We start from the raw sequence: 115,343 nt of genomic DNA, 5'->3' as shown, positions 1-115,343 counted from the left end.
TAGCGCGCCGCCTGGGCGTTGAGTTCATCCTGGCAGTCGAACACCGCCAAAGCCGCATACTGCGACAGCGTCGGCGCGCTGATGAACAGGTTCTGGCTCAGAATCTCCACATAGCGCATCGCCTCCGGCGGCGCGATGAGCCACCCCAAACGCCAGCCGGTCATGGCGAAGTATTTGGAGAATCCGTTAATCACCAACGCATTGGGCGAGAACGACAGCGCCGTGCGCGCCGCTTCGCCATAGGTGAGCCCGTGGTAGATCTCATCGGAGATCAGCGCCGCGCCCGCCGCATCCAGCTCGGCGGCCACGGCTTCAAAGGCGTCAGGGTCAATCAGGGTGCCGGTGGGGTTGGAGGGGCTGGTGACCAGCGCCCCCGCCAGACCTTCGGCCAGATGCGGTTTGAGCAGATCGGCGGTGAAGTGATAACCATGCTCCGGCCCCACCGCCACCGTCACCGGCTCACCGCCTTGAAAGCGGATCATATTGGGATAGCAGGGGTAGCCCGGATCGGTGATGGCGATGCGATCGCTCGGATCCAGCAACAGGCCAAACGCCAGTTGAAAGCCCCCGGAGGTGCCCGGCGTCAGCGCCACCCGGTCTGGATCGAGATCGACATGATAGGTTTCGCCATACCACCGGGCGATGCGCGCACGCAGCTCCGGCAGCCCCAAAGCGTTGGTGTAGCGGGTTTTATCCACCGCCAAGGCGCGTTGCGCCGCCTCCAGCACCGGCTGCGGCGTGGCGAAATCTGGCTCCCCAACCTCCAGACGCACGATATCGCGCCCCTGCGCGGCCAACGCTTTGGCGCGCGCGAGCATCTCCATCACATGAAAAGGCTGCATTTGGTCCAGTTTATGGGCCCAGGGCATTCGGCTTCTCCAGGAGCGTGACGGCGCAACATTGCGAAACAGGGCCCGGCAACGGCGCGCAGAGCTCCCCTTGGGGCTGGGGTGGAACGGGTTTACCATGTTCGTCACGCAAAAGGAACCCATACAGGAGAGTCATATGGCGCTCACTTCGGTGTTGATCCCCGTGTTCAACAATCTGGCCATGCTCGAACAGGTGGTGGCGACGCTGATCCAGCACGCCGACGCCCCCATGGAGATCATTCTGGTGGACAACGCCTCGTTCGAGCCCGGCGTTGACGAGGCCTACGCGCGTCTGGCGCAACAACCTCAGGTCAGCATCATTCGCAATGCTGAAAACCGCGGCTTTGGCAAAGCCAACAATCAGGCCCTGGCGGTGGCGCGCGGCGACTATATCGCCCTGATCAACTCCGACATGTTCATGACCGGACCCTGGATGCGCGCGGCGCAGGCGCGCTTCGCCAGCAACCCCAATATTGGCGCTGTGCAATTGCGGATTATTCTGCCCTCCACCGACCAACCCATGGAGCAGTGGCAAACGCAAACCTGCGGGGCGCGTTTTCTGCCCGACGGCATGCCGGTCTACCTGCTGCCCAACCTGCCCATGAACGATCCGCGCGTGCTTGAGGCGTTCCCTCTGCAGGCCTTCATGGGTGCCGGCGTGATCCTCAAACGGGAGGTAATTAACCAAGTTGGCTTCTTCGATGAGGAGTATGACCTGGTGTTTTTTGAGGACACCGATCTGTCACTGCGCGTTTCCGAGGCTGGGCATGATATCTTTTATGAACCCCAAGCTTTTGTTATTCATCTACATTCCGCATCCATGCCGCACTTGACTCAGGAAACTTATGATAGGAGCAGAAAAAATAATCAGAAATTGTTTGTAAAAAAGTGGCCAATTCACAAGATTCATGGAATTCTAGTCGCCCGTGGATTTCCGGATCCACGTTCCGAATCGTGAATCTACCGATATAAATTCAAAAGATACGGGATGTCTGCTCATGAAACGTAATCGCCGCGCTAAAATCGTCGCCACCCTCGGCCCCAACGCCAAAGACAAAGACCATATCCGCAAGTTGGCCGAAGCCGGGGTGGACGTGTTCCGTCTCAACTTCAGCCACGGCTCCCACGATGATCACGCGCTGCGCGCCCAATGGATCCGCGAAGTGGATCAGGAACTCGGTCGCCACCTGGGCGTCCTGATGGACCTGCAGGGCCCCAAACTGCGCATCGGCGCGTTCAAGGACGGCGACTCGGTGATGCTCAAGAAGGGCGACAAGTTCAAGCTCTATCGCACCGAGCGCGAAGGCGACAAAGATGGCGTCTACCTGCCCCATGAAGAGCTGTTCATGGTGATGGAGCCGGGCCTGGAGCTGCTCATCAACGATGGCCGCATGAGCCTGCGCGTGTTGAGCCTGGATGATGAAGGCGCGCTGTGCGAAGTGCACATCGGCGGCGAGATCTCCGACCGCAAGGGCGTCAACGTGCCGGCCGCGCTGCTGCCGGTGACCGCGCTGACCCCCAAAGACCTGGAGGACCTGGAGTTCGGTCTGTCCATCGGCGTGGACTGGTGCGCGCTCTCCTTCGTGCAGCGCCCCGAAGATCTGCGTCAGGCCCATGAGCTGATCCAAGGCCGCGCCAAGCTGCTGGCCAAGATCGAAAAGCCCCAGGCGGTGGACAATCTGGAAGCGATCATCGAAGAGGCCGACGGCGTGATGGTGGCTCGCGGCGACCTGGCGGTGGAGTACAGCGCCGAGAAGGTGCCCATGGTGCAGAAGAAGGTGATCGGCATGTGCCGTGAAGCCGGCAAGCCGGTGATCGTGGCCACGCAGATGCTGGAATCCATGATCGACGCCCCGGTGCCGACCCGCGCCGAAGCCTCCGACGTGGCCAACGCCATCTATGACGGCACCGACGCGGTGATGCTCTCCGCCGAATCCGCGGTGGGCAAATATCCGTATGAGACCGTGCGCATGATGAGCAAGATCATCGAAACCACGGAGAACGATCCGTCCCACTACGGCATGATCCGCGCCCACCACATCGAGTTCAACGCCACCGACGGCGACGCCATCTCCGCCGCCGCCGCCGACGTGGCCCGCGCCCGTGGCGGTAAGGCGATCTGCACCTTCACCTCGTCGGGCAGCTCGGCCACCCGCATGGCGCGCACCCGCACCCGCACGCCGATTCTGGCCATCACCACCAGCCTGGCCACCGCGCGTCAACTGACCCTGGTGTGGGGCGTCTCCACCGCCAAGGTGGATGGCGACGACGCCATCAAGAACTTCAAAGAGATGGTGCAGATGGGCTGCAGCATGGCCAAGAAGGCCGGTCTGGCCAAGAATGGCGAGCGCGTGGTGATCATCGCGGGCATGCCGTTCGGCTCCTCGGGCTCCACCAACATTCTGCGTCTGGCCGATGTGGGCGCGTTTGAAGTGAGCTAATGACGCAGCGGGCTTAGCCCGCGCGCCCGCTGCGCCGCGCAGCGACGGAGCAGGCGCCTGCAATTGCCGATTTGGCCTCACATTTGCCTAGATCTTCAGGGCGATGGCGGATTTTCCCGCTATCGCCCTTTTTCTTTGGCCAATGGGGCCGTGGACTCGGCAAATCGGGACTCGCATGGGCGCGCAGGACGGCAAAAAGCTCCTGATTCTTGGCGGCGGCGGACACGCTTCGGTGGTCTGCGCGTGCGCCCGCGCCTGCGGCTGGGGCGCGCGCCTGCTGGGCTATCTGGCCCCCGAACCCAGCGCCTTGATGAGCGAGCTGAAACTGGAACACCTTGGCGACGACGACGCCCTCGAACGCTTCGCGCCCGATCAGGTCGCCCTGCTCAACGGCATCGGCAGCGTGGGCGATCCCAGCCGCCGCCGCCGCGCCCATGACGCCGCCGCCGCCCAGGGCTTCGCCTTCCCTGTTCTGACGCACCCCACAGCAATCATTGATCCCACCGCCCTGCTGAGTGAGGGCGCACAAATCATGGCGGGCGCCATTGTGCAGATTGGCGCCCGCATCCACGCTGGCGCGCTGATCAACACCGGCGCGCGCATCGATCATCACTGTTTTATCGGCGACCACGTCCACATCGCCCCCGGGGCGGTGCTGTGTGGTCAGGTCACGGTGGAGACCGGCGCCCACGTAGGCGCTGGCGCCACCCTCATTCAAGGCGTGCGCGTAGGCCAGGATGCACTGGTCGGCGCGGGCGCGGTGGTGGTTGGGAACGTATCGTCCGGCATGCGAACGATCGGGGTTCCCGCCCGGGAGAGCGCGTTATGAGTCCCATGACAGATTGGCGCAGCGTGTTGATTCGCCCTCAGGATCCCATCATGGAGGGGCTCACCGTCATCAATCGCGGCGCCATCGGCGTGGCGCTGGTGACCGATGACGACATGCGCCTGGTGGGCATCGTCACCGACGGCGATATCCGCCGCGGTCTGTTGCGTCACGTCAGCCTGGAGGCGCCTGTGGCGGAGATCATGGGGCAACGCCCCATCACGGCGCGCGACTCCGATTCGCGCGATCACATTCTGGCGCTGATGCGCGCTCATGAGCTGGACCACATCCCCATCGTCAACGCCGACGGCGCGTTGGTGGGGTTGGAGCGGCTCCAGCAACTGGCGCGCCCGGTGCAGCGCGACAACTGGGTGGTGCTGATGGCGGGCGGCCTTGGCTCGCGCCTGGGCGCCCTCACCCGCGACTGCCCCAAGCCCCTGCTGCAAGTGGGCAGTCAGCCGATTCTGGAAGTGATTCTGGAGAGCTACATCGCCTTGGGGTTCCACCGCTTCTTCCTGTCAGTGAATTACAAGAAGCACATGATCCAGGACTACTTCGGCCACGGCGAACGCTGGGGCGTGCGCATCGACTACCTGGAAGAGAAGGAGCCGCTGGGCACCGCCGGCCCCCTCGGACTGCTCCCCGACCGCCCCACCAGCCCGCTCATCGTCATGAATGGCGATCTGCTCACGCGGCTCGACTTTACTCGGGTATTGGATTTCCACCGCGAGCATGAGGCGGAAGCCACACTGTGCGTGCGACAGGTGGAGGAGACGGTGCCTTACGGCGTGGTGCAGTTGGAAAATGGCCATCGCCTGAGCGGCATCCATGAAAAGCCGGTTAACAAATACTTCGTCAACACCGGCATCTACGTTCTGGAGCCTTCGGCTCTGGAGCGCATCCCCGCTGGCGGCTATCTGGATATGCCGGATCTGTTCCGTCAGCTCATCGATAGCGGTCGCCCCACGGCGGCTTTCCCCTTTCTGGAGTACTGGATGGATATCGGCCAAGTGGGCGACTTCCATCAGGCTCGCAAGGACTACGAGGATCTGTTCCCATGATCAACGGCAAACGCGTACTGGGCGTCATCCCCGCGCGTGGCGGCTCCAAAGGGCTGCCGCGCAAGAATGTCATCGACCTGGACGGCAAACCCCTGATCGGCTGGACCATCGATTCGGCCAAAGGGTGCCCCTATCTGGACCGGGTAATCCTCTCCTCCGATGATGCGGAGATCATGCGCATCGCCCGCGACCTGGGCTGTGATGTCCCCTTCGTGCGTCCGGCGGAACTGGCTCGTGACGACTCCCCGGCTATCGACGTGTTCATTCATGCTCTCGATACGCTTACCGAGTCGTATGACTATCTGGTGGTGCTGCAGGCCACCACGCCGCTGCGCATCGCTCAGGACATCAGCGCCTGTCTGGAGATCTGCGAAAAGGAGAAGGCGCCCGCCTGCGTGACGGTGTTTGAACCGCGCCATCACCCCTACTGGACCTTCAAGCTCGACGACAACCAGCGTCTGGAGCAGTTGATGGAGGGGGAGATCCCCTATCGCCGCCAACTGCTGCCCGACTGCTACGCCCTCAACGGCGCAGTCTATGTGGCGCGCACCGACTGGCTGCGCGAAACCCGCAGCTTCCTCACCGCCGAAACCCGCGGCCACGTCATGCCAGCGGATCGCTCCACCGACATCGACACCTGGCGCGATCTGATGTGGATTCAGATGTTGCTGCGCGAAAAAAAGTCTGAGGCCCGCGCCGCCTGATCATCCGTGACTGTTTGGCGGAGCGGCTCTGAGTCGCTCCGCCTTCTTGGCGTGGGCTGCGGGTCATGGATGTTTATTGTTGATGTAAGATATTGGGGCTTCGCCCCAAACCCCGACCAGGGCGCCGCCCTGGACCCGCCAGGAGGCCAGGCTCCTGGACCTCTTGGACCACAAGCTCCTGCGCTTTGCCCGCTCGCCTGTGCTGGGAACAAATGGCTTGCGCGCACCGCCTCTTATTTCAACCACACATTTCCTGGGTCTCGTGGCCATGCCTTCCATCTTCATCATCGCCGAAGCCGGGGTGAATCATAATGGCGACTTGGTCCTGGCCAAGCGCCTCATCGACGCCGCCGCCGCCGCTGGAGCCGATGCGGTCAAGTTCCAGACCTTCCGCGCCGAACGCATCGCCGCCGCCCACGCCGCCAAAGCGGACTATCAAAAACGTCTCACCGACGGCGACGATCAGCTCTCCATGCTCAAACAGTTGGAGCTGTCCGAGGCCGATCACCACGCCCTCATCGCCCACTGCCAGGAGCGCGGCATCGCCTTTCTCTCCACCCCGTTCGATATCGACAGCGCGCGCCTGCTGCGCGGTCTGGGCCTGACCACCTTCAAGATCCCCTCCGGCGAGATCACCAACCTGCCCCTGCTGCGGGAGATCGCCGGGTATGGCTATCCGGTGATCGTCTCCACCGGCATGGCGGATCTGACCGAGGTGGGCGCCACCATTGATGCCCTGGTCAGCGCCGGACAGAACCGCGAGCACATCACCCTACTGCACTGCACCACGGAGTACCCCGCGCCGCTGCACTCGGTGAACTTGCGCGCCATGCAGACGATGGGAGCCGAATTTGGATTGCCCATTGGCTACTCCGACCACACCCCTGGCATCGCCATCCCCACCGCCGCCGCCGCATTGGGCGCTACGGTGATCGAAAAGCACTTCACTCTGGACCGCACCCTGCCCGGTCCCGACCACGCCGCGTCGCTGGAACCCGATGAGCTGACCGCCATGGTCGCCGCTATTCGCGGCGTGGAGCAGGCGCTAGGAAATGGCGTCAAGCAACCGGATCCGGTGGAGTTGGGCAATCGAGATATTGCGCGCAAGAGTCTGGTGGCGGCGCGCGCGATACAACCGGGCGAACCGTTCAGCGCTGACAACGTCACCGCCAAACGCCCGGGGACCGGCATCTCGCCCATGTTCTGGGATGCGGTGATGGGGGAAAAGGCCAACCGCGCCTATCAAGCCGATGAGCTGCTCGACGCCGCAATTTACAGACAGGAATGACGGGGCAGACAGGAGTGACTGGGCAAGTAGATGTACGGAATATCATAAATCAAAACCAAAACTGCACAGAGCGATCAATGTTTGTGTGACGTAGGATCGGCTTGCGCTGACTATGGGCCGCCGACTGGTCGGCGGCGGGGTCTGGGGGCTGCGCCCCCAGCGGGTGTAATGGAATGGTCCGCTCCGCTACCCAAACGGCCTCGCAATGGGCCAAGATGGTGGTGTGTTTTTCCATCTAAACGGAGTCGGAGCGGACCATGAGCAATCATATCGAAAACGGACAGGTACGGGTACTGGGGATTGATCTGGGCAAGAGCGTGTTTCAGTTGCATGGCGTGGATGCGCGCGGCAAGAGCGTTCTGAAACAGCGCTTGAAACGAGATAAGTTACTGGAGTTCATGGCGCAACTGCCGCCGTGCCTGGTGGGGATGGAAGCCAGTAGCGGCGCCCACCATTGGGCGCGGAAATTTCAGGGATATGGGCATGATGTGCGTTTGATGGCGCCGCAATATGTGAAGCCCTACGTGAAGCGGCACAAGAACGACAGCGTGGACGCTGAGGCGATATGTGAAGCGGTACAGCGTCCGAATATGCGTTTTATGGGGATCAAAAGCGTTGCCCAGCAAGAAATTCTAGCGTTGCATCGGGTGCGCAGTCTGGCGGTGAAGAACCGCACGGCGTTGGTGAACCAGATTCGCGGACTGCTTGCCGAGTATGGGATTGTCTTTCCCAAGAGCATCAAACAGGCGCGGCGGGCGATTGTGCTGATTTTGAGTGATGAGAGCTCGGAAATGAGCGCCAATTTTCGCGTAATTCTGGAGGATGAGCGCGATGAGCTGGCGCATTTGGATGAGCGCATCGGCAAATATGAGCGTGAGATTGAGGCGCTGGCCAAGGCGGAGCCGCAGTGTCGATTGCTGATGACGATCCCGGGAGTGGGACCGATCACGGCGACGGCGCTGTTGGCGTCGGTGGGGGATGTGCGGGCGTTTAAGAATGGCCGGGAGCTGTCGGCATGGATAGGGTTGGTTCCGAATCAGCACTCCACAGGGGGCAAGGCGTGGCTGACGGGGATCAGCAAGCGGGGAAACGGTTATCTTCGCACCCTGTTGATTCATGGGGCGCGGGCGGCGTTGCGCGTGTGTGAAAACAAGCCGGATCGCCGCAGCCAGTGGGCAGTGTCGGTGTCGGAACGTCGCGGCGCGAATAAAGCGGTGGTGGCGCTGGCCAACCGCATGGCGCGCAGCGCGTGGGCGATGCTGGTGAAGCAGGAGGCCTATGGGGCCAGCGCCGCTGTGTAGAGAGAGCGCAATACAACTCTAAAAGAAAAACAGGCCGATAAGGAAAGAGAAAGAGATCCCACCAGCCAGGTTGCGAGAGAGAGTCGAGATTGATGGCGTGAAACGGCATAGCCCTGCGTGGTCAAGAACCTGTTTCGCCCAAGGGCCCATAGAGGCCGAGGGTGTGTTGAGGAGGGCCACGCGCAAATTCCATCAGGGCCAGAGGGCGACAAGCCCCTCATCAACAGGCCGGATACATGGGCGCGACTAAGCCTCACACATCAGTGGACATTTTCTCTTGCCGTGGCGGAGCGGACCATACATGGGCGGAGCCCACGGTTTGGATGTTGACCTTGGGAGCTCGAGGGCATAGCCCTCGATATCTTTCATTGCCAAAATCGCTCAGGTTCAATTCTGAATTTGACTAAGTATAGGAAGGGGTGACGGGGCGGAGGGGGCTGGCGACATTGCGCAAATGGCGCGTCGCCAATCCGCCCCGTCGGGCGGAAGCGTAAAGGAGTGGTTGGGGTTTTTACGCTTCCGTGGCGCCCATCTGGGACTGCAGATAGTTCTCCATCCCGATGGTCTTAATCAGACGCAACTGCTGCTCCAGCCAATAGACGTGATCCTCCTCGGTATCATCGAGCAGACTTTCCAGCAGTTCCCGACTCACATAGTCGTTTTCGTTTTCGCACAGAGCGATGGCTTTGCGGATGGCGCCCACCACGTACAGCTCCATCTCCAGATCGTTCTCCAGCATCTCCTTGGGGTTGCTCCCCACCTTCATCTTGCCCTGTTCGGCCAGATCCGGCGTCCCTTCCAGAAACAGAATGCGGCTGATCAGTTTGGAGGCGTGGTCGGTCTCCTCCTGCATCTCGTGGTTCAACCGCTCATGCAGGCGGCCAAAACCCCAATCCTCATACATGCGCGAGTGGATGAAATATTGATCCCGGGCCGACAGTTCATACGCCAGCAGATCCTGGAGCGTCTTGATGACCTTCTTGCCGCCCTTCATCCTCAATCCTCCTCGCGCATCATCGCTTGTAGATAGTTTTCCGTCCCCACCGATTCAATGCGGACCACCTGGGCCTCCATCCAATCGACCTCCTCCTCCATCTCTTCGAGGATCTCTTCCAGGAGTTCGCGGGTAATGTAGTCGCGTTTTTTCTCGCACAGGGCGATGGCGTCCTTGAGCACCGGAATCCCCTGCATCTCCCACTGGAAGTTGCAATCCAGACACTCGCGCGGGTTCTCGCCGATCATCAGCTTTTCGAGATCCTGCAGATTGGGCAGCCCTTCGAGAAAGAGGATCCGCTCGATGATCTTGTCGGCATGCTTCATCTCATCGATGGCGCGTTTGTAGTTGCGCTTATTGAACGCATCGAAGCCCCAATTGCGGTACATGCGCGCATGCAGGAAATACTGGTTGATAGCCGTCAGGCGCCCCACCAACACGCCGTGGAGGGCTGCGAGGATCTCCGCTTCACCTTTCATCTCATCTCCTTAGTCGTTATGCGTTTTACTCCGTGATTCCGGGGAACTTAATGCCCTTTACACGCGCCGCCGCACTTGCCGCAGCCGTTGCAGCCAGATGACTTCAGCAGACTCTTGGCGCTTTGGCCACAACGGCCACACTGCCCGGCCACGCCCAACCTCTGGTTCAGGTCGGCCATGGAGAGCGCGCCATTTTCGATCTCCTGACGGATTTGATGATCGGTTACGCCACGACAGATGCACACGTACATATGAGTTCTCTCCCTGACAACGCGGCCTTTCGCCGCACCACAGAGAGCAGGATAATTGTGATTGAGAATGATTGCCAATACAGTTTTAAGCAAAAAAAGATTCCCTCTCTGATCCCATTTTCGCTGATGGCCTGGAAACAAGTCCGAGTTGCCCCAGAAGCTCAACATGGGCTGGTTATCGGCTTCTTGATGCAGTGGAGCAAAGCAGTAATAGTGATCTGCCTGTTATGGTAAGGATCTGTTTGTCTACCGGGAGGCGATGGCGTGAGGCGCAAGAATTGTTGCCAACCACGATAAACCGCGTGAAGACATCCTGGAGGGGGATGAGTTCGGCGTGTGCGTCTCCCAAAGCGGGCGCAAAACGTTCTTCTCCACCTTCAAGTTTGAGGGCAGAAAGCAGCGCCTGGGGCTTGGGCCATACCCTACGATTTCGGTTGCTGAAGCCCGCCAGAAATACGCAGAAGCCCGCTCTCAGGTAGAGAGAGGCATCAACCCCTGCCTAAGCGCCATGGAAGCCAAAGCCGAGCGCCTGGCGGCACCTTCCGTGGCGGATCTGGCGGAAATGTACCTGGAGCGTTGGGCGCGCCCGCGCAAGGCCGCCCGCTCTGCTGCGGAAGATGAGCGCATGTTGCGCCGAGACGTGCTCCCCAAATGGGGGGGACGCAAACCCAAGTCTATCAAGCGGGCCGATGTGGTGGCGCTCCTGGACGGCATCCAAGAGCGCGGCGCTAACATAGCTGCAAATCGAACTCTGGCCGTAGTGCGGCACATGTTCAACTGGAGCGTGAAAAAAGGGATCCTGGAATCATCACCCGCAACGAGCATTGAAGCGCCCGCCAAAGAGGGGCGGAAAGAGCACGCCCTAAATTCTGATGAAATCCGCCTGTTCTGGCGGGCGCTGGATGAGGCGCGCATGGAGCCCGCCACAGCCGCCGCATTGCGTCTGACCCTGGCTACATGCCAACGATCTGGAGAGGTGACGCAAATGCGCTGGGAGGAGATTCACGGCGATTGGTGGGTGATTCCTGGCGACAAGACCAAGAACGGACGCCCGCATCGGGTTTACCTGAACAGTGTTGCCCGCGACATCCTGGCCACCTTGCCCCGCTCCCTTGGCTGGGTGATCCCTTCCGCCCGCAAGTCGGTTGGCCCGATGCATCAAAACGCGCTCTCCCATGCGCTCAGGAACAACGCTTGGTTCGACCTCCCCCGCTTCTCGCCCCACGATCTGCGCCGTACGGGCGCAACCCAACTCTCCCTCACGCCAACGCGCCGGATGCGCGTAAGGCGGGATGTCGCGCCGCCTCCAGATATTTATCCGGCTGCACCATGACGCAGACATTGAGACAGGGGGCGGTGATCATCAGATCTTCCGGGCCGTTCTCGTTGCCCACACGGTCCCGCGTGATGGTGTCGCCGGAAACGCCCGCCAGATAGATGCCGTCGCCCGTATGGTTCTTGGCGGCATAGCGGCCCATGATGTTGTCAATGATGGGGCGGCCCTCGCCGGAAATGACCGCATACTCTCCGCCGCGATCATGCATGCGTTGAAACAGGCGCTCTTCCGTGATGTCGCTGGCGAACATGCGCAACGGCGGCGGCATGGGGACGCGCTTGGTCTCCTCTTGCGCCATCCTCCGCGTCAGGTCGTCCCGGTCATCAGGGGAGAGCGACGGCTTCTCTATCTGCTTGGCCAAGACTTTCAAACGCTTCTCCACCACTGCATTGGCGGCCCTGGCCGACGCCGCGCGCTTGCCCTGTTGCGGCTCCATGCGGTGTATCCACTGCTCCAGCGGATTGGCCATGGCCTTGAACACCGGGCTCTTACGCTCACCACTGGGCGCGATGAGCGCCTGAAACAGCGCGGGGTGATGCATCAAGCCGGAGCGCTCTTCAATCTGCGCCTTCTTGCCAATGGATAGCGCAGCGATGGAGAGCCCCACCACCGCCGGGGAGACCAAAGGCGCTTTGACGAATCGTGAGACTTCCCGCGCGGCGCTCTGCAAACACTCTGGCAACGCCTCCACAGGATAAAGCGCAGCTTGTTGCTGCCGACTCGGCGGCGGCAGTGGCGGCGGCCACTCGGAAGCGGGCTCATGCAGCTCTGTTACGAATACATAGGGAGCCGGGTCCGTTACGTATGGATTGCATGGAATTTCTTGCGCATAGGAATTGCGCGGAATTTGCCCCTGTGTAGAGAGCGTGTCCACAGCGGCGGTTGCGTTACGGGGACGCACACTCCCCATTAACGCTTTACGGATTTGTTGATCGCCCCATCTCTCCGCCCCGCGCATCTCATCCCATTTGGGACGCATGAGGCCGCAAGCGCGAAATATCCGCTCCATCTGCACTGCGTCGCCATCGGTCCAATAGGCCAGCATGTTGAGCAGCGCCAGCGTGGCTTCCGACTCTGATGCGTATTCAGAGGCATTCCCAGAGAAGAGCGCGGCAAACTTGTGGCCATTGGCGGCGGACTTGGCGCGCGCCACAACCGCTGCATCAGGGGTTCCAAGCTCAGGCGCGCGCGGCTTCTCCATGGTGGCGATCTTGGGACTCAATATTTCCCCACCTCCCACAATCCAGCGTCGATGAATCGCCTGCACGGCCTGCGCACGCTCACAGACCGTAAATGGCGTTCCCGCCAGGATATCGCCCGACATGGTGAAATAGCGTCCCTGCGCGTACATCTCCACTTGGCCGCGCCGATTGCCGCCAGCGGGTAGCGGCGCTTGTACGATCACATGCACGCCGCTCCCGCTGGGAGAGATCTCCGTGTAGGAGTCCAACGCCCGGATAATCTCCATCGCCCAAGGCGCAATCTCCCTGCTACGCGGATCGCGACAGCCATCCAGATCAATGCCGCAATAGGGGTCGTTATGGGTGAATACGAACCCGAGCCCGGCGGCCTCATACCGGAAGAGGGCTTCCATGGCCTGCGCATACGTTGCCCAGTGGTTGGGATCGCTGACGCTGGCGCGCCGTCCCGTATAGGGATTGATGGGCTCCTTGGTGCGCTTGCCGTTGCCGCGCGCCTCGCCATAGCGCCACGTCACCCACTGTGGACACGCCCTTAACTCAGCGGGGAACCCAAACGACGGATCACCGTCTGGAAACGCGGCGCTGTCGGAGCCGCCCATCTCTGCAAATGCATTATCGCCGGACATCTTTCACCCCCTCCTAAGCCCGTTGGCCAGCGCACTGCGCCGCCTGCGCAGTGGAGGTGACGCGCCCCGCCGCATTGAGCCAAGCGTCCAGATCTTCACGGTAATAGAAGATTCGCCCCCGCTTGATGAAGCGCGGGCCTTCGCCCCGGCTGCGCTGCATCGCCAGCGTCTTTTCACTCAGCCCCAAATAGGCGGAGGCGTTTTTGGTGTCCATGCGGCCATCGGGCAGGATGGTGACCAGGACGGTAACGGTTTCAGGTTTGCTCATGTTTCGACTCCCTCTGTTATGGCCCCGGACAATCCGAGGCGCTGTTGGCAAGAGCGAGACTATGAGAGAATATATGTATTGTCAAAGCATACACGTAGTGCTAGATTGAATTAGAACAGATGAGAACTTTCAACCAAACGGACATAAAGGATGGCCAATGGCCACAAAACGAAAAGGGGGCGGCGGCAAGCTGTCCCGCTCTCAGGTCGTCACGGTGCGACTGGACCCTAAGCTGCGCTACGCGGCGGAATTGGCGGCGCGCAAACAGCGGCGCACTCTCTCCAGCTTTATAGAATGGGCGATTGAGGAGGTGCTGACCGACAATGAAATGTCGGAGATCGATTGGCGCGGGGAAGAGGAGAAACTGACCCTGATGGAGGCGGCGGAGAAGGTGTGGGACGTGGATGAGGCAGACCGCTTTGTCAATCTGGCGTTTGAATTTCCCGGCCTGATGACCCACGAAGAGCAGCAACTGTGGAAACTCATCACCACCACCGGCGCGGTGTGGGCAGACTGGGCGGGGCAATATCAGCATGGTGATCCCCATGTGCGGCGCTCCGGCCTGCGTCTGGATCTGCTGCGCGAACACTGGGAAACATTTAAGCAAGTCGCGGAAGGAGAGTTGGACAAAGAGGCGCTCCCGCAATGGGAGGAGTCGTCTCCCGGAACCTAATCAGGAGGGAATTGAATGGCGCAAAAATTCGTCAAACTTACCCGCCCCAACATGCGCAAGTTGGAGCCGGGGAAACATCTCATGGAGCACGGCATCCGCTTTGAACGTATGGCGTCTGGCGATGGCCGCTTCACTGTGAACATCATGGTGGATGGAGAGCGTGTCCACAGGGTGATTGGCAAGGAGTCCGAAGGGGTCACCCGCAAGCAGGCGGAGGACTTCATCCAACAAGCGCGCACCGACGCCCGCAAAGGTCGTCTGAATCTACCCACGGGGCGGAAGGTAGCTCTCGGGTTTGAAAACGCGGCAGAGGAGTATCTCGTCAAATTAGAGCAAGAGGGCGGCAAGAACCTGAAGGAGAAGCGCCGCCAATTGCATCAACAGCTCATCCCGTTTTTCAAATCCAAGGCGTTGAGCAAAATCACCGCAACGGATATTGAGCTTTTCAAGCAGCGCCGGTTAGAGGATGGACGCGCCAAAGGCAGCATCAATCGCGAATTGGCCGTTCTCTCCCATCTCTTCACCAAGGCGGTGGATTGGAATTGGATCGAGCACCGGCCCGCCGCCATCAAGCGCTTCAAGGAGGAGAACAGGCGTATCACCTACCTGACCACAGAGCAAATTGCCCGCCTGTTGGAGGCCGCCAAAACGGATCAAAACGCGGTGATCTATCCCTTCATCGTAATCGGTGTGGAGACGTCGATGCGGCGCATGGAAATCCTTTCCATCCGTTTGGAGCACATCGACTTGGATAGACGGGTGATCTACATCCCCAAAGCCAAGGCAGGCGCGCGTGAGCAACCTATCACGGCGCATTTAGCGGCATTTTTACGAGGATATGTGGATTCAGCAAATGTCGGGCAGGAGTGGCTATTCCCGGCCAACTCGAAAACCGGCCACACCCTGTGGATAGAGTCGTCATTCCGCCGGGTAGTCGCCAAGGCGGGATTGAATCCCAAAGAGGTGAATCGTCACACGTTGCGTCACACCGCCATTTCCCATCTGGTGCAAGCGGGCGTGGACCTGCCCACCGTGGCGCGCATCCCCGGGCATAACACGCTCTCCATGGTGGCGCGCTACGCCCATCAGAACGGCGAGCACATCCAATCGGCCATGGATCGGCTGGAGCAGCGTTATCAAACCGGGGGATAATTGCACACGCTGCGCCATTACACAGGAATTACACAGAGCGCAGAAAAGAAGAAGCAAGAATCCAGATTAAAGCATTGATTTTACTGGTGCTGGCGACAGGAATCGAACCCGCAACCTACTGATTACAAATCAGTTGCTCTACCAATTGAGCTACGCCAGCAACATCGGAAGGGAGTTGAGTTTATAATGGAGCCTACGGGCGGCGTCAACTCCGCGTTAGCGCCGCCCACTCGCACGTTGCCGCGCCGCCTCATAGAGCGCCACGCCGGTGGCCACCGAGACGTTGAGCGATCCCACCTCCCCCGCCATGTGTATCGCCGCCAATACGTCGCACCGCTCGCGAGTCAAACGCCGCAGCCCTTTGCCCTCGTTGCCCATCACCAACGCAATGCGCCCAGTCAAGTCCACTGAGGTCAGATCCTGCGAGCCCTCGTCCCCGGCCAGACCGATCACCATCACGCCCAGCTCCTGCAACTCCTCAATGGCGCGGGCCAGATTGGTCATCTTGACCAGATCCATGCGCTCGGCGGCCCCGGCGGACGCCTTCACCGCCACCGGCGACAGCGGCGCCGAACGATCCTTGGGCTGCGCTACCGCCATGGCGCCGAACGCCTCGGCGCTGCGCAGAATCGCGCCCAGATTGTGCGGATCCTCCACCCCATCCAGCAGCACCAACAATGCGTCGGGACTCTGCTCCACCCGATCCAGCAGCGACTCCCACGAACGTTGCGGTTTGGCCCCGCCGCGGGCGGCAATCCCCTGGTGGGTTCCGCGCTCGCTCAGGCGATCCAGCGTCGCCTTGTCCACAAAGCGAGGCCGCACGCCGCGCGCGCGCGCCTGCTCCACCAAACTCTCCTGGCGCGGGTTCAGACGCCCCTTGATCACCCACAGATCATCCACCGGGCGCCGCTCATCGGCCAGCAGCGCCGCCACCGGATTGATGCCATACACCAACTCGGCGGCGCTCATCCGGCGTAACTCCAGATAGCGCCCTGAGGCGTATCTTCCAGCTTGACTCCCTTGGCGGCCAGTTCATCGCGGATGGCGTCGGCGCGGGCGAAATTGCGATCCTTGCGCGCCTGCGCCCGCTCGGCGATGAGCGCCTCAATGGCTTCCGGCGTCAGACCATCCTCCCCGCCCGCGCTCTTGCCCGCACTGTGGAACCACGCTTCGGGCTCCATGGCCAACAGGCCCAGTTGTCCGCCCAACCCTTGCAGCAGACGCGCCCAAGCGGCGGTGGTGACGGGGTTGTTATCATCCACCGCGCGATTGAGGGATTTGGCTGCATCAAACAGCGCCGCCAGCGCCTGCGGGGTATTGAAATCGTCATCCATGGCGGCAAAGAAGCGCTCGGCGGTGTCCAGCAATGCGCCTTCGGGCAGCGACTCCAGATCCACCGCCACGCCGGAGGGACGCGGCATCTTCTCGCCCAACAGCGCGGCGGCGTTGCGCAGCGCGGTGTAGAGACGATCCAGACCCGCCTTGGCGGCGTCGAGCAGCTCAAAGCTGAAATCCAACGGCGTGCGATAGTGGCTGTTGAGGATGAACACGCGCAGGGTCTCGCCGGAGTAGACCTCCAGCAGATCGCGAATGGTTTTGAAATTGCCCAGGCTCTTGGCCATCTTCTCGGCTTCGCCCTGATCATTGATCACATTGACGAAGCCGTTGTGCATCCAGTAGTTCACCGGGACGCAGCCGGAGGCGCCATGACTCTGCGCGATCTCGTTTTCGTGGTGGGGGAAGATCAGATCCAACCCGCCGCCGTGGATATCGAACGACTGGCCCAGATATTTGGTCCCCATGGCCGAACACTCGATGTGCCAGCCGGGCCGTCCCGCGCCCCACGGCGACTCCCACTGCGGCTCATCGGGTTTGGCGCCCTTCCACAGCACAAAGTCCATGGGATCGCGTTTGCTCTCTCCCACCGCCACCCGCGCCCCCGCCTCCAGGTCGGTCAACGGTTTGCCGGACAGACGCCCATACTGCGGAAAATTGCGCACTGCATAGTAGACGTCGCCGTCGCTGGGGTAGGCCAGATCCTTCGCCACCAACTCGCCGATCATGTGGCGCATCTCATCCAGATGCTCGGTGGCCTTGGGCTCAATGTCCGCCTTGAGCACCGCCAACGCCTGCATATCCTCATGGAAGGCGTCGATGAAGCGGCTGGTGAGTTGCTGAATGGTCTCGCCATTCTCATTGGCGCGGCGAATGATCTTATCGTCGATATCGGTGAAGTTGCGCACATAGGTCACATCCAGACCTCGCGCGCGCAGATGCCGCACCACCACGTCGAACGCCACCATCACCCGCGCATGGCCGATGTGGCAATAATCATACACGGTGACCCCGCACACATAGATCCCCACCCGTCCCGGCTCGCGAGGGACAAAATCCTCTTTTTTGCGGCTCAAGGTGTTGAAAAGCCGGATCCCCATGGGATTATCCTTTCAGATCATCAGGTTGGACTTGGTGATATTTCACAATAGAGATGTCAGAGCGATTGCCAAGCGCGCATGATCCCGCTATAGTGCGACTCTTTACCCCAAAGCGAGTCAAAATTTAGCAGTCTGATCCGTGGAGATAAACCCATGTCCGACGCCAAGCATCACAAGGTTATCATTCTGGGCTCCGGCCCGGCCGGTTACACCGCCGCCATCTACTGCGCGCGCGCCAATCTCAAGCCCGTGGTGATTCAAGGTTTGCAACCGGGCGGTCAGCTGACCATCACCACCGAGGTGGACAACTACCCCGGCTTTGAAGAGGGCGTGCAAGGCCCTGAATTGATGACCAAGTTCCAGGCTCAGGCCGAACGCTTCGGCACGGAGATGATCTTCGACACCGTGATGAAGACCGATCTGAGCAGCCGCCCCTTCCGTCTGGAGACCGACGGCGGCGACGTCTACACCTGTGACGCCCTGATCGTCTCCACCGGCGCCTCGGCCCGCTGGTTGGGCATGGAGTCGGAGAAGCGTCTGAACGGCTTCGGCGTCTCCGCTTGCGCCACCTGCGACGGCTTCTTCTTTAAAGATCAAGAGGTCGCAGTGGTGGGCGGCGGCGACACCGCGGTGGAAGAGGCCCTCTATCTGTCCAATATCTGCTCCAAGGTCACCCTGATCCATCGCCGCGACGAACTGCGCGCTGAGAAGATCATGCAGGATCAGATGTTCGCCAAAGAGAACATCAACGTGGCCTGGGACAGCGTGCCTGACGAAATCCTCGGCGACGTCAACAAAGGCGGCGTCAACGGTATCCGCATCAAGAACGTCAAGAGCGGCGAGACCACCGACATCCCCGTCACCGGCGTGTTCATCGCCATCGGTCACAAGCCCAACACCGATATCTTCGGCGATCAGTTGGACAAGGATGAGGCCGGATATCTGATCACCAAGGCCGACTCCACCGCCACCAACATCGAAGGCGTATACGCCGCCGGCGACGTGCAGGACAAGATCTACCGTCAAGCCATCACCGCCGCCGGCTCCGGCTGCATGGCCGCGCTGGAAGTGGAGCGCTACCTGGCCGCCAAGGAGCATGCGGGCAAGTAATCCCGCCCGGTTTTGATTCTAAAAAACGGGGGCCTTTTGGTCCCCGTTTTTTATTGGGATTTTCTGGAGATGAAAGATGCTGGGGCTTCGCCCCAGACCCCGACCAGGGCGCCGCCCTGGACCCGCACGGGCTCTGCCCGTGACCCGCGAGGGCTCTGCCCTCGACCCGGCAGGGAAATGATTTCCCTGCACCCTCGTTAGTTAACCTCCGTACTGGGCTCCGCCTGCATACCTTCTCATCCGGCTACTCGCACGCTGGCCTCTTGTGGTTATTCCTTTTCCCTGTTCAATCCTGAGCTCGCTTGGTTATAACTGATGTGTCGCCTTCACCCTTAAGACAAGTCAGGTTGAGCCCCATGCACAACGCCACCCCGGAAGAGCAGGAAGGTTTTTACGGGCGGGAAAACTTTCTCCGCGCCTTCGATAATCGACTGAACGCAGGCGGCGGCGGGCTTTGGCCCATCAACGGCGGGCCGGGCCTCGGCAAAAGCTCCCTGCTCAAGCGCTTCGAAGCCCGCGCCAAACAGGCAGGCCGCACCTGTCTGCGTTTTGAGATCCCCGAGCAAGCCCCCGATGGCGGCCTGGGACTGTTGCAAACCCTCTGCCTGGACCTGCGCGAAGAGAAGAAGATGGCGCAGCTGCTGGAGTGGATCAGCGGCGGCGCTGCCGGTGACGTCGGCTTCAGTCAGAGTCTGGGTAAAGTCACCGATTTGGCCGATCAACAGATCGACGACCCCACCGTCAAGAAAGCCACCGCAGCGATTAAACTGCTGGGCTATTTCGGCGAAAAGTCACTGCAACTGCGACACGGAAAGCGCTACGCAGAGGCAAAAAAATTCCCCGAGTTGGCGCTGATGAAGCGCCTGGAAGCATTGGCCGCCGGGGGCAAACTAGTGGTAGTGGTGGACACCTTCGAGCGCATCTACAGGTGGCGTGGAGAGATCCCCACGGCGCTGGATTTCAGCGGCGCCGAGCCCCGCGCCATGGACGAGACCACCAAGAACCCCCAGGAGTGGCTGCATAATCTGCTGCAACAGCTGGCCAAGAGCGGCGCATTGGTGATCGCCGCCGGACGCCAGACCCACCCGCTGCGGGCCAGCGAGTTTGCCGACGCCCCGGATGGCGGCGAGAATCTCAACGCCCTCGCCCCCTTTACCTATGATGAGATGCTGCGCATGGCGCGGGGCATCTCGCCTTTATTAAACACCGAGGCTGACAAACCCGGCGGTGAGGAGCAGTTGGGGAAGGCCCTGGTCAACCTCTCCTTTGAGGGCAACCCGTTGTGGCTGCGGGTGGGCATCAACTTCTTAGAGCAATATGCCCAGGAACAGGGGGGCTTAGAGTCCCTTCCTACAGAGCATAGCCTACAGGAGTGCTTTGGTCAGGAGCCCCTCGGCCCCACCTATGTGCATAACGTCACCCACTCCGCCTGCAAATTGGCGTTGCTCAATCGGGTGTTGGGCCACACCGCGCCGGATTTGAACGTGGCGTGGCGGGTGGCGCTGCCGCAGTGGTTGGAGCCGGAGGCGCTGGCCATTGTGCTGGGCGAGCAGAAAGAGGCCATCACCGACGCCTTTATCGGCGCAGGGCTGTTCCCGCCCCACGCCCGGCGTCACATTCTGCACGATGAAGTCCGCGATCTGCTTATCGCCTTCGCCAAGAAAAAGAATCTTCTCAATACCGAAGAAACGCGAGACCTCCACCGCCGCTTGGCGCAATGGCTCTCCTCCCACGACGCCGCCAAGAGTGATCAGCAGACCACATTGGCCATTCTGCGTCACCGCACCCTGGGCAGCGAGCATCTGCACGCTCTGGGGCTAAATGGCGGAACATTTTGGGAGGCTTTGGAACACTCCATCTATATGAATGTGGAGTCAAAATCCAAATTGATCGCCGATTTGCCCAACCGCTCTAAGGAACAGATTGAATCCTTACAGGAATCCCTGGCAAAAGAGCGCCAGCTCGGTGAAGAGGTATTTGGGCAAACGGCTTTCCGCATGCTGCGCAAACGGGTTGAAAGCGGGAAGGCCACAGACATCGTTTCCGCTGCAAGCACCCCCAACACTTGGCGCGACTATACCCAGGAAAATGGAAACGACCCCAATGGCTGGGGCTGTTTGGGGATCTCTTTGTCAAAACAGGAGCCAACTGAAGCCGAAATGGCTTTTGAGAAAGCTTGCGGATTTACATCGGGGCTCTCGACCCACTGTCTGAATCGATATGCGGTGTTTCTCTGGAAAGATCTCAAGAAATCAGACCGCGCTCAGGAGATGTTCGAACGCACCATCTCCGCTGACCCAAATAACGCCATCGCACTCGGCAACTTCGCTCTCTTCCTACAAAATGAGCGCAAGGAGATGGATCGCGCCCAGGAGATGTTCGAACGCGCCATCGCCGCCGAACCCAACGACGCCGACATCCTCGGCAACTTCGCCAATTTCCTCTGGCAGGAGCGCAAGGAGATGGACCGCGCCCTGGAGATGTACGAACGCGCCATCGACGCCGATCCCAATCACGCCAACACCCTCGGCAACTTCGCCAATTTCCTCTGGCAGGAGCGCAAGGAGATGGACCGCGCCCTGGAGATGTACGAACGCGCCATCGACGCCGATCCCAACGACGCCAACACCCTCGGCAACTTCGCTCTCTTCCTACAAAATGAGCGCAAGGAGATGGATCGCGCCCAGGAGATGTTCGAACGCGCCATCGACGCCGATCCCAATCACGCCAACACCCTCGGCAACTTCGCTGTCTTCCTCAAAATGAGCGCAAGGAGATGGACCGCGCTCAGGAGATGCACGAACGCGCCATCGACGCTGATCCCAATCACGCCAACATCCTCGGCAACTTCGCTCTCTTCCTCTATGATGAGCGCAAGGAGATGGACCGCGCCCTGGAGATGTACGAACGCGCCATCGCCGCCGACCCGAATCACGCCAACACCCTCGGCGCCTTCGCGCTCTTCCTGGCAAGTGAGCGCAAGGAGATGGACCGCGCCCTGGAGATGTTCGAACGCGCCATCGACGCCGATCCCAATCACGCCAACACCCTCGGCAACTTCGCTCTCTTCCTGAAGAATGTGCGCAAAGACATGGATCGCGCCCAGGAGATGTACGAACGCGCTATCGCCACTGACCCTAGCCATGCAGACATCCTTGACAGCTATGCGATATTCCTAACGAACGTGCGCCAGGACTTCCCCCGCGCTCTGGAACTCTATGATCGTGCGATTGAGCTTGACCCGAAAGAAGCCAACTGCGTTGCCAACTCAGCCCACTGTTTGCTGGCTATGGAACGCCTGGAAGAAGGGCTGGAAAAACTCCGCGCCGCTTTCTCCATGAAGCCAAAACACCCCACGCTGCAACTCGAACTCAATTACTACGCCCTCGTCCACGACGCCCAGAGCTACCCCGAAGCGCTGGGCCGGATCAAAGAGCTGATCACCCAGGGCGTGCGCTCAGCAGGGTGGAACCTGCAACTCCACGTGGATCTGGCCGCCAAGCGCAACGATCCCCGCGTCCCCCTGCTGGACGCCCTGGCGCAGGTCATCACCGCAGGCGCGGACCCGGCCACCCTCGACGCCTTCCCGGCCTGGACGAACGCCTGATCCACCGGCCCAACGCCCATTGCAAAAGAACAAACATCGCCCGCCAAAGCGTTCGCCCCCTTTTCTTTTGCCGCGCGATGCATACACTCAGAGAGTGCGTTTCTGCGTCGTGTGCGCGCAAGACGCCGATGACCTGCCCACTCTTGAAAGGCCGCTCCATGCCCAAAACCCTTTTCGCCGCCCTGCTGCTGCTCGCCGGGCTGTGGCTCACCCCTGCGTCGGCTACAGAGCAAAAACGCCCCCCCGCCCCCTCGGAGTCCCCGACCCAATCCCCCGCTGACGCGACCGACGCCAAAGACGAGGGCAAAAAGTGGCAAGAGAGCGACGAGAGCGAAGAGGTGGGCGCGCTGGCGCCGATCCTTCAGAAACTGGGGGTTGGACCCAAGGAGTTGAAAGCGTTGTCAATCCACCCCCACCTGGGCCACCCGGTGGAGGTGGACGTGGGCATGCAGATCATCTCCATCCCCGGCATTGACGAGTCTGGCGAGAGCTACAGCATACATGGCCGTATCGACCTGGGCTGGCGCGATCCCCGTCTGGCCAGCGCCGAACGCACCGAAACCGTGCAGTTCCGCGAGGATGAAGCCACCCTGCTGCTGGACTACCTGTGGTGGCCCGACGTCAGCTTCCACAACGGACTTGGCGAAGCTGAGCATAAAAACAGATCATTGATCCTGGAGCCCAACGGAGAGATGCGACTCTACCTGTCGGTGGACTCCGAGTTCACTTACACCAGCGATCTGCGCTACATGCCGTTCGATATCCAGACCCTGCCCATCGTCGTGGAGTCCTTCGGCGCCAACCCCGGCTGGGTGATGCTCAAACCCAGCGCCGAACGCAGCGGCTATGAAGACGCGCCGCCGGACTGGCGCATCACCGACTTCCGCACCGCTCACCACATCAAGGACGCCGACCATGCCGGGGGCAAAACCTCCCAGGCGCACTTTGAACTGCGCATTCAGCGCCACGGCGACTACTACATCTGGCGGGTGATGTTCCCCATCGTGCTGGTGGTGATCGTCACCTGGTGGATGCTGTGGTTCTCCCCCAGCCAGTTCGAAGCGCGCCTGCAGATGGGCATCGTCGGCATCCTCACCCTGGTGGCGTTCAACATGAGTCTGATGGACTCCATTCCCAACATTCCCTACCTGACGGTGATGGATCTGTTCTACCTCAATGGCTTGGTGGCCATCTTTATCGCCACAGCCGAGAGCTTATTGGTCTATAATTACCACGAACGGGGATTGGACGCGCGCGCCCTGCGCATCGACCGCATTATGCGACTGATGCTGCCGCTGTTGACTTTTGGCGGCTGGAGCGTGTTGCTGACGCTGGCGACATTATAAGAGGCTCCCCTCGCTTTCCCAACGCCCATGCTGTGGAGAGACGTGATGCCATACCTGCTGCGATTGACTCTGCTGTGCGCGCTGCTGCTGGCGCTGACGCCCGCCGCGCGCGCCGCCGATGACAAGCCGTTGACCCTGGGCTTCATGCCCTACCTCAACGCCAAGGAGCTGCTGGCCAAATACGCGCCGCTGGCCGACTACCTGGGCAAAGCCATCGGCCGCCCGGTACAGGTGGTGGTGGCCAAGGATTACGCCGAACACATCCGCAACACCGGCGAAGATAAACTCGACATCTCGTTTCTGGGCGGCAGCCCCTATGTGGTGATCGGCGACCAGTACGGACGCAAACCCCTGCTGGCGCGCTACGAGTTCAACCGCCAGCCCACCTTCCGCGCGGTGATCTTCACCGCCAAGAACAGCGCCATCCATAAACTTTCGGAGATGCGCGGGCGCGCCATGGCTTTCGGCAGCGCCAAGTCCACCCTGAGCACCCAGGTGCCGCTCTACATGCTGATGCAGGCCGGCGTGGGGCTGAAAGATCTGGGCTCATACGAGCATCTGCGCAACCATGAAAACGTCATCCTCGGCGTGGAGCTGGGCGACTTCGACGCCGGCGCGGTGGCCGAAGAGGTCTATCGCGAACACGGCGCCAACCGTGACGTGCGTATTCTCGCCGAATCCCAGTCCCTCTCCACCCATGTATTCGTCACCCGCGCCAACATGCCCGCGTCGCTACGCGAGCGCATCGCCAAGGCGCTGCTGAACGCCTCCACCACCCCCGTTGGACAGGAAGCGCTGCGCGCCATCGGCGGAACCCTCACCGGTTTTGCGCCGGTGGCCGACTCCGATTACGATCTGCACCGCACCATTCTGTCTGACGTGCTGCCTGCGCTGCGCGCTGCGCAGCAGTAGCGGCCGCGCGTCATGGCGGAGTCACGCTACAAACAGCAACGCCTCGCATTCGTCGCCACCATCGTGGCGGCCACCTCGCTGTTTGTGGCCGCAGTCAGCCTGTTCATCTACACCAATCAAAAACAGATCCTCACCGACGGCCTGATCAAAGGATTGCGGGTGAAGGCGGATCTCATGGGCGACGCCGTGGGCGATTTCCTGCTACGGCGCGACTACGCCGAAGCCCGCGTTATGCTCGACCAGTGGCTGAAGGTGCGCGATGAGATCACCGCCCTGACAGTGATTCTGAGCAATGGCCGCGACCTCTACACCCAACGCCGCGCCGCACCGCTGGGCCGGGTGGTGACGGTGGAGCGGAAAATCCCCTATGGCGCGCGCACCGTCACGGTGCGCCTGAGCCAGAGCGCCGCCGAACTGGAAGCCGCGCTGGATCGGCTGGCGTTTAACCTGGCGGGCTTCGCCGTGCTGCTGGTGGGGTTGATGGGCACGCTGCTGTGGTACGCGCTATTCCGTTGGACGGTCAAACCCATGGAGGCGGAGATTGATCGCCGCTTGCGTGAACTGCGGGATTCGGCGCGCTTCACCGAGAGCGTGCTCGACTCCATCTCCGCGCAAGTGGCGGTGGTGGATGACAGCGCGCACATCGTGCGCGCCAACGCCGCTTGGCGCAACTTCTCCGAGCAGAGCTGCGTGGGTGTGGATCAGGATGGCGCGCGCTTGTTGGAATCTCCTCAAATGGGCGGCCTGGGCGTCTATACGTCAGAGCCCAACGCCGACCAGGAGCAGGCAAAAAGCGACGACTCCCCCTGCGCACAGGCGCTGCAATTGGTGATGAGCAAGCGCAGCCAACGGCAAACGCTGGACTTCCGCTGTGACGCGCTGGAGACGCCGCGCTGGTTCATCATGCACGCCGCGCCGGTGCAATGGGACGGTCCACACCGGGTGCTGGTGAGCCTGGACGACGTCACCGAAATCAAGGTCGCGCAACAGCGCATCGCTGAGAGCGAAGCCCGTTTCCGACGCCTGGCGGATAACGCGGTGGACGCCATCTTCCGCATGCAGTTGCCGCAGGGGCGCTACGAATATATGAGCCACGCGTCCATGCGTATTTTCGGGCGCTCGCCTGAGAGCTTCTACGCCAGACCGCTGCTGATACGCGATCTCCTGGCCGAAGAGGACAAGGAGGCGTTCGAAACCTATTGGCGCGATCTACTCAACGGTAAATTGCCGCCATCCATCGAATACCGCATTCTCACCCCGGATGGACAAACCCGCTGGTGCAACCAACGCAACGTGCTGGTGCGCAACACCGATGGCGCCCTCATCGCTGTTGAAGGAATGGTCACCGACATCACCCACGCCAAACATCTGGAATCGGAACTGCGCGAGGCGTTGACCCAAGCCGATCAAGCCAATAACGCCAAGAGCGAGTTTTTGGCCAATATGAGCCATGAGATCCGCACCCCGCTCAATGCGGTGATCGGCATGACGGAATTGGCCCTGGATCTGCCCTCCCAACCGCGCATTCAGGACTATCTGAACAAGATCGCCCGCGCCTCGCAGACCCTGTTGCGCCTCATCAACGACACTCTGGACTACTCCAAAATCGAGGCGGGTCGTCTGGAGTTGGAGTGTGCCGACTTCATGCTGCGCGACGTCATCGACCAGCTGACGGAGATGTTCCGCTCCCAGGCCGCCGGCAAAGGTCTGGAGCTGGTGATCTGCTTTGCCCGCGAGGGGCGCTACTGCCTGCGCGGCGACGCCCTTCGCCTGCTGCAGATTCTCTCCAACCTCATAGGCAACGCCATTAAATTCACCGAATCCGGCGAGGTGGAGTTACAGATTCGCGCCGAACGCGAAACCCCGGAGCAGGTGGTGCTATCGTTCACTGTGCGCGATACCGGCATCGGCATGGAGGGCGCCACCCTGGAGCGTCTGTTCCAACCCTTTAGTCAGGGCGACGCCTCCACCACCCGCCGCTATGGCGGCACCGGCCTGGGCCTGGTGATCTGTCAGAGTCTGGCCCAACTCATGGGTGGTCGCATCGCGGTGGCCTCGTCGCCGGGAGAGGGCAGCACTTTCCGCTTTACCGTCACCTTCCCGCGTCAGATCACCAAAGAGGACAGCGCCATGTTGCTGCCTCAAGAGATGGTTCATCAGCGCGCCCTGGTGGCTGATGACAACCCCGCGGCGCGCGGCGCGGTGCTGCGCATGCTCTCGGCATTTGGCTTTGACGCCGTAGGGGTGGAGAGCATTGACCACGCCGTGCGCGAAATCACCGCCGGGCAAGAGTCGGACAAACCGTGGTCACTGCTGCTCATCGACAGCGAAATGGGCGGCGCGCGAGCGGCTCGGCAAGCCGCGTTGGGCGTACCGAAAGAGGCCCGCCCGCGAATTTTGGCGATGATTCCCTTTGGCGGCGAAGAGGCCGCGCGCGCCGCATTGGCGGGGGTGCAAGCAACACAGTTCCTCACCAAACCGGTAGACGCGTCCTCCCTGTTCAATGGCGTCATGCTGGCGTTTGGTAAAAACGCCCTCGCCTTCCAGCGCCAACCGGAGGCGCGGGTAAACCTGCGCCTGGTGGCGCAACGCATCAGCGGCGCGCGCGCGCTGTTGGCGGAGGATATCTCGCTGAACCGTCAACTGGTCAAGGAGATGCTCAGCCGCGTGGGCGTGGAGACGCTGGAGGCCGAGGATGGCGCCGCTGCGGTCAAGCTGCTGGAGTCGGAGCGCCCGGACATCGTGTTGATGGATATTCAGATGCCGCAAATGGATGGCTATGAGGCCACCCGACGCATTCGCCAACTCCCCGGCTGTGAGTCCCTGCCCATCATCGGTCTGACCGCTCACACCATGGCCAGCGACATTGAGAAGTGTCGCGCCGCCGGCATGAACGGTCATGTTTCCAAACCCATTGAGCGCAGCGTGCTGTACGATATGATGACACGCTGGATTCGCCCCCGCGACGGCCTGGGGGGGCGCTGCCTGACTTCGAATTTGAAGGTGAGGGTGAGGGTGCGGATCTCCTCCTTACGATGCCGACCAAGACGCTGCATATCCAGCGCGCGCTGGAGCGCTTCAATGGCAACCAAGGGCTGCTACTCAATGTGATGCGGGAATTTTTGCATGACCATATTCCCCCAGCGCAGGCGATCCGCGAGTTGCTGACGCAACCCGACGGCTCGACGGCGGCCCAAGCCATGGCGCACCGGGTGCGCGGCATTGCCGGCAATATCTCAGCCCACGTGCTGTTTGACGACGCCAGCGCGCTGGAAAAAGCGCTCATATCCCAAGCTGACGACGTTGAGGAGAAGCTCTCCCGTTTTGAAAATGCGCTGGAGCGGACCGCTCAGGAGATCACCAAACTGCTGCATTTGGCCAAAGAGCAGGGCAGCTCCTCTGAACGACGCACAGCGGAGGCCGAATGGGACGCTGATCAAGCAGCGCCGGAGCTTCAAGCGCTGCGCGAACTGATCATCGGTCGTCGATTCGACGCAGAAGCGGCGTTCGCCAAACTCAAGCCCAACCTTCTCGGCGCGCCGCTTGCTCCTGAACAGACCGCCGCACTGGAAATCGCGCTGGATCGTCTGGACTATGACGGCGCGTTGGCGGAGTTGGATGCAATTCTGCAGAATCTGGATCTGGAAGGGATGCACTGATGCGCGCACAACCCCAGCGCAGTCGCATATTGATCGTCGATGACGCCCCCGCCAACATCAAGGCGCTGGCGGGCATTCTGGCGGAGCAATATGAGATTTTAGCTGCGACTTCCGGCCCTGAGGCACTCAAAACCGCCCTGGCCGAACAGGTCGATTTGGTTCTGCTTGACGTCAACATGCCGGGGCAGGATGGCTATGAGACCTGTCAGAAGCTCAAGAGCAACGGCCAGACACAGCGCATTCCGGTGATCTTCGTCACCGCCATGGATGAGGTCACCCACGAGACCCGGGGGTTTGAACTGGGGGCCATGGATTACGTGGCCAAGCCCATCATCCCCGCCATTCTCAAGGCGCGCGTGGCCAACGCCGTACAGTTGAAGCAGCAGCAGGACAAGCTGGAGCTGCTCTCCATGACCGACGGCTTGACCGGCATCGCCAACCGCCGCCGCTATGAGGAGTTCCTGGAACAACACTGGCTATTGGCGGTGCGCGCCGCCACGCCCCTCTCCCTGGCGCTGATGGATATCGACTACTTCAAGCTCTATAACGACACCTATGGCCATGGCGCAGGCGATGAGTGTCTACGCCTGGTGGCCGAGCGCCTGGACGCCGCGCGCGGTCGCGCCACCGATCTGGTGGCGCGCTATGGCGGCGAGGAGTTTGTCTGCGTACTGCCCAACACCGATGGCCATGGCGCGCTGCTGCTGGCGGAGCGGGTGCGCAACGAGATCCGCGCGCTGGCGATCCCCCATTCAGCGTCACAAACCGATGACTGCGTCACCGTCAGCATTGGCGTGGCCACCACGCTACCGCGACCGGGGGTGGATCGGGAGGCGTTTATTAAAGCCGTGGATCAAAACCTCTACGCCGCCAAAGCCGGTGGGCGCAACCGCGTGGAGGCGACTTTATGGACGGCGCCCGCTCGCGTCATGTTGTAGAACACACATCGACTCTGATGCTGACTGAAGGCCACTCAAGAGTACGATCCACATAGCCGGAGCAACGGACTGCCAAGGAGTCCCCAGCCTCATGCACCCAACAATCATGGCGCATTTTGAGCGATTAACCGCCGCACGCACTATCCAAGGGCGGGTATTGGAGGTGGGCGCAGTGCCCTCAGACGAGAGCCTGCTGTGCATGAAGGCGCTCAGCGGGGCCACGGAGAAAGTGGGGGTGAACCTCCTCGGCCCATGGGAGTATGCCGACATCCACTTCATCCAAGCCAATGGCAACGCCATGCCGATGCTGGAGGACGCCTCATTCGACGCCGTTTTCTGCAACGCCACGCTGCACCATGATCGCTATTTTTGGAAAACCATCAGCGAGATGAAGCGCGTGCTCAAGCCAGGCGGGCGCCTGTTTATCGGCGCGCCTGTCTATCGGGAGCGCCGGGGATTGTGGTTTCGCATTCTGCGCAGAATCCCCTTGGCGCGCGATCTCACCTTCACCTTCGCCGTGCACCGCTGCCCCAAGGATTACTATCGATTCGGCTTAGACGCCGTGCGCGAGGTGTTCATGGAGGGGATGGAGCAGGTGGAGATCTGTGACGTGATGACGCCCCCAAGGATGATCGCGATAGGGGTCAAACCCCTCTCTGCGCCGACGGACTAAGCCCTTTCACACCGTTTGCGCCGCCGCGTCAACGCGGGCGGTGAAACGCGTCAGAAAGGCGAGCAACTCGGCTTTGCGAATGGGCTTGGACAGGTGGGCGTCACAACCGGCTTCCAGGCTCTTCTGCTGGTCATCGGCCATGGCGTTGGCGGTCAGGGCGATGATGGGCAGGCGCGGGCAATGGTCAACTCTGGGCGGACGCGCGGCCTCCCAGGCGCGAATCGCCTGGGTCGCCTGATAGCCATCCAGACGCGGCATCTGCACATCCATCAGCACCAGATCGTAGCGCCCGCCCGAGGTCACCCGCGCCACCGCATCTGCGCCATTATCCACCTCGTCGATGCGGTGTGGCGTCTGTTTGAGATAGGCGCGCAGCAGGGCGCGATTATCCGGCGAATCGTCCGCCACCAACAAAGACAGCTCCACCGGCTTCTCCCCTGTCAACAGGACCACGGGCGCGGCCTGCGCCCCAGGGTTCGTTGCAGGCGCTGAAGGCAACGGCGCACACGCCTCCACCCGCTCCAACCGATTCGACAGATTCACGGCAAAGGTGAAGTGGAAGGCGCTGCCCTCCCCCACTGTGCTCTCCACCCAGATCTCGCCCCCCAGCAGGGTGACAAAACGTTTACTGATGGCCAACCCCAGCCCGGTGCCGCCAAACTCCCGCGTATTGGTGGGGTCGGCCTGGGAGAAGGGCTCAAAAATTCGTTGCCGTTTGTCGGCGGGAATGCCGATGCCGCTATCGCGCACGGTCACATGGGCTTTGGCCGCGCCATCATCGCTCTCGGCGCTCTGCAACAGCACCTCAACGCTGCCGCTGCGGGTGAATTTCAGCGCATTGCCCACCAGATTGACCAAAATCTGACGCACGCGGCTGGAGTCGGAGATCACCCTCTGCGGCGCGTCGGTCGCGCAATCCCAGGTAAAGCGCAAGCCCTTTTTGCGCGCGCTGGGTTGCAGCATCTCCATCACATCCTGGATCAACTGCGACAGGTCGAATGGCTCCGCCACCACCGGCATGCGGCCCGCTTCGATTTTGGACAGATCGAGGATATCGTTGATCAGGTCCAGCAACATATGGCCCGAACGCGCCATGCGCCTAACATAGTCGCGCTGCTCGTGACTCAGATCGGTCTCCGCCAGCAGATCCGACAATCCAATAATGCTGTTCATGGGGGTGCGGATCTCATGGCTCATATTGGCGATAAAGGCGCTTTTGGCCAGATCCGCCGTCCGCGCCATCTCGGCGGTTTCACGCAGCATCGCTTCATTGCGCCGCGCCTCGAGCATGCGCGCCTGCAGCGTGAGTTTGTTGACGCTCAATTTGGCCAGCACATAGGCGGCCACCACCAGAATGCAGCCCAGAACCGTCAACCCGGTCAAAAAGCCCGGCGTGGCCAGATGGCCAAACCGCTTCGACAGATAGACCATGCCAACCATATCAAACGGGAGATCTTTCACCCCCGAATGCGTCACCAGAAGATTGTTGTAGTGGTGGACATGAGTAGCCTCCATGCGTGCATGATTGAGCATGGCGCGCTCCGCCAACGGCAACTCCCGCTCCAACTCCCAGCCGTACGGCGTGCCATCGACCACTTGACCATCCAGAAACAGCAGCAGTCCCATGCCACTGTCTGCATCCGCATCATTGTAGGGAAGTTCGCTCAACCCCGGTTGTAGCCACAACGACAGCGTTCCGACCAGGCGCTTCTTGAAGCGGTAGGGAACGCTCAGCATGATCTGACCGCCATCACGCCGCCATTGCGCTTGCATGGGGCTTTCCAAAACGCCGCTGCTCTCCCACTTAATGCTCTGTAGCAGCGCCTCCTGCGCTGGACTCAGCGGCGCGCCCGCCAACGAGAGCATTTTGCCATCACTTTCGCTTAACGCCACCCGCAGCGGGCTGGGTCGCCCCGCCTCCGGCAGCCGTTGCGCCAAACGCTGCAACGCCTGATCCAGGCGCGTCAAACTGATGCGCAGGCCATACTCCAACGACATGCCCAAATCACGATTGGCAAAGTAGTTGGTCAACGCCGGATCGCGCCCCAATTGATGTAAATCATCCAACGCGTTTTTGTAAGCGAACTCCATATGTGCGGCATGCTTCTCCAGCTCCGAACGAATCTGTTCATCCAGCGCCGTGCGCAACTGCCACTGGGCGTCGTGGACAACGTTCAGAAGCGCCATCACCAATAGCGCCACCACTCCCACCGCCGCCGCAACGATGGTGCGGCCACGCACGGATTGATTGAGTGATTCACGCGCCATCATGACAGCGTCACCGGCCTAGAAAGTGGGGAAAGTAGCTGAAGATCGCCGGATAGTAGCGCTCCACCATGCGGCGGTAGGCGCCGCTGGAGACCAACTCGGCGAAATAGGTTTCGAACGCCGCATGCAGCGCCTTATCTTCAGGTCGAAAGGCGACCGCCATGGTTTGCGGACCGGAGACCGGGCCGATCACCTTGATCCGCCCCGGCCACTTCTCCAACGCCACCAGAGCGTCGGGCACATCCAGCAGTGAGGTTTCGGCCATGCCGTCCATCACCGCCGGCGCCAGTTCGTTGACCGAAACGCTGGCGGGAGTGGGATGGATGCGCGCGCCGGTCACATCCAGGTCATACAGGGTGTGATCCAGGCAGGTGTTGTTTTTGGTCAACACCGAAACCCCGCCAAGCATCTTCTTGACCAGGGCGATGTCGGCGTCGCGGTCGCCGGTGGGGACGATGGGATGCAGAGGATGCTCGGCGGCGGCGATGAGCCACACGCCGGTGGGAAATGTGGTGGGGGAGAACTGCAGCACGCGCGTGCGCCACGCCAGCACGGTCAGACCGCTGGCGATAAGATCGCCGCGCACCGGAACGCCAGCGCCCAGTTGCGCCTCATCCTCCGTGTGCGAAACCTCGCGCCCGAGCAGATCCGGGATGATGTGATCCCAGTCGGAGCGCACGAACGCATAGCGCACCCCCAGGTATTGGGCGAACCCTTGCGCCAACTCCACATCCAAACCATCGCCGCCGCCGGTGATAAAACGCGCGTACGGCGCGCCCAGATGGCGCAGGACGCCGGCCTGGCGAATGCGTTCAACGCTGGAATCACCCGCCGCGTCGGCGCGAGCGGCATCCCCCCACAGAGAGGACAAACCGATGATGAGGAAAAGCAGGAGGAAATACGACCAACGCCAGATGCAAACGCGCATCATGTCACTCTCTCCCAGCGCAAGCGAATATCGCGCAATCAGGGAGGAAACACCGCTCAATCATATTCTAACTGGTTTTCAATATGAGCTCTAACTTACTAAAATCTATAACAAAAAAATCCTGCCATTCGCATCGCCGCCTGAATACGCTCAGATGCAATGGCTCCAGATTACGTGACCACGCCCAAAAGGTGAAGCGGAATGCTGGAGCAAGCACGCAATCTTGCACAAGACATTGCCAATACGCGTAGGCTTCCTTTACCTTTGTCGGCGCGTCACCGGCCTGGAGGCTGACGGCGCTCCGCAGCCAGCGTCCATCTGCGCACGGCGAACGGAGCCTCGCCGCCCCAGACGCTCTCTCAACGCATGGTCAGGCTCATGCTGTACCGGCGCGCCGCAATGCAGTCCATTTCGCGCGCCACGTCCCGTATCGTTCGCCCGACCCAACCAAAACGACAGGCAAACTCATGACCAGCGCCCAAGATCCCCAACTGATCCGCGCCTCTCATGCGCCCACATTCCTGGTGGAGTGTTTCCGCGAACTGCTCGAAGAGCTGGGCGAAGTGGAGATCGCCCGCCAGCTGCCCATCGGTCAGCCCGGCGCGCTCTCGGAGCCGCCGCAGTGGTCCTCCAAACTCACCCAAGCCTACTCCATTGCGTTCCAACTCCAGGCCATGGCCGAAGAGAACGTGGAGATGCAGCAGCGCCGCACCAAACGCGACGGCAATGACGCCCACCACGTCGCAGGCAGCTGGGAGTACAATTTCGCCCGCATGCGCGACGCCGGCATGGACGCCGACGCCATACGCCAAGCGGTGGGGCAAGTGCGAGTGGAGCCGGTGCTCACCGCCCACCCCACCGAAGCCAAACGCCGCACCGTACTGGAACACCATCGCCAGCTCTATCTGCACCTGATCATGCTGGAGAACAGCATGTTCACCCGCCGTGAACAGAGCGAGGTGCGCACCGACATCAAAGCGCTGCTTGAACAGCTCTGGCGCACCGGCGAGGTGCTGCTGGAGAAGCCCACCATCGCCGATGAGCGCAGCAATGTGCTGCACTATCTGGCCGGGGTGTTCCCGCAGGCGCTGCTGCCCCTGCGGCGGCGTCTGGAGGAGGCGTGGGCGGCGTTCGACCTGGCCGGGCGGCCGCAGATGCCGCGCGTCACCTTCGGCGTGTGGGTGGGCGGCGACCGCGACGGCCACCCGCTGGTCACCGCCGAAGTCACCGAAGAGACCTTGATGGACCTGCGCGCCCATGCGCTGACCCTGGCCCGCGACAACCTGCTGGAGCTGACCAAGCGCCTGAGCCTGTCGGACTTCCTGCAACCGCCGCCGGAGGACTTCCTGGCGCGTCTGCACGCCATGGAGACGATCCTGGGCGAAGCGGGCCGCGCGGCGGTGGCGCGCAACCGCGCCGAACCGTGGCGTCAGTTCATCAATCTGATGATGGCGGCGCTGCCCATCGGCGCGCGCGAGTCGGCCCCCGGAGTGTATGAGCGCGCTGGCGAGATGGAGGCGGATCTGGCGCTGATGCGCAAATCCCTGGTCGCCATCGGCGCCGATCGTCTGGCCGAGCGCCTGCTCGACCCGATTATCGACCAACACGTCGCCTTTGGCTTCCATCTGGCCTGCCTGGACATCCGCCAAAACAGCGAATTCCACGACTCCGCCCTCACCGAACTGCTGCGCATCGGCGGCGGCGGCGGCGAAGGCTACGCCACCTGGCCGGAGGCGCAGCGCCGCGGCCTGCTCAACCGCGAGCTGGAGTCGCCGCGCCCCTTCGCCCACGCCGAAGCGGTGCTGGAGGGCGAAGCGCACACGGTGATGGCCTGCTACCGCACCCTCAATCGTCACTACCGCCTGTATGGCGGCGACGCCCTGGGCGCGCTCATCGTCAGCATGACCCGCGACGTCTCCGACCTGCTGGTGATCTATCTGTTCGCCCGCGAGGCCGGGTTGATGGAGGAGACCCCCGACGGTCCCATCTGTCCCATGCCGGTGACGCCGCTGTTCGAGACCATCGAGGATCTGGAGCGCAGCCCGGAGATTCTCTCCACCTTCCTGGCCCACCCCATGACCCAGCGCTCCATGGCCTACCACGCGCGACGCAACGGCACCGCGCTGATCCAGCAGGTGATGATCGGCTACTCCGACAGCAACAAGGATGGCGGCATCTGGGCCAGCCGCTGGGTGCTCTATCGCGCCCAGCAGGCGCTGGTGAAGGTGGGTGAGCAGTATGGCGTGCGCATTCGCTTCTTCCATGGTCGCGGCGGCTCCATCAGCCGCGGCGCCGGTCCCACCCACAGCTTCCTGCGCGCGCTGCCGCCCAAGGCCCTGGGCGACGACCTACGCCTGACCGAGCAGGGCGAGGTGATCGCGCAGAAGTACGCCAACCGCATGACCGCCGCCCACAATCTGGAGATGCTGGCGGCCGGGGCCGCCGGAGCCACCGCCGCCTGGCCCACCAGCGGCGGCGACGCCGACAAACTGGCGTCGATCATGGATCGCCTCTCCAAACAGAGCAGCGAGTTCTACGCCCAACTCATCAACACCGAAGGCTTCATCGATTTCTTCGGTCAAGCCACCCCCATCGACGCCATCGAGTCTAGCCGCATCGGCTCGCGTCCGGTGCGCCGACGCAGCGGCACCCGCACCATCGCCGATCTGCGCGCCATCCCCTGGGTGTTCAGTTGGAGCCAGGCGCGCTTCTTCCTCTCCGGCTGGTACGGCGCGGGCTACGCCCTGGAGGCGCTGCGCAATGACGACCCCGAGGCCTACGCCCTGCTCGAAAGCCACGCCACCGACTGGCCGCCGCTCTACTACGCCTTGAACAGTGTCGCCATCAGCATGGCCAGCGTTGACCGCGAAGTGATGGAGCAGTACGCCGCTCTGGTGGAGGACGAGGCGATCCGCGAACGCTGCATGGACCTGATCCGCAGCGAGTTTGACCGCTGCCGCGAGCGCGTGGAGCAGATGTTCCAGGCTCCGCTGGATCAACGCATGCCGGACCTGTGCCGCCGCGTCTCTGAACGCCGCGACTCCCTGCGCCACCTGCACAATCGTCAGGTGTTGCTGCTCAAACAGTGGCGCCCGTTGCGCGACTCCGGCGACGCCGCCGCCATTGAGGAGCTGGAGGGCGAGTTGCTGCTCACCATCAACGCCATCGCCGGGGGCCTCGGCTCCACCGGCTAATCCGCACACCACCCGCGCGCCGCGCCGCTTTTGCAGGCGCGGCGCGCGGTTTCCATCCCTGCGCTGTCGCGCTATAGTGCCCTTTTCTTATTGCTCTGACCCCCTGGGGCGCTTTGACTTATGCTTGATCCGCTGCTGCGCCGCATCCTCACCTCCCGCGTCTATGAAGCCGCCGTGGAGACGCCGCTGGACCCCGCTCCTCTGCTCTCGCGCGAGTTGGGCAACGACGTGTTGCTCAAGCGCGAAGATCTGCAGCCGGTATTCTCCTTCAAACTGCGCGGCGCCTACAATCGCATCGCCCACCTGAGCGACGCGGAGAAGGCGCGTGGCGTCATCGCCGCCTCGGCGGGCAACCACGCCCAGGGCGTCGCCTACAGCGCGCGCCAGCTGGGCTTGAACGCCCTTATTGTCATGCCCATGACCACCCCCGGCATCAAGGTGGAGGCGGTCAAGGCCATGGGCGCGGAGGTGCTGCTGCACGGCGACAACTACTCCGAGGCCGCCGAACGCTGCGCCGACGTGGCCAAAGAGCGCGGCATGACCTTCATCCACCCCTTCGACGACGAGTGGGTCATCGCCGGACAGGGCACCATCGGCGATGAGATCATGCGCCAGAGCGGCGGACGCATCGACGCCATCTTCGTGCCGGTAGGCGGCGGCGGCCTCATCGCCGGCGTAGCCGCCTTCGTCAAAGCGCTGGATCCCAACATCAAAGTGTTCGGCGTCGAGCCCGATGACAGCGACGCCATGGCGCAGTCGTTGGATCATGGCGAATTGGTGGATCTGGACTCGGTGGGCATCTTCGCCGACGGCGTGGCGGTGCGGCGGGTGGGCGAACTCACCTTTGAGCTGTGTCGCCGCCATGTGGATGGCGTCATTCGCGTCAACACCGACGCCATCTGTGGGGCGATCAAGACCGGCTACCTGGCCACCCGCGCCATTCTGGAGCCTGCGGGCGCGCTGGCTCTGGCGGGCATGCGCCAGTGGGTGCGCGACACCGGAACCACCGGTCAACGTCTGGTGGCGATCAACTCCGGCGCCAATATGAACTTCGAACGGCTGCGCTACGTGGCCGAGCGCACCCTCATCGGCGAGCAGCGTGAGGCGTTGTTCGCCGTCACCCTGCCCGAAGCTCCGGGGGCATTGCGCCGCTTTCTCGACGTGGCCTGCGATGGCCACAACATCACCGAATTCCGCTACCGCCTCTCCGACCGCGACCAAGCGCACATTCTGGTCGGGGTCTCCCTGGAGGGGCCGGGCGACCGCCAAACCGTGGTGGACTCCCTCAATCAAAGCGGCTTCGCCTTCGTCGACCTGACCGACAACGAACTGGCCAAAACCCACGTGCGCCACATGGTGGGCGGACGCGCCGACGCCGCGCGCCACGAACGCTTGTTCCGTTTCTGGTTCCCTGAACGCCCCGGGGCATTGCGCAAGTTCCTCACCGCCATGGGGCAGACCTGGAACATCTCGCTGTTCCACTATCGCCTGCATGGCGGCGACTATGGCCGCGTGCTGGTGGGCTTGGAGATCCCCCAGGCCGAAGAGGCGAATCTGCCCCCCTTTCTGGCGGAGTTGGGCTACCGCTATGAAGAGGAAAGCGACAACCCGGTCTACCGGCTGTTCTTGTAGCACATGACTGTCAAGCCACGAATATCATCGACCCTTTACCAGGCCAACCGCCATGCGCAACACCGACTCCGACGCGTTATCCCTTGACATCCTTGCACATGAAACCATTCTAACGATTCACGACAAACTCTCTTTGCGCGACGTCTCGGCGCTCAAAGCGGTGTGTGCGCGCATCCCCGAGGAGACAAGCGTTTGCATCCGCCTGGATTTGGAGCATTTGGACAGCTTCACCATCGGCATGCTGCTCAAAATTCGTGAATTGACTGGCTCACGGGGTCAGGAGATCACCCTGGATCCGAGCCAAGACAAACATCGTGAGGCGCTGATTCCAACCGGCATCAACCAGCTTTTCACGATTCTGTAAGGGAAGTCCCGGGAATTGTTGCGCACTGAAACAGTGGCGCGAAATTTGCCATATTTTGTTGTTGAGGCAGAAAATTTACGCCCCAACAACCGCAATTGATTCGTTCGAGCACGCCGTGGCCGAAGTGAGAACAGATCTACGGAGCGCCATTATTTCATGGCGTTATATAACCCATGACGCGCCTGTAGCGCGTTGTGCGAAGCCGTGCCCGCGATTCCGCTCACGCCGCCAATTCCTCGACGCTTCTCTCCCCGGCGAGGCGCTTCCATGAGCGTCCACGCCTTTTTCGCCAAAGATGAGTGGCCCCAGCAGCTCACGCCGCTCTCGGTGATGCGCGAAGTGCTGCCCTACATGCTGATCACCTCGGTGGTGATTAACCTGTTGGGCCTGGCCCTGCCGCTGACGCTGTTGCAGATCTACGACCGCATTTTGCCCAACGAATCCTTCAGCACCCTACAGATGCTGGCCCTGGGCGTAGTGGCGGCGATTCTCATTGAATCAGCGCTGAAGATGGCGCGCACCTATATCGGCGGGTGGATTGGCGCACGCTTTGAACACATGGCCAGCTATTCGGCCATGGAGCGCATGTTGTTCACCAATCTGGCCGACTTCGAACGCGCCGGTTCCGGGGTGCATCTGGAGCGCATGGAATCCCTGGGCACCCTCAAAGACTTCTACGCCGGGCAGGGCCTGCAAGTGATGCTGGATCTGCCCTTTGTACTGGTGTTTCTCATCTTTATCAGCCACCTGGGCGGCGGGCTGGTGATCATCACCCTGACCATTTTCACCGTCTTCATTATCGCCGCCTGGTTGGTGGGCAAACGCCTCAAACAGGCCATCGGCGGACGCATGACCGCCGATGAGCGACGCCTGAACTTCATCATCGAAGTGCTCACCGGCATGCACTCGGTCAAATCCATGGCCATGGAGGCGCAGATGCTGCGCCGCTATGAGCGTCTGCAAGAGGGCTGCGCCAACAACGCTCGCCAGGTGGTGATGCAGAGCGCTACCGCCCAAGGACTGGGCAGCTTCTATTCGCAGCTCACCATGATCTGCGTGGTGGCGGTGGGCAGCACCCTGGTGATCAACCATGAGCTGACCATCGGTGGTCTGGCCGCCTGCTCCATGCTCTCGGGCCGCGCCATGGGACCCATTCAGCAGGCGGTGGGCATCTGGGCGCGCTTCCAGACCATCCGCCTGGCCCGCGACCGCGTCAGCGACATCTTCAAAATGCGCTTGGAGTTCAAACCCGGGCTGCCGGAGATCGAACCCATTGCAGGCGCGCTGGAGCTGCGCGATGTCGAGTACGCCTTTGACGACCATCACCCACCGATTCTGCACGGTCTGAACATCCGTGTAGAGCCGGGCGAAATCATCGGCATTCGCGGTGACAACGGCAGCGGCAAAACCTCCCTATTGTGGCTGATGATGGGCGCTCTGCAGGCCACCAAAGGCGAAGTCCTGGTGGATGGGCAGCCGATTCAACAGTTCGACCCGCGCTCCTTCCGCGATAAGATCTCCTATCTGCCGCAGTCCGGCGTGCTGTTCCAGGGCACGTTGATGGAGAACATCACCATGTTCCGCGATGAGTATCACGACGCGGCCAAGGCGATCATCCAGGACATGGGGCTCGAGGAGGTGATGGCGCACATGCCCAAGGGCTATGAGACGCAGATTGACGACGGCTCCAAGGAGTCCCTGCCCAAAGGCATCCGTCAGCGCATCACCATCGCCCGGGCCTTGCTGGAGCAGCCCAAAATCATTCTGTTTGACGAAGCCAACGCCGCCGTGGACGGCGCCGGCGATGAGATCCTGCGCCGGGTGATGTTCAGCTATCGCGGCAAAGCGACGCTGATTTTGGTGACGCCGCGCCCCTCGTGGCTGAAATTGACCGACCGTGTCTACAATTTGCAGAATGGCACCCTGACTCTGCGTGAGGATCCGCCGCCGCAAGCCAAACCAGGCGGCGGCGCACCCACGACGCCGGCGGCGCAAGCCGGCGCGCCTCAGCCAGCAACAACCACCACGGCCAAGGCCCCTGCGCCGCCCTCGACGCCACCTGCGCCTGCCAAACCTGCGCCTGCCAAACCTGCGCAGGCAGCAGCCAAGCCGCCTCCCACTGCGCAAAAAGAGGATGCCGCCAGCGGTGGCAAGCCCACCGCTGCCGAAGCCAAGCCCGCGCAACAGACGGCGGGCGATCTGGATAGCGCGTTGTGGAGTCTTGGACTGGCGGAACAGGGAGTGGATGAGACCGCCTTGGCCAATCTGCTCAATTTGAATGATGGCGCAAACGGCCAAAAGCAAAGCCCCCCGGGCGCTGCTGCGCCCACTCCCAACACGGACAAACCCGCCGCACGCAGCGGCATGAAGCCGCGCGGGCGGCGCATGAGCAAAGAGGCCCTGGCGCAGATGAAACAGGCTCGCGCCGAAGCCAAACAGAAGAGCGCCGACAACCCGACGGGCGCACCGAATAGAACCGCCGATAAAGGCGATGCGTCATGACCATTGAAACCAAGAAATTTGAGATCCCCGAGACCACTGGCATCATCGGCGAGTTCGGCAAAGCGTCGGACTTCGGCGCCTGCATGATCCCGCTGCTGGCGGCGTTGGGCTGGCGCGGCGAAATGCGCCACGTGGCCGAGTCTCTGCCCCACTTTGTGGAGACCCTGGACCAGACCGGTTTCCGCAACATGATGGCCAACCTCAACTACCGCTCCATGGAAGCGGACGTGCGCCTGGACAAGATCGACGCGCGCCTGCTGCCCTGCCTGTTCGTGCCCGACAACCGCGGCGCGCTGGTGGTGCTGGAGATCGCAGATGGCCAGATGGAGGTGTTCGACGGCGAAACCGGCGAGTTGGCCACCTGGGAGATGCGCAAAATCCCCGGTCGCGCCTTCTTTTTCCAGGCGCTGGATATGGAGGAGCTGGCGCAGACCCAGGCGCGTTTGGGCTGGTTCCGCATGATCATGGAGCGCTTCCGCGGCTTCTTTTACTACATCCTTGGCCTCACCTTCGCCATCACCCTGCTGCAGATCATCACGCCCATGTATGTGATGACCGTATACGACCGTGTGGTGGGCAGCGAATCCCTCTCCACCCTCGCCTATCTCCTGTTGGGCGCGCTGGCGGCGCTGTTCTTCGACTGGCGCTTCCGGAAACTCCGCTCACAGATGCTCTCTTACGTGGGCGCGCGCCTGGACAACATCATCGGCAACGCGGTGTTCCAACGCATCCTCTACCTGATGCCCGCCTACACCGAACGCGCCACCATCGGCTCTCAGGTGGCGCGGATTCGTGACTTTGAATCAGTGCGCGAATTCTTCACCGGCTCGCTGGTGGTGGTGTTCATGGAGTTGCCCTTCACCATCGTCATTCTGTGGGTGATCTACGCCCTGGCCGGTCCCTTGGCGCTGGTGCCGTTCATCACCATGCTGCTGTTTGCCGCCATGTGGTTCATCATGTCGCCCATGGTGGGACAGTCCGGCGCCCGCGCGCGGCGCTTCACCTCCCAGCGCCAGGCTTTTGTGGTGGAAGCGCTGTCGGCCATGCGCGCCATCAAATACTCCCGCGCCGAGGATATCTGGCTGGAGCGCTTCCGCGATCTGTCGGCCAAGGCCGCCAACTCCAACTTTCACACCGCCTTCATCAATGCGGCGGTGGGCTCCATCTCGCATATTCTGATCGTCGGCTCGGGTCTGGCCACCATCAGTTGGGGCGTGTTCCGCGTATTGGACGAAGAGATGTCGGTGGGTGGTCTGGTGGCCAGCATGGTGCTGGTGTGGCGCGTGCTCACGCCGCTACAGGCGCTGTTCACCGCCATGACCCGCTTGGAGCAGATCAAATCGTCGGTGGCGCAGATCAACAATCTGATGAACGTCAAACCGGAACGCGAAGCCCACGCGCAGATCGTGCCGCTGCCGCGCTTCAAGGGCGACGTCTCTTTCTCGCGGGTCTCCATCCGCTACTCCCAGGAGGCCGATCCGGCTCTGGTGGGGGTCACCTTCGAAGCCAAAGCGGGCGAAGTGGTGGTGGCGGTGGGGCGCAACGGCTCGGGTAAATCGACCCTCATCAAGCTCATTGCCGGCATCTACAACCCGCAGGCGGGCGGTATTTTCATCGATGGGCGCGATACCCGTCAGATGGACATGATTGAACTACGCCAATCCATCGCCTACGTGCCGCAGACCAGCAACCTGTTCCACGGCACCATTGCGCAGAATTTGCGGCTGGCTCACCCCACCGCCTCCCAGGAGGAGCTGGAGGCGGCGTGTGAAATGGCCACGGTGATCGATGAAGTGCGCGCCTTCGAGCGCGGCTTCGACACCCGCATCGGCGACGCCCGCTCCGGGCAGCTGGCGTCGGGCTTCGTGCAGAAGCTGTCGCTGGCGCGGGCCTATTTGAAGCACGCGCCCATCATGCTGTTCGACGAGCCGGGCAACGCGCTGGACTGGGAGGGCGACCAAGCCTTTATGCGCGCGGTCAACAAACTGCGTGGGAACTCCACCATCTTCATCGTTACCCACCGCCCCAGCCACCGCAAACTGGCCGATCAATTACTTTTCCTCGACAAGGGGTATCTGCAACTGGCGGGACCGGCCTCTGAAGTGGAGCCGCGTCTGCCCAAGGATCTGATCTGATGGCCGCGCCAGACAAAAAAAGCGCGCCGCCGGACAAACGGGCGCCGAAAAAGTTGGAAAACCCGGAAGACAAAGGCGGCCCCATCAAAGCGGGCAGCCGCCAGGAGCGTTTTCTGGCGCAATCGGTGATTCTGGAGGAGAGCGGCCTATCCAAGCTGGTGCGTTGGGCGGCGCTGCTCATCTCCACCAGCGTGCTGGCGTTCATGCTGTGGGCGGCGTTTGCGGTGATGGACGAAGTGGCGCAGACCACCGGCGAGATCGCCCCCTCCGGCCCGGTGGAGTTCATCCAGCATCTGGAAGGCGGCATCATCGAGGAGATTCTGGTGGATCTGGGGCAACTGGTGAACCCGGGCGACCCCATCATCAAGCTGGTGGCCAAGGACGCCATTGCCGAGTACAACCAACTGCGTTCGCGCGAAGCGGGCCTGATGCTCAAGGTGGCGGGGCGCCTGGCCCTGCTCAGCGGCGAACCCCTGTGCGACTACTCCGATCGCGCCCTGGCCGAGGACGCGCGGAAGAACGACCAAATCCTCACCTCCCCCTGTTCTGGTTGGAAGGGCGGCGAGCTGGCGGGCACCCTGGGGCTGGAGCGGATATTCTCGCCGGAGTTTCGCGCCGCTTATCCGCATCTGATCAGCGAAGCGATCAGCCTGCTGGACTCACAGCGCCGCTCCAAAGCCAGTCAACTGGCGGTGATCCGCACCCAGATTCAGCAGAAACGCGCCAAGGTGGCCAAACTGCGCAATCAGGCCACCGCGTATAAAGAGCAGATCGCCTTCCAAAACGCCGAGACTCAGATCCGCAGCCAACTGGCCAGCAATCAGCGCATGTCAAAGCTGGCCCTGCTCAGCGCCCAGCAGTCGCGCGCCAACACCCGCGCCGACCTCTACACCGCCGAGGGCGATATGCGACTGGCCCTGACCGAACTGGCCGAGTCGCGCCAAAAAATGCTGGAGACCCAGGACAAACTGCACCAGGACACCATGCGCGAACTGGAGGCCACCGTCACCGAACTCTCCCAGGTGCGCGCCACCCTGCCGCGTCTGCAGGATCGCATCGCCCGTCTGACCGTACGCGCCAACGTCAAAGGATTGATCAAGGAGCTGGCGGTGAAGAATATCGGCGGCGTGGTCTCTCCGGGCGGCCAAGTGGCCGAACTGGTGCCCTTCACCGGCATGCCGCGCGCCGAAGTGCGCATCACCCCCAAAGACGTGGGCCACGTCAAGTTGAACCAACCGGTCACCGTGAAGGTCGCGACTTACGACTACGCCCGTTATGGCGGCGTCACCGGCTATCTGGCCAGCGTCTCGCCCAGCACCTTCCTGGACGAAAAGACCGGCCAGCCCTACTACAAGGGCGTGGTGCAGTTGGAGAAGGATTACATTGGCGAGAACCCCAGTCAGAACCAGCTCAAGCCTGGCATGACCATTACCGCCAGCATCCACACCGGCGCCAAGACGCTGTTGGAGTACATCCTCAAACCGATCCACTCCTCCATGGACGACTCCTTCCGCGAACGCTGAGGTCAGATTGTTTGATGTGGGGGGCTATGGCCCCCCACGCCCCCTCGGCCTCCTCGATGTTCCAGACAAGAGATGTTTAGGAGAGATCATATGCGCAGCCGCACCCTGTCCCTGCCCGAAGAGTTGGCCGACGCCCTGGAGCGTCTGGAAGACGCCGACAATTTCATCATCTGGGCGCTACAGAGCGGACTGGAGCGCGAACGCGCCGCGCTCTCCGGCGAGGCCGCCAAAGCGCGCTTCAAACCGCGCGAGGATATGCCCGCGATGTGGGGCCGTGACAAGGATGACGAATAGCGATTCCCGCCGCGACGGGAATCCGCGTCGCCCGCGTTATAGGTGATGTTCCCCCTCATGCGCCGCCCCACTATTTTCCCGGACACGATCCTGGACCGGGGCGGCGCAATCTGTTAGCACAGTAGACCAAATTCACCACTCGCATACATTTCAACGATTTTGAGGATCTCCGCCATGCGTCCATATCGCTGGTTCGCCCTGCTGGGCATCACCCTGACCCTGGGTTTTGCCGCCATGACCGTACTCCCCGATGACGCCGATGCGCGCATGGGGCGCAGCAGCTCGTTCGGCTCGCGCGGCTCGCGCTCGTTCATGACGCCACAGCAGCCCAGCCGTCAGAGCTTCTCCTATCAGCGTCAGCAGCAGAGCGCCAAACCGCAGATGGCCCCGGCGCAACAGCGTCGCGGCGGCATTCTGGGCGGCTTCGGCGGCATGCTGGGCGGACTGCTGCTGGGCGGCGCCATCGGCTCGCTGCTGTTTGGCGGCGGCTTGGGCGCGGGCGGCATCGGCCTGCTGGAGATTCTGCTCATCGGCGGCTTGATCTGGTTTGGCCTGCGCTGGTTTAAATCGCGTCAGATGGGCGGCGCCGAGCAGCCTCGTCACGGCGGCGGTTTCGACCCGCGTGGCGGTCAGGCTGAGGCGATGCAGACTGCTGGCGGACGCTACGACTACGCCCCCGAGCCTGAACCGCAAGCCGAGCCCCTGGCGCGCCAGGGCGCGACTTTCGGTGGCGCTGACGCTGCGGAGCCCCAGGACGACGCCCGCGATGATCTGCAGAACGGCTTGGCCGCCATCGCCCGCGACGATGCGCACTTCAACGAATTTGATTTCATCGACGGCGCCAAACACTGCTTTGGTCTGCTGCAGGACGCCTGGGCCGATGGCGATGTGGAGAAGTTGCGCGCCTGGCTCACCGAGCCGATGCTGGCGCAGGTGAGCGGACAACTGCAGCAGATGCGCGCCCAGGGGCTGCGTGAGGTGGTGGAGGATCCGCGCATCGACGACGCCGCCGTCACCGAAGCGTGGGCCGAGGCCAGCGCCCACTTCATCACCGTGCGCTTTGACGCCACCCTCACCGAGTATGTAGAGAACGCCTCCGGCGCGGTGGTGGAGGGTGATCGCGACGCCCCGCAGCAGATCTGCGAATACTGGACCTTCACCCGCGCGGCGGGGGGCGGCGTGGACGCTTGGCGTCTGACCGCCATTCAGCAACCCGATCAGGCCGCCGCCCAGGAGTAAGCCCTTGCGTTTGTTGCGCGCTTTGCTGTTTTGGGCGCCCTCGGCGGCGCTGGGTGGGGTGTTGTGGCTGTTGGCGCAGCCGGAACCGCCGCCACCCCCTCCGCCGCCGCCGCCCCTGAGCGCGGCGTCCGCATTGGAGCCCATTGAGTGGACTGAAGTGGGCGCGTTTGCCGATGACGCCGAGGCGCTGAAGAACTGGGCCGACGCCCTGCGCGGCAGCGCGGGGTACTATCATAAACGCCCGCGCACCGCCAAATACCGTTTTGGCGGCTACAGCGCCACCGCCGGACAGTTGGCTGCGCTGTGCGAGGAGCTTGCCCAAGCCGCTGAGTCCGGTGATCCGGCGCAACTTCACAAGGCATTGCGCGACAAGGCCAAACCGTTCCGCAGCGTCGGTTCCGACCACGCGGGCGAAGTGATGGTCACCGGCTACTATGAGGCGTCGCTCAAGGGTTCGCGCACGCGCTCGGACAAGCACGCCTACCCGCTATACAAAAAGCCTGACGATCTGATCACCGTGCGTCTGCGCGACTTCTCCGCCAAGCTGCCCAACAAGCGCGTCATGGGGTTGGTGAAGGGGGATCGTCTGCGCCCCTACCATGACCGCGCCGCCATTGACGACAAGCAGAAGCTTTCCGGGCGTGGGTTGGAGCTGGTGTGGGTGGATAGTCCGGTGGACGCCTTCTTCCTGCACATTCAGGGGTCTGGTCGGGTGGAGTTGGCGGAAGGCGGCGGCATGCGCGTGGGTTACGCCGGAGCCAATGGCCGCCCCTACTTCGCCGTGGGTCGCGCGCTAATTGAGAACGGCGCCATTCCTCGGGAGAAGATGTCTCTGGAGGCGATTCGCGACTGGCTTGAGGCCAATCCGCAACGGCGCGACTGGCTGCTGAACCAGAACCCCTCTTACGTCTTCTTCCGTGAGACTGAAGGCGGGCCATATGGCAATATTGGCGTCTCGCTCACTGGCGGCTACAGCATCGCTACTGACCACCGCCTGTTCCCTCGTGGGGCGCCTGCGCTATTGCATTCGGAACTACCCACTTTCGCCAGCGCGGACGCTCTCACTCCCAACGGCTGGCGTCCGGTGAGTCGTTTGGTGGTGAATCAGGATACTGGGGGGGCGATTCGCGGGGCGGGACGGGTGGATTGGTTCCAGGGGTATGGTTTTAACGCCGAGCGCACGGCGGGTTCGCTGAAGCAGCCTGGCGCGCGGTTGGTGCTGTTTGCGCCCAAGGAGCTGCAGCCGTGGCCGGAGGAGGTTAAGCCTGCGCCGCCGCCCGAGCCGGTGGAGCCGTGGCATGAGCGCCTGTGGCGTCGGTTGAGTGAGAACGCCCCCTGGCGCGCGGAGTGACCGAGTCAGCCGCCGACTGGTCGGCGGCGGGGTCTGGGGGCCGCTGCCCCCAGCGGGGTTTGGGGCAGCGCCCCAAGGTTTGGCAGTGTCCTTTGCTTTTGCCGTTTCCCCATTGAACAAGGGCGGCGCCAGCAGGAAGCTGATTGTGAAGCTGGAAGCGCCGAGCCCGCACAAAGGAAAAAGGGGAAACGGCAGGTGAGCAGGCCCGCAGGGCCGTCGTCCGCAGGACGGCGAACTGCTCTAAATCTCCACACCAGGGAAAGTCAAAAAGTGTTTGGGGAAAGAGGTTTAATTAAGTGACCGTCCCCTGAATTCAGTCCAGTCCTCGGAATTCACCCGGAATTCAGTCCTCGGAATTCACCCGGAATTCAGTCCTCAGAATTCACCCGGAATTCAGTCCTCGGAATTCACCCGGAATTCACTTCCCCATTGATGCCCCCTTAATTTCCCCTTAGTCAGGCTTTTGCCGCCAAAGTCACGAGAATCATGCCACCAGCGATGGCGAGTAACTGAAAGGCGCCCTCAGCAATCTCGCCATCTCCCCATAGCCCCAGGGTAGTGACGGCGAGAATCCAAACGATGATGACCGCCGCCGGGCCGGCGGCTTTGAGGTTGATGGAGAGGTTGTTGAACAAGTCCATACGTCAGTCCTTTAATTCCAGGGACAGCCTCTTAATTGATATGATCTAAGCTCTTTATCAGAGCATCTGCAATCTACTCCCCGCAAACACTTTTTGACTTTCCCAGGAGTCAAGTTTTAGTGCAGTTCGCCGTCCTGCGGACGACGGCCCTACGGGCCTGCTCACCTGCCGTTTCCCCGACGGCCTCCGTGCAAGCTCGTTGCTCTGCGCTTCTTATCCAACTTCCTACTGGCGCCGCCTCTGTTCAATGGGGAAACGGCAAAGACTACTGCCACTACAACACCGTGGGCGCCGCCCACACCCGCTGGGGGCAGCGGCCCCCAGACCCCGCCGCCGACCAGTCGGCGGCCAAGTTTACGGATCCGGGTGCTCGCTTTGAATGATCTCCATCTCCGGCAGCGCCTCCGTCAACGCCTTCACCAACTTGGGATCAAAATGAACGCCGCTCTGGCTGATGATGTACTGCATCGCCACCGACACCGGCCACGCCTCCTTGAACGGACGCTTGGAAGTCAGCGCGTCAAACACATCCGCAATGGCGGCAATGCGCCCATACAACGGAATCTCATCGCCCTTCAAGCCATTGGGATACCCCGTTCCATCCCACTTTTCATGGTGAGTCAAAGCGATCTGCCGCGCGCTGATCAGCGGCTCCTCGCTGTACCCCTCCAGAATCGCCGCGCCAATGGTGGGATGGCTCTTGACCAGCTCAAACTCCGACTCGTTGAGCTTACCCTGTTTGATCAGAATATTGTCCGGGATGCCGATCTTGCCCACGTCGTGCATGGGCGCAGCAGCAGTCAACGTAGCCACCGCCTTGGCGTTGAGGCCAATGACCCGGCCAATGGCGCCGCAATAGAGCTGCATACGACGAATATGCTGACTGGTCTCGTTATCCTTGTACTCCGCCGCGCGGCCCAAGCGGTTGATGATCTCCTGCTTGGTCTCTTCAATCTTGCGCGTGCGCGCCACCACCATCTGTTCCAGTTCGACAATGCTCACCGTGTTGTCGCGCAACCACTGCGAAAGCATGCGCAGCAGATTGCCCGCCACCCGGCCGCTATCGTCGATCACATCCCACAGTTGCGCTTCACGGATCGAGAGCACTCGGGTCGGCTCCCGCGCCACCACGAACGCCGACGGCGTCTTGCGGTCGAGAATGGAGATCTCCCCCACCGAGCCGCCTTCAGGAATCACCCGCGCCTCGGGATAGTCGACGCCGCCAAAGCGCACCGACAGCGACCCTTCCAGCACAATGAACATGGCGTCGTTGCTCCACTGCGGCGAGAGCAGCAGATTGCCCGTATCCAGCTCCTGCTCGCTGGCCACCGCCAACAGCTTCTCCACCGCCTCGCGCGGCACCCCGCGAAACAGCCGGATCGACCCCAGCACGCCTTCGTCTATTTGCACCATTTCCGGAACTCCCCACCACCAAATAAAATCCATCCTGCATATGTGGCGCATTGTGCGATAAGCCGCGCAATTTGACCACCCCTGCGTCACACAAAAGCCGCCATGACTGGACATTATGTGACGCGCCGTTCATCATGATCGACGATTTGCCAGCGCGCGGCGGACCACGCAAGCCCTGAAAATCGCAGCGTCCGTCCCGCCGAATCAATTCACCCCATCGCTAAGGGATGACCCAACCATGCACCCCAGCTCTCGCGCGTTTCTCTCCCTGGTCGCTGGCGCGACCGCCCTGTTCGCCGCTCACGCCGCCAGCGCGGCGGAGACCATCAAGATCGGCGTGGCCGGTCCCTTCAGCGGCGCCTATGCGGCGTTTGGCGAACAGCAATGGCGCGGCGCCGAACAGGCCGCCAAGGACATCAACGCCGCAGGCGGCGTGATGGGTAAGATGATCGAACTGGCCAAAGGCGACGACGCCTGTGAGCCGAAACAGGCGGTGGCGGTGGCCAACCGACTGGTGGATAACGACGGCATCGTCGCTGTGGCCGGGCACTTCTGCTCCTCCTCCACCATGCCCTCCTCGGAGGTCTACGCCGACGCCGGGGTGCTGCAGATGACCCACGGCTCCACCAACCCGCAGGTGACCGATCGCGGCATCCCCACTATCTTCCGCATGTGTGGTCGTGACGACCAGCAGGGCGTGGTGGGCGCCGAGTTCGTCATCAATACGCTCAAAGCCAAAAACATCGCAGTGCTGCACGACAAGACCGTCTACGGCAAGGGCCTGGCCGACGCCATGATGGCGCACATGAAATCCCTGGGGCTCCAGCCGGTTCTGTATGAAGGGCTGACCCAGGGCGAGAAGGACTTCAACGCCCTGGTGACCAAAGTGAAGGCGGCGAAATCCGACGCCGTCTACTTCGGCGGCCTGCACGCCGAGGCCGGTCCGCTGGTGCGGCAGATGCGCGAACAGGGCATCGACGCCCCCTTCGTCTCCGGCGACGGCATCGTCTCTGAAGAGTTCGTGCTGGCTGCGGGCGGTCCCCAATACGTGAAGAACGTCTTCATGACCTTCGGCGCCGACCCCCGCCGCATCGCCGCCGGCAAGGCCCTGGTGGAGAAGTTCCGCGCCGCCGGGTATGAGCCCGAAGGCTACACCCTCTACTCCTACGCGGTGATTCAATCCATCACCCAAGCCATCGCCGGGACCAAGACCACCGACGCCGACAAGCTGGCCAAGTGGCTGAAGACCCACGGCGCGCAGACCGTGATGGGGCCGAAGAGCTGGGACGCCAAAGGCGACCTGAAGGTCTCCGACTATGTCATGTACAAATGGAATGACGACGGCAAATACGAGCAGATGGACTAAGCGTTAGCTTGGGGTCGCGGTCATGGATGGGTATGTCATCGCCCAGCAACTGGTCAACGGACTGGTGCTGGGCGCCATTTATGGGTTGATCGCCGTCGGCTACACCATGGTCTACGGCATCATCGGCATGATCAATTTCGCCCATGGCGAAATCTACATGATCTCCGCCTACCTGACCGCGATCTTCCTCGCCGTCCTCCTGAGTTTCGGCCTCAACTCCGTGGCCCTGGCTCTGCTGCTCACCCTGATTCTGGCCATCGTCTTCACCGGACTGTATGGCTATGTTATCGAGCGCATCGCCTATCGCCCCCTGCGCGGCTCCAACCGTCTGGCGCCGCTGATCAGCGCCATCGGCATGTCGCTGGTGTTGCAGAACTACGTGCGCCTCTCCCAAGGCAGCCGCAACCAGGGCGCCCCCGCCCTCATTGAAGGGGCGTTCCGCTTCGGCTCCGATGAGCACTTCGTCCAGATCACCTACATTCAGTCCCTCATCGTCATCGTCAGCCTGATCTCCATGGGCGTGCTCACCTGGATCATCCAGCGCACCGCCCTGGGGCGCGCCTGCCGCGCCACCCAACAGGACATCACCATGGCGCAGCTATTGGGGGTCAACACCGACCGCACCATCTCCCTGGTGTTCGTCATCGGTGCGGCCATGGCGGCGGTGGCCGGGGTGCTGGTGACCCTCAACTACGGCTCGTTCGACTTCCACATCGGCTTTGTCACCGGCATCAAGGCGTTCACCGCCGCCGTGCTGGGGGGCATCGGCTCCCTGCCCGGGGCGATGCTGGGCGGTCTGGTGCTGGGGCTGTGCGAATCCCTCTTCTCCGGCTTCGTCAACACCGACTACAAAGACGTGTTCGCCTTCTCCATTCTGGTGTTGGTGCTGATTTTCCGCCCCAGCGGCCTGTTGGGTCGCCCGGCGGTGGAGAAGGTGTGACATGAGCAACGCCGCACACAGCTGGAAAGGGGTATTGAACGAGGCCGCCCGCGCGGGCGCCGCCGCGCTGCTGCTGTTCGGCCCCATCGTCGGCCTCACCCTCTCCGGCTATGAACTGGAGTCCCACTGGAGCCGCGCCTTCATTCTGGCGGGCGTGGTGTTTGTAGGACGCTTCGTCATCGCTGCGCTGTTCCTGCACCCACGCTTGGGGCCGTGGCTGGAGCGCCGCTTCACCCGCAGCGGCCCGGCGGTGGTGGTGGACAAGGGGCGCCGCGTCCACCACGTCATCCTCACCCTGCTGGTGATCGCCACCGCCTTCGCGCTGCCATTCATGCTCTCCAAGTACTGGATCACGGTGGCGATTCTGGCGCTGATCTACGTGCTGCTGGGGTTGGGTTTGAACATCGTGGTGGGGCTGGCGGGACTGCTGGACCTGGGCTTCGTCGCCTTCTACGCGGTGGGCGCCTACGGCTACGCCCTGGGCCATCAATATCTGGGACTGAGCTTCTGGGAGGCGCTGCCCTTTTCGGCCTTCCTGGCGGCGCTGTTCGGCATGGTGCTGGGCTTCCCCGTGTTGCGCATGCACGGCGACTATCTGGCCATCGTCACCTTGGGCTTTGGCGAGATCATCCGACTGGCGCTCAATAACTGGGCCCAATTCACCGGCGGCCCCAACGGCGTCTCCGCACCGGCCCCGACCCTGTTCGGCATCGAATTCACCCGTCGCGCCAAGCAGGGTGGTACGCCCTATCATGAATTCTTCGGCCAGTGGTTCGACGTCAGCTACAACCGCGCGGCGCGCTATGTCTTCCTCTATCTGGCGCTGCTGGTGGTGGTGCTGGCGCTGATCCACGTCGTGCAGCGACTGCGCAAAATGCCCATTGGCCGCGCCTGGGAGGCGCTGCGCGAAGATGAGATCGCCTGCCGCTCGCTGGGCATCAACCACGTCACCGTCAAGCTCTCGGCGTTCGCCACCGGGGCCATGGTGGGCGGCGTCGGCGGCGTCTTCTTCGCTGGATCGCAGGGCTTCGTCAACCCCACCTCGTTCACCTTCTTTGAATCGGCGCTGATCCTGGCCATTGTGGTGCTGGGCGGCTTGGGCTCAGTGGTGGGGGTGATCATCGCCGCCGTCACCCTCACCGTGTTGCCGGAGCTCCTGCGTGAGTTCGCCGCTTACCGCGTGCTGCTGTTCGGCCTCGCCATGGTGGTGATGATGACCTGGCGCCCCCGCGGTCTGCTGAAACTGCGCCGCCCGTCGTTCGCTCTGCCCAAATCGACCAAGTCGGCTCCGGAGGCGCAATCATGAGCGCCTCGCTGCTGGAGATTCGCGATCTCTCCATGATCTTTGGCGGACTGACGGCGCTCTCCAACGTCTCGTTTGATGTCGCGCCGGGCTCCATCACCGCCTTGATCGGCCCCAATGGGGCAGGCAAGACCACCCTGTTCAACTGCGTCACCGGTTTCTATAAGCCCACCCTCGGCCAGATGCGTCTGCAACCGCCGGGCAAGACCCCGGTGAATCTGGTCGCGGTGTTGGGCGAGCCGCTCCGAGCCACAGATTTCACCGCGCCAGGGCGCATTCCGCGCAAACTCTACTTCAAACTGTTCGGCGGCTCCCACCGGGTGGCCCGCGCCGGGGTGGCGCGCACATTCCAGAACATCCGCCTGTTCCGCGAAATGACGGTGATGGAGAATCTGCTGGTGGCGCAGCATCAGCAGGTCAATCGCAATCCCATTGCGGGCATCATCAAGAGCCCAGGCTTCCGCCGCTCCGAGCGTGAGGCCATCGCCCGCGCCGCTTACTGGCTGGAGCAGTTGGATCTGGCGGACGCCGCCAACCGGCTGGCCGGGGAGCTCCCCTATGGACACCAGCGGCGGTTGGAGATCGCCCGTGCGCTCTGCACCGGCCCCAAACTGATCTGCCTGGACGAGCCCGCCGCCGGGCTCAATCCCCGCGAGACCGAGGCGCTGTCGACCATCATCCGCCGCTTGCGTGATGAACATGGCGTCACGGTGTTTCTGATTGAACACGACATGGGGTTGGTGATGGAGATCTCCGACCATGTGGTGGTGCTGGACCATGGCGAGGTGATCGCCCAGGGCAAGCCGGACGAGGTAAGCAAAGATCCGGTGGTGCTGGAGGCGTACCTCGGGGTTGAGGCCAGCGCGGAGTAAAAATGTTTGTGGGAAAGCGGTCGAGCCAAGGGTATCTATTGGCCTCCGGCTGGCCGGAGGCTGGATTCTTAAGGGCCTGTGACCCTTAAGCGGGGTTTGGGGCGGCGCCCCAAGGTTTTGTCTTTCAGGGGAGCTCGAGGGCAAAGCCCTCGATATCTTCCATCATCCCAAATTGCTCTAATAAACTATGACCAAGCCACTCCCCGACCAACCGGATGCGATTCTCCTCCTCGAAGAGGTGAGCGCCGCCTATGGACCGATTCAGGCGCTGGACACGGTGTCGCTGCACGTCAATACGGGCGAGATCGTCACCCTGATCGGAGCCAATGGCGCGGGCAAATCGACGCTGCTGATGACCATCTTCGGCAATCCGCGCGCGCACCAGGGGCGGATTGTATTCGAAGGGCGTGAGATCACCCACCTGCCCACCCACCACATTGCCCGCCTGGGCGTCTCCCAAGCGCCCGAGGGACGACGCATCTTCCCGGATATGACGGTGGCGGAGAATCTGATTATGGGCTTAACGCCGCTGGAGGGGATCAGTGAGCGCCCGGACGGACGCAGCGACGAAGAGATGTTGGATTGGATTCACGATCTGTTCCCGCGCCTGAAGGAGCGCGCCAACCAGCGCGCCGGAACCCTCTCCGGCGGTGAGCAGCAGATGTTGGCCATTGGCCGCGCCTTGATGTGTCGTCCACGCCTGCTGCTGCTGGACGAACCCTCCTTGGGATTGGCCCCGCTGATCATTCAGCAGATTTTCGCCGCCCTGCGCGCCATCGCCAAGCAGGGGACCACCATCTTTCTGGTGGAGCAGAACGCCAACCAGGCGTTGCGCCTGGCCGACCGGGGCTATGTGCTGGTAAATGGGCGCATCACCCTATCCGGCAATGGCCGCGCGCTGCTGGACGACCCCGAGGTGCGCGCCGCTTACTTGGGCGGGCAATAAGCTCTACAGAGACCTGCCAGACTTTAGCAATTCAGTGAAGGCTTTGGCGTCAAGCGGCTTGCTGAAGTAGTAGCCCTGGATCTCCTCGCACTGGAGCTTTTTCAGAAACTCCAGATGCTCGGCGGTCTCCACCCCTTCGGCCACCACCTCCAGATTGAGATTGTGCGCCATAGAGACAATGGCCGAAACGATGGCGGCGTCATCGGCGTCGGTGGTGATCTCACGCACGAAGGACTGGTCGATCTTAAGCGCGTGGATGGGGAAGCGTTTCAGATAGCTGAGCGACGAGTAACCGGTGCCGAAGTCGTCCACCGACATGCACAGCCCCAGCGCCTTGAGCTGGCTCAGGCTCTCAATGGCCTGCTCCACGTCCACCATCATCAAGCTTTCGGTGATCTCCAGCTCCAGGTGACGGGGGTTGAGGCCGGTATCCTCCAACACCGCCTGCACCTGCTGCACGAAGTCGCGCTGCTGGAACTGCCGCGCTGAGATGTTGACCGCTACACGCAGGTGATCATAGCCACTCTCCACCCACTGCCGCGTCTGCAAACAGGCGGCGCGCAGAATCCAATCCCCCATCGGGCCAATCAACGCCGTCTCTTCGGCCACCGGGATAAAGACGCCCGGCGGCACCATGGCGCCATCGGGTTTTTGCCAGCGCACCAGCGCCTCCATGCTCACCACTCGCCCGCTGGAAAGCTCCACCTTGGGTTGATAGTGGAGCACGAACTCCTCATTCACCAACGCATGACGCAGTTGGTTTTCGATGCGCAAGCGCTCCAGCGCCTGGGTGTCCATGGCGGCGGTGTAGAACTGGAAGTTGTTGCGACCGGCCTGCTTGGCCCGAGTCATGGCCATATCGGCGGTGCGCAAGAGCGCCTCGGCGTCTTCGCCATCGGCGGGATAGAGGCTGATGCCCACGCTCAGGGTGATGTGCGCCTCATGGCCACGAATCTGGAACGGCTGCTCCACTGCGTCGAACAGTTTCTGCGTCACCATCACCGCATCCTGCGCCTGCTCCAGGTTCTCAATCAGCACCGCGAACTCGTCGCCGCCCAAACGGCAGGCAGTATCGCCATCGCGCAGACGCGACTTGAAGCGTCCGGCGATCAAGCGCAGCAGCTCATCGCCACAAGCGTGGCCCAGGCTGTCATTGATCTTTTTGAACAGGTCCAGATTGACGAACAGAATCGCCATCTGTTCGTTCATGCGCGACGCCTGCCGCAACGAGTGCGCCAGACGATCCTTGAACAGACTGCGGTTGGGCAGTCCGGTGAGCGCATCGTAGAAAGTCTGCATGTGCAGCTCTTGCTCGCTGCGCCGCAGTTCGGTCATGTCGTGGATCACAGCCACATAGTGGTTGATCTCGCCGTCACTGCCGCGAATGGCGGTGAGGGCCAAACGCTGCGGAAAGGACTCGCCATCGCGCCTGCGGTTCCACACCTCACCCACCCAGGATCCGGTGCGTTCGATCTCCTCCCACATGGCGTTAAAGAACCCTTGCCCGTGGTGATCGTGGTGTAGCAGCGCCGGCGAAGAGTCCAACGCCTCCTCGGCGCTGTAGCCAGTAATTTCGGTAAATGCGGGATTGACTGACTCAATATAGCCATCGGCCCCCACCACCACCACGCCCTCGATAGCGCTGGCGAACGCTTTGCGGGTGAGAGCCACATGATCTTCGGCGTCCATCATGGCTTGATGGAAGGTCTGCGCCACGGTGTGCAGCTTCTCTTCTGCGTCGCGACGCTGACGGATATCCCGCGCCACCACCAAGGCGTAGTCGACCCCTTCGAAGCGGATGTGGGCGGCGTTGCTCTCCACCGGCACGCCAACCCCGCGGGCGTTGCGCCACAACCCTTCCAGTGTCCAGGACCCGCTCTGCTGCAGCCTCTCCCAACGCGCTTGCCAACCGGCCTCGTCCAACCCCTCCTCCAGTTCGGACAATCGCATATCCACCAGTTGCCCACGCGGCCGCCCCAACAACACCGCCGCCGCCGCATTGATGAAGTGGATGCGCCCCTCTTCGGTGAGCCAGAAGATCGCTTCGCGCGCGCTATTAATCGAGAGGTCGGCCATACGCAGCGCAATGCGCGCATCGCGCTGATCGGTGATGTCGGCGCCGGAGCAGAACACGCCGCACACTTCGCCATCAGCTTCCCGCACCACGGTGTTGTGCCAGGCGATCAGCCGCATGCGGCCATCGGCGCACACCACGTCGTGTTCTACGTAGTGGTTCAGTTCAGTATTGTCGCGCACGATGCGCGCCAGCGCCTCACGGGTCTGCTGTCGACGATTGGGAGAGATGGCGACATCGAACCAGTCGCGCCCGATGAGCGCGCCGATCTCATGGCCAAGCAGCTGATGGCCCGTGGGGTTGAGGTAGATGATCCGACCTTTCCGGTCGATTGCCAAAATGATGGTTTTGACAATATCCAGGATCGGCAGCGCTTGCTGCATGTTCTTGAGGGTCGCAGGAAGGTTCTCTTCGCTGGCGTCTCGCAGGAGATTGACATGGGATGCCATGGCGATCCGATCCGGTCCGATCCGCAAAAGTGTGACGCGCCCCCACGCGCCGTGTACAAATCCCAGCAAAAATGGCCCGAATCCCGGACCGACTGGGACGGCGAAAGCATTTGTCAACAAAAGGTAAATCGTGTTGCAAATAATTTACAACAGTATGCTTGTCAAATCAATACTCACACGGGGGGTCCGGCAGACACCTTACCCAGCGCTCTTTTGCAGTTATTTTCCAGCATATATCCCCTGAAACAATGCGCAAACTCGCACAATACTTTGACCTGTAAGCGCGTGATGGTTTTAATGGACTCTCATGACGCGAATCGCCTGAAGCTGCGCGCCGATTCGCATCACTTTTTTTTGCGAAGAGGTTGCACAGTCCCGAGGGGAAGAGCGATGGATCCATTACTCCTGGTTGGCGGGTTATTGGCTTGGTTTGTCATTTGGTATGTACGCGACCGCTATAGCGAGGCGTCCGATGATAAGACCAGCGCGCCGCTGCCGGCGCCCTCAAAGACTGTAACCGAGGCCAATGCCAAGCAGGAGGCTGAGGCCAAAGCCAAGGCCGACGCCGAAGCCAAGGCCAAGCAGGAGGCTGAGGCCAAAGCCAAGGCCGACGCCGAAGCCAAGGCCAAGCAGGAGGCTGAGGCCAAAGCCAAGGCTGAAGCCAAAGCCAAGGCCGACGCCGAAGCCAAGGCCAAGCAGGAGGCTGAAGCCAAAGCCAAGGCCGACGCCGAAGCCAAAGCCAAGCAGGAGGCTGAGGCCAAAGCCAAAACCGACGCCGAAGCCAAAGCCAAGCAGGAGGCTGAGGCCAAAGCCAAGGCCGACGCCGAAGCCAAAGCCAAGCAGGAGGCTGAGGCCAAAGCCAAAGCCAAAACCGACGCCGAAGCCAAAGCCAAGCAGGAGGCTGAGGCCAAAGCCAAGCCAGCAGCGGCCACGAAAAACCCCGCAAAAGCGCCAGCCAAATCAGCCAAGAGCGCGCCCGCTGCAAGCGGCATCGCCTACCCCGATGCCCCGCCGCTCACACTGCCCGCTCTGCCGGATAAGTTCGACAAAGAGTACCAGGGCAAAGATCCCTTGAATAACGACGCGCCGGTCACCATCAATCCGGCGCAGATGTCCTGCACCTGCGATGACTTCCAGAAGAATCGCGCCAGCCTGCCCGCTGACGACGCCCGTCGCGCCTGCGCCTGCATCACCCAGAAGCTGACCCAGATCCGCGCCAAAAGCTGCTATGAGCCCATGGTGTGGTGCGCGCTGATCTCCGGCCATCAACGCGATCTGAGCCGCCTGAAAACCTTCAAGCTCAATGGCTCGGAGATGGGCGTGGGCTTCGATCCCGCCTCCCCCGTGTGCGCCCTGTATGCGCGGGTGATGAAAGCGGGCGACGCCAAGGGCAAGCCCAGCGGCGACTACAAGGCGTTCCAGTACGATCTGGCCAACAACGCCTGGGTGGGCGACGAACCCGGCGAAATGGCGGCGACCTACGCCAAGCGCGTCACCGCCCTGTTCCGCTAACCGCAAGCCGCTCGGAGCCGCTCCATGGCCGCTGAGATTCGCGCCTACGTGTTCGACGCCTACGGGACGCTGCTGGACGTCAACGCCGCCATGAGCGCCCATGTGGCGGCGTTGGGGCCGAATGCGGCGCAATTGCCCACCTGGTGGCGCGTCAAGCAGCTGGAGTACAGCTGGACATACACCCTGATGGGGCGCTATCGCTCGTTCTGGCAGTTGACCGATGACGCGCTGACCACGGCGGCGGCGCTGTGTGGGGTGGAGATCGGCGACAAGCGCGCCGCATTGATGGAGGCGTTCCGCTGCTGCCCGGCCTTTGACGACGCCATTCCCGCGTTGCAATCCCTGCGCGCGCGCGGATTGCCCACCGCCATTCTCTCCAATGGCGATTTGGCCACGCTACGCTATACGGTTGAGCAGGCGGGACTGGCGCCGCATCTGGATCACTTGCTCTCAGCGGATGCGGCGCAGAAATTCAAAACCGCGCCGGAGGTCTATCAACTGGCGGTGGATGCGCTGGGCTTGGAGCGCGAGCAGATCGCGTTCTGCTCGTCCAATCGCTGGGATATCGCCGGGGCGGCGTCGTTTGGGTTTCAGACCAGCTGGATCAATCGCTCCGGGGCTGTGGAGGAGTATGCAGCTTATCCTGCACAAGAAATTTTAGCAGAATTGGCGCTATAACCCGGGACATTAACTGATGGGAAAACCTGCTCTACACGTTTTCCATGCTGTTTGGGAAAACATTACGGTAAATGCCTTCTAATCATACCCTCAAGTAATTCTTTGTCACCCCTGGCAAGATTGGCGACAAGATATGCAAGAAGGTCACCGCGCCGAAAAGTCGCAGACAATTGTTGCAGAGAGACACTCTGCCCCCCATAGAGTTGATCAAGCGCACCTGTGGTAAGCGCCACAGAGGCCACATAGATCCAACCTTTCATGGCCTCAAAATCTTGCTGTATCTCTCTAATATTTAAGTGTGAAATAGATTCCAACTTCATTTGCTTATCAGCCAAAAACAACTTTCCTACACACATCGCCAAAAAATGCGACGCATATGGCAAATAAATTGGAGGATTGGATATCGTCGGACGTTTCCGTTCATTCTCCACAAAACGAAAAATCAGTACGGCAAATAACGCCTGCGCAGGATTCAATCCCTTAAATATGAGGTCGTACAACTTCCCAAAATGCTCTTTACGGCGGAACTTTGCTTGATGCGGCTTATCCCGCCATATCGCCAGCACAGATTCCGCCAGAATCGCGCTGGTGATCACCTGGGCGCCGCCTGCACTACCGCCGCTTTTGCGCCTATAGGTGTATCCTAGCTCCTTAAGACCATTCTCCAAATCTTTCTGTATGGGATCATTGGAGCGTAAATCACGTAGATCAACAGGGTTCTGGCTGTTGGTGGCATAGGTGATATCAGCAACGAAATCCTGATCCTCCTCCTCCAACTCGTAGATTCGGACCATGACATACACGTTTGTAAAAACAGAAAGATCTTGCTCGTTCTCCAACGTCTGCTGAATCGTTTTGCTGGTCTGTCCACCATTAATAATTTGCATATCCTCCAGCTTTACTTGATAGCTTGAACTCTGAAGAGCATTGTGGCGAAATTTATTGCATATGATCGTAATTCCATTATTGAAGAAATAAAAATTCTCTCTTTTTTCGGCATGAGAAAGCGTATCGTGAATAGCCGTATTCACGCGATTGGATTGCAAGCCAAGATATCGCCGAATATTCCTCTCCAGCAAACGATCACCATTGCGCTTGAACAATTCAGCAATTTCAACAACCGGAGCCTTACCAATCAAAACCCGGCGAAATTTGAACGCCTCAACGACCGCCTCGCCCTCCAATCTAAGCGACTCATTTACTGGCTTCTGCTGCCGCAACACATCCACGATTGTTTCGTGATTCAAATGAACCCATCGAACCTGTTCCTCCGGGAACCCACTCTGGTCAATCCACTCCTGCGCAGCATCTTTCCACCGCAACCCATTATTGCAAAGAACAATACGGACAACAGGAATATATCCATCCCGGATTAACGAACGGATCTCTTCAATCCTTGGCGCAATCTTTTCATTCATATCGAAGGTGCGCACTGGATCAAATAGCGCGCCGACAGTATTAATCATTTGCTTAACGCCATTTTCAGGGAAATTTGCATCTCCCTTTAAGTTTTTCTTATACTTTCCCTGAAATAACGTTACATGGAACTCACCGTCCTCCACCTCACCAACATGCAAGCCATCCACGCCGACGTCATTGCCGCCTTCCGTAATCAAATCCAACGAATCTTCAAGCGGAAGATCCAGTAGCGTGGCCATACAGAGGAGGACAAAAGCGGATGAGCGCTTTTTATCGGCATCGCCAAACTGCACAAACCATTCTGGATGCTCTTCAAGAATGCCTGTCAGGCGCTGATCAATCAGACTGGCGTGAATATCCATAACCATCCTCGCAGGAAACCATTTTGTAGCAAAACTCATCCGCTAGAAGCGCCTACCGCAAAAATAGCGCCAAGCTGGAGACAACCTACACACTTTTACTTTGTACCGGCTCCCCGGACATGCTCCGCCAGCAACTCCGCCAAGTGCCGCGTCTGCTTGTCGCCCCCCGCGCCCATATTCACCAAGCAGCCCGGATTCACCCCCGTCACCGTCCCCGCGCCCGTCTGCGCCACACACGCCAGCTTCTCGGCGCGAATCTTCGCGCTACGCGCCCCATGCCGCAGCATGTACTCGCCCCCCGCGCCGCAACACTGCCCATTCTCCGGCACATCGCGCCACCCCGGGAAGCAGCGATCCAGCACCACACGCGGCGGCTCAACAATGTCCAATCCAAAGCGCGCCTGACAGTGATCGTGCCACGCCAGATCATCCCCCGACCCCGGCGCGCCCGCAGGCAGTTGCGCCACATGTTCGGCCAGGAACTCGGTGAACTCCTTCACCCGACCAGACAACCCCTCCGCCTCGCCACGCCGGGCGTGATCCTTGGGCAGCGACTTGCCATAGGCGCGAATGGTAATGGCGCACACACTGGAGTCGGTAATCACCGTGGTCTCTGGACCCGCAATCGCCACCGCGTCCAGCACCCGCTCCACATTGTTGTGCAGCGTCGCCTTGTCGCCCCGCTCCCGGTGTGGCGCGCCACAGCAACCAAAATCACTCACCAACCGCACGCGGAATCCCATGCTGCGCAACACATTGGCGGCGGACTCCGCCACATGGGGCATAAACAGCCGCGCCATGCAGCCCGATAGCAACACCACCTCATCGCCCGCCCCCTCCACAGTGGCCGCGGGCGGCTTGGGTCGGTGCTGGGGAATCAGCTTGGCGATCCGTTTCAACGGACCCAGCGGCCAGCGCGGCGCGCCCAGACTCACCGCCAGATCCAGCGCGCGACTGGCCATGCGCGCCAATTTGGCGGAATCGGTGATGGCGTGCAGCCACGTCTCAAAGCGCCCCGACTCCAGCGGCGCCAAGGAGCGCGCTTGCAGCGAGAGCTTGCCGGGTCGAACCCCCACCGGGCAGGCGGCGTGGCAGGCGCGACAGCCGATGCAGTGGGCCAGCAGATCCACCGCCTCCTGCGGTTCGAGTTCGCCAGAGGCCAGCGCCAACACGGCGGAGACGCGCCCGCGTGGGGATTGCGTCTCCACATTCTCCACCCGATAGGTGGGACAGACGGGAAGGCAGTAGCCGCAATGGGTGCATTGCTGGGCGTTTTTGAACTGTTTATAGCGCAGATTAACCGGCGCTTGAGGCAGCAGCAGAGACATAGTGATCAACGTCGCATGGAGACAAGAGAAACACGCACATGAGTCGGCAAGGCGCGATAGCCAAACTCACGAGGGTCCAGGGAAATCATTTCCCTGGCGGGTCGAGGGCAGAGCCCTCGCGGGCGCCGGGCAGAGCCCGGCTGGGTCCAGGGCAAAGCCCTGGCCGGGTTTGGGGCGGAGCCCCAACATCTTTCATTCTCCCAATCTTCTCAGCTTCCCTGCGCCAGACGCACAGCAGATGAGCAGTGGCGAATCCACGCCTTGAGAACAAGCTGCGATTGGCGCTAGAATGGAGGATTATTCTCCTTTTTCCTGCCCAGCGCAAAGCCATTTGCCTGCGGCGCGGGACTGGCACTCGAATTATCCCCTATCATCAACGGGAGTTGCGACATGGCTGGACATAGTAAATGGGCCAATATCAAGCATCGCAAAGGCGCGCAGGACGCCAAGCGCGGTAAGATCTTCACCAAGTTGATCAAAGAGATCACGGTGGCTTCGCGCATGGGCGGCAGCGACATCAACGCCAACCCGCGCCTGCGTGCGGGGGTGACGGCGGCGCGGGCGCAGAACATGCCTAAGGACACCATCGACAAAGCGATCAAGCGCGGCGCGGGCGAGTTGGACGGCGTGGATTACGTGGAGACCCGTTTTGAGGGCTACGGCCCGGCGGGCGCCGCCATCATCGTCGACACCCTCACCGACAATAACAACCGCACCGTGGCCGACGTGCGCCATATCTTCAATAAATATGGCGGCAACATGGGCACCTCTGGCTGCGTGGCCTTCATGTTCGACCACAAAGGCCAGATTGTGTTCGACGCCGAGGGCATCGACGAAGATGAACTGATGGAAGCGGCGCTGGAAGCGGGCGCCGAGGATATCGTCAACGCCGACGGCTCGTTTGAGGTGATCACTGCGCCGGAGGATCTCTCCGACGTGCAGGAAGCGCTGGCCGAAGCCGGCTATGACAAGCCGGTCTCCGCCGAGGCCACCATGCGCCCGCAGAACACCACCGAGATCACCGAAGAGAAGCCCGCCGCCACCATGCTCAAGCTCATGGAGATGCTTGAAGACAACGATGACGTGCAACACGTCTACGCCAACTTCGACATCCCTGACGAGATCATGGAAAAGCTCGAATAAGGCGCGATTTTCTCTCACAAGGATGTTCTATGGCCGCCATGCTGCGCGTGCTGGGCATTGACCCCGGCAGCAACGTCTTGGGCTGGGGCGTGGTGGAGGGCGACGGACAGCGCGCCCTCCACATCGCCCACGGCTGCGTGCGTCAGAAGTCCGGCGCGCCCCTGCCCGATCGCCTGAGCCGCATCTTTGCCGACCTCTCCGAGGTGATCGCCGAACACAAGCCCCACGCCGTGGCGGTGGAAGAGGTGTTTGTATCGCAGAACGTGCGCAGCGCGCTGGTCCTGGGCCATGCCCGCGGCGCCGCCATTGTGGCGGCGGGCGCGGCGGCGCTGCCGGTGGCCGAATACACCCCCATGCAGATTAAAAAAGCGGTGGTGGGCTACGGCAAGGCCGACAAAAAGCAGGTGCAGGAGATGATGCGCATGCTGCTCTGCCTACCCAAGATCCCCGCCCAGGACGCCGCCGACGCCCTGGCTGTTAGCCTCTGCCATGTCAACCAGGCCGCTTGGAATCAACGCGCCAACGCCGCCATCGCGGGCATCAAACTCGCCTGACTCTCCCCTCCTCAGCCGTTTCCCACGCAAGCCTCGAATTTAACACGACAAAAATTGTAAATTTACATGCCTCGTTGGCAATCTGCAACCTGCGCATGTTGGTGATGGACGGCTTGTGTGCAATTTGGCAATATCCACACAGGAGTTGCGGGCAACGGGATCTCTCTCGTCCGTGGGCGCTGCGCCCCTCCTTGTGCGTATCTCTGGCGTGATGCGGCGATCTCCCTTGGTGCGCCGCACACGCTTTCCGGCGATTTGCCGACGTCGTTGTATCCAGGAGAATGAGAATGAAAAAGCTGGGTTTTGCCGCTTTCCTCGCACTCTGTTTCAGCCTTGCCGCCCCCGCCTTTGCGGGTCAACAGGACTTTATGCTGGTCAACCAGACCGGCGACCCCATCGACCAGTTCTTCGCCTCCCCCGCCAGTAGTCAAAACTGGGAAGAGGATATTCTGGGGCGGGATCAACTGCCGGATATGGACTCGGTCACCATCACCTTTGCCCGCGATACCGAAGCCTGCTTGTGGGATTTTCTGGCCGTCTATCCCGATGGGGAAGAGGTGGTGTGGCACGACATCAATCTGTGCAACATCAGCACGGTCATCCTCAAGTGGGATGAGAAGAACGAACGCACCTACGCCGTGGTGGAATAACGCCAACGCCCGGCTGCGCGCCGGGCGCGCCCCCTTCAGCGCACGCTCTGCGGCTATCAGCACGATGGCCGCAGAGCGCTCAAACCACACACACGCCACCCTTCGACTCTCCCGCCTGGGCTGCGCACATGTTATGCGACGGGTTGCCGAATGAGGGTCTTGAGCTTCTCCGGCGCGGTGCGGCGGGCGTCATTCAGATAGATTTCATGGTGCTTGCCGCGCCGCTGACGCCCCTGCTCGGCGATAAAGGCGTGTAGCCCTTCAATGGTCGGCGCCTCGGCGCTGTAGGGACCGACATGGAGAATCTGCGCGCTGGGTCCTTCATGCAACGACTCAAAGCGCATCGACTCCAGCGCGGGCGGCGCCTTCTTGCTGGCCACCTCAGCCATGGTCTGCGTAACCAATTCCGGGGTAATCCACTGCGGCTGCATGATCATCAGGGTCCAGCGCCACGCTGCTCTGTTGCCGGTGGCGAAGTCGGCCATATCGTCGCTCCACCACAGCCCTTCCAGCGGCATGACGCCATAATCGACAGCCTCCGGCCCCTTTTTAATCGCGAACTTCAGCCCATAGGCCACCGCGAAGAGCGCCTCAATGGCTTCGGCAAACGCTGGCGGGTATTGGGATCGCCCTGGCCATCAATCATGAGGAAGTTCATGGCCGGAACGTTGACCAACGCGTGGCTCTTTTGCGATGCCGCATAGAGGGATTTAAGCTCTTTCTTTAAATCGACTTTTCCCATCAGCCCCTTCGCTTTCAGTCCTATGGGTTATGATTAATTGTCGGTATTGCGATCCAACTGCGAACTGCCCGCATCCAGCTTCACGCCCCCCATCAGCGTAACGCTTTGTGCGTTGATTCTGCTTGAGCCATTTCGCGCCAAAAATCCATCCACTGTAATTTGGGTTCCGGTAGTCAGCGTATTGCGACGCCATCCGCGCCGTTGCAGCAGATGCGGCGCCCCCATCTCCACTGTCCAGTTACTCACCTTGCCTGACTCGGCGCTCCTCACGTTCATATAGAGATGGATATGCGGATTGGTCCACGCCACTTTGGTGACGACGCCACTGAGGGTCACGGGGTGTTGGCGAGAATATTCCGCCGCAAACGGATGGTGCGCGTGCGCGTGTGGAGTGAAAATCAGCGCACCGGCCACCCCCAAACCCGCCAGCGCCATGCGGGAAAACGTTTTACGATTTAAATTTCTCATTTTACTCTCCTGCTCATTGTATCGAACAACTGGCGCTTCTTATGCGCACGACCCAAATCTGTTGCGTATTTCCAAATGGGTTTACGAAACCCTAGCAAAGTTGCGCGAAGAGCCCAAGCATGGGCGATACACGCCGCCACTTCTCCCACGGTCCGCGCGCCAGTATGATGCTGATGCGCTCAACGAATACGGATCTCCTGTCCTCCACGTTTTTTGATGCCCAATCAACGCTCATGATCGCACACCTTCGCGGAACCGTTGCCGACAAACAGCCTGATTACGCCATTCTCGACGTGGGCGGCGTGGGCTACCGGGTGTTCATCCCGCTCTCCACCTACTCGGCATTGCCGCCGTTGGGTGAATCGGCGCAACTCTTCACCATCACGGTGGTGCGCGAGGACGCTTTCCACCTGTATGGCTTCCATGAGGAGAAGCAGAAGCGGCTATTTGGCTTGCTCACATCAGTGAGCGGTGTGGGGGCGAAGATCGCTTTGGCGCTGCTCTCCACCCATCCGGCGGACGCTTTGGCGCAGGCCATTGCCAATGGCGACATCACGGCGATTTCACGGGCGCCGGGGGTGGGTAAGAAGGGGGCGCAGCGCATCGCCATGGAGCTGAAGGAGAAGATGGCGGCGTTGGGGGGCTTTGCGGCTCCTGGCGGCGTTGCCTTGCCTGGGGGCGAGATGGGCTTTGCCGCGCCGGTGGGATTGCGTGAGGAGGCGGCGTCGGCGTTGGTGAATTTGGGTTATAAGCGTAACCAAGCGGATGCGGCCCTGGCCAAGGCGCTGAACAGCGGCGATATTGAGGATTTGGGCGAGTTGATCAAGGTTGCGCTGAAGCTGCTCTCGCCACAGAGTTAACTGAGCCAGCACAGTATAAAAGTGTGTGCGGGAATGAGGCCGAGCCAGTGTATCTATTGGCCGCCGACTGGTCGGCGGCGGGGTCTGGGGGCCGCGCCCCCAGCGGGGTTTGGGGCGGCGCCCCAAGGTTTGGCTTTTTCTTTTCGGGAGTTTGAGGGCAGAGCCCTCAATATCTTTAATCTTTAAGCCGTTTCCCCGCTGAACAGAGTGCGAGCCTGTTACAGGGCTGCAGAGTGAGCAGGAACGACGAGCCCGCAAGGAGGCCGTCGGGGAAACGGCGGTGAGCAGGCGCGCAGCGCTGTCGTCCGCAGGACGGCGAATGCAGTAAAAGCCGCCATCCGGCGAGGGGGAAAAGTGTGTGCGGGAAAATTTCACGGGCACGCTCTTTGCGCTAGACCAGAACCGCCCCGTTGACGAAGTTGGGAGCGAGGCCAAAACCGCCCTTTTGGCGATGTTCGGCGCAAGGACAAAACCGCCCTTTTGGCGATGTTCGGCGCAAGGACAAAACCGCCCTTTTGGCGATGTTCGGCGCAAGGACAAAACCGCCGCCTTTGGCGGCATACTAGGGAAGCTTCCCCAGACCCCTCTCTCAATTTGCCGGAGCAAATTGAGTCAGGAAGCGCCCCACAAAATTGCTGCGCAATTTTTCTTTGAAAAGGGGCGCGATTTCAAAAAATTAGATATTAAGGCTCCGCCTTAATAATCCGCCAGGGCTCCGCCCTGGACCCGCTTAAGGGTCACAGACCCTTAAGAATCCCGCCGCCGACCAGTCGGCGGCCAATAGTCAGCGCTCGCTCCAACAGCGTCACGCAAACATTTTGCACATCCTAACGAGACACGGGATTCATGGACGAAGACCTCTCAGACCCACGCCTGATCTCCAGTGAAGCCGAACTCGGCGAATCCCGCCAAGAAGTCAGCCTGCGCCCCCGCGCGCTGCAAGAGTTCATCGGCCAGCAACAGCTCAAAGGCAACCTGCAAGTGTTCCTCGATGCCGCCCGCGCCCGCGGCGAAGCGTTGGATCACATGCTGCTACACGGCCCCCCCGGCCTGGGCAAAACCACCCTGGCGCAAATCGTCGCCATCGAAATGGGCGTCGGCCTGCGCGCCACCTCCGGCCCCGTCATCGAAAAAGCGGGCGATCTGGCCGCGCTGTTGACCAATCTCAACCCCGGCGACGTCCTCTTTGTGGACGAAATCCACCGCCTCTCCCCCGCCGTGGAGGAGATCCTCTACCCGGCCATGGAGGACTACCAACTGGATATCATCATCGGCGAAGGCCCCTCGGCGCGCTCGGTGAAGATCGATCTGCCCCGCTTTACCCTGCTCGGCGCCACCACCCGCGCCGGCATGCTCACCGGCCCCCTGCGCGACCGCTTCGGCATCCTCGCGCGCATGGAGTTTTATACGCCGGAAGAGCTCGCCATCATCGTTTCACGTTCTGCGTCCATCCTCGGCATCCCCATGGAGCCCGCCGGAGCGTATGAACTGGCGCGACGCTCCCGCGGCACCCCGCGCATCGCCAACCGCCTGCTGCGCCGCGTGCGCGACTTCGCCCAGATCCAGGGCGGCGGCATTATCGACCACGCCCTGGCCGACGCGGCGCTGACCCAATTGGAGGTGGACGCCTTCGGTCTGGACAATATGGACCGGCGCTTGCTTGGCGTCTTGATTGAAAAGTTCGACGGCGGCCCCACCGGCCTGGATACCCTGGCCGCAGCCATCGGCGAAGATCGCAACACCATTGAAGATGTGATCGAGCCCTATCTGGTCAAGGAAGGCATGCTCGATCGCACCCCGCGCGGACGCAAAGCCACCGCGCGCGCGTTTGATCATTTGCGCATTAGCGTCCCCGGCGGCGCACAAGGACGATTGCTTTGAGCGATTGTAAAATCAATAACATCGAGCGCTTCGAATGGCCCATTCGGGTCTACTACGAAGACACCGACGCCGGTGGCGTGGTCTACCACAGCCAATATCTGAACTTTCTTGAGCGCACCCGCACCGAGTGGCTGCGCAGCGCCGGTTTGGAACAGGAAGCGCTGTTCGCCGCAACCGGGGCCCGCTTTGTGGTGACCCATATGGCGGTGGATTTCATCAGCCCGGCGCGACTCGACGACCTTTTGACGGTGACGGTGTCAATCCGCCGTCGCAGGCAAGCCAGCTTCGAGCTGGAGCAAACCATCGAACGGGACGGCGCGCGGTTGATCGCCGCCACCGCGCGCATCGCCTGCGTGGGCGAAGAGTTCAAGCCCATCCGCATCCCCGCGCAAGTTTTGCAACAACTCTTTGAATGAGGCGACGCAGGAATCATGGACGCACAATTGAATCATAGCGCCTGGACGCTGGTTATTCAGGCTGGTCCGGTGGTGAAACTGGTGATGCTGGCGCTGCTGATCGCCTCGGTGGTCTCGTGGGCCTACATCTTCGACAAATGGCGCCGCTATCGCCGTATTCGCAAGGAGTCGTCGCAGTTCGAAGAGCGCTTCTGGAGCGGCGGCTCGGTGGCGCAGCTGTTCCAAACCGCCAATGACGAGTGGCCCGACAGTCCCATCGTGGTGATGTTCACCTCCGGCTTTCGCGAATGGAAGCGCTGGGAGAGCGGCGATACGCCCCATGACGAGGGCGATCTGGTCTCCAATGTGCGTCGCGCCATGACCGTGGCGCTCAATCGCGAAGTGGAGCGGCTCGAGAGCGGCTTGACCTTCCTGGCCACCGTCGGCGCCACCAGCCCCTTCGTGGGTCTGTTCGGCACCGTGTGGGGCATCATGAACGCCTTCATGGGTCTGGCTGGCGCCAAGACCACCACTCTGGCCATGGTCGCCCCGGGCATCGCCGAAGCCCTCATCGCCACCGCCATGGGTCTGGTGGCCGCCATCCCGGCGGTGATCGCCTACAACAAGTTCTCCGCCGAATTGCGCCGACTGCACAGCAAAATGGACAACTTCGGCGCCGAGTTCCTCAACATCCTGGAGCGCCGCGCCTCCTCCCGCCGCAAGGCTGGATGATCTTTTTGGGCAATCGTTGAACTGATTGGACGATTGGAGATATTGGGGCTTCGCCCCAAACCCCACCAGGGCGCCGCCCTGGACCCACACGGGCTCTGCCCGTGACCCGGCAGGGCTTTGCCCTGCACCCACGAGGGCTCTGCCCTCGACCCGCCAGGCCAATCGGGACAAATCCGATTTCCCTGGACCCTCGTTAATTTGGCAGCCGTGCTTTATTCGGCTTTCGCGCGTTCAACGTCCAGTAAGAGACATCACGCGCATCGAACCATACGCCTGTCACGCAAGGGAGCGTCACAATGGGCATGAACGTCGGCATGGGCGGCGGCTTGGGACAACGTCCCGAACGCCCCATGAGCGAAATCAACGTCACTCCGCTGGTGGATATCATGCTAGTGCTGCTGATCATCTTTATGGTCACCGCGCCGCTGCTCACCCAAGGGGTGGAGGTCAATCTCCCCGGAACCAGCTCCGACCCGCTGCCGTCCCAAGCGGAGCCGCTGGTGATCTCGGTCACCGCCAATGGCGCCCCCGCCATTGAGACGCAGCCCGTCACCATGGATGAGATGGTGACCAAAGTGCGCGCCATCCGCGACCAGAACCCCAATATCCAGATCTTCGTGCGCGGCGATCGCAACGCCGCCTATGGATCGGTGATGGAGGTGATGGGGCGTCTGCACGCAGCGGGCATCCGCCGCGTGAGCCTGATCACCCAACCGCCCAAAAGCTGAGGATCGGACGCTTGGATACCGGGCTCTCACGCGGCGTTCTGCTGGGCTCCATCGGCCTGCACATCGCCGTGTTGCTGATCGCAACGCTGGCCACGCGCCTGCATACGCCGCCGGAGCCGCCGCCGCTCATGGCGGTGGATATCGTGGTGCTGGACGAAGCGCCCCCGCAGGAGGCGCCGCCGCCAGTCATCGAGCCGCTGGAGGAGCCGGAACCGGAACCCATTCCTGAACCGGAGCCCGCACCAGAGCCTGAGCCTGAGCCTGAGCCTGAGCCCGAACCAGAGCCCGAGCCTCAACCTGTCGTGGAGCCCGAGCCCACTCCAGAACCCGAGCCTGTCGTCGAGCCCGAGCCCATCGTCGAGCCCGAGCCCATCATCGAGCCCATTCCGGAGCCCGAGCCCGTCGTGGAGCCGACGCCGGAGCCCGCGCCGGAGCCCGAGCCTGCGCCGGAGCCCGAACCCGTTCCGCCCGCGCCGGAGCCGCCTCCGCCGCCCAAGCCGGTGGTGAAGGATCCGCCGCCCAAAAAGGTGGAGAAGCCCAAGCCGCGTCCGCGCGCCGCGCCTGCGCCGAAGAAGGTGGTCAAGCCCAAGCCGAAGCCCAAGCCCAAGCCACCGGTGAAGGAGAAGAAAAAGCCTGAGCCCAAGAAGCTGCCGCCGAAGCCGACTTTCGATCTGCCCAAGCCGAAGCCGCCCAAAGCCGCTCCGCCCAAACCGGAGTTCAGCGGGGTGATTCAGAAGCGCGTGCAACCGAGTTTGAGCGAAGCGCAGAAGGAAGCGCAGATCAACGCGTGGGCGCAAGACATCAAACTGCGCGTGGAGCGCAACTGGCGTCCGCCTATCGGGCTGCCGCCCGGGCATGAGTACTATCTGGAGGCGCGGATTCAAATAACCGCCGATGGCGCGTTGCGCATGCTGGATATTCTGAAGAGTTCGGGCAATCGCGCCTATGACGGCTCCGTGAGCCGCGCCATTGGCCTGACGCGAAATCTGCCGCAACCGCCGCCTCACTGTAACTGGTGTCGGCAGCCCATCGACGTGGTGTTCCAACCCGAATAGGGATTGAAGAGATGAATCGTGTTCGCAGCCCTGGCGTCGCGCGCCGAATGGCGCTTCTGCTAACCGCGGTCGCGCTTGTTCTGAGTTTCTCCTGTGAGTCGGCCCACGCGCGCAAGCTGGTGTTTAAAAAGGGCCTCACCGCCATGCCCATCGCCCTGCCCGCGTTCGTCAGTCAGAACGCCCAGGGCAAGAGCGGCGCCCCCGACGCCCTCAGCCAGCGCATCACCGAAGTGGTGTCCGCCGACCTGGGCAACTCCGGCTTCTTCAAAATTCAGAACCCCGACACCTACTTGCAGGGGTCGCTGGATCTGTGGAATCGCGGCCCCAACTATCGCGAGTGGCGACTGGTGGGCGCCGACGCGGTGGTGGGCGGCTCCGCCCTGCGCGATGGCGACAAACTGCGCGTGGACTTCTACCTCTACGACGTCGCCCAAGGCAAACTCATCGGCAAAGGGTGGCGCTTCTCGGCCACCATCAACGATTGGCGCCATGTGGCCCACCGCGTCTCCGACGAAATCTATAAGCGTCTGACCGGGCAGGAGGGCTACTTCACCTCGCGCATCGCCTTTGTGGCCGGCGAAGGGCGGCGCAAATGGCTGGCGATGATGGACGCCGACGGCGCCAACCGCATCGACCTGGATCTGGGGGTGAAGGATCAACTGGTGCTCTCGCCGCGCTTCTCCCCCGATGGCGAACGCCTGTTTTACATCTCCTATGAGAGCGGCGAACCGCGCATCTATCGCTGGGAGCTGTATACCGGCAAGCGCGTGCGTCTGACCGCCTTCCCCGGCCTCAACAGCACGCCGTCGTGGTCGCCGGACGGAACCAAAATGGCGCTGACCCTGAGTAAGGACGGCAACCCCGAGATCTATGTACAGAATCTCACCACCGGCCAGCTCAAGCGCATCACCCGCCATCCGGGCATCGACACCTCGCCCACCTGGTCCCCCGATGGCGAGACCCTGGCGTTCGTCTCCGACCGCTCCGGCGGCAAACCGCAGATCTACACCGTGCGCGCTCGCGGCGGCAATCCCGAACGCCTCACCTTCGAAGGCAAGCGCAATCTCGACCCGGCGTGGTCGCCCAACGGCGACCGCATGGCCTTTGTGCGCAACGAGGGCGGGAAATTCCGCATCGGCGTAATGGACGCCGATGGCAAGAACGTGCAACTGCTCACCGACTCCTGGATGGACGAAGAGCCCACCTGGTCGCCCAATGGCCGCGTGATTCTGTTCTCGCGCCAGGAGCGCGGCTCCGGCGAACAGCACCTCTACACCATCGACGTCACCGGCGCCAACGAGCGCCGGGTGCGACTGCCCGATGGCGTCGAGGCTTCCGGCGCGTCGTGGTCGCCGCTGATTCGCTGAACGGCGCATCAAAATAACTGGCACGGTTCTGGCTTAACATAACGCCAAAATGGCGTCTCCGGTCCGTCACGACCGGCAGAGCGTCAGAGTGTTGTCAATGCAATCGGAAACCAGACATCGTCGGACAGGGAGTTCGTCATGAAGCGCGCAGCATCGATTCTCGCCACCCTTTTTGCTCTTTCGCTGCTGGCTGGTTGCGGCGCCGTGCCCAAGGAGGGGCCCAATGACGGCGGCGACCCCAGCGGTCTGACCCAGGATGAGATGTACGCCAACGACCCCAACGGGCAGTCGGTGCGGCGTCCCGGCGCCAATGGCGCAGGCCTCAATGACCGTCCGGGCTTTGATCTGGATGGCGGACGCTACGGTCAAAACGGCGCCGCCGCCAACGGCATGCACGGCGCCGCCGTCGCCCCCAGCGAACCGCGCATCTATTTCGGTTACGACTCGGCGGATCTGACCCCCGAGGCCCAACGGGTGCTCTCCGGCGCGGCGCAATGGCTCATCGCCAAAGGCGCCGGCAGCCTCAAGGTGGAGGGCCACTGCGACGAGCGCGGCACCCGCGACTACAACCTCGCCTTGGGGCAAAAGCGCGCCGATGCGGTGAAGGATTTCCTGGTCAGCCAAGGCATGGACTACAGCATCATTCGCACCGTCTCCTACGGCAAGGAGCGCCCGCTGGTGAACGGTCACAACGATGCGGCCTGGGCGCGCAACCGCCGCGCCGAACTGGTCTATTGAGCCGCGCGACGCCATTTGTCGCCCCACGCAAGACGCGAAACGCAATCAGGTAGGAAACCATGGCCAAATTTGTCTTCCCCACCCGCCGTCAGTTGACGACGTTGAGCCTTGCCCCGGCGCTGTTTTTGGGCGCCTGCGCGCTGAACCCGCCGCCGGTCATGGGGGTGGATGACGCCGGCGCGCAGCAAGCCGCCGCCAGCAAGCCACCCATGCAGATGGCCATGGAGGAGCTGCATCGCAAGGTGGACGCCCTGGCCGCCGCCGACCAGAGCCGCCGCACCGTGCTGGCCAACCAGCAGGAGCAGATGAAGCTGATGCAGCAGGAGGTGCAGGCGCTGCGCGGCGAGCTGGATCAGACCAAGCACAGCGCCGACACCCTGATTCAGCAGATGGCCAACCTGCGCGCGCAACTGGGCGGGCTGCTGCAGACCCCCATCACCGCGCAAGGCCCGGCGCAGCCCGGCGCAATGACCTCGCAGATGAACCAGATGGCCGCGCCCATGGGCATGGTGGGCCAGAACGCCATGGCGCAGCCGGGCGTACAGGCGCAGCAGCAGCAGATGATGGCGCAACAGACCCAACAACCCATGCCCACCACGCCGCAACAGGCGGCGATGATGGCGCAACAGGCGCAGATGGCCATGAACCATCCGGGCCGCGCCGTGCCCGGCGGACGTCAGCCCATGCCCGGCGCCATGCAGCCCCCGCAGGCGGCGCAAGCGGGCAATATGAATCTCTACACCGGCCCTGGAGCCGCGCCGAACGGCGCGACCAACCCGCCATCCGCGGTGGTCAATGCGCAGACCGCGCAGGTTCCGGCTCCGGCGCAAACCGCGCAACAAGCGCCCCAGGCGCAACAGGCCCCGATGACCAAACCGGCCACCGCCAAGGAGGCTTATGACAAGGCGTTCCTGTTCCTGCAAGCGGGCCAGTATGATCAAGCGCTGAACCACTTCAAACAGTTCCTGGTGTGGTTCCCCGACAGCGATCTGTCGGATAACGCCCAGTACTGGATTGGCGAGATGTACTACGTGCAGCAGGACTATGAGAACGCCCTGGTCGCCTTCAATGAGGTCTACTCCAAATGGACCTCTTCGGATAAAGTCCCCGGCAGTCTGCTGAAGATGGGCAAGTCGTTCGCCGCCATCAATGACCACGCCAGCGCCCGCAAAGCGCTGCAACTGGTGCTGCAGTACTACCCCGACGACCCCGCCGCCGCTCAGGCCAAGCAGGAGCTGGCGCAGTTGGATCAGATGGCCGCGCAGGGCGCCGCCGCGCGCCCCTGAGCCGGTCTGGACGCGGAATCACAGGACGTTGATCGCCATGGATGGCACACCCCGCGCCGTAATTCTTCTGTCTGGCGGACTGGACTCCGCCACCGCCCTGCGCATGGCGCACAATCAGGGCTATGAACTCTATGCATTGAGCTTCCGCTACGGGCAGCGCCATAGCCATGAGCTCACCTGCGCCGCGCAGTTGGCCGCGCAGCTGCCCGATGTGACCCATCGCATTCTGGATCTGGATCTGACCGTGTTTGGCGGCTCGGCGCTCACCGCCGACATTCCGGTGCCCAAAGATGGCGTGGGCGACGGCATCCCGGTCACCTACGTGCCCGCGCGCAACACCGTATTTCTCAGTCTGTCCCTCTCCTGGGCCGAAGCGCTGGGGGCCCACGATATCTTTGTGGGGGTCAATGCGGTGGACTACTCCGGCTATCCCGACTGCCGCCCCCAATACATCGAGGCGTTCGAAACCCTGGCCAATCTGGCCACCCGCGATGGCGTGGAGGGGCGCCGTTTCCGCATTCATGCGCCGCTGATCCATCTCACCAAAGGGCAGATCATCGCCCAAGGTCTGGCGCTGGGGGTGGATTACGGCCTCACCACCTCCTGCTATGACCCCGACGAGCAAGGACGCGGCTGCGGTCTGTGCGACGCGTGCAGACTGCGTTTGGCGGGATTCGCCGAAGCGGGCGCCGCCGACCCGGCCCGCTACGTCCCCAACGCCTCTCCCGGCGCGTGAGCGCGCCGCCGCCGCACAAGCGTCTGAAAGATCCTCTGGCCCGTCGCATTCGCGATGGGCTACTGACTCTGCTCGACCCCGACCAACAGAACCTTAAGCCGCGCATGATCGTCGCCGTCTCCGGCGGCTGCGACTCCATCGCCCTGTTGCGACTGCTGCACACTGCGGGACTGGCCACTCCGGGCAATGCGCGGGTGGCCCATTTTGATCATGCGCTGCGCCAAGAGTCGAACCTGGATGCGAAATTCACCGAAGAGTGCGCCCATGCGTTGGGGCTGACCTGCATGCAGATGCGTTGGCGTCCGCCAAAGCGGGAGGAGATGGGAAATCTGTACGACTCAGCGCGCACTGCGCGCTACGCCTTTCTCGGCGCCTGTGCGCGGGAGTTTGGCGCCCGCTATCTGATCACCGCGCACCACCTGGATGATCAAGCGGAAACCTTTCTCCACCATCTGTTGCGCGGCGCCGGGCCGCGCGGTCTCGGCGGCATGCGCGCAAAACGTCCGCTGGATTCCGCGCAACCGCCCGTTTATCTGCTGCGACCCATGTTAAGCATCCGCCGCGACGAACTCCGCCAGTGGATGACGGAGCATGCGTATGCATGGCGCGAAGATCCGACCAACGCTGATGAGCGCTACACCCGTGCGCGGTTACGCCATCAACTGCTGCCGGCCATGGCCAAACTGTTGCAGGCGGATCCCGCTACGCGCATGAGTGAAACCGCCCTGCGGGTGGCCGAAGCCGACAGCGCATTGGAGTTCTCTCTCAACGCGCTGTGGCCGAGCCTGCAGTGGCGTCGCGACGAAGAGTACGGGCATGTGTACGCCATCGAGACCTTGCGCGGGTGGCCGCCCGCCCTGCAACAGCGGGCGTTGGCGCGCATGCAGGCCTTGTTGGCGCCCCACGCCTCGCTCAGTCAGCGCGCGTTTGATGCGTTTCACGACCACCTGAGCAGTCCCCGTAAACGCTGGGAAATGCGCGTGGCGGGTCTGGCGTTGGGACGCGACGAACAGCGCGGCTGGGCCCGCGCTGAAACATCCGCCCCGCGCAAACGGGAGGAGAACCGTTGAACTTTTGACTGGCGATGCCTATCTTGTAGCTTACGCTGGGGTGGATGCTTGCCCACTCCCGGCGGCTGTTGCGTTTTTTCCCCAAGTCCGCGCTGTGCGGCGAAGGAGGTTCCTTGAACGGGTTTTACAAAAACCTGTCCCTGTGGTTGGTCATCGGCCTGTTGCTGGTGATGCTGTTTAACATGTTCAACCAGCCCACGGGACGGGATCAGCACATCACCTTCTCGGAGTTCATGTATCAGTTGGATCAAGGCCGCGTCACCGACGTGACCATCCAGGGGCGGAATCTGTCCGGCGTCTATGCCGACAACACCCGCTTTACCACCTATACCCCGGACGATCCCGATCTGATGCGCGTGCTGCGCGAACATAAGGTCAACATCACCGCGCGCCCCCCCGAGGAGACGCCGCTGCTGTTGACCATCCTCATCTCCTGGTTCCCGATGCTGCTGCTCATCGGCGTGTGGATCTTCTTCATGCGTCAGATGCAGTCCGGCGGCGGGCGCGGGGCGATGTCGTTCGGCAAATCCAAGGCCAAGCTGCTCAATGAAAACGCCACCAAAGTCACCTTTGCCGATGTGGCGGGCATTGAAGAGGCCAAGGAGGAGCTCGAAGAGATCATCCAATACCTGAAAAACCCGCAGAAGTTCCAACGCCTGGGCGGCAAAATCCCCAAAGGGGTGCTGCTGGTGGGCCCGCCGGGCACCGGTAAGACGCTGCTGGCGCGCGCCATCGCCGGTGAGGCCAACGTGCCCTTCTTCAACCTCTCCGGTTCGGACTTCGTGGAGATGTTCGTGGGCGTGGGCGCGGCGCGGGTGCGCGATATGTTCGAGCAGGGCAAGAAGAACGCCCCGTGCATCATCTTCATCGACGAAATCGACGCCGTCGGTCGTCACCGCGGCGCTGGCCTGGGCGGCGGACATGACGAGCGCGAACAGACCCTCAACCAGTTGCTGGTGGAGATGGACGGCTTTGAGTCCACCGAGGGCGTGATCATGGTGGCCGCCACCAACCGTCCCGACGTGCTCGACCCAGCGCTGCTGCGTCCGGGCCGCTTCGACCGTCAGGTGACCGTGCCCAACCCGGATATCCGCGGCCGTACGCAGATCCTCAAGGTGCACATGGGCAAGGTGCCCATCGCCGAGTCGGTGGACGCCGAGGTGATCGCCCGCTCCACCCCCGGCTTCTCCGGCGCCGACTTGGCCAACCTGGTCAACGAAGCCGCCCTGGGCGCCGCCCGCGAGGACAAGAAGCTGGTGACCATGGCCGATTTTGAAGCGGCCAAAGACAAGGTGATGATGGGCAAACCGCGCAAATCAGCCATCATCTCCGAGCACGAGCGCAAGACCACCGCCTACCACGAGGCCGGACACGCCATCGTGGCGGCGATGATCCCCGGCTCCGACCCGGTGCACAAAGTGACCATCATCCCCCGTGGCCGCGCCCTGGGCTTGACCATGCAGCTGCCCACCGAAGATCGCTACACCTACGCCAAAACGCAGATGGAGGGGATCATCTCGGTGTTGATGGGCGGCCGCATCGCCGAGGAGATCATCCTCGGTCAGCTCACCACCGGCGCGGGCAATGACATCAAACGCGCCACCGATATGGCGCGCAACATGGTGTGCAGCTACGGCATGAGCGAAAAGCTCGGCCCCCTCACCTATGTGGACAACGAACAGGAGATCTTCCTGGGTCGTGAGATCACCCAGCACAAGCAGGTCTCCGAAGAGACCGCGCGGTTGATCGACCAAGAGGTGTTCGACATCGTCGATCGCAACTACAAGCGCGCCTGGCAGATCCTCACCGACAAGCGCGACGTGCTGGAAAACATGGCCGTTGCCCTGCTGGAGCGTGAGACCATCGACGCCGAAGAGGTGCAGAATCTGGTCAATGGCGTGCCGCTGGCCGAAGCGCTCAAACCGCTGGAGCCCGACGACAAGGACGGCGGCCCTTCGACGGGCGCCCCCGATGACGCCGAACCGGTTCAGGCTGAGTCCGACGATGCATCCAAAGGCGATGTTGATGACGGCGGCGAAGAGCCCGAAGGCGGCGCGCCGCCTCCCGGCGCGGAGCCTCGCAATCTGCACTGATTGCAGCCAAACTGGATGCTGAACACGCAGTTCGCTGAGAGCCTGGGGCCTTTTGCCCCAGGCTCTTTTCTCATTCATCTCCCGGCGATCGTCACCCGCCGCCCTGACAGGAAACGCCTCGCTCCATGACTGTCCATGCGCTTTTGCTGCCCACCTTGGGCGCCGTTCAATTGGGCGGCGCCCCGTCGCGTCTGTCCCATGAAGGCCAGATCCATCCAGGCGAAATCCGCGCCTACCTCACACGCCTGAGCGGCTGGAAGCGCGAATGGGATCGCCTGCTGCCCGCCGGTTGGGTGATCGAACACCATGGCGCCAGCCAGCGGCACGCGGTGGGGGCCGCCGACAGCGACGCCCTGCGCAAATGGGCCAAATCCCTGACGGACACCGTCGCCGCCGAAGCGATCAAACCGCTGCTGTGGGCGCTACACCACCATGAGACGCCCCTGACGCCCATATCCATCGGCGCGGCGCAGTGGAATTGGCGCCGCCCTTATATTATGGGCGTGGTCAACGTCACCCCGGACTCCTTCTCCGACGGCGGCCAGTGGATCGATCCCAAACAGGCGGTGGAACACGCGCTGGAACTGGCGGATGCAGGCGCCGACATCCTCGACATCGGCGGCGAATCCACCCGTCCCGGGGCGCAGGCGGTCTCCACCGAGGAGGAGCTGGCGCGGGTGATCCCGGTAATTGAAGCGTTGCGTGGGCGCACCGATCTCCCCCTCTCCATCGACACCAGCAAGGCGCTCGTGATGGCCCGCGCCGTGCATGCGGGTGCCTCTGTGATCAATGACGTCACCGCCCTGCAAGGAGACCCCGACGCTGTGGCGGAAGCGGCGTCAAATCAAGCACCTGTGTGCATTATGCACATGCAGGGCAGCCCGCAGGATATGCAGGATTCGCCCCGCTACGCCCATGTCACGGCGCAGGTGTACGCCTATCTTGCCGAGCGTATCGCCCATCTGCGCGCCCATGGCGTCGATCCGCGCCGCATCTGGGTGGATCCGGGCATCGGCTTTGGCAAGACCACGGCGCACAATGCGCAACTTCTGCGGGAGTTACCGGTTTTGCGCGGTCTGGGTTGCCCGGTGCTACTGGGTCTGTCGCGCAAACGCGTGGTGGGCGATTTGAGTGGCGTGACCGACGCCAATCAGCGGGACGCCGCCAGCCATGCATTGGGCGCATTGGGCGCTATCCATGGCGCGCAGATCATTCGGGTGCACGATGTTTTTGGCGCGCGCCAAGCAGTGGGCGCGCTACATAATCTGACCGTTATCGCCTGATCGCTCGCCTGCGGTGGCGATGGCGCGACTGCAGGGAGCAGGTAGAAAACCATGAACGCCCCACTCAATCGACAAGCCCTGGCCGAACGTTTGCGTCGCTCGCGCGCGCAACAGACCCAGACGCCCTATGGCTTGGATAACGAGGCGCTGTGGGAGGCCGACCCTTTTGAGGCGGAACACGACGCCGCCATCGACGCCCTGCTCTCACAACGGACCGACGAGGGGATTGGCGCGCCAACTGCGCCGAGTTCTACTGCGCCAGCCAAACCCGCTGCGGAACCAGAAGCGGAAGATCCCGCCATCACCGCGCGCAAAGCGATGTTCTGGCGCGACCTGGCCTCGGTGCTGCGGACCTCTGCCGACGGCGCCAGTCGCTATGTGGATCTAACCATCCGCAATCAGACGCGGCAACAGTTGACTTATGCCGATGGCCGCGTGCGCGATCAAATCATCTTCTATGGCGTGTTGGAGATGGGCGCGACCAAAGGTCACAAAGCGGTGGTCACCATTGAAACCGCAGAGGCCCTTTTGGGCTGTCGCAGCGGCGTGGCGCGTTTCGCCACGAACCTGGGCGTCTGCCCTGGCACCGGCGACGCCAGGGCGGTGGGCGAGATTGTGTTGACGCTGGATCCCGACGCGCCGTTCATGACCCACATGCACGGCGCTTTTGAGCGCGCTCTGCGCTTCAACCTGCCGCATATCCCAGTGCGCCTGCACATTCTGGGCGATTTTCCGGCTCATGATGAGGGAGAGGCGCCGCTGCCCGAGTCGCTGGATCGACGCATTGAGCGCCTGGCCATCGGACAATTGATTGACCTGCAGAGCCCTTTTCCGCAGGATATGGTGTTCCAAGCCCTGGACCCGGACGGCAATCTCTCCGATTGAGCGGGATTCCGCCTCCAGGAGACAATTCTCAATATTTGACTTTCAGGCGGATTCATTATGAGCGCAAGCAGCAGCGGCAAAACCCGCAAACTTTTCGGCACCGATGGCGTGCGTGGTCTGGCCAACGTCCACCCCATGACCCCGGAGCTGATTCTGCGTCTGGGCAAAGCGGCGGGCATGGTGTTTCGCACCGGCAAGAGCAAACGCCACACCATCATCATCGGCAAAGACACCCGACTGTCCGGCTACATGTGCGAAACCGCGCTGGTGGCGGGGCTGACCTCCATGGGCATCAACTGCATTCAGGTGGGCCCCATGCCCACTCCGGCCATCGCCTTTCTCACCCGCGCGCTGCGCGCCGACGCCGGGGTGATGATCTCCGCCTCGCACAACCCCTATCACGACAACGGCATCAAATTCTTCGGTCCCAACGGCATGAAGCTGCCCGATGAGATGGAGCAGCGCATTGAGGATATCCTGGAGAATGGCGAGTTGGACGCCTTCCAGCCCCATCCCGACGAACTGGGCCGCAATCGCCGCATCGAAGACGCCTTGGGCCGCTACATTGAGTTCTGCAAAAACAGCTTTCCCAAGGATCTGGATCTCAATGGGCTGCGGGTGGTGGTGGACACCGCCAACGGCGCCGCCTATCGCGCCGCGCCTACGGTGCTATGGGAGTTGGGCGCTGAGGTGGTGACCCTGGCCGACGACCCCAACGGCTACAATATCAACGATGACTGTGGCTCGCTGCATCCACGCATGATGCAGGAGAAAGTGCGCGAAACCCGCGCCGATATCGGCATCGCCCTGGATGGCGACGCTGACCGCTTGATCGTGTGTGATGAGAAGGGCGTACTGCTGGACGGCGACTGCCTGCTGGCCCTATGCGGTCTGGAGATGCATCGCGAAGGGCTGCTGCGCGGCGGCGGCGTGGTGGCCACCGTGATGTCCAACCTGGGGCTGGAGCGCCTGCTGGCGCGGCATGGCCTGACCCTACAGCGCACCGCCGTGGGCGACCGTTACGTACTCGAGCATATGCTGGCCCACGGCTACAATCTGGGCGGCGAGCAGTCTGGCCACATCATCTTCAGCGACCACAACACCACCGGCGACGGTTTGATCTCCGCACTCAACGCTTTGGCCATCATGGCGCGCCGCAATAAGCCGCTGTCTGAACTGGCTGAAGAGTTCGAGCGCGTGCCGCAGGTGCTCAAAAACGTGGTGATCCCGCGCGGCTCCGACCCCATGAGCAGCGAGAGCGTCAGCGAAGCGCTGCAGGATGCTGAGGCGCAGTTGAGCGGCATGGGTCGACTGCTGGTGCGCAAATCGGGCACCGAGCCGAAAATCCGCGTGATGGTGGAAGGGGATGACGCCGGGCGCATCGAAGTGCTGGCGGAACAGTTGTGCGGCGTGATCCGCAAGGCGGCGGACGCCTAAGACGAGGCCGCGCTCTCGGTTAGCCCTGCATCGACTGCAAGCGCTGTCGCAAAACCTGAACACCCTGTTCCAGATCCTGCTCAAGCTGGTCAAGCCCGGTGTACAACATATCAGCGGACTGCGGCGCAGCGTAGCGCTGCATGCCGCGCGCTTCGGACTCGATGCGGCGCAAGGCGAAGCTGGCCGAGGAGCCGGCAAAGCGGTGCAGATGGTCGCTGACGTCCTGATAGCGACCATCCTCCAACGCGCCGCGGGCATCTTGGAGATAGCGCCGTCCATTGACGTGATAGAGCTCCAGCAGATTGGTCAACTCGCCATAGGTCAGACCGTCGACCAGAATCTTCCAGAAGGATTCGTCTATCTCTCTGTCGTCCCGCGCATCCACGGCATCAATCCAGTTTGGCGTGAAAGTTCAGATAGGAAACGCACAATCTCGCGCGTCGATGTATTCATTTTCCTTGTATGACGCCCCTTTATAAGCAACGTATAATGTTGTGTTGCAAGGCGTTTTTAATGTCTCATACAAGAGAGTAACGCAACTGACGCCTCTTGTGCATCAAAAAGTAACGCTCTTGGCGCATTCGCTTTCAATCTCCTTAATGTCTGATTCTCAAACTGAGCAACAGGTTCAACGCTATGTCACATCCTGAACAAAACAGCCCTGCCGCCACCCAGGAATCGCAAGCTTTGGCCGAGCGCATCGGCCAGTGGTTGGCGCGCATGCCATTTGCGCAACATCTGGGAATTCGCTTTGAAGGCGCGGCGCCAGGGTTTGGCCGCTGCGCCATGACCATCGCCGATGAGCACTTGAACATGGTGGGCATCGCCCATGGCGGGGTGGTGTTTGCGCTGGCCGACACCACCTTCGGCGTGGCCTGCAACAGCGATGGCCGGGTGGCGGTGGCGCTCTCCGCCCACATCGCCTTTCACGCGCCCACACGGGTGGGGGAAACGCTGATCGCCGAAGCGCACCGCGTCTCCCAGAGCCGCCACACCGGCCACTACCGGGTGGATGTCACCAATGCCGAAGGGCGCGCCATCGCCCAGTTTACCGGCGTGGCCTATCGTCGGGAGGATGCAGTGGAGAAGTGGATGGAAGAGGCAGGGCCTCAACAGTCGGAATGAATAAAACCGGCTTTCCATAATGGAGTGGCGGAAAGCCGGTCGTACGGTATGTTCGTCGCCCATGAGAACACCCGGTTACATCATGTGTGGCGTTTGCAGGGGGAAAGTTGTCCTTGCACGGACAAAATTAGGGCGTTCCACGCGACAAAAATAATTCGCGCGCATCCCAGCAAAAAGTGATTGCAGAAATAATCCCGTTTTCTTATTCTGTTCTGGTGGGAAAAAATCGGCGCATCCTGATGTCGCCTCCCAATGAGCCATTAGGGTCGATTTTTTCACTGCTGCCTACCGCAAGCGCCCCACCCGCCGCATCATGAGAGCGGCGCACCGTATCCGTTACGGATAACGTTGCAGAGTTTTGTTGACCCGCACACTGTGCAAATGCCGTCAACACTGCAGCGTAGGAATGGGGGCATCGCCATGTCCGAAGAACTGCGCATTCATATTCCCGAAGCCAAAGAAGCAGCGTCCGACGCCGTGGACGCGCGCCAGACCCTGGACGACCTGACTGTTTTGCAGTCGAGCCAGGATGTGGACCTGTCGGCGGAACAGAGCGTCGTGTTTGATGGCCTGCGCTCCGGCGCCGAGGATCTGCAAGGACTCTCCATGCTGCAACTGGGCAGCCGTGATACTCCAGAGGATCTGTTCACGCTGCTGGACCTGCAAGAGGGCGCGCTGATTTCAGACGCAGCGCCCATCGCCGCCTCTGCGCCGGTGGACGCCACCCTGCGCGCGTTTGACGGTGGTTTGAGCCTGGACGATGGCAATGGCGTTGACGTCACGCCAATACAGGTGGACGCCGACGCGGTGGAGACGGCGTTTGACATCGCCGATTCACAAACCGGTCAGAATATGGCCGGTGAGTCGGTCACCTTTGCCGCCTCCGCCGCCACTGGCGCGGCCGGCGCAGGCCAGAATCTCTTCTCCCTCAATGTCAGTGACTCCGCCGACGCCGCAGCCGACGTTGCGGGGGTCTCTCTGCGCGCGGCCACAGCGGCGGAAGCTGGTGAGTCGGCAAACGCCACAGTCTCCGGCGGCGGTCGTTTCAGCACCGGCGCGTTTGAGGATCTCAGCACCCAGGCGGACGTGGCGGACTTGACCTTCAGCGTGGGCGCCGACGCCGCCAGCGTGACGGAGACCACAGACGTTCCGTTGGATATCGTTGATGACGCCGCCAGCGCCAACACACCGGACGCCCTACCCGCTGACGATTCGAGCGCGGCACAGGAGGCCAGCGCTGCTGAAGCCGATACGCAGGCGCAACAAGAGAGTGAAACCAGCGCCGCGGCTGAAGAGCCTGCGGATGACGATAGCGCCTCCCTGACCCGCGCAACGGAGAGTGACGCCACCACCAGCGCCAGTGGAGTGGAGAGTGATGACGACTCCGCTGCGAACACGCAGGAGAGCGCCAGCGCGACAACGGAGGAGAGCGACGAATCTGCGCAAGAGGAGACGACAGCCGAAACTGAGGCTGAAGACGAATCCGAGCAGGAGAGCGTCGCCGCTCAACCTGAATCCGAGACCGAGGATGAGTCCGCCGAGTCCGAGCAGGAGGCCGTCGCCGCTCAACCTGAATCCGAGACCGAGGATGAGTCCGCCGAGTCCGAGCAGGAGAGCGTCGCCGTTCAGCCCGAGACCGATTCCGGTGCAGAAGAGCCTGAATCTGAACAAGAGCCTGTGGCCGCTCAACCAGAATCCGACGAGGAGGATGAGTCCGCCGAGTCCGAGCAGGAGGCCGTCGCCGCTCAACCTGAATCCGAGACCGAGGATGAGTCCGCCGAGTCCGAGCAGGAGAGCGTCGCCGCTCAGCCCGAGACCGATTCCGGTGCAGAAGAGCCTGAATCTGAACAAGAGCCTGTGGCCGCTCAACCTGAATCCGACGAGGAGGATGAGTCCGCCGAGTCCGAGCAGGAAGCCGTCGCCGTTCAGCCCGAGACCGATTCCGGCGCAGAAGAGCCTGAATCTGAACAAGAGCCTGTGGCCGTTCAGCCGGAATCCGAGACCGAGCAAGAGAGTGCCGCCGCTCAACCTGAATCCGACGAGGAGGATGAGTCCGCCGAGTCCGAGCAGGAAGCCGTCGCCGTTCAGCCTGAATCCGAGACCGAGCAAGAGAGCGCCGCCGCTCAACCTGAATCCGACGAGGAGGATGAGTCCGCCGAGTCCGAGCAGGAAGCCGTCGCCGTTCAGCCCGAGGCCGATTCCGGCGCAGAAGAGCCTGAATCTGAACAAGAGCCTGTGGCCGCTCAACCTGAATCCGACGAGGAAACTTCCGAATCCGAGCAAGAGAGCGTCGCCGTTCAGCCCGAGACCGATTCTGGCGAAGAGGAGTCTGAATCTGAACAAGAGCCTGTGGCCGCTCAACCTGAATCCGACGAGGAGGAGGAAGCTTCCGAATCCGAGCAGGAGGCCGTCGCCGCTCAACCTGAGCCCGACGAGGAGGAGGAAACTTCCGAATCCGAGCAGGAGGCCGTCACCGCTCAACCTGAGCCCGACGAGGAGGAGGAAACTTCCGAATCCGAGCAGGAGGCCGTCGCCGCTCAACCTGAATCCAAGACCGAGGATGAGTCCGCCGAGTCCGAGCAGGAGACCATGGCCGCTCAGCCGGAATCTGAAGATGAGGTGACTGCTTCCGAATCCGAGCAGGAGGCCGCCCCCATTGACGAGGGTTCCTTGCCGGAGCATCTGGATACGGCCGTTGCCCAAGGCGTGGCCAACCTCGCCACCCAGGACGTCACTGCCGCCCCAGCCACTGAACCGGTGACCTCCATCACCCTGACCGTGGCCCATGGCAGCAACAAACCCTCCACCTATGCCTTTAGCGTGGAGATCGATGGCCAAGAGTATGGCCCGTTTGAGACCAGCAAGTTCTATCAACAAGACGGCTGGGACGAGATCACCATTGATGGCTTGGATCTGGCCAATATGGACCTGTCAGCCATCACCATTCAGCCGCTGGACAATAAATCCAACATGGTGGTGGATAGCATCCGCATTGGCGATTCGGTGTTCGAAGCCGAGGATGGAACCGGCTCGTTCTCCGATAACGGCGACTTTGCGCGCCTGAGCAACAGCGGCAAGTTCGTCACCATCGACGCCAGCAGCGCCGATCTGGGCGGCGCCGTAGAGGGCGGCGCCATCGCCAGCAATCAGGGCGACATGGTCCCGCTGCATATTGAAGCCGAAGCCGTGAGCGCCGACGACAATCTCTACTTCGTCATCAGCGATGTGCCGGGCGATGCGGTGTTGGCCATCGGCGTGGATGAGAACGGCGACGCTATTCCTGCTGGTATGAACAACGGTGACGGCTCGTGGATCGTGAGCAGTGATGAGATCGCTGAACTGATGGTGCTGCCGCCCAGTGACGCGGATGGTGGCGACAGCTTCACCTTGAGCGTCACCGCCGTGACCGAAAGCGCCGACGGCGCGCTCAACTTCGACAGCAGCGCTCAACTCACCGTGACTCTGGATGACGCCTACGGCGAAGCGGGCGCGCGCATCAGCGCCGCCAGCGCCGAAGACGACGCCCCCATCTCGGCGGGTCAAACCATCGAAGCCAGCGACTTTGCCGACGACGTCTCCGCCTGGGGCGACGCGGTGACCCTGGATGATGGCCGCATGCACATCGAAAAGGATGAATCCGGCGTGCGCGAGTGGGATTTCGGCTCCGAGCATGGCAACCAGACGGTGCGCATCAGCTTTGATATGAGCGCCTCGGAGAATGACGGCGCCTCCGGCGGCTGGGAGTCCTCGGGTCGCTTTCAAGACTTCTTCACCGTCAGCGCCAATGGCGAAACGGTGGTCAATGACTCCTTCGGCGATGGCAAAACGTCGCGCATCGACAATCACTATGAGTTCGAAGCGGTCACCGACGCCGACGGCAAACTGACGCTGGCCCTCACCGCCAACACCACCGGCTCAACGGAAGAGGTCTACATCGACAACTTCTCCATCGCCGCAGGCGACGACTGGAGTACGGTGGCCGAGGAGCCGGTGCATATCGGCAATGTGGACTCCGGCGCCGAGGCCGACAACGCCTCGGTGGATCTGAGCGACGCCATCGCCGAGGCCAACGCCGCCTTCGCCAGCGCGATGAACAGCGTGGTGATCATCGCCGACGCCGATCTGCCCGAGGCCGCGGTGCTCAGCGACGGCGTCTACAATCCGGTCAACATGACCTGGAGCATGAGCCCGGAGGCGGCGGAGAATCTGGAGATCGTCCTGCCCGCCGACTATGACGATGGCGACTTCACTCTGCCCATGACAGTGGTGAACACCGCCCCCGATGGCCAGACCCACAGCAGCGAGGCGCTGCTCTCTATCGATGCCGATGAGGCCCCACGGCTGGCCGAAGACCACGAAGCGACGCTGTTTGGCGGCATTGGCGACGATGTCATCAGTGGATCGAGCGACGCTGAGCTGCTCGTCGGCGGCGCGGGAGATGACACCCTCAGCGGCGGCGAAGGCGACGATATCCTGGAGGGCGGCGCCGATGACGACTTCATGATCGGCGATGCGGGCAACGACCTGTTCATCTTCGGCCTCAACTCTGGCTCCGACTTCATCAGCGGCGGCGCGGGCTATGTGGACGTGATTCGTCTGGATGGCATCAGCAGCGAACCAGTGATGACCCTGGATGACGTGGGCGACTGGACCCTCACCACCAATACCGGCTACACCTACACCCCGGGCGATGGGGTGGATGATCTGGACGCCATCGTGTTTGACGAAAGCGACGCCTCCGGCGTGATCACCCTGGCCGACGGCTCGGAAGTGGACTTTGAGGGCATCGACAAAATCATGTGGTAAGCCCGCCACACTGTTTCAGCAACGCCCCGCCCTGCGCGGGGCGTTCTGTTTAGAGCATGCTCATCATCGCCTGACCTGAACGTCGATGTGCGCTACAGTGGCTCAGTGTGCAACCCCCTTTCCCAGCATGAGCGAACCATGAGCGCAGCCAACGCCACTCCCCCAGCGCCCCCGCGTCCGTTACTCCTACTGTTGGCGATTCTCGCTTTGCATCTGGGGCTGTGCCTGTGGAGCGGGCCGATTCTGGAGAGCAGCGACGACCTGTTCTTCGCCGTGCGCTCGCACAATCTGCTGGAACACGGCTTTGCCCCCGCCAACCATCCCCATGAGCATCGCATCGGCCTCTACGCCCCGGTGGCGCTGATCTTCTCACAACTGGGCGTGAACGTGAGCAGCATGGCGCTGTGGCCCCTGCTCTGCTCATTGGCGCTGGTGGCCGCGCTCTACTGGGCTGGCGCGCGACTGGCTGGTCCCGCCGCAGGGCTCGCCGCTGCGCTACTGCTGGCCGTCAATCCGTTTCAGATCATCCACGCCATGACCCTCACCGCCGATGGTCCGTTGGCGCTGTTCTACTTCTTAAGCGGTCTGTTCCTGTTTCTGGGACGACGCGAGCCACCGCGCGCCACCCTCTACGCGCTGCTGTTCGTGCTCGCTTTCACCGCCGGATTCCTCACCAAACTCCCCATCATCTGGATGCTTCCGCTGATCCTGTTCCTGCTTGTGCGCGACTGGCGCGCAGGGGAGCATCGCCGCTTCTGGGGCGTCGCCATCGGTGGCGGCGTGGCGGCGATGGTCGTCTACTTCGGCGCCTATGCCTACCTCTTCGATGACCCGTTGATGCGCTTTCACAGCGTGGAAAAAGTCATCAATGTCGCGCCGGAAGACGCCAATCTACAAGGACAACGCCTCACCATCCGCGGCAAACCTCTGGAGTTTCTGGTCGAACGCCTCACCAGCGGCCCCGTCATGCTGATTCTGGAGCGCCAAGGACTGTCGCTGGCTTGGCTGCTGTGGCTGCCTGCGCTGCTGCTCACTCTGATACGCAGCCGCGTCATGCCCAGGGGCAGCGGCTTCTGGGTGGGCCATGCGCTCAGCTTTCTGTTGCTGTTCTGGTTTGGCTCCACCTCGCTCAGTGAGTACAACCCTGTTGGGTTACTGGGTTACTATCTGGTTCCGTTGCTGGCCCCGTTCAGTCTGCTGGGCGGGGTGTTGCTGGCGCGAGCCATGACGCCGCCGGAGGCGCCCCGCGCCATTCCGTGGACGCTGGCGGGATTATCCCTCTATCTGATCGCGCTGCTGCCGCTGCTGCAGAAACTCGGCGCCCACAAAATCCATATTCTGCTGCTGGCCGCCGTATTGATGATGCTGCTGGTCTATCGACTGTTGGCGCCGCGCGTTACTCTGCTCGACCGCGTCCCCCCTGCGCTGCCCATCGGCGCCGTGGCGCTGGGCCTGATTGCAACCCCGGCGCTGCTGCTGGCGCGCGGGCAGATCGGTCCATTCCCCTATCAAGCCGCCGAGCAGCGCATCATCCAGAGCCACTTCGCCCAACTGGACGCGCCCACCGCTCTGGTTTCCGATCCGCGCACGCTGGATACCGCGCGCCTCTATCTGGGCCTCAAACCGCCCGCCGATCTTACCTTGGCCGACTGGCGCGATATCGACACGCTGCTCAGTCGCGCCGATGCCGCGCCGCTCTACGTGCTGCTCAACGATGCGCGCATCAAGGCCATGGGCAGCACCTACGGGCAGATGGCCCCGCAGCAGTTTGCCGCCTTGACGGCGCAGTGGCGTAAAGTGGAGAGTCAGAGTGGCGTGACGCTGTATCAGGCGCACTGAGAGAGATCGAAGCACACAGAAATTTTGAAGAGTACAGAGACATAGGCTTCGCCCCAGGCCCCGCCGCCGACTGGTCGTCGGCCAATAGTCAGCGCTCGTCGGGCCTGCGTCACGCAAACATTCGCCGCTCTGTACAGTTTTGGTTTCACTTGGCTATAACTTGATTGCCCTTTTCCTATGGATCAGTTTCATATCACTCTGGAAGATGGCTCCTCCTGCCCCGTGCAAGTGGTGCGCTCCCCCCGCCGCCGCACCGTGCAGCTGGTCATTCGCAAGGATGGCGCAGTCACCGCGCGTACGCCGAAGCGCATCAATAACACTTGGCTAATCGCCTGGGCCCAGGAACGCGCCCCCTGGATCACGCGCAAACGCAGCGAACTGCTGACCCGCTTTCCCACTTCTCCCACGCCGCTGTTTGAACCCGGCGCGCCGCACCTGCATCTGGGCAAGATCTATCAGCTGGATCCGCAACTGGCTGCGCGCAAGCGCATCCTCATCCAAGGCGACCGGTTGGTGATCCACGCCCACACCCCCAACCGCCCGGAGGCGCTAGCGGCGCAATTGGACGCCTGGCGCGCCGATTACGCCCAGCGGTTGTTCTCCGCCCGCCTGGCGCGCTGCTTCCCCCCTTTTGCGCAGATGGGTTTCACCCGCCCCACCCTGCGTCTGCGCCTGCTCAAACGCAGTTGGGGCAATATGCGCAGCGATGGCCGCATGACCCTCAATCGCGACCTGATCCGCGCGCCACTCACCTGCCTGGATTATGTGATCGTCCATGAGCTGTGTCACATGGCGCATATGAACCACTCCCCCGCCTACCGCGCCCTGCTCACCCAGATGCGTCCCAATTGGCGCGCCGACAAGGCGCTGCTGGAGCGCACTTTGGCGTAACCTCTCTCTTACCCGCGTCACCTATGTTGATCGGAACTGCCGGTTTGGCTACTCTGAACCTTTCATTCATGTTGCCAAATTTGAGAACGCGACCAATCATGACCCCTCTGCGGCGATCTCTCGGCGCCTTTGCGCGCAGTTTGGCCCTCCCCCTGGCGCTGACGCTCTGGAGCAGCGCCGCCTGCGCGCAGGAGCCTGAGCGCGGCTTGCGCGTCACGCCTCTGCCCGCCTCCGCCATGGCGTCTGACTCCGGCCCGCTCTATAGCGACAGTCAAGCGCTGGTGATCGGCGTCAATCGCTACAACCGCAGCAGTTGGCCCAATCTGACCAACGCAGTGGCCGACGCCCGGGAGGTGGCGGCCGCCCTGCGCCGAGTCGGCTTTCACGCCCGACTCCTGGCCAACCCGGATCTGGCGCAGTTGGAAAGCGCCCTCAAACGCTTTTTCATTGAGCATGGCGATGACCCCGAAGCGCGACTGCTGATCTGGTTCTCCGGCCATGGCCACTCAGAGCAAAACGAAGGCTTTTTGATCCCCGCCGACGCGCCATCCCCTGAAGCAGGCGCGCAGTTCCGCTTCAACACCCTCTCTCTGCGCCGCTTTGGCGAATTGATGCGACTGGCCAAAGCCAAGCACATCCTGGCGGTGTTCGACGCCTGCTTCGCCGGATCGGTGTTTGAGAGCGCGCGCTCGGCCCAGCCGCCCGCCATCTCCCGCGCCACCGGATTGCCGGTGCGCCAATTCCTCACCTCCGGCGACGCCGGGCAATCGGTCAGCGACGACGGCCTGTTTCGGCGGCTGTTCGTCGATGCTCTGCGCGGGCAGCGACAGGCGGATTTCAACCAGGACGGCTTCCTCACCGGCAGCGAACTGGGCATGTTCCTGAGCGATCGCATCAGCAACTACACCCACAACAGTCAGACCCCGCGCTATGGCAAACTGCGCGACCCCGACTTCGACCGCGGCGATTTTGTGTTCCAACTGGCCGCCCGCAAGCCTGAGGCGCCCAGCGCCAGCCAGTCGAACCTCGCTGCCGCCGCGTCTCAGCCCGCTCCGCCGCCCCTAGTCGACGGCGTGTGGCGCGAACCGCGCACCGGCATCCCCTTTGTGTGGATCCCCGGAGATTGCGAACCCGCCGCCAGCGCCAAACCGTGCGCGCCCGGCTTCTGGCTCAGTCAATTTGAGATTACCAACGCCCAATTCCGTCTGTTCGACGCCCAGCACGACAGCGGCGCGTTTGAAGGGCTCACCCTCAACACGCCGCAACAGCCCGTGGTGCGCGTGAGCCACGCGCAGGCGCAAGCCTTCGCCCAGTGGCTTTCAGCGGATGCCCCCGCGCGATTCGTCCTGCCCAGCGCACAGCAGTGGCGCCGCGCCGCGCATCAATTTGACGCCGCCAACGGCGCGGACTGTACGGCGACCAATCTGCTGGATCAGAGCGCGCGCAAACACTTCAGCCGCTTCCCCTGGCTGTTCGCCCCCTGCGCCGATGGCTATGTAATCAGCGCCCCGGCCATGGACGCGGCCAACGCCACGCCGCGACATCTGCGCGGCAATGTGTTTGAGTGGATCGCCGAGCCATCGCCCGCCAACAAATCCCAATATCTGGGCGGCAGTTGGCGCACGCCGCGGCCCTCGGCGCGTGACGATCTGCTGTTCCGCGCCGACGCCCAGCACAGCGCCGACGATCTGGGCTTCCGCTTGGCGGCAACGCATCTGCCGGGAGCGACACATGACTAATGCGCGATTGTCTGCAAAATTCGCCATGGCGCTGAGCGCGTTATTGATGACTTGCCTGGGGTTGATCGGCTGCGCCGGGACGCCTGCCCCGGCGACCCCGCTGGAACAGGTGCGCGTTGCGCTGCCCGACGCAACGCCACGCGCCTATCTGGATCTGTTGGGCGCGCCATCGGACGCCTCGCCCCAGCACACAACCGCCCCCTGGCCGAATCTGCGCCCCATCGCGCTGAAACACATTCCCCCCACACCGGAACCCGGGCAAATCGATTTAAGCTGGCTGGCGGGTTTTGATCTGGATAGCGATGGTTGGTTATCGGTGGAAGAGATCACACTGGGGTGGTCGCTGTTCGCCATTCGCCAGCGCCATGGCCGCCTGTTCCCCGCCACCGCGTTGCGCCATGGCGAAGCGCCCCTCATGGGCCTGCGCCTGACGCCTGCCGATGCACAGCGGTTACGCCAGACCCTCGATGCGCTCAACCCGCAGTGGACGCAACAGGCGCTGGCAGAGTTGGATCGCTTGGCGGCGCTGCCGGTGTTTGACCACATCGCCGGAGATTTGAGCGGGGCGGGAGGAGATTCGGGGAGTGGCGGCGGTGGCGATGGGGGCGGCGATGGGGGCGGCGATGGCGACGGAGATTAACGCCGCCGCCCGACAGACGGGATCCGGCGCGATTCGATATCTGTCCACATATTGACCGTCGCATTCAACATTGGACATTGGCAATTTTGGCGAATGAACAACCCCGCTGTAAGCAGCGGGGTATCAGAAGAGCGCTAACTGCTTAGCTTCGTGCAATTTTGCGTATTCCATACCCTGGTTTTTTACATAGCGACCAATCATGTTTTCATCCCCATGCTTTCCTACTGTGCTGGCAAAATATCCATCTGTCCAAAACTCACCACCCACAGCTGTTTCTTCACATGCGGACACCGTTTGAATATTTCTGGCGCCGTCAGACTCTTCACCATTTTCACGATCTTCGTGACGCTGTAGGTCGGAACTGACTGAACCAGAAAATGCACATGGTCCTTATCTGTTCCTATCTCTAGAAATTTCAGTTGGTAGCGCTGCTCAATCTCCAGACAGACTTCTTTGAGTACTTCGTCTACTCTCTCGTCAAAGACCGCACGCCGATACTTGGCGGGGAACACCAAGTGGTACATCAGCACCGTAACGTTATGGATCTTATGAATGTATTCGCTTATCCAGCCATTTTACGCAGCAAGCTGCGGGGAATTGAACCCGAAGAGATGAAAGATATCGAGGGCTCTGCCCTCGAGCTCCCAACAACCAAACCGTGGGCTCTGCCCATGTATGGTCCGCTCCGCCACAGCAAGAGAAAATATCCATTGATGTGTGAGGCTTAGTTGCGCCCATGTATCCGGCCTGTTGATGAGGGGCTTGTCGCCCTCTGGCCCTGATGGAATTTGCGCGTGGCCCTCCTCAACACACCCTCGACCTCTATGGGCCCTTGGGCAGAACAGGTTTTTGGCCACGCAGGGCTATGCCGTTTCACGCCATCAATCTCGACTCTCTCTCGCAACCTGGCTGGTGGGATCTCTTGTTCTTTCCTTATCGGCCTGTTTTTCTTTTAGAGTTGTATTGCACTCTCTCTACACAGTGGCTCTGACCTGATAGGCCTCCTGCTTCACCAGCATCGCCCATGCGCTGCGCGCCATGCGGTTGGCCAGCGCCACCACCGCTTTATTCGCGCCGCGGCGTTCCGACACCGACACCACCCACCGGCTGCGGCGGTCCGGCTTTTTCTCCGCTACACGCAACACCGCCCGCGCGCCATGAATCAACAAGGTGCGAAGATAACCATTGCCACGCTTGCTGATCCCCGTCAGCCACGCCTTGCCCCCTGTGGAGTGCTGATTGGGAACCAACCCTATCCACGCCGACAGCTCTCGGCCATTCTTAAACGCCCGCACATCCCCCACCGACGCCAACAGCGCCGTCGCCGTGATTGGCCCCACTCCCGGGATCGTCATCAGTAGCCGACACTGTGGATCCGCCTTGGCCAGCGCCTCAATCTCATTGTCATACATCGCTATGCGCTCATCCAGACGCGTCAACTCCTCACACTCCTCCTCCAGCAAGCGCAAAAACAGCGGACTCAATTCCAGACTCTCATCACTCAAAATCAGCACAATCGCTCGTCGCGCCTGCTTAATGCTCTTGGGAAATACGATCCCATACTCTGCCAGCAGTCCCCGAATCTGATTCACCAACGCCGTGCGGTTCTTCACCGCCAAACTGCGTATCCGATGCAGCGCCAATATCTCTTGCTGGGCAACGCTTTTGATCCCCACAAAGCGCATGTTGGGCCGCTGGACCGCTTCGCAAATCGCTTCGGCGTCCACGCTGTCGTTCTTGTGCCGCTTGACGTAGGGCTTCACATATTGCGGCGCCATCAGACGCGTCTCATGCCCATATCCCTGAAATTTCCGCGCCCAATGGTGGGCGCCGCTACTGGCTTCCATCCCCACCAGGCACGGCGGCAGTTGCGCCATGAACTCCAGTAACTTATCTCGTTTCAAGCGCTGTTTCAGAACGCTCTTGCCGCGCGCATCGACGCCATGCAACTGAAACACGCTCTTGCCCAGATCAATACCCAGTACCCGTACCTGTCCGTTTTCGATATGATTGCTCATGGTCCGCTCCGACTCCGTTGAGATGGAAAAACACACCACCATCTTGGCCCATTGCGAGGCCGTTTGGGTAGCGGAGCGGACCATTCCATTACACCCGCTGGGGGCGCCGCCCCCAGCCCCCGCCGCCGACTGGTCGGCGGCCAATAGTCAGCGCAAGCTCAAGCTACGTCACACAAACATTGGCCGTTCTGTGCAGGTTTGGTTTCCTATCGCTGTATAAGCCGCACTTGTGCCGCCTAACGCGGCGACGCGCCTACCGAAGAGGACGCGCTCCCAGCCGTCATGGCCGGGAGCGCGTGAGTCTCCTGTCGGCGCATTTCAACGCCGTGCGCGCATCAATGGGACGCCGCCTCTGCGCCCAGACACGCCGTCAGACTCTCCACCAGTTGATCCAGCAACTGGAGATAGGCGTCCGGCCCCGGTTTCAGCTCTGCGCCCAGCGGGTCGAGCACCCCAAGACGCGCCGCCGAGCCCTCAATCACCGACTGCGCAATGGCCGAAGGGAATTGTGGCTCGCTGAACAGGCAGCGCGCGTTGCGTTGTTGCACGATACGACGCAGTTCATGCAGTCGCTTGGCGCCGGGACGCCGCTCCGGACTGATGCTGATGGCCCCCACCGGCGTGAGGCCGAAATGGGCTTCAAACGCATGATAGGCATCATGGAACACCAGGTAGGGCGCGCCCCGCAGCGGCGCCAGACGCGTGCGCGCATGAGCCTCCCATTGCGCCAGGTTCTGCGCGAAACGACGAGCGTTTTCCGTATAGAGCGCGGCGTTGGCGGGGTCCGCTTTCCCCAACACGGCGGCCATGTGCGCGGCCATCACGGCGCCATTGTGCGGGTCGAGCCAGATGTGCGGATCCATGGCGGCTGTCTCACCGGTTGAGCCTTCTTGCGCACCCATTGCGTGATCAGGGTCCGCATGCTCTTGCGCCTTGTGATCATGCTCATCATGATCCTCATGCTCATGCGCCTCGTGATCATGCGCGTCATGATCCGCATGCTCTTGCGCCTCGTGATCATGCGCGTCATGATCCTCATGCGCAGCGTCATGGTCCGCATGATGGTGATGATGCCCCTCGCCCCATACGCCGCCGCGCCGCATGTGTTGAAGCGACAATCCGTGCGTCTCGATCAAAGGCGCGCTGTGCGCGTTTTGGCCCAGCGTCGCCAACGACTTGACCAGAAAACTCTCCAACGTCGGCCCCACCCAGAACACCACATCGGCCTTGGCCAATGCGCGCGCCTGGGAGGGTCGCAGCGCGGCGTCGTGGGGCGAACCGCCGCCCGCAACCAGAAGCGTGGGCTCGCCCACCCCCGCCATCACCACGCTGGCGATGCTGTGAATGGGTTGAATGGAAGCCACCACCCGCGGCTTCGCCGCGACCGACTGCGCGCTCAGCATTAGCGCGCCGACAAGGGTGAAGATCAACTGCAATGAACGTGTTGCCCGCATGAATAATAGATTGAACAAATGAAACATCTGCATCACTCCAACAGGGTGAGATGGGTTGCGTTGGAATGCAATGTTATATTATAACATTCGTGCAAGGCAAACCCTTTCCTCCATGACGCCGCCACGCAAGGAGTCGACATGAGCGCCAGCGTTGTCCCCAACGCGCCGTTTCCGCAACCGGATCACGACCATGCCCAGTGCATGGCGCGCTTGCGCCAACACGCTGAGAAAGTGTGCTGCGAACGTGGCGCCCGCCTTACCGCCGGACGCGCCCGCGTGTTGGAGATCCTCGCTCTCAGTCACGCCGCCATGGGCGCCTATGAGATCCTCGACCGCTATGCTGAGGATGGCAAGCGCGCCGCCCCCGCCACCATCTATCGCGCATTGGAATTTCTGTTGGAGCTGGGGCTGATCCACCGCATCGCCAGCCTCAACGCCTATGTGGCCTGTCCGGCGCGACAAACCCATGACCCGGCGGCGCTGCTGGTGTGCGACGCCTGCGGCGTGGTCAGTGAAATCCCCTCGGAACGCGGCATGGAGAGCCTGCGCGCCCAAGCCGATGCGCTGGGCTTTTCCATTCGCGCCTTGGTATTGGAGGCCCACGGCCTCTGCCCCAACTGCCGCGCGCAAACGCCCCAAGCGCCGGGAGCTGACCATTGAACGCCGCTGCGCCACACACCGCAGCCTTGCTTACCGCTGAAGGGCTGAGTATCGGCTTTGGCGACCAGACCATTCTCAGTGGCGTGGACCTGATCATCCATCGCGCCGAGATCGTCACCCTCATCGGCCCCAATGGCGCTGGCAAGACCACCCTGCTCAAAGCGCTGCTGGGCTTGATCAAACCACAATCGGGCCGCATCCATCGCACCCCGGGGATGAGCATCGGCTATGCGCCGCAGCGCATGCGCATCGATCCCGCCTTGCCCCTGAACGTGCGTCGCTTGATGACCCTCACCCACCGCCATGATGACGCCGAAATTCTACAAGCTCTGCAGGAGACCGGCGTGGCCAGCCGCCTGGACGCCCCGGTGCAGGGACTCTCTGGCGGCGAGTTTCAGCGCGCGCTACTGGCCCGCGCGCTACTGACCAAACCCGATCTGTTGGTACTGGACGAACCCACTCAAGGGGTTGACTTTGCTGGCGAAGCCGCGCTCTATCGACTCATTGCGCAGCTGCGTAAACACTACGGCTGCGCCATTCTGATGGTCTCCCATGATCTGCATATGGTGATGTCCTCCACCGACCGGGTCATCTGTCTGAATGGACACATCTGTTGCGAGGGAGAACCCTTGAGCGTGGCGCGCCATCCTGAGTTCACCAGCCTGTTCGGCGAAGGGTTGGCGGGGGCCTATGCGGTCTACACCCACCAACACGATCATGAACACGCCATAGACGGCCACGTCTGCCATACCCCGGGCTGCGCCAAACGCCGCCAGGAAGCGCCGCAACACATGGATGCGGATCAACAGAAGGATGCGCTGTAATGGAGATGTTGTTGGATGACTTCTTCTGGCGCGCCCTGCTGGCGGGCGCGGCCATCGCCATCATCGGCGGTCCGCTGGGCTGCTTTATCGTGTGGCGGCGCATGGCCTATTTCGGCGACACCATGGCGCACTCGGCGCTGTTGGGGGTGGCGTTGGGCCTACTGCTGGATCTGGCCCCCATGTTCGCCGTGGCCATCGTGGCGGTGGCCATCGCCCTGCTGCTGGTGATCCTGCAGCGCAATCCCCGTCTCTCCAGCGACACCCTGTTGGGCATCCTCTCCCACGCCGCACTCTCCATTGGCCTGGTAGCCATCAGCTTCCTCACCTTTGTGCGCGTGGATCTGCTCAGCTATCTGTTTGGCGATATCCTGGCGGTGAGTCAATCCGATCTACTCAGCATCGTGCTGGGCGGCGCGCTCATCCTGGCCGTGCTGATGCGCATCTGGCGCCCGTTGCTGGCCCTGACCGTGAGTCAGGAGTTGGCCCAGGCCGAAGGCGTCCCGGTGGCGCGTACGCGCCTGACATTTATGCTACTCATCGCCCTGGTGATCGCCCTGGCCATGAAAGTGGTGGGAGTGCTGCTGATCACCTCCCTGCTCATCATCCCTCCCGCCACCGCGCGCCGTTTCGCCCTGTCGCCGGAGTCCATGGCCATCCTCGCTTCCCTCATCGGCGTGGCGTCAGTGGTCGGCGGTCTCTCCGCTTCGCTGGCGTGGGACACCCCCTCCGGCCCCTCCATCGTGGTCGCCGCCACTTTTTTATTCATTCTGAGCACCCTGCGGGCGCCTGCCCAATCCATCTGAAAAACCTCACGCTTTGGTAAACTCTACTGGAACATCACGCAGATCGTTTGCCTGATTTTGCAGGAATAGTATGAATTGCCTCTGGGAAAATGTTTCTGATGGGAGTATCCTGTAGTGAGGTGAACTTATTCGCGAGATTTCAAACCCTAAAGTCATTCCTGGACTTTAGCGAATGAGGCTAATAAAGCCCTGGCGATTTTCTCCCGCATTCGACGTGGGATTAATTAAACGCGCAAGATAGAGTGGATGGCTCCAGCAATGAATCTGAATGAACTGAAGCGTCGCGTCAGCGAACGCACTGAACAGGACTATGAAGACGTTAGCCGCATCATCAGCGAAACTCTGGAGGTGATCGGCGAAACCCTGGCTGATGGCAAAACAGTCCAACTCCTGGGCTTTGGCACCTTCAGCATTGGAAAACGCTCCGCCCGCGAAGGCCGCAACCCGCAAACCGGCGATCGTATTCGCATCGACGCCAGCCAGCAGGTGCGCTTTAAAGCTGGCCAAGGGCTCAAGCTGAAGGTCAACCCCGACCGCGAATCAGAGTAACGCTCTCCCGCGCCGTGAACTCCGGCGATCGCCCCCCCTGCACTGCATCTCTGACAAACTCACAAACTGCGTAGCGAAACATGTGCTGCGTCGGTTGCGTATGCGCCTGGGCCAAGCCCGGGATATACGCAACCGACGCAGTTTGGCGCAATAATAATGCGCGGCCCAGAGGGCCGCGCATTGACGCGTGGAACAAACAATCTCAGCCAGGATCAGGAGCCTTCGCCCCCAGCCTGTTTGAGCGCTGCGCGCTTCAGATTGGGCTTGAGCACCGTTTGCAGATCCTCCACCCGCTCAGGCGGGTAACCCAGCGCTTTGAAGTCCATGATGCCGTCACCTTTGTCCGTATGGCAGGATTGGCACTTGTGCCCATCTTTGCGGATGCCATGGTTGACGAACAGCGTGCCCATCTGCCGCATCCAGTTGGCCTGCACGTTCTGGGTCGGCTTGTTGTCGGCGGTCAGCGGGAAAGTGGTGTTCCACTCGCCCACGCCGAAGTACTTCATAAACTCATCCATCATGTAGAGCTTGAACGGCTCTTCATACATACGCTTCATGATGGGGTGCTGCATGGCCGCCACCATGGAGGCCTCAGGATTGCCGGTCTCATAGTAGGTGGGGTAGTCGAACGGCAGAATCATGGCGCCGAACGGTCCCTGGTTGCCCATATCCTCATACATCACCGCGTTGAACATCTTGAACGGATAGATGCGGCTCTGCCCCATCTGCATCACTGGACGCAACTTCTCCTCGATCACCCGCGCGCGCTCAGCGCGTTGTTCCGGTGAGAGCGGACGCAGGAAGTCGGTGGCGTCGGCCACATACTTCTCCACATCCACTTCCGGATACTTCTTCTTCAGCTCTTCGGCCTTGGCGCGCACCTCGGCGATGATCTCCGGATCGGTGATCTTGACCAGTTGATTCATCAACGGATTGTAGCTGCTGCCCGGAGTCGGGTTGTCGCCCAGCGCGTTGGCCAGGAAGGTGCCCTGCCCGTTGGACCACAGGAACTGGAAGCCCTTGCCCGGCGCGCCGGACTTGTAGATGTCGTAGTAGACATTGAGTCCTTCGTGCTCAATGAACTCCGGATGCAGCCAGTCGCGCAGCACGATGTTGTCGTCGCGCAGTTTGGTCATGTGGCAGGTTTCACACGCCAGACGATTGACGTGGCCATTGAGGATGGCGCGATCCAGGGATTCCAAATGGGGCGCGTTGGTGTGACAGTTCTCGCACTCCACCACTTTGCCCGGCAGATCGTTGGCCACCAGGTCTACGCCCTTGACGCCGCGCGGAATCTTGTGCCCCTCCGGCTGATGGCAGTCGGTGCAGATCAGACCCGCCGCCGAGTGCACGTCATGGGCCGGCTGGAACGAGGTGCCGCGTTTGGCGCCCGGATGCAGAATCCGGGGCACTTTACCCAGATTCTTCAGCGAAGCGCGGGTATCGTTCACCTGCTCGGTGTCGCCGCCCATATTGTGCTGGTGACAGAACAGGCAGTTACGCTGCGAGGGCATCCCCACAGTCACCGCCGCCGCCAGACTGCGATCCTGATTCCAGCGCATGCCATGGGCGTCTTTAACCACGTAACGCTCATTCATGTCATAGCGGTCAGCGTGGCAGATGAGGCAGTCGATGCCCTGCTTGGCCTCTTCCGGCACATCCCCCACCGGCATCATCTTCTCGGTGGCCGGATGGTAGTTGCCGCCAATGTGGCACTGGCCGCAGCCTTCGCTGTAGAGCACCTCTTTCTCATGCCCGTCATGCATCGGCTTGCCCTTCACCTGCACCGCCCATCCGGTCCAGGAGAACGAGCCCGGCACGCCGCAACCGCGATTGATCTTGCCCAGGGGAATGGCGCGTGTCTTTTCGGAGTTCACCTGGCGGCCGTCATAGCCCCAGGTGGTGAAGCCCTTGTCGGTGGTCTGCATCTTGAAGTGCACGGTATCGACGATATCCTCCAGGGTGCTCACCGCTTTGGTTTCGCCGGTGGCGGTGGAGGTGACGTGCATGGTCTCGTGGCACTGAGTGCAGGTTTTGGGCCCTTCATACTGCTTGATGCCCGCCTGGCGGAAGTAGCCGATGTGCGGGTAGCGCCGCTCGGCGCTGTTGGAGCGCAGATTGAGGAACATCTCGCGCTTGACCCGCTTGGTAAAGGCGTTCTTCTCGTCGGCCAGTTTGATGTCGATTTTGCGCTCATTGGCGGCCACTGTCAGGTCGTCAGCGATGCGCTCAAACTGTGGATCGGCCACACGGGCGCTGTTTTCATAGGTGAGTTCGGCGTTGACCACCCCGGTGTAGCTGGTGAAAAACGCCGGATAGAGTTTCTTGCCGCCAATCAGCGCCACCAGAGCGACGATCAACGTCCCCCAGATGAGCTTCTGCCGATTGCGCACATGCCATTTCCCCTCAGGCGCGCTCATTTTTCATGCTCCTCGTGCTCGTGGTAACCGGTGAACATCATGCGCAGGTCGCTGGTAAGCGTCCGGCCCATGGTGGCCATATAGATATGCATGACCAGAAAGACGGTCAGGAACAACCCCAGCAGATAGTGCAGCAACGCCAGTGGCCACAGCCCGCCCATACCCAAAATGCGATCCGGGGCGTACTGCGGGAACATGTAGGCCAAACCAGTCAGGATCATCAACGGGATGCCCATGTAGGCGACGCCGAAGTAGGTGATGCGCTGCAACGGATTGAAGCGCGCTTCGGGTTTGGGCTCATACGGGTGCGGCGCGCCGGTGAAGATATCGACGCCATAGAACTTGGCCTGTTTGATCAGCGCGCGCAGAAAATCCATGCTCATGATCGGCGCATACTGGCCCCATTCACGATTGCGGATGGTGAACATGACGTAGAAGAAGAAGAGTACGGCCAATGTGATCCCGGCGGTGTTGTGCACTTCGCGCGCAACCGAGAACTCCAGCAACAGAGCGGGTTGATCCAGCGCCGCAAAGTGCAGGCTCGCGCCGCTATAGATCAGGGTCAGGAACAGCGCCGCATTACACCAGTGCCATAGACGCACCCACAGAGGCACCATATAGATTCGCTTAGCCATGGCCATTCTCCCCTTTACCCGAACGGGATGACCGTTTGAGCCCGCCGATGAAACGCCCCAAGCCGTGCCCGGCTACGCCCAACGCCGTGGCCGCCACCAGGATCAAACTCAGTTTGTCCAGCCAATCAACCCGCGTTGAGCCGATGATGTACGCCTCGCCGAGCAAAGCGGCGTTGACTACGCCCACCTTCTCCAACTGTTCGTTGTGGCGATATTTATACAGTTTGGTCAGCAGAATGGAGTCCTTGCTGTGGCACGCCACACAGCGATGTTCGGCCTGTTTGGCCGACAGCACCACGTGGGAGGTCTCCGCCGTATGCGGCGTATGGCACTCGATGCAACGCACCTTTTGCCAATGCATCGCCGGATTGGGCAGCCAGTCGCCGTGGGTCTTCTCCAGATTGGCGATAAAGGAGCGTTGGGTCAGCTGTGAAAACCGCTCTTCAGAGAGGTGGCAGTTGAGGCAGAAGCCATTGTCCTGCGCAATCACCTCTTCGATGGGCATCTCCTCCCGCTGCATGGCGAAATCATGCGGATTATGACAGGAGAAGCAATTAAATCCCTTCTTGATGCGCTGAGCGTGTACGCTCTGCGCAAACTCCTGCCCCACTTTCTCGAACTTCTCTTCTATGCGGCGGTTGTCATCATGACAATCCAGGCACTTGAGCGTCTTACTGCTCTCCTCCGGCTCATGCGGATAGCGCACATAGCCATCCTCATGGCAATCCTGACACGCCAGATCGCGGTGGCTGGAGTTGGCGAAACGAGCATGATCCACCCACAAGCTGACAAACTCGCCGCTTTGCGGGTCCCGCGCGCCCATCCCCTTCATGCCATGGCACCGCAGGCAATCACCGGGTTTATCCTGCCCGCTGACCACGACATTGTGACCGATGGGGCGTTCGGCGGCGGACGCGGCGCTGGACGCTTGCACGCACCACGCGCCCATGCCGAGCAGGACCCAGAACAACGCGCTGTGCGCAAAACCCCTTCGGGCCGACGCAGTTCGTGAGCTTGTCATCATCAACACCCCACAGTAAGAGCCATCTTGACCTGCTGGGACGATTGCGCCATCTCACGCGCCACCGCTCTGCGATCAAAGACAAAAATATTATAATATGCGCATAGACTCATCATGTGCCTCAAACTCTACGATTTCAATGCGTTTCTCAAATCGTAACAGAATCTTCACCGATCTGTTGATAGACCAAGCAATCTCTGGAGTTTGCGCGCAAAACACAGCCAGCATACGCGATATGAAAAACTTTCTACAACCCCTGCAAAACTTTTTAAACCTCTGTTCACAGGTGAATTTTTAATATCGCGAAAACGCCTCTCCCAAAACAGAACGCCACCCGTTGCCGGATGGCGCTCACTATTTTCCATGTTAATGCCTCACCTCACGCAGAAAAATTCTCTGCCCGACGCGACGCGCTAGCGCAACTTGAATCCACTCAACGCCTCATTGAGCTCCTGACCAATTTTGGCCATATTGCCAGAGCGGGAGTTAACCGACTGGCTGATCTGCGTCAGCGCATGGGCGGCGCCCTTCACCTGACTGACAACCTGCTCCAAGCCGTCCGTGGCGCTGGCCACGCTGCCTACCCCATCGGAGATGGCGGCGCTCCCTTTGGAGGCCGCCGCGACGCTGCGCGTCACCTCCTCCACCGCATGGGAGATCTCCGTCACCTTGATATTGACGTCCGACACCCCCCCGGAGACCTCGGACAAACTATGATTGGAGTGAATAATCTGCTGCGAAACCCCCTGCAGATGCTCCTCCACCGTACGGCTCTCATCGGCAATGCTGTTGATCGCTGTCGTGGAGCGCTCCAGCGTGGCGTATTGCGACTCAATGGCGTGGAGAATCTCCTGATTGTTCTCGTGAATCTCCTGAATACCGGCGCGGATCTTGTCGCTGGCGCCCACCGCGCGAGCGCTATTGGCTTGAATCTCATCGATATTCTGCGAAATTGTCTGGGTCGCCTCAGCGGTCTGCGCCGCCAGCGCCTTGACCTCATTGGCCACCACCGCAAAGCCTTTGCCCGCTTCTCCCGCGCCAGCGGCTTCAATGGAGGCGTTCAGGGCGAGCATATTGGTCTGGTCGGCGATGTCATTGATGATGCCCACCACCGCGCCGATGCTCTGTGAAGACTGTTTGAGCGAAGCCAACACCCCCGAGAATGCTTTGGCCTGCTGCGCCGACCCCTCCGAAGCCTCGGCGGTCACATGGCACTGCCCCAGCGCATCCTTGAGCATGGCGCGCATCTCCTCCACCGAGGAGGCGACTTCACGCAATCCGCTGACATTGCGATTCATCGCGCCGCTGACCGACTCCAGCGCCGCATTGGAGCTCTCGGAGCTGGCGGAGACCTGCTCCAGATTGCCCGCCGCCCCCTCCATCACGCGGGTGATCTCGGTCATGTTGGCGCTCATCTGCTCCGCCGCCGCCGCCATGGCGGTCATATCATCCTTGGAACGTTCGGCCTGATCGGCGATTTCACGGATGGTGTGGGTGACCGAGCCGGTGGCTTCGGAAGCGGATTCGGCGTTGGCGTTGAGTTGGTTGGAACTGCCCCCCAATTCACCCGATGCCGACGCCAATTCACGCGCGTCGCCACCCAACTGTTTCGCATACTCCTTGAGTTTGCTCAAAAGGGAGTTCAGTTGATCGGTCATTTCATCGAGCGCTGTGGAGAGATCGCCGATCTCATCGCCCTGATCAATGCCAACCCGTACATTCAAATTACCGCTGGCGATGCGTTTGGCCGCTTGGGTGCACGCCAATACCGGGTTGGCCACCAAGCGCGCCACCGTGCGCGTCAACAACACCGCAATACCCAGGGCGATCAGCACAATGATGCCCATGGTGGCCTTGGACGAACCAATATTCGACTCAACGCTCAACAGGGCGGCGTCCATTCTATCGTGGACCAACTCCTCCGCCTCATCGGCGCTGCGGGTAAAGGACTCGAACGTGTCATGGAAGCCTTTGTCGATCCCCACCTCTTTCTCGTGCAACGCCACGGTGTTGGCATGGCGCGTCATGGCAAGGACCTTGAGGTCTCGCGCCTTTTTCGCCAAGCCCGCGGCTTTCGCCCTCGCCCAGTTCGTCTCCCCCTGATCCAGCAGTTTGGCGCCTTTTTCAAACTGCGCCGCCACGGCCTCAGGGGTGACGCTCTCATCACCGGAGAGCATCTCTTCCAGGAACAGATGCGCATCAGCCAAGTAGTACTTGGCGGTCGCTACGGCAATTGCGGTGTCCGGCTCCACGTTCTCATCGCGCAGCGCCAGAAGGTCATCAATGCCGCCTTGCAATACTTCATATTGTTCATCAAAGGCTTGATCGACTGCGCTACCCGTGCTTGACGTGCCAGCGAGCAGATCGTAGCGCTGCTGGGCATACTCACGAAACGCCGCCAATTTTTTTTGTACCTCGCGAATTTTAACCACTACCGCCGGGTTTTCGCTGGGGATGAATTTACCTTCCTCGTTCTCCCCGCCTTCGACCATGGCTTTGGCGTACCACTCGGTCTCGGCCAACTCCGCCCACACCGTATCGATGCTGTCTTGCGACTGACCGGAGAGAATCTCTTCCAACTTGAGGTGGGCATGGGTGGAGGTGAGTTTGATCTCCATGGCGGCATCGCCAAGCGGAGCCAGTTTGGCGCCCAGATTCGCGCCTTGTTCGCCAACAGCACCGATAAACAGCAAGCCCGCCACACCGGTGATGGCGGTGACTGCGGCCATGATCAAGTAGGTGACCAGGAGTTTGCTTTTGAGCTTGAGCCCATTAAAAAAACATCGGCTTATTTCCTTTTGTAAGCGATGCGACAGTGACTGCGTATAACGCAAAAGCTCAATTGAGTACAATGTTAGTTATTTCTTATATTCGTATGCCGCTACGCGATGGCGCAGCGGCATACTCAACCTCGGATTAATACATCAGATCAAACAACTGCTCGCCCAGCACAAATGCAGGCCCCGCCAATATCAGCGCAATCAATAGAGCGCTGGCCAACGAGCGGATATCCGAAGAAAAAAAAGATTCTACAACCATCATGCAACACCGTTTCAATTGGAGTATTGGGCGGTCGGCAAAGTTCGCGCAGGTTGGCGCAGCGCGCCAGATTGCTTCCCACAGGAAACATCCGCGACAAACCGGCTGCACGCGCAAGCATTCGCTGACTTCGCAACCGCCAGACCATTTCAACCCCCGTGTTGCATCCCAAATCTGCGCCGCATCCTGGCGACGCCATGCCGAACGCGCAAGCGCCACGCATCTGTCGCTGTGGAACGTGTCCCCGTCCTGAATCAGCGTGCGTGGCGGCGCAAGCGCCCCGGCATGAGTAGCAGTCTATGGAGAGTGATTTTCACAATCAATCATACAGTGCGATTTCCTGGAAATATCATACCCCTGCAGACAAAGCGTCACATTGTCAGGCGCCAACGTCATGCGTCTTTGTTGGGCTGCGCGTAATGCTTGTCCACTTCCAGAATGTGGTGCACGAGCCACTGTTTGACGAAAGCGATGACGTCATCAATGATGGCGGAACCCTCGTTCTCAAACTGCTTCTTGATCCCGCCCAACTTTTCGATCAGCTCCTTATGCTCGCGCTCATGGGCCGCCAGATCGGCATAGCCGGTATCCTGCATATACTTCTCTTCGCGCGCGAAGTGGTACTGTGTATAGCTGCACAGATCGATCAGCACCCGCCGCATGATCTGGTCCGGCTGCTGCGCGTCATGGGCGATGATCAACTTGTTGAGGAGGTTGAGCAGACGCTTGTGATCCTCATCCAGGAAGGAGACCCCCACCTCATAATTCGCCTGCCAATTGATGCGACCGGACTCCGGCAATTTGTCGCGTTCGCCCTGATACAGCGCATCCAGGTGGTCAAACAGTTGCTGGCGCACCGGCTCGAACCTCTCATAGCGGGAGTTGGCCAGTTTGAGATCGCCTTTGTTCACCGCCGTCACCACTTCCGCCGCCAACTGGTGAATCTGCTCATGGTGCGACACCAGGTCACGGAACAGCGGCGCATCGCCAAGCAGCTCCCCGCCCTCGCCATAGAGCCAGCGACCCAACTCGCAGTCCTGCGCGCCGGTCACCTGACTGGGCTCCATTTTCACCCGCTCCATCAGCACGTTGGCCAACATCGTCATCCAGTTGATATGCGCCTTCTTCACCGACTCGGCGTTAAACTGCGGTACGCCCCAATTGATGCCCAACATGGCGCTGATCAACGAGTCGCTGGCGTTATCCACCATGGTCACCAAGGAGCCGAATTGGGTCACTGATGCGTCGGTATAGCGCGAGTAGGACTCCACCTGCCCCATATGGCCCTGCACATCTTCAGCCTCGCTGCGCGCCTCATTGGCCAGGTGCGCCAACTTGTCCACCTCCTCATTGGCGCTCAAACTGTTCTGCGCCATCAACTGCGTAGCCTCCGCCGATTGACTGGCGGAGTCGGCGATGCGGGTCACGCCATCGGCGGCCAGCATCGCCGAGCGCGCCACTTCGTCGGAGGCCGATCCCAACTCGTTGGCGTTAACCGTCACCTCGGAGGCCGCGCGGGAGACCGCGCCCACCGATTCATTGACATCACGGATGGCGATAATCTGCGTGGCCACCGCTTCGGCGATCTCGCGGTTGGCTTCGTCGATGCGTCCCACCGCCTGCACCACCTGACTGGTCATGTCGGTCACGCCGCGGGCGCGATCCTGAATGTCGTCCACTTTGCGGGTGATATTGCGGGTGGCTTCGGCAGTCTCGGCGGCCAGCGCCTTGACCTCATTGGCGACCACCGAGAAGCCCTTGCCCGCTTCACCGGCGCCCGCGGATTCAATCGATGCGTTGAGCGCCAGCATGTTGGTCTGATCAGCGATGTCGTTGATCATCCACCACCTTATCGATCTCCTGGGTGGCGCTGGCCAACTCCTTGATGGCGTTTTGCGCCGATTTGGTCAGTTCATCGGCCTGACGCGACTCCTCCCGCGCCGACTGTGTCTGCTGGTCGATCTCCGACAGCGACTGCCCCATGGAGCCCACTGCGCTATCCACCTGGGTGATGGAGCCGGAAATCTGCTCCAGATTCTGACGCACACTGGCGACATTGGCGGACATCTGTTCGGTGGCCGCCGCCACGGTATTGACGTTGCCAGAGACATCCGCCGCCTCATGCGCCACATCCCCCATGGCGTTGGCCAGCGCATTGGCCTGCTCGTTGATCTGCTGCATGGAGCTGGAGGCCGACTGCGCGGCGGACTCCATGCGCGAGATCCCTTCACTCTGACGCTTGACCGACTCCATGGTGTCGCGCGCCTGCTGGCGAATGCCGCCGGCGTCTTCACTGAGTACGCCGCGCACTTCATTGAGCTGGCGCACCGCCGCCGACACGCTGTCGGTTTGCAACGAAACCCCGCGCAAAATATCCGCCAGGGAGTCCACCATGGCGTTGAATCCCCGGCTGATGTCATCCAGCTCGTCGGAGCGGGCGGGAATCTCCAAACGTTCGGTCAAGTTGCCGCCGGTGATGCCGCCGATGCCGTCGGCGATGGATTTAATGCGCCCCACCACCCGCTTCGTCACCAACCAGTAAATCACCATGGAGACCAGCATCAGCAGGAGGATCGGCCCCCCCAGTTTCCACACCAGCGAACTGCGAATCGACGACACCACATTCAAGTCCACCCGATACACCAGCACGCCCACCACCTTGCCGGAGAAATCCTTGATGGGATGGTAGGTCAAATGGTGGTCATCAAAGGGGAAGTTCAGATCGCCCCGCATCGACTCCTTGAGCGAATCCGGCGCAATATCCTCCACCGGCATCCCTTTGGTGGCGCTGGTGAGGAGAAATTCGCCAATGCTTTTGGGGGTGGTCTTGGCAAATCGCTTGGCCACATTGAGCTGTGATTTGTGCATCAAAACCGCGAACTCCTCCTCTTCGCGGGTTTTGGACTTGTTCACCACCTGGGCCATGGGCATCAGCGTCTCCACCGAGCCCACCTGCTTGCCTGCTGCATCAAACACTGGCGACAGGCCACGCAGCACAAAACCGCCGCGACCGATCTCAATGCCCAGCAGCGGCTTGCCGTCGCGATTGATGCGCAACACGGTGTCGCGAAAGCTGGACAGATCGTCGCCGCCGGTGCCGTTCCAGATGCGCAGGAACGATTTTGCGGGCGGCAGGTGGAAGTGCACGCGGAATTTCTTGATGCCGGTGACCTTCTCCACATCCGTCTTGATGGACTTCATGAACGCCGCCAACTGCTTGCGCGCGCCCTCTTCGTCACCGGCGGCGACGGTTGCGTAGGCGTCGCGCACCTGCGGCAACGCCGCCACCAGCGCCGAGGCCACCAGCGCCTTGTGGCTGATGCGTTCGATATTCATATCGACGTCATGCAGCTTGGAGTTGACGCGCTGGTCAACCAACACTTCAATGACGTTGTAGAGCGCCGATGACGAGATAAAGTAGACCGCAACGCCAATGATCAGCATCAGGAGGGTGACGGGGATGATGAGCTTGAACTTCAGTGACATGAGATCACTCCCGTAAAAGGCGGGTTCACACCAGAAAACTCCGCCCTGGAGCCCCCCCCCAAAGCAGCGTTTTGCTTCATGTATTGTCTTAAGCAGGATAGCCTAAACCGCGTTAACGGGCTAGAAAACTTGTCATAAAATTTTCATATTTCCATCACTTAAACAGAATGAGAATCACCCACAACAAGCCATTGGCGACTGCGCCAAGAAACCTGCGCTCCACTGTGCCCACAAGCAACTAATTTTCGACAAATCGTTGATATTTCTATCATCAACTATCTGGTCTCGGAATTGCTTCCTTTTCGAATGGCGAATCAAAGACCAAGGCGCATCAACATAATTATCGCGCCAGGAGTTGGCTATGGCTGTAAACACAACCTGAACGCCAGACATAATCTGAAATACTCAATTAACATGACGAGGGCGCCAGTGGCGGCGACTGAATTCAGTGAGCATACACGCATTCTTTGACAAGGATGAGTGGCCCCAACGGTTATCCCCCTGGGCAGTGACGCGATCGGTCTCCGGTTATCTGGTCGGCGTGACTCTGGTGGGCAACCTGTTGGCGCTCGCGCTGCCATTGATGCTCCTGCAAATCTACGATCGCATCCTCCCCAACCAGGGCTTCAGCACCCTGAATCTGCTGATCATCGGCGTGATCATGGCGATTCTGGTGGAAGCTGAACTGAAACTGATCCGCGCCTATGTGGGCGGCTGGGTCGGCGCGCGCTTTGAGCATCTCTCCAGCTACAGCGCCATGGAGCGCATGCTCTTCACCAACCTGCCGTCGTTTGAAAAGGTTGGCTCGGGGGTGCATTTGGAGCGCATGGAGGCGCTCGGCTCGCTCAAGGATTTCTACTCCGGCCAGGGGCTGCAGGTGCTGCTGGACCTGCCCTTCGTGCTCATCTTCCTGGGCTTCATCTACCACCTGGGCGACTGGCTGGTGCTGGTGGTGCTGACGGTGTTCGGCATCTTCATCGGCGCCGCGCTGTGGGTAGGCAAACGCCTGAAAATGGCGATGAATCATCGCATGACCGCGGATGAAAGGCGGCTCAACTTCATCATCGAAACTCTTTCGGGCATGCACTCCATCAAATCCATGGCCATGGAGGCGCTGATGCTGCGCCGCTATGAACGCCTGCAGGAGGGGTGTGCGGTGCACGCCCGCCATGTGGTGCTGCAGAGCGCCACCGCCCAGGGCATCGGCTCGTTCTACGCGCAGTTCACCATGATTCTGGTGGCCGCCGTGGGCGCCACCCTGGTGATCGACCACAAACTCACCATGGGCGGCATGGCCGCCTGCTCCATGCTGGCCGGTCGCGCCATGGGACCGATTCAGCAGGCGGTGGGCGTGTGGGCGCGGTTTCAGACCATTCGTCTGGCGCGCGAGAAAGTCAACGCCATCTTCCATATGCCGGTGGAGTTCAAATCCGGCCTCGGCGAAGCCCCGCAGATTCAGGGGCGCATCACTCTGCGCGACGTCAGCTACAGCTTCGCCGAAGGGCGCGAGCCGCTGCTGCACGATCTCAACATCGACATTCAACCCGGAGATTTCGTTGGCATTCGCGGCGACAACGGCAGCGGCAAGAGTTCGCTGCTGTGGCTGATGATGGGGGCGTTGCGTCCCAGCGGTGGAGAGGTGCTCATCGACGGCGAGGATCTGCGCCAATACGACCCGCGCACCCTGCGCGACAAAATCGCTTATCTGCCGCAAAAGGGCGAGCTGTTCCAGGGCACGCTGCTGGACAACATCACCATGTTCCGCGACGAATTGCGCAACGACGCCGTGGCGCTGATCGAACGCATGGGGCTGGATGAAATTCTACAACATATGCCCAAGGGCTATGAGATGGACATCGATGACGGGACCAAGCAGGCGCTGCCCATGGGCATCCGCCAGCGCATCGTCATCGCCCGCGCCCTGCTGGAGAACCCCCAAGTCATTCTGTTCGACGAAGCCAACGCCTCCCTGGATGGCGCCGGCGACGAACAGTTGCGGCGCTTTATGGACGGCTTTCGCGGCAAAGCCACTGTGGTGCTGATCAGTTCGCGCCCCTCCTGGCTGAAACTGGCCGACCGCCTGTTTGACCTGGATGACGGCGAGTTGATCGAGCAACAGCGCACGCCGCCTCCACCGCCCAAGCCCAAGCCTGCGCCCAGCGCAGATGCGCAGCCTCCAGCGCCGCCGCGCACTTTGGCTGAGCAGCTGGGTGACAAACTTGATGAAGCCATTGAGCTCTCCTCCCCGGTGGTCAGCGGCTCTTCGCGCCAAGGCGAGCCGGAGGTGGATCAACTGTTCGTATGGGACGCCAACCCCGAAACCGACATCGCTGACAATCTGTTCAGCCAGGCGTTTGAAAACGGCCTGTCATCTGGCGGCAAGAGCGGCGGCGGCGCCAATCGCCCCAAAGCCAGCATCAACAAAGCCCCCGCTCAACAGCAGTTGGACTCTGCGCAGAGCGATTCGACGCCACACTCCGCCCCCATGCAGAGCGACGCCTCTGGCGAATCCGCACAGCCGCAACAGCGCGTCAAGCCTCACGGCCGCCGCATGAGCGCTGAACAGCGTACTCGCCTCAAGCAGGAGAAGCGCTCGCACGGCCAACGCCGCCGCAACAAGAGCGCTGCGGAAAATCGCCACACTGATCAACCCCAGGCGCCAGAGCAAAGCCAATCGACCACACGCAGCGACTACGCCGATGACACGCTGCTCGACTCCGCCTTCGCCAGCGGCCTCTCCATAGAAGGCGAAATCGACGCGATTCAGGAGGCCTCGACGCCGCCTGTGGAAGCGCGCAACGCGAGTCGCCCACAAAAGCGCGTCAAACCGCGCGCCCGTCGCATGAACGCAGAACAACGCGCCCAGGTTCAACAGACAAAACGCAAACGCGCAACCAGGAGCTGGTCCGATGGCTGAACAGCGCGCCAACAACGCCCCTGGCGGCAACGCCGCCGGATTTCTGGAGGACCGCGACACCCGCACGCGCATCGGTCGACGTCAGGAGCGCTATCTGGCCCAATCGGCCGTGCTGGAGGAAGCGGGTCTGCCCAGACTGGTGCGCTTTGCCGCCATCATCTCCTGCGGCGGCGCGCTCACCTTCATGCTGTGGACCGGCTTCGCCACCATGGACGAGGTGGCCAAAACCCGGGGCGAGATCTCCCCCTCCGGCTCACTACAAATTGTGCAGCACCTGGAGGGCGGCATCGTCGATCAGATTCTGGTGGATGACGGCCAGTTGGTGGAGCAGGGCGAGCCGCTGGTGCGCTTGAAAGCCGAAGAGGCCAGCGCCGAATATGCGCAAGCGCGCTCGCGCGAGGCCACCTTGATGCTGCAGATCGCCGAGAAGCTGGCGCTGGTGAGCGGTCACCCGCTGTGTGAATCGCAAACCAAGGAGCCCGAACGCCGCGCCCCCATCACCGATTGCGTCGGCGACGACGCCTGTGAACTGGCCAGCTCGCTGGCCCTGGAGCGCATCGCCGACGCCGCTTTCCAGATGGAGTACGCCTCTCTGCTGTTGAAGACATGCCTGGTGCTGGAAGCCAAACGCCAGGCGTTCCTCAGCCAGGTTTCGGTGCTGGAGGCGCAGTTGCGGCAAAAGCGCGCCCGCCGCGCCAAGCTCAACGAACAGCTCAAAGCCTATGATCAGCAGGTGAGCATTCAGGACCAGGAGGTCAACCTGCGCGAACCGTTGGTCAAACGCAACCACATGTCGCGCCTGCCGCTACTCAGCGCCATGCAGTCCCGCGCCGCCACCCTCACCGACCGCAGCGAGATCAGCGGCAATCTGCTGATGGTGCCGGAGGAGGAGCGCGAGATGCGCCGCAAGATCCGCGAAACGCGCAGCAATTTCAAACAGCAGGCGCTGCTGGAGGTGGATGGCGCGGTGGCCGAGCTGACCGCCGTGCGCGCACAGATTCCGCGCCTGCAGGATCGCTTGGAGCGGCTGGTGGTGCGCGCCCCCTTGGAAGGGGTGATCAAAGATGTGCAGATCAAGACCAGCGGCGGCATTCTACCGCCTGGCGGCACGGTGGCCGAGCTGGTGCCCTTCGCCGGTCTGCCCACCGCCGAGGTGCGCATCTCCACGGAAGATGTGGGTCACGTACGCGCCAGTCAGCCAGTGACCATCAAGGTCTCCACCTACGACTACGCCCGCTACGGCGGCATCACTGGAGAGCTGCAGAGCATCTCCCCCCACACATTCCAGGATGAGAAGACCGGCGAAGCGTACTACAAGGGAGTCGTCCAGCTCAGCAAAGACCACGTGGGCGAGAATCCGCTGGAGAACCGCGTGCGGCCCGGCATGATTGTGGACGCCACCATTCACACCGGCTCCAAGACGCTGCTGGAGTACATTCTCAAGCCAATCCACAGCTCCATGGACGAGTCGTTCAGCGAACGCTGACGCG

The 115,343-nt window shown here is 61.6% G+C and carries 93 protein-coding genes, 1 tRNA gene and 3 pseudogenes (1 of these 97 only partly in view); 67 read left to right on the top strand and 30 right to left on the bottom strand.

Features of this window, described 5'->3' with window-relative positions; translation table 11 throughout:
- A protein-coding gene (locus MAIT1_RS14740; protein ID WP_198947909.1) for an aminotransferase class I/II-fold pyridoxal phosphate-dependent enzyme crosses the window boundary here: on the bottom strand, positions 1 to 869 show its 5' portion. It extends 328 nt beyond the left edge of the window; 869 of the gene's 1,197 nt are visible here — the first part of the coding sequence; the start codon lies at positions 867 to 869; the stop codon falls past the left edge of the window.
- Positions 870 to 1,005: 136 nt separating this feature from the next.
- On the opposite strand from MAIT1_RS14740, the gene MAIT1_RS14735 reads away from it, so the two are divergent.
- The 7 genes from MAIT1_RS14735 to MAIT1_RS14705 all read left to right on the top strand — a co-directional run bounded on the left by MAIT1_RS14735 (position 1,006) and on the right by MAIT1_RS14705 (position 8,490).
- Complete coding sequence (locus MAIT1_RS14735) at positions 1,006 to 1,827, top strand: glycosyltransferase family 2 protein (protein ID WP_158089523.1); 822 nt, start codon at positions 1,006 to 1,008, stop codon at positions 1,825 to 1,827.
- A 40-nt stretch (positions 1,828 to 1,867) separates the two neighbouring features.
- Positions 1,868 to 3,310 carry a pyruvate kinase gene (gene pyk, locus MAIT1_RS14730; RefSeq protein ID WP_085444326.1) on the top strand — a complete coding sequence of 481 codons (1,443 nt, stop codon included), beginning with the start codon at positions 1,868 to 1,870 and terminating at the stop codon, positions 3,308 to 3,310.
- A gap of 175 nt (positions 3,311 to 3,485) precedes the next feature.
- Positions 3,486 to 4,139, top strand: coding sequence for an acetyltransferase (locus MAIT1_RS14725; RefSeq protein ID WP_158089522.1), 654 nt, complete (start codon positions 3,486 to 3,488; stop codon positions 4,137 to 4,139).
- Complete coding sequence (locus tag MAIT1_RS14720; RefSeq protein ID WP_241893487.1) at positions 4,136 to 5,197, top strand: nucleotidyltransferase family protein; 1,062 nt, start codon at positions 4,136 to 4,138, stop codon at positions 5,195 to 5,197. The genes MAIT1_RS14725 and MAIT1_RS14720 overlap by 4 nt, the downstream gene beginning before the upstream one ends.
- Entirely contained in the window at positions 5,194 to 5,901 is a 708-nt protein-coding gene (locus MAIT1_RS14715) for an acylneuraminate cytidylyltransferase family protein (RefSeq protein ID WP_085444324.1), read from the top strand. Before MAIT1_RS14720 ends, MAIT1_RS14715 begins: the two co-directional genes overlap by 4 nt.
- Positions 5,902 to 6,169: 268 nt before the next feature.
- The gene (gene neuB, locus MAIT1_RS14710) at positions 6,170 to 7,189 is read left to right on the top strand and encodes an N-acetylneuraminate synthase (protein WP_085445747.1); all 1,020 of its coding nucleotides are present in this window, start codon (positions 6,170 to 6,172) and stop codon (positions 7,187 to 7,189) included.
- Positions 7,190 to 7,446: 257 nt separating this feature from the next.
- Positions 7,447 to 8,490 carry an IS110 family RNA-guided transposase gene (locus tag MAIT1_RS14705; RefSeq protein WP_085441115.1) on the top strand — a complete coding sequence of 348 codons (1,044 nt, stop codon included), beginning with the start codon at positions 7,447 to 7,449 and terminating at the stop codon, positions 8,488 to 8,490.
- Between the two features lie 511 nt (positions 8,491 to 9,001).
- Here the strand turns inward: MAIT1_RS14705 and bfr (MAIT1_RS14700) are convergent.
- Genes bfr (MAIT1_RS14700) through MAIT1_RS14690 form a run of 3 tightly spaced genes read right to left on the bottom strand, consistent with a single transcriptional unit; the run spans position 9,002 to position 10,214 of the window.
- Positions 9,002 to 9,484, bottom strand: a complete 483-nt coding sequence (bfr, locus tag MAIT1_RS14700) for a bacterioferritin (RefSeq protein ID WP_085444311.1) — start codon at positions 9,482 to 9,484, stop codon at positions 9,002 to 9,004.
- A 2-nt stretch (positions 9,485 to 9,486) separates the two neighbouring features.
- The gene (gene bfr, locus MAIT1_RS14695) at positions 9,487 to 9,963 is read right to left on the bottom strand and encodes a bacterioferritin (protein WP_085444303.1); all 477 of its coding nucleotides are present in this window, start codon (positions 9,961 to 9,963) and stop codon (positions 9,487 to 9,489) included.
- A 47-nt stretch (positions 9,964 to 10,010) separates the two neighbouring features.
- Complete coding sequence (locus MAIT1_RS14690) at positions 10,011 to 10,214, bottom strand: (2Fe-2S)-binding protein (protein ID WP_085444281.1); 204 nt, start codon at positions 10,212 to 10,214, stop codon at positions 10,011 to 10,013.
- A 277-nt stretch (positions 10,215 to 10,491) separates the two neighbouring features.
- Here MAIT1_RS14690 and MAIT1_RS14680 point away from each other — a divergent pair, with 277 nt between their 5' ends.
- Positions 10,492 to 11,547 carry a tyrosine-type recombinase/integrase gene (locus tag MAIT1_RS14680; protein WP_275531647.1) on the top strand — a complete coding sequence of 352 codons (1,056 nt, stop codon included), beginning with the start codon at positions 10,492 to 10,494 and terminating at the stop codon, positions 11,545 to 11,547.
- On the opposite strand, the gene MAIT1_RS14675 is transcribed toward MAIT1_RS14680, so the two are convergent.
- Together MAIT1_RS14675 and MAIT1_RS14670 are read right to left on the bottom strand one after the other, a co-directional pair.
- Positions 11,474 to 13,378: a phage NrS-1 polymerase family protein gene (locus tag MAIT1_RS14675; protein WP_085444216.1), complete on the bottom strand. Its 1,905-nt coding sequence runs from the start codon at positions 13,376 to 13,378 to the stop codon at positions 11,474 to 11,476. The genes MAIT1_RS14680 and MAIT1_RS14675 overlap by 74 nt on opposite strands.
- A gap of 13 nt (positions 13,379 to 13,391) precedes the next feature.
- Positions 13,392 to 13,646, bottom strand: coding sequence for a helix-turn-helix transcriptional regulator (locus tag MAIT1_RS14670; RefSeq protein WP_085444172.1), 255 nt, complete (start codon positions 13,644 to 13,646; stop codon positions 13,392 to 13,394).
- A gap of 157 nt (positions 13,647 to 13,803) precedes the next feature.
- Between MAIT1_RS14670 and MAIT1_RS14665 the strand changes: the two genes are divergently transcribed.
- Together MAIT1_RS14665 and MAIT1_RS14660 are read left to right on the top strand one after the other, a co-directional pair.
- Positions 13,804 to 14,319, top strand: a complete 516-nt coding sequence (locus MAIT1_RS14665) for a hypothetical protein (protein ID WP_085444161.1) — start codon at positions 13,804 to 13,806, stop codon at positions 14,317 to 14,319.
- Positions 14,320 to 14,334: 15 nt separating this feature from the next.
- Positions 14,335 to 15,471, top strand: coding sequence for a tyrosine-type recombinase/integrase (locus tag MAIT1_RS14660; RefSeq protein WP_085444127.1), 1,137 nt, complete (start codon positions 14,335 to 14,337; stop codon positions 15,469 to 15,471).
- An 84-nt stretch (positions 15,472 to 15,555) separates the two neighbouring features.
- Here MAIT1_RS14660 and MAIT1_RS14655 read toward each other — a convergent pair.
- From MAIT1_RS14655 to cysS, 3 genes are all read right to left on the bottom strand, one after another.
- A tRNA-Thr gene (locus tag MAIT1_RS14655) sits at positions 15,556 to 15,631 on the bottom strand.
- Between the two features lie 56 nt (positions 15,632 to 15,687).
- Positions 15,688 to 16,440 (bottom strand): 23S rRNA (guanosine(2251)-2'-O)-methyltransferase RlmB, encoded by a 753-nt coding sequence (gene rlmB, locus MAIT1_RS14650; RefSeq protein WP_085444058.1) that lies wholly within the window; start codon positions 16,438 to 16,440, stop codon positions 15,688 to 15,690.
- Positions 16,437 to 17,906 carry a cysteine--tRNA ligase gene (gene cysS, locus MAIT1_RS14645; RefSeq protein WP_085444054.1) on the bottom strand — a complete coding sequence of 490 codons (1,470 nt, stop codon included), beginning with the start codon at positions 17,904 to 17,906 and terminating at the stop codon, positions 16,437 to 16,439. Before cysS ends, rlmB begins: the two co-directional genes overlap by 4 nt.
- 153 nt (positions 17,907 to 18,059) lie before the next feature.
- Between cysS and trxB the strand changes: the two genes are divergently transcribed.
- The 10 genes and pseudogenes from trxB (at position 18,060) to MAIT1_RS14600 (ending at position 30,151) form a co-directional block, all read left to right on the top strand.
- Complete coding sequence (gene trxB, locus MAIT1_RS14640) at positions 18,060 to 19,016, top strand: thioredoxin-disulfide reductase (protein WP_085444053.1); 957 nt, start codon at positions 18,060 to 18,062, stop codon at positions 19,014 to 19,016.
- A gap of 356 nt (positions 19,017 to 19,372) precedes the next feature.
- Positions 19,373 to 21,628 (top strand): annotated as a pseudogene (locus tag MAIT1_RS14635) (tetratricopeptide repeat protein); the annotation flags it as partial.
- Positions 21,629 to 21,792: 164 nt separating this feature from the next.
- A pseudogene (locus tag MAIT1_RS22675) lies at positions 21,793 to 21,996 on the top strand (tetratricopeptide repeat protein); the annotation flags it as partial.
- A gap of 6 nt (positions 21,997 to 22,002) precedes the next feature.
- Positions 22,003 to 22,623 (top strand): tetratricopeptide repeat protein, encoded by a 621-nt coding sequence (locus MAIT1_RS14630; protein ID WP_158089521.1) that lies wholly within the window; start codon positions 22,003 to 22,005, stop codon positions 22,621 to 22,623.
- A 158-nt stretch (positions 22,624 to 22,781) separates the two neighbouring features.
- Positions 22,782 to 23,969, top strand: a complete 1,188-nt coding sequence (locus tag MAIT1_RS14625; RefSeq protein ID WP_158089520.1) for a ligand-gated ion channel — start codon at positions 22,782 to 22,784, stop codon at positions 23,967 to 23,969.
- A gap of 45 nt (positions 23,970 to 24,014) precedes the next feature.
- Positions 24,015 to 24,881 (top strand): phosphate/phosphite/phosphonate ABC transporter substrate-binding protein, encoded by an 867-nt coding sequence (phnD, locus tag MAIT1_RS14620; protein WP_158089519.1) that lies wholly within the window; start codon positions 24,015 to 24,017, stop codon positions 24,879 to 24,881.
- 12 nt (positions 24,882 to 24,893) lie between these two features.
- Positions 24,894 to 27,992, top strand: coding sequence for a response regulator (locus MAIT1_RS14615; RefSeq protein WP_085444048.1), 3,099 nt, complete (start codon positions 24,894 to 24,896; stop codon positions 27,990 to 27,992).
- The gene (locus MAIT1_RS14610; RefSeq protein WP_085444047.1) at positions 27,917 to 28,540 is read left to right on the top strand and encodes a hypothetical protein; all 624 of its coding nucleotides are present in this window, start codon (positions 27,917 to 27,919) and stop codon (positions 28,538 to 28,540) included. The genes MAIT1_RS14615 and MAIT1_RS14610 overlap by 76 nt, the downstream gene beginning before the upstream one ends.
- Positions 28,540 to 29,478 (top strand): diguanylate cyclase, encoded by a 939-nt coding sequence (locus tag MAIT1_RS14605; protein ID WP_085444046.1) that lies wholly within the window; start codon positions 28,540 to 28,542, stop codon positions 29,476 to 29,478. The genes MAIT1_RS14610 and MAIT1_RS14605 overlap by 1 nt, the downstream gene beginning before the upstream one ends.
- Before the next feature lie 91 nt (positions 29,479 to 29,569).
- Positions 29,570 to 30,151 carry a class I SAM-dependent methyltransferase gene (locus tag MAIT1_RS14600; RefSeq protein ID WP_085444045.1) on the top strand — a complete coding sequence of 194 codons (582 nt, stop codon included), beginning with the start codon at positions 29,570 to 29,572 and terminating at the stop codon, positions 30,149 to 30,151.
- Between the two features lie 6 nt (positions 30,152 to 30,157).
- Here the strand turns inward: MAIT1_RS14600 and MAIT1_RS14595 are convergent, their stop codons facing one another.
- Positions 30,158 to 32,422: a hybrid sensor histidine kinase/response regulator gene (locus MAIT1_RS14595; protein ID WP_085444044.1), complete on the bottom strand. Its 2,265-nt coding sequence runs from the start codon at positions 32,420 to 32,422 to the stop codon at positions 30,158 to 30,160.
- A 7-nt stretch (positions 32,423 to 32,429) separates the two neighbouring features.
- Positions 32,430 to 33,350, bottom strand: a complete 921-nt coding sequence (locus tag MAIT1_RS14590; protein ID WP_198947908.1) for a type 2 periplasmic-binding domain-containing protein — start codon at positions 33,348 to 33,350, stop codon at positions 32,430 to 32,432.
- A gap of 464 nt (positions 33,351 to 33,814) precedes the next feature.
- On the opposite strand from MAIT1_RS14590, the gene MAIT1_RS14585 reads away from it, so the two are divergent.
- From MAIT1_RS14585 to mltA, 9 genes are all read left to right on the top strand, one after another.
- On the top strand, positions 33,815 to 36,541 hold the full coding sequence (locus MAIT1_RS14585; RefSeq protein WP_085444043.1) for a phosphoenolpyruvate carboxylase: 2,727 nt from the start codon (positions 33,815 to 33,817) through the stop codon (positions 36,539 to 36,541).
- Between the two features lie 120 nt (positions 36,542 to 36,661).
- Entirely contained in the window at positions 36,662 to 38,173 is a 1,512-nt protein-coding gene (gene ilvA, locus MAIT1_RS14580) for a threonine ammonia-lyase, biosynthetic (protein WP_085444042.1), read from the top strand.
- Between the two features lie 52 nt (positions 38,174 to 38,225).
- Complete coding sequence (locus MAIT1_RS14575) at positions 38,226 to 38,537, top strand: STAS domain-containing protein (RefSeq protein ID WP_085444041.1); 312 nt, start codon at positions 38,226 to 38,228, stop codon at positions 38,535 to 38,537.
- A 267-nt stretch (positions 38,538 to 38,804) separates the two neighbouring features.
- Complete coding sequence (locus tag MAIT1_RS14570) at positions 38,805 to 41,039, top strand: peptidase domain-containing ABC transporter (protein WP_085444040.1); 2,235 nt, start codon at positions 38,805 to 38,807, stop codon at positions 41,037 to 41,039.
- Complete coding sequence (locus MAIT1_RS14565) at positions 41,036 to 43,174, top strand: peptidase domain-containing ABC transporter (RefSeq protein ID WP_085444039.1); 2,139 nt, start codon at positions 41,036 to 41,038, stop codon at positions 43,172 to 43,174. Before MAIT1_RS14570 ends, MAIT1_RS14565 begins: the two co-directional genes overlap by 4 nt.
- The gene (locus MAIT1_RS14560; RefSeq protein ID WP_085444038.1) at positions 43,174 to 44,697 is read left to right on the top strand and encodes an HlyD family type I secretion periplasmic adaptor subunit; all 1,524 of its coding nucleotides are present in this window, start codon (positions 43,174 to 43,176) and stop codon (positions 44,695 to 44,697) included. Before MAIT1_RS14565 ends, MAIT1_RS14560 begins: the two co-directional genes overlap by 1 nt.
- 90 nt (positions 44,698 to 44,787) lie before the next feature.
- Complete coding sequence (locus tag MAIT1_RS14555; RefSeq protein WP_085444037.1) at positions 44,788 to 44,991, top strand: hypothetical protein; 204 nt, start codon at positions 44,788 to 44,790, stop codon at positions 44,989 to 44,991.
- A gap of 174 nt (positions 44,992 to 45,165) precedes the next feature.
- On the top strand, positions 45,166 to 46,230 hold the full coding sequence (locus tag MAIT1_RS14550) for a Tim44 domain-containing protein (RefSeq protein ID WP_085444036.1): 1,065 nt from the start codon (positions 45,166 to 45,168) through the stop codon (positions 46,228 to 46,230).
- A gap of 4 nt (positions 46,231 to 46,234) precedes the next feature.
- Positions 46,235 to 47,581, top strand: coding sequence for a murein transglycosylase A (gene mltA / locus MAIT1_RS14545; RefSeq protein WP_085444035.1), 1,347 nt, complete (start codon positions 46,235 to 46,237; stop codon positions 47,579 to 47,581).
- A gap of 455 nt (positions 47,582 to 48,036) precedes the next feature.
- Here the strand turns inward: mltA and MAIT1_RS14540 are convergent, their stop codons facing one another.
- Positions 48,037 to 48,222 (bottom strand): hypothetical protein, encoded by a 186-nt coding sequence (locus MAIT1_RS14540; protein WP_085444034.1) that lies wholly within the window; start codon positions 48,220 to 48,222, stop codon positions 48,037 to 48,039.
- 354 nt (positions 48,223 to 48,576) lie between these two features.
- Positions 48,577 to 49,635 carry an HD domain-containing phosphohydrolase gene (locus MAIT1_RS14535; RefSeq protein WP_158089518.1) on the bottom strand — a complete coding sequence of 353 codons (1,059 nt, stop codon included), beginning with the start codon at positions 49,633 to 49,635 and terminating at the stop codon, positions 48,577 to 48,579.
- A 238-nt stretch (positions 49,636 to 49,873) separates the two neighbouring features.
- On the opposite strand from MAIT1_RS14535, the gene MAIT1_RS14530 reads away from it, so the two are divergent.
- The 5 genes from MAIT1_RS14530 to MAIT1_RS14510 all read left to right on the top strand — a co-directional run bounded on the left by MAIT1_RS14530 (position 49,874) and on the right by MAIT1_RS14510 (position 55,062).
- On the top strand, positions 49,874 to 51,001 hold the full coding sequence (locus MAIT1_RS14530) for a branched-chain amino acid ABC transporter substrate-binding protein (RefSeq protein ID WP_085444032.1): 1,128 nt from the start codon (positions 49,874 to 49,876) through the stop codon (positions 50,999 to 51,001).
- Positions 51,002 to 51,023: 22 nt separating this feature from the next.
- Positions 51,024 to 51,941, top strand: a complete 918-nt coding sequence (locus tag MAIT1_RS14525; protein ID WP_085444031.1) for an ABC transporter permease subunit — start codon at positions 51,024 to 51,026, stop codon at positions 51,939 to 51,941.
- Position 51,942: 1 nt separating this feature from the next.
- Positions 51,943 to 53,247 (top strand): high-affinity branched-chain amino acid ABC transporter permease LivM, encoded by a 1,305-nt coding sequence (gene livM / locus MAIT1_RS14520; protein ID WP_085444030.1) that lies wholly within the window; start codon positions 51,943 to 51,945, stop codon positions 53,245 to 53,247.
- Positions 53,244 to 54,116, top strand: a complete 873-nt coding sequence (locus tag MAIT1_RS14515) for an ABC transporter ATP-binding protein (RefSeq protein ID WP_085444029.1) — start codon at positions 53,244 to 53,246, stop codon at positions 54,114 to 54,116. Before livM ends, MAIT1_RS14515 begins: the two co-directional genes overlap by 4 nt.
- Positions 54,117 to 54,303: 187 nt before the next feature.
- Positions 54,304 to 55,062, top strand: a complete 759-nt coding sequence (locus MAIT1_RS14510; protein ID WP_085444028.1) for an ABC transporter ATP-binding protein — start codon at positions 54,304 to 54,306, stop codon at positions 55,060 to 55,062.
- 3 nt (positions 55,063 to 55,065) lie between these two features.
- On the opposite strand, the gene MAIT1_RS14505 is transcribed toward MAIT1_RS14510, so the two are convergent.
- Entirely contained in the window at positions 55,066 to 57,585 is a 2,520-nt protein-coding gene (locus MAIT1_RS14505) for a sensor domain-containing protein (protein ID WP_085444027.1), read from the bottom strand.
- A 390-nt stretch (positions 57,586 to 57,975) separates the two neighbouring features.
- Between MAIT1_RS14505 and MAIT1_RS22070 the strand changes: the two genes are divergently transcribed.
- Both MAIT1_RS22070 and MAIT1_RS14495 read left to right on the top strand, forming a co-directional pair.
- Positions 57,976 to 59,097, top strand: coding sequence for a hypothetical protein (locus MAIT1_RS22070; protein WP_198947907.1), 1,122 nt, complete (start codon positions 57,976 to 57,978; stop codon positions 59,095 to 59,097).
- Between the two features lie 24 nt (positions 59,098 to 59,121).
- Positions 59,122 to 59,775 carry a haloacid dehalogenase type II gene (locus MAIT1_RS14495; protein ID WP_085444026.1) on the top strand — a complete coding sequence of 218 codons (654 nt, stop codon included), beginning with the start codon at positions 59,122 to 59,124 and terminating at the stop codon, positions 59,773 to 59,775.
- 62 nt (positions 59,776 to 59,837) lie between these two features.
- On the opposite strand, the gene MAIT1_RS14490 is transcribed toward MAIT1_RS14495, so the two are convergent.
- Both MAIT1_RS14490 and MAIT1_RS14485 read right to left on the bottom strand, forming a co-directional pair.
- Positions 59,838 to 61,556 carry an AIPR family protein gene (locus MAIT1_RS14490; RefSeq protein ID WP_085445661.1) on the bottom strand — a complete coding sequence of 573 codons (1,719 nt, stop codon included), beginning with the start codon at positions 61,554 to 61,556 and terminating at the stop codon, positions 59,838 to 59,840.
- Between the two features lie 95 nt (positions 61,557 to 61,651).
- The gene (locus MAIT1_RS14485; protein ID WP_085444025.1) at positions 61,652 to 62,884 is read right to left on the bottom strand and encodes a (Fe-S)-binding protein; all 1,233 of its coding nucleotides are present in this window, start codon (positions 62,882 to 62,884) and stop codon (positions 61,652 to 61,654) included.
- Positions 62,885 to 63,274: 390 nt separating this feature from the next.
- On the opposite strand from MAIT1_RS14485, the gene MAIT1_RS14480 reads away from it, so the two are divergent.
- From MAIT1_RS14480 to MAIT1_RS14470, 3 genes are all read left to right on the top strand, one after another.
- Positions 63,275 to 64,027, top strand: a complete 753-nt coding sequence (locus tag MAIT1_RS14480) for a YebC/PmpR family DNA-binding transcriptional regulator (RefSeq protein ID WP_085444024.1) — start codon at positions 63,275 to 63,277, stop codon at positions 64,025 to 64,027.
- A gap of 41 nt (positions 64,028 to 64,068) precedes the next feature.
- The gene (gene ruvC / locus MAIT1_RS14475) at positions 64,069 to 64,581 is read left to right on the top strand and encodes a crossover junction endodeoxyribonuclease RuvC (protein WP_085445634.1); all 513 of its coding nucleotides are present in this window, start codon (positions 64,069 to 64,071) and stop codon (positions 64,579 to 64,581) included.
- Positions 64,582 to 64,868: 287 nt separating this feature from the next.
- Positions 64,869 to 65,231: a hypothetical protein gene (locus MAIT1_RS14470; RefSeq protein WP_085444023.1), complete on the top strand. Its 363-nt coding sequence runs from the start codon at positions 64,869 to 64,871 to the stop codon at positions 65,229 to 65,231.
- 131 nt (positions 65,232 to 65,362) lie between these two features.
- Here the strand turns inward: MAIT1_RS14470 and MAIT1_RS14465 are convergent, their stop codons facing one another.
- From MAIT1_RS14465 to MAIT1_RS14460, 3 genes are read right to left on the bottom strand one after another with little or no spacing between them, the layout of a single operon-like run.
- A complete protein-coding gene (locus MAIT1_RS14465; RefSeq protein ID WP_241893486.1) occupies positions 65,363 to 65,809 on the bottom strand; it encodes a GyrI-like domain-containing protein in 447 nt (148 codons plus the stop codon).
- Positions 65,794 to 65,973 carry a hypothetical protein gene (locus MAIT1_RS22065; protein WP_198947905.1) on the bottom strand — a complete coding sequence of 60 codons (180 nt, stop codon included), beginning with the start codon at positions 65,971 to 65,973 and terminating at the stop codon, positions 65,794 to 65,796. The genes MAIT1_RS14465 and MAIT1_RS22065 overlap by 16 nt, the downstream gene beginning before the upstream one ends.
- A 33-nt stretch (positions 65,974 to 66,006) precedes the next feature.
- On the bottom strand, positions 66,007 to 66,408 hold the full coding sequence (locus tag MAIT1_RS14460; RefSeq protein WP_085444022.1) for a DUF6152 family protein: 402 nt from the start codon (positions 66,406 to 66,408) through the stop codon (positions 66,007 to 66,009).
- A gap of 152 nt (positions 66,409 to 66,560) precedes the next feature.
- On the opposite strand from MAIT1_RS14460, the gene ruvA reads away from it, so the two are divergent.
- From ruvA to glmM, 16 genes are all read left to right on the top strand, one after another.
- Positions 66,561 to 67,301 carry a Holliday junction branch migration protein RuvA gene (ruvA, locus tag MAIT1_RS14455; protein ID WP_198947904.1) on the top strand — a complete coding sequence of 247 codons (741 nt, stop codon included), beginning with the start codon at positions 66,561 to 66,563 and terminating at the stop codon, positions 67,299 to 67,301.
- 358 nt (positions 67,302 to 67,659) lie between these two features.
- Positions 67,660 to 68,001, top strand: a complete 342-nt coding sequence (locus MAIT1_RS14450; protein WP_085444021.1) for a hypothetical protein — start codon at positions 67,660 to 67,662, stop codon at positions 67,999 to 68,001.
- A gap of 146 nt (positions 68,002 to 68,147) precedes the next feature.
- The gene (gene ruvB, locus MAIT1_RS14445) at positions 68,148 to 69,182 is read left to right on the top strand and encodes a Holliday junction branch migration DNA helicase RuvB (protein WP_085444020.1); all 1,035 of its coding nucleotides are present in this window, start codon (positions 68,148 to 68,150) and stop codon (positions 69,180 to 69,182) included.
- Entirely contained in the window at positions 69,179 to 69,598 is a 420-nt protein-coding gene (ybgC, locus tag MAIT1_RS14440) for a tol-pal system-associated acyl-CoA thioesterase (protein ID WP_241893485.1), read from the top strand. The genes ruvB and ybgC overlap by 4 nt, the downstream gene beginning before the upstream one ends.
- Before the next feature lie 15 nt (positions 69,599 to 69,613).
- Complete coding sequence (gene tolQ / locus MAIT1_RS14435) at positions 69,614 to 70,309, top strand: protein TolQ (protein WP_085444019.1); 696 nt, start codon at positions 69,614 to 69,616, stop codon at positions 70,307 to 70,309.
- A 296-nt stretch (positions 70,310 to 70,605) separates the two neighbouring features.
- Positions 70,606 to 71,037 carry a protein TolR gene (gene tolR / locus MAIT1_RS14430; protein WP_198947903.1) on the top strand — a complete coding sequence of 144 codons (432 nt, stop codon included), beginning with the start codon at positions 70,606 to 70,608 and terminating at the stop codon, positions 71,035 to 71,037.
- Positions 71,038 to 71,048: 11 nt separating this feature from the next.
- Positions 71,049 to 72,092, top strand: coding sequence for an energy transducer TonB (locus tag MAIT1_RS21880; protein ID WP_085444018.1), 1,044 nt, complete (start codon positions 71,049 to 71,051; stop codon positions 72,090 to 72,092).
- A gap of 47 nt (positions 72,093 to 72,139) precedes the next feature.
- Positions 72,140 to 73,459, top strand: a complete 1,320-nt coding sequence (gene tolB / locus MAIT1_RS14420; RefSeq protein WP_158089517.1) for a Tol-Pal system beta propeller repeat protein TolB — start codon at positions 72,140 to 72,142, stop codon at positions 73,457 to 73,459.
- A gap of 138 nt (positions 73,460 to 73,597) precedes the next feature.
- Positions 73,598 to 74,197, top strand: a complete 600-nt coding sequence (gene pal / locus MAIT1_RS14415) for a peptidoglycan-associated lipoprotein Pal (protein ID WP_085444016.1) — start codon at positions 73,598 to 73,600, stop codon at positions 74,195 to 74,197.
- A gap of 59 nt (positions 74,198 to 74,256) precedes the next feature.
- Positions 74,257 to 75,483 carry a tol-pal system protein YbgF gene (gene ybgF / locus MAIT1_RS14410; RefSeq protein ID WP_085444015.1) on the top strand — a complete coding sequence of 409 codons (1,227 nt, stop codon included), beginning with the start codon at positions 74,257 to 74,259 and terminating at the stop codon, positions 75,481 to 75,483.
- Between the two features lie 37 nt (positions 75,484 to 75,520).
- Entirely contained in the window at positions 75,521 to 76,219 is a 699-nt protein-coding gene (queC, locus tag MAIT1_RS14405) for a 7-cyano-7-deazaguanine synthase QueC (protein WP_085445551.1), read from the top strand.
- The gene (gene tilS, locus MAIT1_RS14400) at positions 76,216 to 77,289 is read left to right on the top strand and encodes a tRNA lysidine(34) synthetase TilS (RefSeq protein ID WP_085444014.1); all 1,074 of its coding nucleotides are present in this window, start codon (positions 76,216 to 76,218) and stop codon (positions 77,287 to 77,289) included. The genes queC and tilS overlap by 4 nt, the downstream gene beginning before the upstream one ends.
- Positions 77,290 to 77,402: 113 nt before the next feature.
- Complete coding sequence (gene ftsH, locus MAIT1_RS14395; RefSeq protein ID WP_085445549.1) at positions 77,403 to 79,382, top strand: ATP-dependent zinc metalloprotease FtsH; 1,980 nt, start codon at positions 77,403 to 77,405, stop codon at positions 79,380 to 79,382.
- Between the two features lie 125 nt (positions 79,383 to 79,507).
- Positions 79,508 to 80,665, top strand: a complete 1,158-nt coding sequence (gene folP, locus MAIT1_RS14390; protein WP_198947902.1) for a dihydropteroate synthase — start codon at positions 79,508 to 79,510, stop codon at positions 80,663 to 80,665.
- A gap of 51 nt (positions 80,666 to 80,716) precedes the next feature.
- The gene (locus tag MAIT1_RS14385; protein ID WP_085444013.1) at positions 80,717 to 81,550 is read left to right on the top strand and encodes a hypothetical protein; all 834 of its coding nucleotides are present in this window, start codon (positions 80,717 to 80,719) and stop codon (positions 81,548 to 81,550) included.
- Between the two features lie 57 nt (positions 81,551 to 81,607).
- The gene (gene glmM / locus MAIT1_RS14380; protein ID WP_085444012.1) at positions 81,608 to 82,987 is read left to right on the top strand and encodes a phosphoglucosamine mutase; all 1,380 of its coding nucleotides are present in this window, start codon (positions 81,608 to 81,610) and stop codon (positions 82,985 to 82,987) included.
- Between the two features lie 19 nt (positions 82,988 to 83,006).
- Here glmM and MAIT1_RS14375 read toward each other — a convergent pair whose 3' ends face one another.
- Positions 83,007 to 83,372: an Hpt domain-containing protein gene (locus tag MAIT1_RS14375; protein ID WP_158089516.1), complete on the bottom strand. Its 366-nt coding sequence runs from the start codon at positions 83,370 to 83,372 to the stop codon at positions 83,007 to 83,009.
- Positions 83,373 to 83,623: 251 nt separating this feature from the next.
- On the opposite strand from MAIT1_RS14375, the gene paaI reads away from it, so the two are divergent.
- The 6 genes from paaI to MAIT1_RS21875 all read left to right on the top strand — a co-directional run bounded on the left by paaI (position 83,624) and on the right by MAIT1_RS21875 (position 94,027).
- Positions 83,624 to 84,112, top strand: coding sequence for a hydroxyphenylacetyl-CoA thioesterase PaaI (gene paaI, locus MAIT1_RS14370; RefSeq protein WP_085444010.1), 489 nt, complete (start codon positions 83,624 to 83,626; stop codon positions 84,110 to 84,112).
- Positions 84,113 to 84,532: 420 nt separating this feature from the next.
- Positions 84,533 to 88,918: a hypothetical protein gene (locus MAIT1_RS14365; RefSeq protein WP_085444009.1), complete on the top strand. Its 4,386-nt coding sequence runs from the start codon at positions 84,533 to 84,535 to the stop codon at positions 88,916 to 88,918.
- Between the two features lie 138 nt (positions 88,919 to 89,056).
- On the top strand, positions 89,057 to 90,757 hold the full coding sequence (locus tag MAIT1_RS14360) for an ArnT family glycosyltransferase (protein ID WP_085444008.1): 1,701 nt from the start codon (positions 89,057 to 89,059) through the stop codon (positions 90,755 to 90,757).
- Positions 90,758 to 90,934: 177 nt separating this feature from the next.
- Positions 90,935 to 91,648, top strand: coding sequence for a M48 family metallopeptidase (locus tag MAIT1_RS14355; RefSeq protein WP_085444007.1), 714 nt, complete (start codon positions 90,935 to 90,937; stop codon positions 91,646 to 91,648).
- 98 nt (positions 91,649 to 91,746) lie between these two features.
- Positions 91,747 to 93,387: a caspase family protein gene (locus MAIT1_RS14350; protein WP_158089515.1), complete on the top strand. Its 1,641-nt coding sequence runs from the start codon at positions 91,747 to 91,749 to the stop codon at positions 93,385 to 93,387.
- On the top strand, positions 93,380 to 94,027 hold the full coding sequence (locus MAIT1_RS21875; protein WP_158089514.1) for a hypothetical protein: 648 nt from the start codon (positions 93,380 to 93,382) through the stop codon (positions 94,025 to 94,027). Before MAIT1_RS14350 ends, MAIT1_RS21875 begins: the two co-directional genes overlap by 8 nt.
- Positions 94,028 to 94,261: 234 nt before the next feature.
- On the opposite strand, the pseudogene tnpA reads toward MAIT1_RS21875, so the two are convergent.
- The 3 genes and pseudogenes from tnpA to MAIT1_RS14325 all read right to left on the bottom strand — a co-directional run.
- Positions 94,262 to 94,551: pseudogene (tnpA, locus tag MAIT1_RS14340) on the bottom strand (IS200/IS605 family transposase); the annotation flags it as partial.
- Between the two features lie 450 nt (positions 94,552 to 95,001).
- A complete protein-coding gene (locus tag MAIT1_RS14335) occupies positions 95,002 to 96,045 on the bottom strand; it encodes an IS110 family RNA-guided transposase (RefSeq protein WP_085444004.1) in 1,044 nt (347 codons plus the stop codon).
- Positions 96,046 to 96,380: 335 nt separating this feature from the next.
- Complete coding sequence (locus MAIT1_RS14325) at positions 96,381 to 97,526, bottom strand: zinc ABC transporter substrate-binding protein (RefSeq protein WP_198947901.1); 1,146 nt, start codon at positions 97,524 to 97,526, stop codon at positions 96,381 to 96,383.
- Between the two features lie 111 nt (positions 97,527 to 97,637).
- Between MAIT1_RS14325 and MAIT1_RS14320 the strand changes: the two genes are divergently transcribed.
- The 4 genes from MAIT1_RS14320 to MAIT1_RS14305 all read left to right on the top strand — a co-directional run bounded on the left by MAIT1_RS14320 (position 97,638) and on the right by MAIT1_RS14305 (position 100,335).
- Complete coding sequence (locus MAIT1_RS14320; RefSeq protein ID WP_085444002.1) at positions 97,638 to 98,159, top strand: Fur family transcriptional regulator; 522 nt, start codon at positions 97,638 to 97,640, stop codon at positions 98,157 to 98,159.
- Positions 98,156 to 98,983: an ATP-binding cassette domain-containing protein gene (locus MAIT1_RS14315; protein WP_085444001.1), complete on the top strand. Its 828-nt coding sequence runs from the start codon at positions 98,156 to 98,158 to the stop codon at positions 98,981 to 98,983. The genes MAIT1_RS14320 and MAIT1_RS14315 overlap by 4 nt, the downstream gene beginning before the upstream one ends.
- Positions 98,983 to 99,786: a zinc ABC transporter permease subunit ZnuB gene (gene znuB / locus MAIT1_RS14310; RefSeq protein WP_085444000.1), complete on the top strand. Its 804-nt coding sequence runs from the start codon at positions 98,983 to 98,985 to the stop codon at positions 99,784 to 99,786. Before MAIT1_RS14315 ends, znuB begins: the two co-directional genes overlap by 1 nt.
- 258 nt (positions 99,787 to 100,044) lie before the next feature.
- A complete protein-coding gene (locus tag MAIT1_RS14305; RefSeq protein WP_085443999.1) occupies positions 100,045 to 100,335 on the top strand; it encodes an HU family DNA-binding protein in 291 nt (96 codons plus the stop codon).
- A 212-nt stretch (positions 100,336 to 100,547) separates the two neighbouring features.
- Here MAIT1_RS14305 and MAIT1_RS14300 read toward each other — a convergent pair whose 3' ends face one another.
- From MAIT1_RS14300 to MAIT1_RS22480, 7 genes are all read right to left on the bottom strand, one after another.
- The gene (locus MAIT1_RS14300) at positions 100,548 to 102,755 is read right to left on the bottom strand and encodes a cytochrome c3 family protein (protein ID WP_085443998.1); all 2,208 of its coding nucleotides are present in this window, start codon (positions 102,753 to 102,755) and stop codon (positions 100,548 to 100,550) included.
- Positions 102,752 to 103,390, bottom strand: a complete 639-nt coding sequence (locus tag MAIT1_RS14295) for a cytochrome b/b6 domain-containing protein (protein ID WP_158089513.1) — start codon at positions 103,388 to 103,390, stop codon at positions 102,752 to 102,754. Before MAIT1_RS14295 ends, MAIT1_RS14300 begins: the two co-directional genes overlap by 4 nt.
- Complete coding sequence (locus MAIT1_RS14290) at positions 103,383 to 104,324, bottom strand: cytochrome c3 family protein (protein ID WP_158089512.1); 942 nt, start codon at positions 104,322 to 104,324, stop codon at positions 103,383 to 103,385. The genes MAIT1_RS14295 and MAIT1_RS14290 overlap by 8 nt, the downstream gene beginning before the upstream one ends.
- A 500-nt stretch (positions 104,325 to 104,824) precedes the next feature.
- Positions 104,825 to 107,140 carry a methyl-accepting chemotaxis protein gene (locus MAIT1_RS14285; RefSeq protein ID WP_143814863.1) on the bottom strand — a complete coding sequence of 772 codons (2,316 nt, stop codon included), beginning with the start codon at positions 107,138 to 107,140 and terminating at the stop codon, positions 104,825 to 104,827.
- 187 nt (positions 107,141 to 107,327) lie between these two features.
- Positions 107,328 to 107,669, bottom strand: coding sequence for a hypothetical protein (locus MAIT1_RS21580; protein WP_143814862.1), 342 nt, complete (start codon positions 107,667 to 107,669; stop codon positions 107,328 to 107,330).
- 173 nt (positions 107,670 to 107,842) lie between these two features.
- Positions 107,843 to 109,291 (bottom strand): bacteriohemerythrin, encoded by a 1,449-nt coding sequence (locus tag MAIT1_RS22485; RefSeq protein ID WP_085443994.1) that lies wholly within the window; start codon positions 109,289 to 109,291, stop codon positions 107,843 to 107,845.
- Complete coding sequence (locus MAIT1_RS22480; RefSeq protein ID WP_085443993.1) at positions 109,272 to 110,936, bottom strand: cache domain-containing protein; 1,665 nt, start codon at positions 110,934 to 110,936, stop codon at positions 109,272 to 109,274. Before MAIT1_RS22480 ends, MAIT1_RS22485 begins: the two co-directional genes overlap by 20 nt.
- A gap of 448 nt (positions 110,937 to 111,384) precedes the next feature.
- Here MAIT1_RS22480 and MAIT1_RS14270 point away from each other — a divergent pair, with 448 nt between their 5' ends.
- Positions 111,385 to 113,853, top strand: coding sequence for a peptidase domain-containing ABC transporter (locus tag MAIT1_RS14270; protein ID WP_143814861.1), 2,469 nt, complete (start codon positions 111,385 to 111,387; stop codon positions 113,851 to 113,853).
- Positions 113,846 to 115,339, top strand: a complete 1,494-nt coding sequence (locus tag MAIT1_RS14265) for an HlyD family type I secretion periplasmic adaptor subunit (RefSeq protein ID WP_085443991.1) — start codon at positions 113,846 to 113,848, stop codon at positions 115,337 to 115,339. Before MAIT1_RS14270 ends, MAIT1_RS14265 begins: the two co-directional genes overlap by 8 nt.
- The last annotated feature ends 4 nt before the right edge of the window (positions 115,340 to 115,343 follow it).

The sequence above is a fragment of the Magnetofaba australis IT-1 genome (assembly GCF_002109495.1).
GTDB classification, from domain to species: Bacteria; Pseudomonadota; Magnetococcia; order Magnetococcales; family Magnetococcaceae; genus Magnetofaba; species Magnetofaba australis.
This window is presented reverse-complemented; position numbering and strand designations above follow the sequence as displayed.

Coding starts and splice junctions, on each gene's coding strand:
- MAIT1_RS14555 (WP_085444037.1), top strand. CDS start 44,788: ATGCGCAGCCGCACCCTGTCCCTGCCCGAAGAGTTGGCCGACGCCCTG.
- ruvB (WP_085444020.1), top strand. CDS start 68,148: ATGGACGAAGACCTCTCAGACCCACGCCTGATCTCCAGTGAAGCCGAA.
- MAIT1_RS14720 (WP_241893487.1), top strand. CDS start 4,136: ATGAGTCCCATGACAGATTGGCGCAGCGTGTTGATTCGCCCTCAGGAT.
- MAIT1_RS14265 (WP_085443991.1), top strand. CDS start 113,846: ATGGCTGAACAGCGCGCCAACAACGCCCCTGGCGGCAACGCCGCCGGA.
- livM (WP_085444030.1), top strand. CDS start 51,943: ATGAGCAACGCCGCACACAGCTGGAAAGGGGTATTGAACGAGGCCGCC.
- MAIT1_RS14690 (WP_085444281.1), bottom strand. CDS start 10,214: ATGTACGTGTGCATCTGTCGTGGCGTAACCGATCATCAAATCCGTCAG.
- rlmB (WP_085444058.1), bottom strand. CDS start 16,440: ATGAGCGCCGCCGAGTTGGTGTATGGCATCAATCCGGTGGCGGCGCTG.
- MAIT1_RS14705 (WP_085441115.1), top strand. CDS start 7,447: ATGAGCAATCATATCGAAAACGGACAGGTACGGGTACTGGGGATTGAT.
- trxB (WP_085444053.1), top strand. CDS start 18,060: ATGTCCGACGCCAAGCATCACAAGGTTATCATTCTGGGCTCCGGCCCG.
- ilvA (WP_085444042.1), top strand. CDS start 36,662: ATGCTTGATCCGCTGCTGCGCCGCATCCTCACCTCCCGCGTCTATGAA.
- MAIT1_RS14460 (WP_085444022.1), bottom strand. CDS start 66,408: ATGGCGCTGGCGGGTTTGGGGGTGGCCGGTGCGCTGATTTTCACTCCA.
- bfr (WP_085444311.1), bottom strand. CDS start 9,484: ATGAAGGGCGGCAAGAAGGTCATCAAGACGCTCCAGGATCTGCTGGCG.
- MAIT1_RS14610 (WP_085444047.1), top strand. CDS start 27,917: ATGCCGACCAAGACGCTGCATATCCAGCGCGCGCTGGAGCGCTTCAAT.
- neuB (WP_085445747.1), top strand. CDS start 6,170: ATGCCTTCCATCTTCATCATCGCCGAAGCCGGGGTGAATCATAATGGC.
- MAIT1_RS14630 (WP_158089521.1), top strand. CDS start 22,003: ATGGACCGCGCCCTGGAGATGTTCGAACGCGCCATCGACGCCGATCCC.
- MAIT1_RS22485 (WP_085443994.1), bottom strand. CDS start 109,291: ATGATCAACGACATCGCTGATCAGACCAACATGCTGGCGCTCAACGCA.
- MAIT1_RS14595 (WP_085444044.1), bottom strand. CDS start 32,422: ATGATGGCGCGTGAATCACTCAATCAATCCGTGCGTGGCCGCACCATC.
- MAIT1_RS14485 (WP_085444025.1), bottom strand. CDS start 62,884: ATGTCTCTGCTGCTGCCTCAAGCGCCGGTTAATCTGCGCTATAAACAG.
- MAIT1_RS14590 (WP_198947908.1), bottom strand. CDS start 33,350: ATGATGCGCGTTTGCATCTGGCGTTGGTCGTATTTCCTCCTGCTTTTC.
- MAIT1_RS14560 (WP_085444038.1), top strand. CDS start 43,174: ATGGCCGCGCCAGACAAAAAAAGCGCGCCGCCGGACAAACGGGCGCCG.
- MAIT1_RS14350 (WP_158089515.1), top strand. CDS start 91,747: ATGACCCCTCTGCGGCGATCTCTCGGCGCCTTTGCGCGCAGTTTGGCC.
- MAIT1_RS14660 (WP_085444127.1), top strand. CDS start 14,335: ATGGCGCAAAAATTCGTCAAACTTACCCGCCCCAACATGCGCAAGTTG.
- MAIT1_RS22070 (WP_198947907.1), top strand. CDS start 57,976: ATGGATCCATTACTCCTGGTTGGCGGGTTATTGGCTTGGTTTGTCATT.
- MAIT1_RS14575 (WP_085444041.1), top strand. CDS start 38,226: ATGCGCAACACCGACTCCGACGCGTTATCCCTTGACATCCTTGCACAT.
- MAIT1_RS14725 (WP_158089522.1), top strand. CDS start 3,486: ATGGGCGCGCAGGACGGCAAAAAGCTCCTGATTCTTGGCGGCGGCGGA.
- cysS (WP_085444054.1), bottom strand. CDS start 17,906: ATGGGGATCCGGCTTTTCAACACCTTGAGCCGCAAAAAAGAGGATTTT.
- paaI (WP_085444010.1), top strand. CDS start 83,624: ATGTCACATCCTGAACAAAACAGCCCTGCCGCCACCCAGGAATCGCAA.
- MAIT1_RS14320 (WP_085444002.1), top strand. CDS start 97,638: ATGAGCGCCAGCGTTGTCCCCAACGCGCCGTTTCCGCAACCGGATCAC.
- MAIT1_RS14365 (WP_085444009.1), top strand. CDS start 84,533: ATGTCCGAAGAACTGCGCATTCATATTCCCGAAGCCAAAGAAGCAGCG.
- MAIT1_RS14335 (WP_085444004.1), bottom strand. CDS start 96,045: ATGAGCAATCATATCGAAAACGGACAGGTACGGGTACTGGGTATTGAT.
- glmM (WP_085444012.1), top strand. CDS start 81,608: ATGAGCGCAAGCAGCAGCGGCAAAACCCGCAAACTTTTCGGCACCGAT.
- MAIT1_RS14360 (WP_085444008.1), top strand. CDS start 89,057: ATGAGCGCAGCCAACGCCACTCCCCCAGCGCCCCCGCGTCCGTTACTC.
- MAIT1_RS14530 (WP_085444032.1), top strand. CDS start 49,874: ATGCACCCCAGCTCTCGCGCGTTTCTCTCCCTGGTCGCTGGCGCGACC.
- MAIT1_RS14495 (WP_085444026.1), top strand. CDS start 59,122: ATGGCCGCTGAGATTCGCGCCTACGTGTTCGACGCCTACGGGACGCTG.
- MAIT1_RS14505 (WP_085444027.1), bottom strand. CDS start 57,585: ATGGCATCCCATGTCAATCTCCTGCGAGACGCCAGCGAAGAGAACCTT.
- MAIT1_RS14550 (WP_085444036.1), top strand. CDS start 45,166: ATGCGTCCATATCGCTGGTTCGCCCTGCTGGGCATCACCCTGACCCTG.
- ruvA (WP_198947904.1), top strand. CDS start 66,561: ATGGGCGATACACGCCGCCACTTCTCCCACGGTCCGCGCGCCAGTATG.
- queC (WP_085445551.1), top strand. CDS start 75,521: ATGGATGGCACACCCCGCGCCGTAATTCTTCTGTCTGGCGGACTGGAC.
- MAIT1_RS14480 (WP_085444024.1), top strand. CDS start 63,275: ATGGCTGGACATAGTAAATGGGCCAATATCAAGCATCGCAAAGGCGCG.
- ybgF (WP_085444015.1), top strand. CDS start 74,257: ATGGCCAAATTTGTCTTCCCCACCCGCCGTCAGTTGACGACGTTGAGC.
- MAIT1_RS14305 (WP_085443999.1), top strand. CDS start 100,045: ATGAATCTGAATGAACTGAAGCGTCGCGTCAGCGAACGCACTGAACAG.
- MAIT1_RS14295 (WP_158089513.1), bottom strand. CDS start 103,390: ATGGCTAAGCGAATCTATATGGTGCCTCTGTGGGTGCGTCTATGGCAC.
- MAIT1_RS14625 (WP_158089520.1), top strand. CDS start 22,782: ATGCCCAAAACCCTTTTCGCCGCCCTGCTGCTGCTCGCCGGGCTGTGG.
- MAIT1_RS14285 (WP_143814863.1), bottom strand. CDS start 107,140: ATGGCCGCAGTCACCGCCATCACCGGTGTGGCGGGCTTGCTGTTTATC.
- MAIT1_RS14385 (WP_085444013.1), top strand. CDS start 80,717: ATGAACGCCCCACTCAATCGACAAGCCCTGGCCGAACGTTTGCGTCGC.
- MAIT1_RS14605 (WP_085444046.1), top strand. CDS start 28,540: ATGCGCGCACAACCCCAGCGCAGTCGCATATTGATCGTCGATGACGCC.
- MAIT1_RS14670 (WP_085444172.1), bottom strand. CDS start 13,646: ATGAGCAAACCTGAAACCGTTACCGTCCTGGTCACCATCCTGCCCGAT.
- MAIT1_RS14510 (WP_085444028.1), top strand. CDS start 54,304: ATGACCAAGCCACTCCCCGACCAACCGGATGCGATTCTCCTCCTCGAA.
- MAIT1_RS14585 (WP_085444043.1), top strand. CDS start 33,815: ATGACCAGCGCCCAAGATCCCCAACTGATCCGCGCCTCTCATGCGCCC.
- MAIT1_RS14525 (WP_085444031.1), top strand. CDS start 51,024: ATGGATGGGTATGTCATCGCCCAGCAACTGGTCAACGGACTGGTGCTG.
- MAIT1_RS14300 (WP_085443998.1), bottom strand. CDS start 102,755: ATGAGCGCGCCTGAGGGGAAATGGCATGTGCGCAATCGGCAGAAGCTC.
- pal (WP_085444016.1), top strand. CDS start 73,598: ATGAAGCGCGCAGCATCGATTCTCGCCACCCTTTTTGCTCTTTCGCTG.
- MAIT1_RS14470 (WP_085444023.1), top strand. CDS start 64,869: ATGAAAAAGCTGGGTTTTGCCGCTTTCCTCGCACTCTGTTTCAGCCTT.
- folP (WP_198947902.1), top strand. CDS start 79,508: ATGACTGTCCATGCGCTTTTGCTGCCCACCTTGGGCGCCGTTCAATTG.
- MAIT1_RS14355 (WP_085444007.1), top strand. CDS start 90,935: ATGGATCAGTTTCATATCACTCTGGAAGATGGCTCCTCCTGCCCCGTG.
- MAIT1_RS14490 (WP_085445661.1), bottom strand. CDS start 61,556: ATGGATATTCACGCCAGTCTGATTGATCAGCGCCTGACAGGCATTCTT.
- MAIT1_RS14600 (WP_085444045.1), top strand. CDS start 29,570: ATGCACCCAACAATCATGGCGCATTTTGAGCGATTAACCGCCGCACGC.
- MAIT1_RS22480 (WP_085443993.1), bottom strand. CDS start 110,936: ATGTCACTGAAGTTCAAGCTCATCATCCCCGTCACCCTCCTGATGCTG.
- MAIT1_RS14615 (WP_085444048.1), top strand. CDS start 24,894: ATGGCGGAGTCACGCTACAAACAGCAACGCCTCGCATTCGTCGCCACC.
- MAIT1_RS14565 (WP_085444039.1), top strand. CDS start 41,036: ATGACCATTGAAACCAAGAAATTTGAGATCCCCGAGACCACTGGCATC.
- phnD (WP_158089519.1), top strand. CDS start 24,015: ATGCCATACCTGCTGCGATTGACTCTGCTGTGCGCGCTGCTGCTGGCG.
- MAIT1_RS14675 (WP_085444216.1), bottom strand. CDS start 13,378: ATGTCCGGCGATAATGCATTTGCAGAGATGGGCGGCTCCGACAGCGCC.
- MAIT1_RS14515 (WP_085444029.1), top strand. CDS start 53,244: ATGAGCGCCTCGCTGCTGGAGATTCGCGATCTCTCCATGATCTTTGGC.
- MAIT1_RS22065 (WP_198947905.1), bottom strand. CDS start 65,973: ATGGGAAAAGTCGATTTAAAGAAAGAGCTTAAATCCCTCTATGCGGCA.
- MAIT1_RS14540 (WP_085444034.1), bottom strand. CDS start 48,222: ATGGACTTGTTCAACAACCTCTCCATCAACCTCAAAGCCGCCGGCCCG.
- tolQ (WP_085444019.1), top strand. CDS start 69,614: ATGGACGCACAATTGAATCATAGCGCCTGGACGCTGGTTATTCAGGCT.
- pyk (WP_085444326.1), top strand. CDS start 1,868: ATGAAACGTAATCGCCGCGCTAAAATCGTCGCCACCCTCGGCCCCAAC.
- tolR (WP_198947903.1), top strand. CDS start 70,606: ATGGGCATGAACGTCGGCATGGGCGGCGGCTTGGGACAACGTCCCGAA.
- MAIT1_RS14325 (WP_198947901.1), bottom strand. CDS start 97,526: ATGTTTCATTTGTTCAATCTATTATTCATGCGGGCAACACGTTCATTG.
- znuB (WP_085444000.1), top strand. CDS start 98,983: ATGGAGATGTTGTTGGATGACTTCTTCTGGCGCGCCCTGCTGGCGGGC.
- MAIT1_RS14735 (WP_158089523.1), top strand. CDS start 1,006: ATGGCGCTCACTTCGGTGTTGATCCCCGTGTTCAACAATCTGGCCATG.
- MAIT1_RS21875 (WP_158089514.1), top strand. CDS start 93,380: ATGACTAATGCGCGATTGTCTGCAAAATTCGCCATGGCGCTGAGCGCG.
- MAIT1_RS14665 (WP_085444161.1), top strand. CDS start 13,804: ATGGCCACAAAACGAAAAGGGGGCGGCGGCAAGCTGTCCCGCTCTCAG.
- MAIT1_RS14570 (WP_085444040.1), top strand. CDS start 38,805: ATGAGCGTCCACGCCTTTTTCGCCAAAGATGAGTGGCCCCAGCAGCTC.
- tolB (WP_158089517.1), top strand. CDS start 72,140: ATGGCGCTTCTGCTAACCGCGGTCGCGCTTGTTCTGAGTTTCTCCTGT.
- MAIT1_RS14535 (WP_158089518.1), bottom strand. CDS start 49,635: ATGGTGCAAATAGACGAAGGCGTGCTGGGGTCGATCCGGCTGTTTCGC.
- bfr (WP_085444303.1), bottom strand. CDS start 9,963: ATGAAAGGTGAAGCGGAGATCCTCGCAGCCCTCCACGGCGTGTTGGTG.
- MAIT1_RS14715 (WP_085444324.1), top strand. CDS start 5,194: ATGATCAACGGCAAACGCGTACTGGGCGTCATCCCCGCGCGTGGCGGC.